Here is a 112,554-nt window from a genome sequence, read left to right as displayed (position 1 = left end):
CAGACGGTCAAAAGGTCACTGACACAGAGCGAAATGGCCGATTTTCTCAACCACTCAGCGAACCGCTAAAGTTCAGATGGTGTGGGTGTAAGGAAGTTTCTTTTGGGCAGTTTTCGTAAATTTGCAAAGTCCGCTTTCTGCGCATCGCAGACCTTCGTGCCCTGAGCACCACTGGCAACTTTGGGCTCGAAGCAGTTATTCGCTGCATTTTGTATGAACGTCCGCTTCGCTTTTAAGAATGTTGTTTCCAATAGGGCTTGGCCTAGTGAAACACCCACCGCACGATATCTGCTTGTATCAATAGGGTTGCTGTTGAATTTTGAAACACTACGTGTCACTATGTTTTAAATCCTATTGAAACAAGTGATTGTATGCTCATCGGATACGCAAGAACATCAACGGTAGACCAGAAAGCCGGTTTAGAAGCTCAAATGCTAGAGTTGACAGAAGCGGGATGTGATAAGGTCTTCGAAGAACAAGTATCTTCTATTGACGTAAAAGCCAGACAGCGTTTGGCGGACGCCTTGGAGTTCATACGCGAGGGTGACACGCTGATCGTCACAAGACTGGATCGGTTGGCGCGTTCGGTCCCGCACCTTCTTGAAATTTTGGATACGCTTGCGGCCAAGGGCGCGACGCTCCGCATCTTGGGGATGGGCATCGATACAGGCACGCCGACGGGCAAGCTGATGCTTACAATTCTCGGCGGCATCGCCGAATTTGAGCGTGAAATAATGCTTGAGCGCCAGCGGGAAGGGATTGCTAAAGCAAAAGCTGCAGGGAAGTACAAAGGTCGAAAGCCGACTGCCAAGGCCAAGTCAAAGGAAGTTGTTGATCTACATGAAGCGCGAACAGGAGCAACTGAAATCGCTAGGAAGCTGGGCATAAGTCGGGCCTCGGTGTATCGCATACTTCGCGAACTGGAGACGACAGAGGTCGCATGAGGCAAATTAATCTGGTTTGCCAGGATACGCCCCGGGGTTGTCTTCGTAACACGCCGAGTTAAACCGACTGAGAGCCACACTGGAGGAGGTTAGGAAGAAACCCTGTGCCTACCTAGGTCTAGAGCTTTGAACCGGTCCGCCAAACTGCCGCAAAACTAGAAGCGCGATCGCCTCGAAAGTGCCATACTGATGCGGGCATTCTGCCGGCGCAATGTAGCTTCTATAGACTGCTTCAGGCCCGCTTCCCAGTTGAGGTCTAGTTTGCCTGTTGACGCTGCTTTGACGAAGGCTGCTCGTTCCATACGCCAAAGCACGGCTTGGCCGGACGCTCTGCCCGGCAAGAGGCACCACAGGCGCTGAGCCACTTCAGGAGGGTTTTCGTTCGAACTTTCGAAGTCGAACAGCACAGGTACTTTGCTGTCTATCCAATCCTGCGGGAGGGAGTTCTCAGGAAAAGGAGAAGCAAATAGCGGAGTGTTTGGTCGTATTCGGCGCCAATCCCCGCGCCCCGATCGGAAGCGTTTGTGATCGCGCTTTCGCCTGGTTCCATCCACCACCCAAATCATCTTTTTGTAGAAATCCTCGCGCGACACGCGTTCTTGAGCATCAAGCCGCGAATGTTGGAATTCAATTACCAAACCGTACCGGGTCTTCACATCCGAGATATGGCGTTCTTTCGATGGACTGAAATGAATGACCTCCTGCCAATCGCTCGGGAAGTTGTTTTTCCATCGACGATGCCATTCTGTCTCATTCTCCCACCAGTGATCGCAGTGACGCATACCCTTGTGCGCCCAATGCCAAATCCTGACCGGGCCGCACCTCGCGACCATGTCCGATTTGCAGCCGGGGCATAAGCCAGTTAGACCGGGTTCCGGTTGGCTGCGTCGTCCGTCAACGATTGCAAATTGCATGTTCTATCCTCTTTAACAGAAAGCTACAGGCGCACGGCACCACGCCAGCGCCGAGGTTTGAGCAAAGTTGAAAGGACGGCTTGAAGGCGATCGCCAACGCTGTTCTTGCTTCTCTTCGGCGTTTAAGACTTCGTCGCTCGCCGGTTATTTGAAGGGCTCTTAGGGGCCGCCTTATAACCTGATGCTAGTCGATCGTTCTAAGTTAGGCAATCGCGGCTGTCCGATGACCTTGAGTTCATTGGAGAAAGTCCCAAAGTGTATGGAGCAATCAGTGGCTAAGGCGAATTCAAAAACCGCTGAGACGGTTCGCGACAATTGTCTCAGCATCGGGGTCCCTGATTAGGCGGCCACTTCTATCGTGCTTGAACTCAGAGTAGTCGAACACGATCAGTTCATACCCGTTCTCTGGCAGCACCTCTTGGCGGCGCTTATCATAAAGCCTTCGCTGTTCTCTTCTTCCTACGCCGGATACCGTTTTCCGTTTGTCGAAGACGGTAACAGAGGAGGTATGCTGCCTTTCGTGATACTCAATCACCAACGCCAAGTCTGGGTAGTACGCATCTACGGGAAGTGGCACTCTCCGTCCCGACGACCCCGGATCACCGAGTAGAAACGGGAAGCGGTGTTGCCGCATTGCCTTTTTTCCAAGTGCCTTGTCACATAGGTCTATGATCCACGCCTCATCGCTGTTTGATGCCTGCCTGGCACTTGGACGAACCGAACCAGCACTGACAGTGCTTGCGTGCTGCGATGTGTTCTTGGTCAACTCCGACAAGACGCGTAGCATGTCTTCATGTTGTGAGCTGCCGATAGGAACGACCCACCGATCATTATGGGAATGCCACTTGAAGTTTGCTGCTCGCAGAGCGCTACGAAAATCCTTAGGGTCAATGCCTTCTGACTGAGACATCTCAACCGCCGTTATCATGCCTTTCATCGCAATTATTCCATTGGTCCATTGTACCGTTGCATTCTCATCTCTCGCTTCTACGCCCCGTCAGTGGGACCAGCTTAGTTAGCGTCGGGGGGTAGTTCGAAGTCGGCACTACTCTTGGTCTCCAAAGCTCGACCATTGCGAGCTAATTCAAGTCGGTCAAGTGAACTCGAGTTCACTGGATAAGGACTGGCAGTCCACGAGTTCATTTGTTGCCAGTGAACTTGGGTTCACTCAAATTGTATAAAGACAACGGGAATAACTGTCCTTCAGCATCAGGGTGGAAAACAAGTGAATTCGAGTTCACTGACCTTAACGATTGAACAAAAGTTCAGATTGCGAGGCCCGACTAACCCTTCTTAGGATAGCTAAAAGGGTATGAGGGAAGCTGAGGCAGACGACTTTTAAACACTGCTTCATTTAGGCTCGGTCTGGACTGCAGGTGCCGTTCCAATCTTCCACGTGCAATTAGGACCTTTGTATCTGCCGGTGCCAAGCGAGAAGCCTCCACAAGAAGGGCAAGCGTCTCAAACTCATCGCTAGGCGGTATGGATATCTCTGCCTTTTCTTCGATTGCAGAAACTACGTCATCCCATCCCTTTCGCTGCATCCAAATGGCTACTTCCTTCGTTTCCTCTTCCACGCTGGAAGGCAAGTGTGACTGCCGTTTAGAAAGTGTTCGGATTTTCCTTTCCAGGGCAGAAAGAAGCGATGCATGCAGCTCCGCAGCCAACCTTTTTCGCTCTTGGTGCCACTCCCGCATAAACAAACTGGCTATACTGTCTCGAGCTGTTCCCGTTCCCATTAGCGCAGCGCAAGCGAATGCCGGACCAAGAATTAAGGCACCCGCAGGTCCAATCGCTAGCAAACCAATCGCAGTACCACCGGTGTTGCCAGCCAGGCCCAAACCACCTCGTGCAACTCCGTCTATCAGCATCCAAGCAGGAAGGTCCTCTAACGGAATTGCACCGCGCCAAACCTCCACTCCACCTCGAACCAGCCCAACAGCGAAAGCAAAAAACAGAACATCTAAATCAACAAGGTCCAAAGCGTGGTCGAGCGCCTTCGCGACCTTTCCTTCGACAACACTCAAGTCGAAACCAGGTAGTGTCGTCACGAGGCTTGCCCATTCCTCACCTTGTTCCCATGCTCTTTTTGCGAGCTCGCTATTCGCGATAACAGGGATGCCCGGATATTTTGCGAAGTGGTCGGTGAGAATACTCAGTGTTTCCCCGCATTTCACCTGAATTTCACAACCATCGACCAGCAAGTCAAAACCGGGCATATTGCTGTTGATTGGCATCACAACATCGTGCCCGGTTGCGACCAGCTGATCCATAACAAGCCTTTCGGCTGTGTATCCCCTTAAGGAAATCTGTGCGCCCCGCATCGCGAACTCATGCGCGCTTGCAGCGAAAGCCAGTGGGTTGTCGAGATTGATATTCCTCGAAAAGTCAGCTGCACGAAGCACGTTCCGATCCATTGCAACCGCGTGCCAAAGGAGCTGACCTGTTGTCAGTGTGGCAACTGCTGCCGCATCTACGAGATCAGCGTAATCTGTACTTTCTTTGGCAGAGTATATACTTTCGTTCCACGGCTTCGGCGGCGTTCCAGCCGGTGCTGGCATTGGACCGCCTAGAGTACTTTCAATCTCCGCGATCCGCTTTCGCATCCGGTGTTTTGCGGATTTGTCGAGATGTTCGAACTCAGTAGACTTTCCATTCGCGCTAGAACGCATGTCAGCGATGAATTTTTGAACGCCGAAGTCAGTATCCTGGCTTCCCCGCATGGCCAGCATTGCGCAAAGTCTTGCGGCCACCTGACTACGCGCCGCGCTCGTCGACTTTCCAGCTCCAATCCAAGCAAGACCACCAAGACCAACCAAAAGTGTCGCGGGATTAACTATTACCGCTAGAAGGGACACAAGACCCGGACCACTCACAAGCGGTATCACCGCACTCGCTTTGGCAGCCAGGATGTAAGGCGCAAACCCGCTGTTCGCGACAACTCCAGCGAAAACGGCCCAACCTGCGCCACCAGCCGCGGCAGCCTGCGCCTGCATTCGAGCTCGTCCGAGCGCCTCCTTCGTATCTAAGTCTGTAATCTTCGTGATTTCTTCAAAAGTGTTTTCATCACTGATGAAGTCGAAGAACTCTTCCGACGCAATCTCTGCGAACGGTAATGGATCGCTCGTTGACACGGCATTCCTTGCGGTTTCCATTATCGAACTTGCAGCTGCAGTCGCCTTTTCGACAATTCCAGCAGCCTCTAGATTTAGCGCAGCATTTTGACGTCGACGTTGAAGTTCTGGTGAAAGCCGCTCCGAAGTACGTACCGCTATTGCAGCAGAGGACCTGTGAGCCGACTTTGTGGTATATGGTGTCTCGGATGACACGGACAAACCTTGAGAAATTCTGTACCAAAGTCGATGTCTCAAAGTCGGCGTTGAAACCGATGAGCAATACAATGCATCCGTAGCTGCACGAACTCTTTGGGCATCGTCCGCATCGGACAGTTGCAGGCTTTTCGCAACGCTATCTGTGGTTTGCCTTATCAGGCTGAGTAGATCAACGCTTTCCAGGATTGAAATTAGACTACAGAGAGACTGACGATCCAGAAGTCCTATGCCCGCTAGAATTGCGTCGGGCGGAAGATCAAAGTCGACGCTGCTCTCAGCTTTCATAGCTCACCCATCGCGGGATATTTCGAGCCAGAAATACTTCCCAACACGCTGATAAAAATGTCGTTTTTAACCATTCCGCTCTCCAGTTTTCACTGCGTTTTGTTCGACAAATGAACAATGAATTGAAGTAATTTTTGGGCGGTTGATTGTTCGTTTTGCGGTACTGGTTTTAGCGGCGATGTGATGCAACCACTACGTCTGGCACCTTGGGATTAAGTGGGCGTCCGTCTAACAAATTCCGGCGGACAAAACGGAGGTGAGTTCGGGCCGCCCCTCGACGGAAACCACAGTACTTTTTGGATATGGCGAAACTGGAAAGCTACGAACTGCTACCGCATGCGCGAAACAATCCACGCGGACACCACTGATTTGCAATTAGTGAACTCAAGTTCACCGACTTCACATTCTTGAAGAAGAAAGAAAGCGGACTTTCGTATCGCCTGGAATGAACGACTGCTATGCGGACTTTTCCGCCGGTCGCCGTTGCAGCGAAATCCGCTTCAACACGACGTCCTGTTTTCGGACCCTAACGCGGCAACGCAGCACGTTTTCCCGAAACCTGACATTCAAAGGCGTGAAACAGGCTGAAATCCAAACCTGCCATTCGCTGCACCTACGTCCAATGTCTCACATGCGGACAAAACAGACTTAAGCAGTGGTCTACTTTTCCGGTGGGACAGCAGCTACGGCGGTTTGACACACGTCAAGTCTGCGTTCCAAACTCTGTGACAGAATATCGTGATAAAAAAGAAGAATAGTACCTGGAGGGGAGATATGATTTTCGGCAGGCGGGCAAAAACTTTGCTAGCGATCGTTCCGATCCTATTGACTGCGGGATTTGCTTTCCCACCGACTTCCGCAGCGCAGGTGACATCAACTGTTGAAGGAATTGTTGTACCCGCGCGGGCATGGGACGTTTCAGCCGAAGTCAGCAATAAAATCAACCGGTTGCATTTTGTGGAAGGACAAGTCGTTGCGAAGGGTGACTTGTTGGTTGAATTCGATACTGGCTTCAAAGAGTTGGAGCTTGCCTTGGCAGAAGCGCAACTGAATGAAGCATTGGTCGCAGTTGAAAAAGCTCAGGAAGATTTTGCACGGCAGCAAGAACTGAAAGACCGCGAAACTGTTTCAGAGGCTCAATATCAGGAAGCTTTGTTCGCGTTGCGAGCTGCGCAAGCTTCCGCACAGACACTACGCGTGCAGAGTGACATGGCGGCATCTTTGCTAGCTGCGCAAAAGCTTTACGCGCCGTTCAGCGGGCAGATGACATCGCCCAACTACCGTGAAAACGCTAATGTGAATATCAATCGTGGCCGGGAAGTTGCCACACTTGTACAGCTCGATCCGATCCATGTACGCGCACCCGTTCCAATAGATCGCGTTATGGAGCGCGTATTGTCAGGAGAAGATGAAACGGCAATACATGCATCAATTACTGTGCGGCTGGAACTCCCGGATGGGACGGAGTTCCCCCATACCGGACGAATTATCTCGGCGAGCATAGGATTGAACCCCGACACAGATGAAGCGGCGGTCTTGGTGGCCTTCCCAAATCCGGAGCATGTGTTGAGACCGGGAATGGACGTCGTTGTTACGGGCTATGAAAACTAGGGTGTGCACCCTCCCGAAAGCGAATTGTAGAAGAGGAGTGTTTGAGATGTCGAAGTTATTTTGGAGCGCCATGGCCCTGACCGCCAGTTGCATAATTCAAGGTGAAATGACTACGGGGGCTTCGGCTGACACCTATGATCTGGTTATTCTGAACGGCCGTGTCATGGACCCTGAAACAGGCTTTGACCAAATTGCCAATGTCGGGATCAGCGACGGCTGGATTGTCAAAATTACGACCGCTCCAATTGAAGGCGAAGATACCGTGGATGCCACTGCGCATGTAGTGGCGCCGGGTTTTATTGATAGCCACACACACTCCAGTCAGAAGTATGCCATCAACATGAGTATGATGGACGGTGTCACGACAGCCTATGACAGCGAAGTTGGCGCCATCAACATCGCCGACTGGTATTCCCGCGAAGAAAGCACTTGGCCGATGAACTACGGCACCTGCGTGTCGCATGAAATCGCCCGCATGGTCGTCATGGACGAGCTTGAGATTGATGTGCCCGTCGACGCTTCGAACTTGTTCGCATTGCGCGCTTTGTCGAGTTCAGAAGACGGTGTTGCGGATTGGTCTGTTACTCGCGCAAGCGTCGAACAGATGAACCGGATCATGCAAATCGTGGACAAAGGCTTGCAAGAAGGGGGGCTGTGTGCAGGTTCGACGGTTGGGTACGCGGGCGTTGGTATCAGCACTTATGAACAGTTTGAGTTGCAACGCACGGCGGCCCGCTACGGACGGGCCACGGGGGTACACGGCCGGTTTCATACCTCGGCGACGAACCCGGAAGCTCCGCTTGGCTTTGCGGAAGTCTTCACCAACGCTTTCTTACTCGATGCTCCTCTCCTCTACAGCCACAACAACGACTATGGCTGGTGGGAGATAGAAGAGAAACTCCAGATGGCGCGCGCCAAGGGATTAAATATGTGGGCCGAGTACTACCCCTATACAGCCGGCTCCACCTCGATCGCCTCTGATCAGCTAACCCCGGACGCTATCGCTGCCCTTGGGCTCAAATACGAAGACATTATGTACGACCCAAGTCAGGACCAATTCCTGACGATTGAAGAGTACAAACAGGTCGCAGAAGACGATCCGGGTCGCACTGTGATCGTCTTCAATCCCGCGAGGGAGGAGTGGTTGCCGCAATGGCTCCGAGTGCCGAACATGGTCGTGGGCAGCGACAGCATGTGGTACACGGAAGACTTGGGATTGCGTGGCGATCCGCTCTTGTTCGCCGGGCACCCGCGCACCTCGGGTTCACATTCGACCGTTCTCAAGCTCGCGCGTGAGGAAGGCGTGCCGCTCATGTTTACGTTGTCGCAGCTTAGTTATTGGCCCGCCTATCATATGGGGGCTACCGGGGTGGAGTTCCTAAACGTGCGCGGTCGTATGCAAGAGGGTATGGCAGCAGACATCGTCATCTTCGACCCTGAAACTGTCGGTCCTGGATCGGATTATCAGAGCGGCACCCAGGGGCTGCCTCCTCGCGGCATGCCTCATGTGGTCGTCAACGGCGTCTTCGTAAAACGGGACGGTGCGGCGACAGGTGCGTTGCCTGGAAAACCAATGCGCTTTCCACCAGAAAACCAACCACGGCATGAACCGGTCGACACACAAGTCTGGCAGGAAACGTTCACACTTCAGGACGCAGCTTTGGATGGAACCGGGCCGGGTTTCGGCGAAGGCGACTAGCTGCTTATTGTAACGTCTGTGTTGGGCTCGGTGCGGTCGGTTAGTCCGATTTGTGCGATCGACAGCTTCCGAAAGCTGAATGTCGGCGTATTCGGCCAAGCTGATGTAAACGCCAGATTATCTTGGTTTTCGCTATGTCTGCTTTAGGGAATGGGGCGCAGCTTGACCCGCCGCATTGCCGCAAGGCAGCTCGGAGCCCAGAGCGGACCATGCATCTGCCGCGGCGCTTAGAATTGACGCGGGCTCCATCTATGATTTACGGAATTCCAATGTCACCGGCAACAAAACCACGGAGCCATTGAAATGAAGCTTACGATTTTCGCCTTTGTGCTTGCGTTCATAGGAAGTAACTGCGCGTTGGCTCAGGGTAGTTATTACACAGATGGCTCCCCCTCTGTGGTGCAATACAGAGTTGAGACCGAAGTGGTCTTTGGCCACGGTGCAGTGCTCACCGACGGCCAGGAAGGCGTCAAGGAATTGTGGATGGACGTATATCATCCACTCGAAGAGACGGCTGGTCCGCGCCCGGCGATCATTCTGACCTATGGAGGCAGCTTCCACCGCGGCAATCCACGCATTCCCTACGTCGGTATTGGCGCGCAGACCACGACGATGAGCCAGTATGCACAGCGATTTGCCTCTGAAGGGTACGTTTGCTTCACAATCACGTACCGCGTCGCGCCGGACAATCCAGTGATTGCTCCTTACGAAGGCTTCACCGAAGATGATCTCGACGTGGAGTTTTTCAAATCGCAGGCTGCGATCACTCAGGCAAACATTATCCGGCGCCAGATGGGTCTGGAAGACGTGACCCAAGAAACCGTCGTACCGATCATGAAAAATGCGGTTATCGCTGCGGCTGAAGACCTCCGGAAAGCCATCCGCTATGTCAAGGCGGAGAGTGATACCTTCGGCGTTGATCCTGAGCGAATTGGGTTACTTGGCTTCTCGGCCGGGGCGGTGACGACCGTTAATGTTGCCTACGGGATGAAAGAGGATGTGGCGGCAATCGTCGTAAACTCTGGTTACCCGTCGGTGTTCGACATGGATCGGTTGCTGACGGACAAAACGGAGGTTCCGCCAGCTCTTTTCCATTTGGCTCAATTTGACTATGAAGTCGTTGAGACGGAACTAGTTCCGCTTTTTGGCAAACTTGATGAAATTGGCGCCCAGTACATCTTGTCGTGGGTTCCGTCACACGGGCATTTCTACCCCTCGGGCGCCTCCACGTTGACTAGCAAGGGTGAACGTTTGTCGGTTTTTCAGGGTGCGCTTAGCTTCTTCGCGGAACATCTCCGGAACTAACTCGTCACGAGCAAAACTCTCTGACCTTGCCCATCCAAATGGCAGCCAAGTCCGCAGAGCGGAAATAGATGCTGCAAATCTCGCTGCGCCGTGAACGAACGGCCGCTTTTCTCTCTGCGACGCGGCTAGCAATTTTGGCGCTCGGATTGCTGCATTTGCGAGCATCAGCACCGAAGTGCTTCCGGATTGGGCTCAGTGCTGTCATCTGACGGTTTTTGGCGGATGACCGGTGTTCCTTGCTGAGCAGACATTGCTGTGGCTGATTCCATTCATTGTGGCTTCGTGATTCAACAGCGAGAGGGGGATTGTTCATGTCGCATCTTTACTGGCTTCACGAAGCACACTTGAAACGCATTCAACATCTGTTCCCGAAGCCTCGTGGTGTTGTGCGGGTCAATGATCGCCGCGTTCTCAGCGGCATCATTCACGTCATTCGTAATGGCCTGCGTTGGCGGGATGCTCCGTCCGATTATGGGCCACACAAGACGCTATACAATCGGTGGGCTCGATGGTCCCAGATGGGCGTCTTTGCACGCATCCTGACGGAATTGGCCGCTCAAGGAGATGCAACAGGCACGCTAATGATTGATGCGACCCACCTGAAGACCCACCGAACAGCTTCCAGTATGGGGCTTAAAAAAGGGGGCGTGGCCGTCTGATTGGCAGCACCAAGGGTGGGATGAACTCCAAGCTGCATGCCGTTACCGATGCGTTGGGTCGTCCAATCCAGCTATTCCTGACAGCCGGGAACGTCAGCGATTACATCGGTGCACGGGCGCTTCTACCTTCACTGCCTGCGGCGAACTGGATGTTAGCGGATCGCGGCTATGACGCTGACTGGTTCCGCGAAGAATTAAAAGAAAGATGCATCAAACCCTGCATCCCATCCCGCCGTAACCGCAAAGACATCATCCCACATGACACCAAGATTTATCGAAGCCGTCACAAGATTGAGAACATGTTCGGACGGCTGAAGGATTGGCGCAGGGTCGCGACACGCTATGACAGGTGCCCTATAATCTTCCTGTCTGCCATCGCCCTCGCGGCAACGGTATTGTTTTGGTTATGAGTCCAGACCCTAAGAGTATTCTGCTCAGGCGTTTTGCAAAGCACTCCGATGCCACTTGAGGGCGTGCGAATGTAAGCATTTTGTCAAGAAAGACCACTTTCATGCTCCCCGTCATTTGCGAGCGGGTATGCAAAGATAAGAACAACCAAGGCGACGATTGGAAAAATCAAGCCAAATAATAGCCAAACCCACACGCGACGGTTTTTTGCTCGCGCTAGGGTAACCAATATTGTGATGTAAACGGCTACAGCCGTAATAACCAAAAAATATTCCATATCTTTTACCCTCTCAGTTGCCTGAACTTCCTAAGAGTGGAACTTATTCTGTGAACTGATCTGCATGGTTCTAACCAAGTTAATGCTCGCCTTTTTTCAAAGGTAAGCTAGTTGGCGGGCTTCGCATTGACTTCGATCAACAGACGTTTCAGCGAAGTACAATGTTCAGAAACGCGGTCGGCAGCTTTTCATCCCAATTTGAATACCATCTCTAAGGAACAATCCACCTTGTCCCCTGTAAAATTGGCAGCGCGGGTTTCTATGTATGCCCGGGCGGTCCACCCAGTTCCGGTTCCCTGGGCAATGGATGCGCGGGCGCTTCCACACCGTGCGTCTCTAACCATTCAAGCACCGTCGCCCACTGATCCTGCAAACTAGGCTTGGAGCGATATTCCTGCTGCTGTTCCAGCTTGCATTTTAGGTGGTATGGGATTGTGCGTGGCCATTTGCGCATAGCAAATGTTCTACTCTTGTTCTCACAGAGGTCAACGCTGAAAATAAAAACCCCACGCCGCCGCTTCGGAGGGACAGGAGGCGTGGGGTTTTTTGCGGAGCGCCAGGTGTGTAGCTCAAATTCCCGAACACTCAGATAAAACACAAAACTCATTACAACTTACCGGAACAAATTAGCGCTTGTTCAAAATGGCGGAAAACGAAATTGGGGTTTGATCGAATTTACTGCGTTTCGCGGATCGTTTTGGCGGACAATGACCCACTGTATGTCTTCACTGTTAACCTCAGGGAAACAGTTCGTTTGCGGAATGTTTGAAGGAATTGGCCTATCAGGGATGGTGAGGGCTATGGCTTGACTAAATGCGGTCACGGGAACTGCACACATTAGGTGTGGCGAAAGAGCGGTTCCAAAATAATTTTGTTTCCATTTGAGAAACAATATAAATTGATTGTTTACGGAACGTGGACTTTCTTGTTTTCACAAGTGAAGCCGGGAAGTTCCACTTCCGATGACCCCCACGAGAGGGGCTGAACAGCTACCCGTTCAGCCCCTCGGCATCGCGGGCTTGTTGTTTTCGGCCAGCAAAACGCAACTCCACTTCAAAAATGGCTTTTATTCAAAAGCGGTTTTGAGTGTGCGGCCCCACATATTGGGCAACACATTTGAAGGACAAAACTATGCTTAGAATAATACCATTCGCATTAGCGGCAGCTATGGCGATACCTGCTAGCGCGAAGGCTGGCCCATGGGTGCTGGAAGATGACGTATCTCCAAAAAATTTGGAAGCCGTGTCGGTTGTTATTGAGGATGAAGTCAAAGATGGCTGCTGGACTAATATTGGTGAAGCGCCGACCCACGCCGAGGATAAATTATCGGAACTAGGTTAGCAGACCCAGGTTTAAGTAGCGCCCAGCAGATTACTTGAGCGACAGTGCTATAGTCACTGCCCTCGTTCGATTGATGCCTTTCTGTCAAAGTGGTTCACACCACGAATAGCCGTCCCATACCTCCACAACTTGGCACTCCTCCCCGCTGTCAAAGACTAGGATGGTGCCCAACGCCAAGACTGCAGCAGTGCGCCAACCATTTGGGGTTCGTTCCATTTGAAAACGTTGGTTTCTACCGCGACGGGGCGTTTGTCTTTCGGACCGGCCATCGCGACCACGTCTCCGCCTAGATTTGGCAACAGCTGGCGTTGCGAGGGTCGTCGCAATAATACCAGCAATAAAACTTCGACGTCGCATGTGCTTGATATATGCACTCTCGGCGTGCGTTGTAGTGGTTCCGCGCTTTCAAATGGGAGCCTTACTTAAACAATGGGTACATCCAATTCGGCGGTAACTGATCGGTGGAGCGGATTGTGGTATGTTTGCTTGGCTAAGTATTATTCTAGCAATTGCAAAGAAATGGTATTTTTTGGGAGAGAAATCGACATGGCAAAGTACTTCACTGCTATTGCATCCATCGCGTTTGTAGCTTCAGTCCAGGCCACCCAGGCCGAAGAAGCGCGCGCCAGCTGGCATCTTCCAGCAGGTCAGGTCGGAATTATCTATCACGGAGAAAATAACCCGGGGGTTACTTATCGCGTTTGCTACACGCAGGGCGATGCAACACTCATTTGGGTCGCTCCGGCAGACCTAAGCAATGAACCGATCGATAACTGGAATGGGTGGGATATTGAATTAGGAAGTTGCAGTGACATCATGTTTAACGCCTCTCGTCTCCGAATATTGCGTCAGGAAGGCGAAACAGACAAAAGTGCAAGCGGATATTATGTGCGCCTAGATTAGGTAGAACAGCAGAAGCAGTAACAGATCGCCAGTTCAGATGATCTAGTCACTCTTGGGTCAATAAATCATATCTGGGTGGTCCCTGATACCACCGCGAGAGCTTTATGTGATCGCTTACGTGCAAAATACCAAAATTGTCAAAAACCGAGGAATTTTCCTCGATTCGTTACCCCCGTTGTTACCCTGAGCGAGGGTGACGGATAGGGCATTATATTACCGCCACATTAACCATTGATTTAATTTATAAAAATGGCGGACCGAGGAGGATTCGAACCCCCGACCCCTTGATTCGTAGTCAAGTACTCTATCCAGCTGAGCTATCGGTCCGCATTGGTGAGGCGCTATGTAGACCCGGTATCGGAGACGCGCAAGACGATTCTTCAAAAATCTTTCAAAAAGTCCCGTCCCCTCGAGGAAGCCTTATTTCAAAGGTGGTTCCTTCAGAGCTGGTTTCCTTCAGCACAAGATCGCCACCGTGACCTCGAACCAGTTCCTGCGAAATTGCCAGGCCAAGACCTGAACCGCCTTTTCGCACGCCGCCCTGGAAGGGCGTGAACAGGTTCTCTTGTGCCTTGGGTGGCAATCCGGGGCCAGTATCCCGGACTTCGATGCACCAGTTGTCCTGAAATTCGCAACCCGTGATCGTCACTTTCCCAGGTTTGCCTGAGGAAACCAGCGCCTGACGCCCGTTTCTCACAAGGTTCAGGATCACCCTGAATATCTGCTCAGGGTCAGCACGTACGACCAGGTCTTCGGGAACTTCATTTGTTATTTCGACGCAAGCATCAGCGACAGCCAATTGCTCACTTGCTGCGACATCTTCCGCGATGTCGCGCAGTCGCACCAAATTCAGCGTCGGCGCAGGCTCTTCTGCGCGTCCGAAAGCCAGCGTGCTTTCGCATAGTGACACCGCTCGCGTTATCGAGTTCACCAGTTTAGGGGCCATACGGCGAACAAGCGGATCGTCGCTTGCCTCAATCCGATCAGTAAACAATTGCGCCGAAGTCAGAATATTTCGCAAATCGTGACTGACCTTAGCTACTGCGCCGCCAAGCTGAGCCAACCGCTCTCGTTGTTTGAGGGCCTGTGTAAGATCAGTTTGCAACATTTGCAGGGCTTCTTCAGCCTCTCGCAACTCGGTCACTTTGGAATTGGGTGATATGATGCCCCGCGCATCCTCTGGGGCGCTGGCATAGCGTTGCATGTAGCCGACGACGCTTTTGATCGGCTTTACCAAAACCACCCGGACTGCAAGAAACAAAAGCGATGCTGTGATGATCGAAATAACAAAAGACAAACCCAGAATTCGCAGCCCGTAATCGATCATCGCCATGCGCAGCGGAGTACTGTCGATGGTGACTTCGATCAGAAGTCCAGCGCCCTTAACCGGTTCGCCGATGACGCGAATAACTTCGTTTTCAGCCGTGAAAATCCGAGCCATTGCATCCCGGATCAGGACCCAGGGGCTTGCATCCCTCAGGTCAAACGTTGTGACAATCTGTTCCGGTATTGGTGACGACAGCATCAGTTGGCGTACTTCGTCACGACGTAGGACCACATTGTAGACGCCGGCATTCGCCAAAAGTTCGGCCTCAAGATCTTCTGCCAGCATATCATCCGCCAGCAAAGCCAGCGACGCTATCTGGGCCCGCTCCAGCCGGTTTTGCAGAAAATCCTCTCGGAACCGCGCAATCGAAGGCACAAAGATAAGTATCTCGGCCAACATCACGAATATCGTAGTCAGGATCAGGAAACGGCCGGACAGTGAATTCAATTGGCGCTCCTTTTCCAGTCAGGGAAGCCAGCGCTGGACGAACCTGACCACACGTTTAACCGACTGATTCTCAAACAGCCTGGGCGAGAAATAGGCACCCGCGACACGTTTGTTAAGCTCTCCGATCGTCGGATAAGGGGAAACCATAGCGGCGATCTGGCTCATCTTCAGGTTATTTGCCAAAGCCAAAGACCACAAGTTGATCAATTCGCCCGCCTGATAACCCACAATTGTAGCTCCGACCGGACGGCCCTTGAACACCATGACCTTTATGAACCCCTTTGTCTTGCGTTCGGTCATGGCCCGATCGTTGTGGTGATAATCAAAACGCGCTACTTCCAGTCTTTCCCCATGCTGCGTGCGGGCCTGCACCTCGGTCAGACCGACCTGAGCCAATTCAGGATCGGTATACGTTGCCCATGGAATATGTGATGTCTTGGCCTTTGAGGGCAAACCAAACAGGGCCGATCGAATAATTATGCCCGCGTGATACCCGGCGACATGGGTAAATTGCATCCCACCAGCGACATCACCAATCGCGTAGACTTTTCGATTGGACGTCCGAAGGGTGTCATCTGTTTTGATCCCCGTCCGGGTCCGATCAATCCCTGCAGCTGCAAGATTCAGGTTATCAATATTGGTCTTTCGCCCAACCGCCAACAGCAGATGAGAGCCTTTGAAGACATTACCGGTTTCCGCGATTACTTCTATAGCGCCCTTTGTTCCACTGACTTGCGCTATCTTCGCCTGCTCATGCAGATTCACTCCTTCAGCGGACAGATTATCCAGTACCAATGAAACGGCTTCGGAATCATCTTTCGCCAACGCACGGGCGCCTTCCAGTACTGTGACTTTGCAACCCAACCGAACATGCGCCTGCGCCATTTCCATACCTATCGGGCCGCCCCCAATGATCAGCAAGTGCTGGGGCTTTTCGCGCAAGTCGAAGATAGTTTCGTTGGTATAGTACGGTACTTGATCCAACCCCGGGATAGGCGGAACCAAGGGTAGCGACCCCGTGGCAATCACCGTGCGACGAGCGGTGATTACATAGCCTCCGGCCTGAACTTTGCTCCGAGAGATAAAGGACCCGTATTCCCGTATAACCTTTACGCCGAAACCCTCGAATCTCTCCTGGCTGTCCATCGGTTCAATCTGCGCGATGACGTCGTGGACATGATCTTTCACGGCGGAATAGTCCACTTGTGGCGATACACTCGCGACACCAAAATCGGATGAAAGCGTCTGTGCATTTGCCGCCTTGCCACTCGCGATCAACGCCTTGGAGGGCACACAACCGTAGTTCAGGCAATCCCCGCCCATCTTGTTGCCTTCCAGCAGAATGACATTTGCACCCATCTGACTTGCCCCGGCGGCTACGGACAACCCGCCAGACCCGGCACCTATTACCAGGATATCGGTTTTAAGTTCTTTCATGGGTCAGGCGTCCTTTTTGCCTTGGATAGATTTGATGAAGATTGGCAAAGCGGCCAAAAAACACAGACCTAGGATTGGCCCTATAACGAATGGTTCCCACAAAAGTGAAACATCTGGGTTTTCACCACGATCAAAAACCCCGCCCAGACCGACACCGATCCAAGTGTACACGATTCCCCCCGGTATAATGCCCAGCGCAGTCGTTAGTAGGAAGTTACGGAATTTCACGCCCACCAATGCCGGCACAAGATTGGCCACAAAAAACGGAACAACCGGAACAAGCCGCAACAGGAACAAAACTGAAATCTCATTTTCCCGTAGACCTTCTTTCAGTTTTTTGACTGCCCCTTCAGAAGATTCCAGCCGCGCGGTCAGCGAAGCGCCCAAACCCCAACTTGCCGCCAGAAAAATAGCGGACGCTCCAATTGTCGCAGAGACCACGTTGAAAACTGTGCCCGCGTATAATCCGAAAAGAAACCCGCCGGTCATAGATGCGACTGCGGCTCCGGGCAATGAAAATGCGACAATAACGATGTAGATCACCATGAATCCCGTGGCCATCGACCAATAATGTGTATCGCGCCATCCTAGCAGCGCCTCTCGATTGTCGCGCAAGGTTTCGAAGGTCAAGTAGTCGCCCAGAACAAAGAACCCAAATACGGCAACGGCAAAGATAACCATCAATGGGACGTGCCTTAGGAACCCATTGCGCTGGGATTGCGTCGTTTCGCTCATCTGGCTATCCGCCTTAAATCGCTTCATTCTGCTGCCAAACATGCGATGCCAACGCGGTCAGAAACAGAGACCTCACGCGGCGTTGAACCATGTGACGACGATTGTGAGGGTTTTTCACCTAAAAACCAGTTTTTGAAACCTTTCAGCACAGCGGCATGAAAAATTGTTGCAAAAGGGAACAGAAACACGAGCAATAGGGTTTGACTTAACGCTTGCTAGCCAGTAGAGGACGGGCTTCGAACACCACGGGCAGGCGAATCCGCGACCTACCCGACCGCACAGATTGGAGACGGAGCGATGAAACGCACCTTTCAGCCATCGAACCTGGTACGCAAACGCCGCCACGGTTTCCGCGCCCGCATGGCCACCAAAGCCGGCCGCAAGATTCTGAACGCACGCCGCGCACGCGGCCGCAAGTCGCTGAGCGCATAGTAGCGCCCACTGATAAGGTTCTAACGTATATGATGCCGCCGGAGGCCCCTGAGGATGGTATAAACCAACCCGGGGAAACGCCCCCGGCGGCTTCTTTTATTCCGTCTCCGCATCTTTCAGTAATAAAAAAACGTTCTGATTTTTTGAAAGCTGCCCGGGCACTCAGACAAGGCACCCCGACCATGATGGTGCAAGCGCGCCAGCGTACCGTGGGCGAGGCGGAGGGAATTCGTGTCGGCTTCACCTGCTCGAAGAAAGTTGGCAATGCCGTCGCTCGAAACCGAGCCAAACGCAGGATGCGCGAAGCAGCGCGTGAGGTTTTGCCCCAACTGGGCAAAGACGGATGGGATTACGTACTGATTGGTCGTGCCGAAGTCACCGCAGACCGACCGTTTACGGCGTTGCTGGACGATCTGAGACGCGCATTGGGCAAACTCCACGGGGCGCAAAAATGACTCTGTTTGCACATTTACTCGCTCTGCCTGTTCGCGCCTATCGTCTTGTTTTTAGCCCTTGGGTCGGATTCAATTGCCGATATCAACCGACATGCTCTGCTTATGCTCTGGAGGCATTGGAAAAGCACGGCGCCGTCAAAGGAACGTGGCTTGCAGCCAAGCGAATTGGGCGCTGTCACCCCTGGGGCGGCAACGGCTATGACCCGGTTCCAGAAAAGCATTCTGACAAATGAAAAAAGAGCGCACACTTGCCCGGTTGATCCATCTCCTGTAGGGGCAGCGCATGTTTGACGATGCAGACGATATCCATCCCCTTTTTGCGGGCGCTCCTTCGACCACCGAGTTCAAAAAGTTGCGCAAGCGAATTGTTCGTCAAACCCGCGAAGCAATCGAGCAATATGGCATGGTGGACCCGTCTGCACATGGCAAAGATGGTAAAACACCGCGCTGGTTGATTTGCCTGTCCGGCGGCAAAGACAGTTATACTCTTCTCGCCGTTCTCTATGAACTTAAATGGCGCGGTTTACTGCCGGTTGACCTACTTGCCTGCAATTTGGATCAAGGTCAGCCCGGATTTCCTGCAACGGTTTTGCCTGAGTTTTTGGACCGTATGGGTGTGCCTCACCGGATTGAGTATCAGGACACCTATTCTGTTGTCGTGGACAAGGTTCCCAAAGGTCGCACTTATTGCGCATTGTGTTCACGCCTGCGCCGCGGAAACCTTTATCGCATCGCGCGGGAAGAGGGGTGTTCGGCCGTCGTGCTTGGACATCATCGCGACGACATCCTAGAAACGTTTTTCATGAATCTGTTTCACGGTGGGCGTCTGGCGACGATGCCCCCGAAACTGGTGAACGAAGAAGGCGACCTGTTCGTTTATCGCCCACTGGCACATGTGGCAGAGGTTGACTGTGAGAAATTCGCCAAGTCTATGAACTATCCCATCATTCCCTGCGATTTGTGCGGAAGTCAGGACGGTTTGCAGCGGCAACAGGTCAAACAGATTCTGGATCAATGGGAAAAAAACACACCGGGCCGTCGTCAAGTGATGTTCAGAGCGTTGACCAACGCGCGTCCATCGCATCTTTTGGACTCGAAACTGTTTGATTTTATTAACCTGGCGACAGGTTCAAATAAAAATTCTGAAAATTCAGTCGAAATTCCTGACTTACGTTAACGACTGACTCAGATTGGTTTCCTACGGTTGAACGGAGCAACCCTGCCCTAGTCGAAGGCCGTAAGACCAATGCGGAAAATCCCGTTTGCTGTACGAACTCTGAATGCGCTTCGCACCGCGCTGTCAGGTCCACCGGCGCTGGCATTTGTGCCCGCTACCTGCCTGTCGGCTTTTTGGCTGGGGGGGGAGCTGGCATTGATGGCCGCTGCGCTGGGATTACCTTTAGCCTACGCAGCATTGAATGCTGCGGGTAGCCACTCTTTGACCGCGAAAGCAGCTGGTGCACGGCCCACCGGGGCGGTATCCACCGATGTTTTTCACGATGAAATCCAAGCTATTTTGCAACAGGCCAAAAAATCCGGAGAAAACGCCGCCTGTGTTGCCGTTTCCTTTGACGACTATCCAGCGATGTTAGACCTTCACGGCCATGCAGCTGCCGATCATGTGAGTTCGCAATTTGTTGACCGTGTTCTGGCCGTTATCCGAGGCCAGGACATTTTCACTCAGATCAAGCCGAACCGTTTTTTGATTGGTTTGCACCCTTCGGCTCAACTGGATTTGGAGGCGTGCGTTCAAATGTCTGGCCGCATACAAAACACGGTAGAGGAACCATTTTTGCTGAACGGAGCCAGCGTCTATATGTCCTGTTCAATCGGGTTTTGTATGCGGTCCAGCATCCCTGAGGCAGAACCGGAAGATTGGCTCGAGGCCGCTAATGCCGCCTTGGACGAAGCCCAGCGAAATGGCCCAATGACGATTCGTGCCTTTTCCTCGCAAACTCGCCGCAGGACATTGGTTCGAGCCAACTTGCGCAAAGACTTTGTAGCCGCACTCGACAATGGTGAAATTCGTCCGTGGTTTCAGCCGCAGGTCTCGACGGACACAGGAAACATAACCGGGTTCGAGGCGCTGGCACGTTGGGAACATCCTTCCAAAGGGATCATGGGTCCACAAATATTCTTGCCATTCGCCGAGCAAGCGGACCTGATGGGCCGCCTTGGGCAGGTTATTCGGCACCATGCATTTTCTGCCATGCAAACCTGGGACATGGGCGGCACAAAAATACCTCGGATAGGTGTGAACTTTGCTTCAGACGAACTTCGCGATCCAGGATTGATTGATCGTCTGAAGTGGGAGTTGGACCAATTCGATCTAACACCTGACAGGCTTGCGGTCGAAATCCTGGAGACCGTATTCTCCCGACGCCCAGACGACGTAATTACTCGTAACGTAACCGGGTTAGCAGCACTTGGCTGTTGCATTGATCTGGATGATTTCGGCACCGGGCATGCTTCGATCGCTTCAATAAAACGTTTTGATGTCTCTCGAATCAAAATCGACCGGACGTTCGTTGCCAAGGCTGATCAGGACCCCAGCCAGCAACAGCTTGTCAGCGCCATTCTGACCATGGCTGAACGATTGAACCTGGAGACCTTGGCCGAAGGGGTTGAAACCGCAGGCGAGCACGCTCTCATGGCGCAACTGGGTGCGGATCACGTTCAAGGGTTTGGAATTGGCAGGCCCATGCCGTTTGAAAAAGCTCAAATCTGGATTGGCTCTCACCAAGCGAAACAAAAGGGTGCCCCGGAAATTGGGCGGAAAACCGGATAAGATTCGCGGGTCCAGACCCACGAACTTAATGTCAGGGCGGATTCCGGGGCGATTCCACTTGACCTTTTGGGCTGCACTCTGTTGAACCCACCGGGTGTCTTTCACTGCGCAAGGTGGCTGTCCCCGATGGACGATCAGAATAAGAATCTAATCCTCGCAACCGCACTCAGCTTTCTGGTGATCCTCGTCTGGTTTGTATTGTTCCCCCCTCCGGAGCAGACCACAACCCAGGAACCCACCGAGATCAGCACCTCAGAGGTCGATGCGGTCCAGACGCCCAGCGCCGCTGGCACGACTGCAGTAGGCGAAGCAACAGCGGCGGCTGACGAAGTCCAACCAGAAGCGCAGGCACCTCGCGTTCAGATCGACACTCCTCGCCTATCGGGTAGCCTGTCCCTTTCAGGCGGTCGTATCGACGAGCTGTTTTTGAAGGATTACAAAGTATCCCTTGCGCCCGATGCTCCGATTGTCGAGTTGTTGTCGCCCGTGGGCGCGGAATCAGCTTATTATGCGCTCTACGGCTGGGCTCCCGGTTCCGGACTGGCTGGCACAGACGTTCCGGGGCCAAATACAATGTGGTCATTGGAACAAGGCGAGATCCTCGGTGTCGACACGCCAGTCACATTGGTATGGAACAACGGAAACGGGCTTACGTTCCGCCGTACCATCTCTGTCGACGAAGATTACATGTTTTCGGTCACTCAATCGGTTGAGAATGCAACCGGAGCAGAGGTGGGATTGGCGCCGTACGGCATTCTTGCGCGTCATGGCATAGGCGAAGACGGTGACCTGCCCGGCCTTAAGAATTTTTTCATCCTGCACGAAGGCGTTATCGGGATGGCCGACGGGACCTTGGCCGAGATTGACTATGGCGACGTGCGGGACTTCGACATTGACCCAAATGAAGGTGCGCAGGCCGAAGTTTTTCAGGTTAAGGAAGACGGTTGGATAGGGTTCACCGATCACTACTGGATGACCACCTTGATCCCTGAGCCCGGATCCGCATTCAAAGCAGCAGCAAAGTACGATGCCCGACGGAAAATCTACCAAACGGAAACCGTTCTTCCGACACTTACGGTTGAACCGGGTCAGTCAGCCGAAGTAACCACCAGACTTTTCGCCGGCGCCAAAGAGTGGGAAGCCATTCGGGAATATCAAGCCCAAGGCGTTCAAAAGTTCATCGACAGTATTGATTGGGGTTGGTTCTTTTTCCTGACAAAGCCGATTTTCTGGTTGCTTCACAATATCAACGTCCTGATTGGCAACATGGGTTGGTCAATCATCGGACTTACGCTGATTATTAAGGCAATTCTGTTTCCGCTGGCCTATAAGTCATATGTCTCGATGGCCAAGATGAAAGAGCTGCAGCCACAGATGGAGGCCCTGAAAGAAGCCGCAGGCGATGATCGTCAGAAGATGCAGCAAGGTATGATGGAGCTGTACAAGAAGGAAAAGGTGAACCCGGCCGCCGGTTGTTTGCCCATCTTAATGCAGATCCCGATCTTCTTCTCTTTGTACAAGGTTATCTTTGTCACAATCGAACTCAGGCAGGCTCCGTGGTTTGGTCCGTTCCGGGACCTTAGCGCGCCTGACCCGACGTCCATCATGAACTTCTTTGGCTTGTTGCCATGGGCGGGACCAGAACCCGGCACTTTGATGGCGACCATCTTCCTCGGTATCTTACCGCTGTTGCTGGGTATTTCGATGTGGTTGCAGCAAAAACTCAACCCCGCGCCAACCGACCCGACACAAGCAATGATCTTTGCTTGGATGCCATGGGTATTCATGTTCATGCTGGGCAGCTTTGCAAGCGGATTGGTCGTGTACTGGATTGCGAACAACACAATCACGTTCATACAACAGTATATGATCATGCGAAGCCAGGGCTACAAACCGGACGTTTTCGGCAATATCAAGTCCAGTTTCAAGAAAACACCTAAGACGGATGACAAATGAGCGGGCGGGTGACCGGTCTGTGGCGCCACCCCATAAAAAGCCATGGGCGAGAACCCTTAACTGACGTTACAGTGACCCCCGGGCAAACTTTGCCCGGGGATCGCGTTTGGGCAGTGGCGCACGAAGCATCTAAAGCAGATGGATCGGAATGGGTACCTTGTGCCAATTTCAGCCGCGGCGCGAAAGCACCCGGCTTGATGGCAATTTCCGCGAGATTGCGTGGTGATCAAGTAACGCTAAGCCACCCAAAACGCCCTGATCTGACGTTCCACCCGGACGAAGAGCAGGAAGTCTTTCTGGATTGGATCAAACCCTTAATGCCAAGCGACCGGGCCGCATCAACACATATCATACGCGTACCTGGCCGAGGAATGACCGACAGCGATTTCCCGTCTATCAGTCTTTGCAATATGGCTTCACATCGCGCTGTCGAACAAAAACTGGGGAAAAAACTTTCGGTTTGCCGGTGGCGGGGAAACATATGGTTCGACGGGCTGCCGTTATGGGAAGAATTTGACTGGGTCGGGCGTGACGTCCGGGTCGGTCAAGCTGTATTTCGGATCAAGGAACGAATATCCCGATGTCTCGCCACGACTGCGAACCCAGAGACGGGCAAGCGCGATGCTGACACTTTGGGCGCACTAAACAGTTGGAACCATCAGGATTTCGGCGTAAATGCAGAAGTGCTGGAAGGCGGCGAAATCCTACTGGGCGACAAGGTTGAGGTTCTGTGAAAATGCTGCAGTTCCCATTGGCCGAAGACCCCGACGCGATTTCGCGGGAAGCTGGACGCAAGTTTTTTGCCGGGCCTTCAGAATTCGTCAAGGGCGTCGTCGCCATGGACGGACTGCCCAGCCCAGACCGTATAGAAGTTTGTTTTGCCGGACGTTCCAACGTTGGAAAATCAAGCCTGATCAATGCGCTGACAGGTACTAAGGGGCTCGCCCGGGCCTCTAACACACCCGGTCGCACACAAGAGATCAACTTTTTCACGCAAGGTCCCGAACTTTATCTAGTAGACCTTCCGGGCTATGGGTATGCAAATGCGCCTCTCAAGGTCGTGGAAAAATGGCAGAAGCTGCTAAAACAATATCTGAGCGGTCGCCAGACACTGCGTCGGGCTTTTGTCCTAATCGATGCACGACACGGTGTTAAGTCAGTTGATGACGAGATCATGAAGCTTTTGAACGCCAGCGCGGTAACGTTTCAATGCGTTCTAACCAAAGCCGACAAAGTAAAGGTGAAGGATCGCGAAAAGGTACTGGAACAAGTCAGAGGAGCGCTTGCCAAACACCCAGCCGCTTTTCCTGAACTTGTTATGACGTCATCTGAAAAAGGGGACGGTATACCAACGCTTCGTTCAATCATCGCGCATCTGGAATAGCTTGGCCCTTGGCAGCGCCACCCAAAGCCCCTAACACGGAACGCCAGAGGGACCTAAGCGATGAAGACAAGAGACATGAACCGGGATTGGATCGCAACTGCAGCCACGCTAAACAGCGCATTGCCTTATTTGCAGCGCTATGACGGAGCCGTCGTAGTTATAAAGTTGGGCGGGCACGCAATGGGCAGTGACGAAGCAATGGAAAGCTTTGCCCGTGATGTCGTGTTGATGCGACAGGTTGGGGTAAATCCCGTTGTTGTCCACGGCGGCGGACCCATGATCAATGCAATGCTGGATAGGCTGAACATCCAGTCCGAGTTCGTCGGTGGCAAACGCGTGACCGACGCCGCGACAGTCGAAGTGGTCGAGATGGTACTATCTGGCTTGGTCAACAAGCGAATTGTACAAGCAATCAATTCGCAAGGCGGCATGGCAGTTGGCTTGTCTGGAAAAGACGCCAATTTAATGATCTGCGAACAAACGGATGCATCGCTAGGCTTTGTCGGATCTCCGTCAGAGATGAACCCCGAAATTCTGCACGATTTGTTTACGCATGACGTGATACCGGTCATCGCCCCCTTGGGCGCTGGCAAAGATGGGGAAACCTACAATGTAAACGGTGACACTGCTGCAGGAGCGATTGCGGCAGCATTAAAAGCGGACCGTCTTTTGCTTCTCACGGATGTATCGGGCGTCAAGAATGCCGCAGGCGATGTTGTCACAGAGCTCACAGCGGGTCAGATCCGTGAGATGACCCTAGCGGGCACCATTGCCGGCGGTATGATTCCAAAGACCGAGACGGCGCTGGATGCGCTTCACAGCGGTGTACGCGCGGTGGTCATTTTGGATGGGCGCGCGCCAAATGCTGTGTTGCTGGAACTTTACACTGAACATGGCGCGGGATCTCTGATCCGTCCGGATTAACCGATGACAAGGCTCAGCAATCATGGCCGATCAACTAAAAGTTTCGGGGTCTGGCGCACCATTCTCAAGCGTAGAACAAGCCGTTCTGGATGCACACCTCATCATCATGGGTGCGCTACACCCACGGCGAGTTGAAACTAAACGCTTGGATAGCGGTACATTGATACTTTTGGGCGCCGGGGAGGTTTTTTGGCCAGCTTTGAAGGCTTCTCCGGAGTGGAAGGACGGGCAATCAGATCCGGTCGATCGTTGGTCTAAACGTGTGATCAACGATTTGGCAAACGAACTTGGTGCGCGCGCCTATTATCCGTTTGGCGGACCGCCCTATGCTCCGTTCATTGATTGGGCGCTGAAATCTGGACGCACGTTCAGTAGCCCGGTCGGCGCACTGGTACATGACAGCGTTGGCATGATGATCTCTTTCCGAGGCGCGCTGCATTTTGCCAGTGAGTTTCCCATACCTAAGCCGATCAGCACTTCACCTTGCACCGATTGCCCAGCCCCCTGCGCATCTGCGTGCCCAGTCGGTGCGTTGAATTCTGACAGTTTTTACAACGTCGATGCATGCCATGATTATCTAAATACCGATGCCGGACAAACCTGCATGTCTGGCGGTTGCCTTGCCCGCCTTGCATGTCCATTGAGTGCTGGGTCAAAAAGGAAAGCAGAGCAATCCGCGCACCACATGCGAGCATTTCATCCATCATGACCCGCACTTTGATCCTGACACGCCACGCGAAATCCAGCTGGGGCACCCCAGCGTTGAGCGACCATGACCGACCGCTAAATAAAAGAGGTCGCAATTCCGCAGCGGCGATTGGCGAATGGTTGCGCGACAATAATTGGCTACCGGATGAAGTTCTGAGCTCGTCCTCGACCCGGACGCGTGAAACATGGGACAGGATTGGACTGTCGGCATCCAACGTCAACTTTACGCGCGATCTATATCTGGCTGAGCCTGAAGACATGCTGGTTTTGCTCGCAGCGGCAAGTGGAGAAACCGTGCTAATGCTTGGACACAACCCAGGGATCGCAGAGTTCGCCAGTTTGATCGTGCAAAAAGCTCCGCCGCACCCACGGTTCTTGGACTACCCAACCTGCGCCACTTCAATAATTCAGTTCGACATTCAAGATTGGTCGCGTGTTCGATGGGGCAGTGGCAAAGTTCTTGGTTTTGCTATTCCACGAGAATTGCTGGAACACAAAAGGCGGGGCTGAACCCCGCCTCTTTTGGGTATTTCACATGATTTAGTGGCCGAGAATTTGGCTGAGGAACAGCTTGGTCCGTTCACTCTGAGGATTATTGAAGAACTCTTCTGGCTCGTTCTGCTCCACGATCTGACCGGCATCCATAAAGATAACGCGGTTTGCGACCTGACGAGCGAACCCCATCTCATGCGTCACGCACAACATGGTCATGCCTTCTTCGGCAAGTTCGATCATGGTGTCCAGCACCTCTTTGATCATTTCTGGGTCGAGCGCCGAGGTAGGTTCATCGAACAGCATGATCCGGGGCATCATGCAAAGGCTGCGTGCGATAGCGACGCGCTGCTGCTGACCACCGGACAACTGACCCGGATACTTGTCAGCTTGCTCAGGAATCTTAACCTTTTCCAGGAAGTGCATCGCGCGCTCTTCAGCTTCCCTCTTAGGCGTTTTTCTTACCCAAATCGGCGCAAGTGTGCAGTTCTCCAGAATGGTAAGGTGCGGGAAAAGGTTGAAGTGTTGGAACACCATCCCCACCTCGGACCGGATCTTGTCGATGTTCTTCAGGTCGTTCGACAATTCGATCCCGTCGACAACGATCTTACCCTGCTGGTGTTCTTCCAGCGCGTTCAGACAGCGGATCAGAGTAGACTTACCGGAACCCGAAGGCCCCGCGATCACGATCCTCTCGCCCTGATTAACGGTCAGATTGATGTCCCTAAGCACATGGAACGATCCGTACCACTTGTTCATTGCGTTGATTTCGATGGCGACCTCGTCGCTCACCTGCATTTTGGAGCGGTCGATTTCGCGGTCAATTGCAAGTTCAGACATGCGTTGAACTCCTTAACGATGATCGGTGGCAAGGCGACGCTCGAGCCACTGTGAATATTGAGAAATGCCGTAGCAGACGACAAAGAACAGAAGCGCGGCAAAACCTAAAAGCTCCCAATAGACGCCGTTCCACTCGGTAGACGCCAGAATTGGGCCCCGGATCATGCCCACCAGGTCGAACATCGAGATGACCGAAACCAGTGTGGTGTCCTTAAACAGGCCAACAGCCACGTTCACGATACCAGGGATCGAGATTTTCAGCGCCTGAGGCAGAATGATCAGCCGCATTGCCTGCGGGTAATCAAGGCCCAGACTGTCTGCTGCTTCGTACTGCCCGCGCGGTAGGGCGGCCAGACCGCCTCGAATGACCTCAGCGATATAGGCTGCCGAAAACATGGTGATCATAATCACCACACGCAAGAACAGATCAACTGTGCTTTCCGGCGGGAAGAAATAAGCCAGCATCACCGACGCCACGAATAGCAGCGTGATTAGCGGCACGCCACGGATGAACTCGATGAAAATGACACTTACCCATTTGATTAATGGCATGTCTGATTGACGCCCAAGAGCCAGGGCAATGCCCAGTGGAATGGACAGCGACACACAGGTAACGCCAAGCATCATGTTCAGCATGAAGCCGCCCAGGTCACGGCTGGGAACAGCCGTCAGCCACGCGTTCTCGGAGGCTCCTTCGGGGATTAGAGCGCCGCCAACATTCCAGACGACCAGCGCGACAACGATTGCTCCAAAGAAACCTGCGGCGAAACTGTTCTTGCCAAACTTCTGGAACACAGCACCACCGGCAACACAGCCCAGCAGAGCCACGAGTGGAACCAAAATGGTGCCACCCCAGATCAGCCAGAAGGCCAAGAACGGGTAGAGCGCCGTGAACACCAGCATTTTGCGCGGCAAATCGAAGAATAGAACCGGCGCAAAGGCTACCAGCATCAGGATAAAGGCCAGATTTGGTCGCCAATAGGCATCAACGGGATATTTGAACCCGTAGATCAGTTGTGGCCAACGTTCAGTCAGCACCGCAAAACATGCGCCTGTCTTTCCATCCAGGATTTCTCGACACTCAGCCAACGAGTTAGCTTGCCAAACCCCGTTCAAGATCCACGGCAACGTGTTCTTGAGCAGAAGGTAAATCAGGATCAACGACAGAACGGTCAAGATAGTGTTCGTGACACCTGAAAACAGGTTTTCACGTAGCCACTTGACCACTCCGGTTTCTCGTGCCGGAGGCGGCGAAGGAGGAATTGTGCCTTCTGCCACGAATGCGATCGGGTTTGTTGTTTGATCGGCCATGGCTCAGCGCTCCTTCAACTTGACGGATGCGTTGTAGATGTTCATCACCATCGAGATCAGCAGCGAAGCTGTCAGATAGAAGAGCATCAATAGCAATACACACTCAATCGCGCGACCCGTCTGGTTCAGCGTGATACCGCCTAAGGTCGCAGTGATGTCGGCATAGCCAACAGCAATCGCCAGCGACGAGTTCTTGGTGATGTTGAGGTACTGAGATATCAGCGGCGGAATGATAACCCGCAACGCCTGTGGCAGGATCACAAGATTCATGACGCGCCCAGGACGCAGCCCCAAAGCAGCCGCTGCCTCTGTCTGACCTTTCGAGATCGCTTGGATGCCAGCACGGACGTTTTCCGCGATAAACGCGCCAGTATAAATCGAAAGAGCAAACCAAAGCGCGATAAGCGGACCGCCTACCTTAATACCACCGCTGAAATTAAAGCCTTTCAGCGCGGGAACGTCCCACGTGAGTCCCATTAGGAACATCAGGATGGCAAATGGGACCAGCCAAACAGCCAGATTCAAGATCATAGTCTTTGGCCGTTCACCCGTTTCTTCTTGCGTTTTTGTAGCGCGCCTGTCGATTTCACGGGTCGCAAACCACGACCCAACCAACACTGCCAGAACCAATAGCCAGTTCAATATAGTCGCGCCGAATAGGCCATTGGCAAATTCAGGCCGGGGAACATAAACACCACGGTTGGTGAAAGCAAACAGGTCAAACAGCATGCTGGAGGTCGGGTTTTCGCCCCGAAAGGCGCGAGGCCCCGGCAGCACCGCCGTCATGATCGTGAAAATGATGATGATCCAGATCAGAACCGGAATATTTCGGAAAATCTCGACGTAAATCGCCATCAGTTTTGAAACAAGCCAGTTATTCGACAGCCTCAGAACACCGGCGACCACGCCGAAAATCGTTGCTGTAATACAGGCTAGAAAGGCTACCAGCAGTGTATTTAGGATACCCACAACAGCCGCACGTCCGTGCGAAGACTGGCTATCATATTCTATCAAACGCTGGTTGATATCGTACCCGGAAGGATCCCCCAAGAACGAATAGGAAATGTTAAGGCCCGCGGCCCTCAGGTTCTGGATAAGGTTGTTGCCAAGATACCAGATACTAAGCGCAATAACGATGGCCGCGATCACCTGAAATGTTAACGAGCGATAGCGGGTATCGTTTATGAGCATCGACAACCGAAAATCAGCTTTCGGCGGGTCTGTCATGGTCGACATATTATGGAGTCCCCGTGGCTTGCGGATTCTTCTGTCTTGGCGGGGTTGACCCCACTCTGTATTTGTCCGCAGCTTTTAGTTACGAAAAGGGCGCAAGTTGCCCTGCGCCCTTTCCAATTGGTGTCTTAACGGAACGGCGGTGAGTACAGCAGGCCACCTTCGGTCCACTGCGCGTTCAGGCCGCGTGCCAGACCAATCGGCGTTTCCTCACCGATGTTGGTCGCAAAGATTTCACCATAGTTGCCGCCGGCTTTGATGGCTTTTGCAGCCCAGTCGGCGTCCAGCCCAAGCATCTCGCCCAAGGTGCCTTCGGTACCCAGCAGACGGTTGACTTCTGGATTGTTGGTTCCAGCTGCCATCTCGTCAATATTTGCCGAGGTAACACCCAGCTCTTCAGCCGAGATCAACGCGTTCAGTGTCCAACGTACAACGTCGCCCCACTCGTGGTCGCCGTGACGGACCAGCGGACCCAGAGGCTCTTTCGAGATGATTTCGGGCAGCAGTACGTGATCACCAGGGTTTTCGAACGTAGCGCGAGTCGCCGCCAGGCCCGAAGCATCAGTGGTGTAAACATCACATGCACCAGCCAGATACTGTTGCTGCGCTTCTGCGTTTGTTTCGATCGGGACCGGCTCATAGCTGATGTTGTTCGAGCGGAAGAAGTCCGCCAGATTCAGCTCGGTGGTGGTGCCGGTCTGGATGCAGACGGTTGCGCCATCCAGTTCCTTAGCCGAGCTGACGCCCAGTGCCTTGGGAACCATGAAGCCCTGACCGTCATAATAGTTAACGCCAGTGAATTCGAATTTCAGATCGACGTCGCGGCTGAATGTCCACGTGGTGTTACGGGCCAGCATATCGATTTCGCCCGAAGCCAGCGCGGTAAAGCGTGTTTTACCAGTGGTTGGAACGAATTCCACAGCGCTGGCATCGCCCAGAACAGCAGCAGCAACTGCGCGACAAAGCGAAACGTCAAAGCCTTTCCACTCGCCATTTGCGTCTGGTGCCGCAAAGCCGACCAGACCAGTTGTAACGCCGCAGTTCAGCTTGCCGCGCGCTTTGACATCGTCCACGGTACCCGCCGCAGCTGCACCGGCAGCCAGACCGGCAATCGTTGCCGCGCCCAAGATTACGGATTTTTTCATTTTTACCTCTTCCTGATTTTCCGTCCCTTTCTAGGGACAGTTCGATCCGACATTTTCATGCCGGAAAGGTTATCCAAAAGGTGTCTCCCCTTTAGTGGCCTGAGTTTGGGCGCATTCATTGACAAACGTCAAGGGCAGGATCAAGTAAATCGATGAGTCAGAGGCACAGGTTTTTGTTGTCACGCACTAAAAACGCGCAACAAGGATCAAAAAGATAGATCAAAGAAGCGTTTGGCGTGCAAAAAGGCGGCCCTTTTTGTTTCCGATACCGCGTCTGCCTCATCATCATGACCCCATTGTTCTATCTGCCAAAGCTCGTCCAACCGGGAAATTGTCCAGATTTCCGATGCCTCGCGCCAGCCGTGTGCCGCCGCAAACCCCAGGATCAATGACCCCGATAGACTGACAAGATCGTGAAAAGCCGCCAGTTTGAAGGCATCCAGCGCATGGACTTTCTTCCGTAAGGTTTCAACAGCTTCAGTAGGTTGCGGCTGATGCAATACGCCAACTACCGGATACAGGCGAGCACCCAAGGTATCGGCCGCCCAGTCCAACGCTGGGTCCCATTGTTCAGCTTGGCGCATTTGCAGCGCCTCTGGATGCGTGGCGCGATAACAGAGCAAGTCCGAATCGCCATAATCGGCAAGCATGTCCGCTACTTCGGCATGTTGAATACGCACCTTATCGATTGCTGCATTGGCAGAACGGGTAAAAGGCATCGTGTTTGGATCCACGACCTTTTCTTGCGCATCCCATTCTTCGGCAACGGCTTGCGCCATAGCACTCGTGGGCAGTATTAGCCCTTCCTTTGCCGGGGTTCTGACACGCCGACCATCAAGCTCAACGGTGAACCCGTCTTCTGTCTGGACAACGACACTATCGGTCCAGAAACGTTTCGGTTTCCAATCGCTCATGCCATTTATTCCCAAATCTCGGCCAGCACACTCGGCAAAAGGTCAAAACTGTCGATCACAGAAACTGCTGCTGTAAGCGATGACCGATGGTGATACCCCCAACTGACGCCGATGCCAGCCACCCCAGCAGCAGACGCCATTTCCATGTCAAAACTGGTATCGCCAATCATTGAGGCGTTTTCCGCAGCGACTCCTGTTTCTGCCAGCGCTGTATTTATCATCGAAGGGTGTGGTTTCGACGGATGGTGATCGGCAACCTGCCGGGTCACGAAAAACCGTTCAAGATCATGTGCTTCCAATAAAGCGTCCAATCCACGCTGCGACTTTCCGGTTGCAACGCCCAGCAGGATTTCCGGCACTGAATGCAACGTCTCAATAACCTTGCGTGCTCCTGGATAAAGCGGTGAATTGGCTGCACCCTTCTCCAGCCTGTTCGCATGATAGGCTTGTTTGTATCCTTCAACCAGACGTTCCTGTACCTTTAGGGAATGTTCCGGCGCCAACTGGCTTATTGCCTGCGGCAATGACAAGCCCACAATCGACAGCGTCTCGGAGCGAGGCGGGGCGTTCAATGAAAGCGCCTCGAAACTTGCTGTCATGGCGGAAACGATGCTGCCTTGGCTATCGACCAGGGTGCCATCGACGTCAAACAGCACCAGCCGCAACGGAGCGGTCATTGCAACTCCTCAAACGGGTCGTCCGCCGCTAGATCTTCGGTCCAGCCAAGTGTGTCCCAACTGCTTTTCATATGATCCGGCAGAGGGGCCGAGATGGTTATTGGCTTGTGTGCCACCGGGTGTTCAAAGGACAGAGTCCGCGCATGGAGGTGCAGTTTTCGGCTGATAATTCCACCCAGTTGCGCACCCCAACCATCGCCTAGGTTCTCCTGGCCCGATCCTCCGTATTTCCCGTCACCGATTATTGGATGGCCAATAGCTGCCATGTGTGCCCGCAATTGATGCGTGCGGCCTGTTACAGGTTCCAATGCGACCCAAGCCGCACGACCCGCAACGCGGTAAAGAGTGGCATAAAGCGTATGTGCGCGCTTGGCACCCGAGGTGGTGTCAATTTCATTTAAGTGAACGGCGATCATCTTTTCGCCTTCACCTTGCTTACCGTGACCTGGAGCTTTAACCAGCCCAGTCTTGATCTCACCCAGATATGGTGTTGGGACGCCCGCGACCAGCGCCCAGTAAATCTTACGAGTATTGCGGTGGCGGAACGCGGTCGTCAGCCCTTTGGCCGCCTCTCGCGTACGCGCCATCAGCAAAACACCCGAAGTGTCTTTATCCAGCCGATGTACCAGGCGTGGGTTTTCTTCAAAACCGAATCTCAACGCTTCGGAAAGGCCATCGACATGGCGCGTTTGTCCGCTACCGCCCTGCACCGGCAACCCGTGAGGCTTATTTAGCGCAAGAACGTGATCGTCTCGGTAGATCACGCAGGATTGGATCATCTTGGCATCAGACTCAGAAATTCTTTTTTTGGTTTCCGTCGGTTTGTGATCTGCATCAGGCAACGGTGGGATACGAACAACTTGACCCGTTTCCAATCGGGTCGAAGCCTTAACCCTGCCTCCGTCGACGCGCAATTCACCCTTGCGGCACATTTTTTCAATGCGACCTTGGCCGACATGCGGAAACAATCGACGCAGCCAACGATCCAAGCGCTGGTCGCTGTCTCCTTCTGCAACAGTGACGATTTGCACGCCAGTCATGCCATTGTCCCTTATTTCAAACGGCAAACGCGTTCGAATTGAATCTAAAATATCCCGCACGGAAACACGCGCGTCTCTCGCCTGCATCGTTCAAAGAGTCAAGTCAGCCTTGATCAGAGTTCCGCTGCGCTCGCAACTTACCGAAATACTCCAGACGCTTCTTTAACTCGCGCTCAAAACCGCGTTCTACCGGCTGATACAGGACCGGGCGTTTCATATCGTCGGGAAAGTAGTTCTGACCGGAAAATCCGTCTTCGGCATCGTGATCGTAAGCGTACCCTTCCCCATAACCCTGATCTTTCATTAGGGACGTTGGCGCGTTCAATATATGCTTTGGCGGAGGTTCACTGCCCGACTGCTTTGCAAGCCGCGTCGCCGCCTTATAGCCCATATAGGCCCCGTTCGATTTCGGCGCCAAAGCCAGATAGATGAGTGCTTGCGCCAAAGCCAATTCACCCTCAGGAGAACCCAATCTTTCGTATGTCTCCCAGGATTGAAGGCAAATTGCCTGGGCTTGTGGGTCGGCAAGACCAATATCCTCGACCGCCATCCGGGTGATCCGACGCGCAAGGTATCTGGGGTCTTCGCCACCGTTCAGCATTCGGGCCAACCAATAAAGGGCCGCATCGGGGTCGGACCCTCGGACCGATTTATGCAGCGCCGAGATCAGATTGTAATGCTCGTCTCCAGACTTGTCATATTTGGCAGCCCTTCGCATCAAGCGCGTCGACAGGGCATCCGGATCCAGAGGCCTATCAACTGACCACGCCGCGATCTGTTCGATCAGATTTAGCAACGCGCGCCCGTCGCCATCTGCCATCTCTTGCAGCGCATCTCGCGCAGCCGGGTTCAGCGGCAATGCGCGTCCAAGTTCTTTTTCAGCCCGTTGCGTCAAACGTTCCAAATCCGCAAGACTCAAGCGTTCCAGAACCAAAACTTGCGCTCTGCTCAGCACCGCGGCGTTTAACTCAAACGACGGGTTTTCAGTCGTGGCCCCAACCAACAAGATCGTGCCATCTTCCATATGTGGCAGAAACCCATCCTGCTGCGCCTTGTTGAAACGATGTATTTCGTCGACGAACAACAATGTGCCTTGACCGTTTTGCCGACGGATTTTCGCAGCCTCGAAAACCTTTTTCAGGTCTGGCACCCCTGTAAAAATCGCACTGATCTGAACAAAGTGTAGATCGGTTTCCTGCGCAAGAAGTCGCGCGATCGTGGTCTTCCCGACACCCGGAGGTCCCCAGAATATTAGGCTGGACAAACTACCCGCAGCCAACATGACGCCCAACGGTGCTTCTGGTCCAAGCACTTGTTCCTGTCCGATCACATCGCTCAGCGATTTTGGCCGCAACCTATCGGCCAGCGGTCGGTGTGGTTCTTCGGCAGGTTCGGACTTTCCTGTGTCGAATAAATCAGTCACAGATCACAACCGAAACCGAAGGGATAAAGAACGCCCGCCACGTTGAATACTCATGTTCAATCTGCGCCCAGGATCGGTCAAAGCGCTAACAACGTCGCCCGGGCGCTCCATTTCTGCGCCATTTATAGCATTCAGAACGTCGCCGACCCGCAAGCCAGCACGACCACCGTAAGGGCCGGGATCTACGACGACCACGCCTGTCTGCGAAAGAGCCAATCCAAGGCTTGTAATCATAATGGGATTTACTCGGGCAACTTTTAAACCGGGCAATACAGTTTTATCGTCAAGAGACGTTTCTTCTGCCGCTGGCTTGTCCGGAGCCTCAATCAGGTCTACTTCAACTTCTCCGCTCACGCCGTCCCTTAGTCGCGTTAAGATGGATGTTCCACCAACACCCGATACAGACATGCGGAATTTCATTTCAGCGGGGGAGTTGACCTCATCCCCATCGACATGGGTCACCACATCACCTACACGCAACCCGGCGTCAGCCAGTGGGCTGAGAATGTGTAAATCGGAGATGACCACGCCTTGTGGGATAGTAATGCCCAGCGACTCGGCGATATCTGCGCTCATGTGCTGCCCGGCCATACCAGCCCACGGGCTGACAAAGTTCGAATTGCCAGCACGTGCCTGTTTCAGAAATTCAGCAACCAGATTGGCAGGTATGGCAAAACCAATACCATTCGAACCACCGGACCGCGTTAGGATCGAGGTATTAATTCCGATCAGTTTCCCATTCACATCGATCAAAGCACCACCGGAGTTGCCGGGGTTAATTGCAGCGTCGGTCTGAATGAAATACCCGCGCGCGTTACCGGTTGCGGTTCCTGTCCGTGCCAAACCTGAGATAATGCCTGAGGAAACCGTCTGCCCCACCCCGAATGGATTGCCAATTGCCAACGCCAACTCGCCCACTTCCACATGATCCGAGTCGCGCATTATTAGGTAAGGAAGGCTATCAGCTTGCTCCAATCTCAAGATGGCGATGTCGCTTTCTTCGTCTCCCAGCACCACTTTAGCCGAAAACTCGCGCCTGTCCGTAGTGACCACGCGGATTTCCGTGGCAGATCCGACGACATGATAGTTCGAAACGACAAATCCGTCTTCGGTCAAAATTACTCCAGAACCCAGCGAATTTTGAACACGAGGCCTTGGGGCGCCAAAATCACGGCCAAAAAACTCTTGAAAGAACGGGTCTGAAAAGAAAGGGTTTGCACCACCCTTCCTCACGATTTTTGCGTAGATATTGACAACGGCTGGTGCTGCTTGCTTGACGACAGGCGCGAAACCCAAGGAAATTTCGGACTGCGTCTTCGGTACTCGGGTTTCTGCCGTGGCCATAGTGGCGCATGCCAATGACAAAACAATAAGTGTCGCGCGAAACATGGATACCTCAACCGATATTGTTCAGGTGGATATGCGCTCCACAAGCCAGTAATGCAAGCGAGGACAACCGATGGGCACGTCTACGAGGCCGCGGTTCATGACAGCGGCGCTGGCCCCAACAACTGAATTCACACAACCGATTTTAGTCCAGCACAACCTATGATGTTGCAAGCAGCGGACAAAGATCTCTTACGTTTCTGAATTTCAGCTTATTCAACCGGTGACCAATCTGGGCCCGGATCATAGGTCGAAATTTCAGCTGTTAAGTTAAGCGTATCCGGGCCGAAGTCGGCCTCGAAAACGACCCCGTTTTCACCAACCAGGAACGAGTGGACACCCGTTTCACCATATTCAGACGGGACCGCCAGCAGTGCGTGCCCAGCCAAGAACAAGTCGCCGACATAATAGGAATAAGCCCCACCAGGAGCGTTTGGTCCCTGACCTTGCAAGATTGTATAATAGTAACCAAGGAAGGGTTCAGCTTCATAGTCGGCCTCGCCATCGCTCCACCCTGAGGCCGCAGCACGCGCCAGTGCTGCTCCCACGAAACTATCTTCCTCAGGCCAGAACAGCCCGTTTCTTTCCCCTGGATCGGCGATGATAGTTCGTGCAAACTCCATAACTCCATCACCGTTATGATCGATCAACCGGAACGCAGCCTGAAGATCGACATAAGCCTCAAGCAAGTCGATAACCTCGAGTTCGTTCAAACCGATCTCACGGGCGGACAGTTCTTCGACCCCGGCTTCGAGATCGAATTGCCATCCGTTTTCAACTCTTGAAATTGGGATCGGGAAGGGCCAACTGTCTTCACCCAGCAGAAGAACTACCCCTTCACCCTCGGGCTGAAAGCGGTACCCTTCGGCGTACATTTCAAGCACTTCCTGCCTTGTTTCCCGCTCTTCCACAGGTTCACCCGTGCCAATCAATTCTTCAGCTTCGGACCCAAAAATCTCCAGAAGTTTTTCTTGATCGCTCGCCCTCAACGCTTCGACAAATGCGTCCAGAGCTGTCTGCGGGGTATCAAACCGAGCTCCATCCGACAGCGCCGGGCCAGCGGCGGCGACAAGGAGCAAAATAGAAAAAAACGACTTACGCATCTTACCGTCTCCGCTTTCCTTTGGCCGCGTGCCCACGTTTGGACGCACTATGTGTTCTGCTACCCGACGCTTTTTTCTTCATCGCCCGCCCCTTGGATGCCGAAGGTTTACGTTGCGGCGCCGCCGCTTTCTTTACTGGCGGTTTCTGAGCGGTCTTTGGTCTTTGCGCCACATTCTTTTTCCCGGCATCTGGCCGTTGTTTGGTGCGATCAATAGCTTGTTGTTTGGCCACAGCCTTATCGCGGTCAACATTGCCTCGATTAACCTGCGGCAGGTTACCGTTTCCATCTGCCCGATTGGCAAGCGCACCACCTGCCACCGCACCAGCGCCTGCTCCAACCGCAGCTGCCGCCGCCCGGTCTCGCGCGGCTCCATCTCTGCTGATATCTGCGGCTCCGGACTCTCGGCTCAATTTGGCACGCAACTCATCTGTGCGCCCCTCAGGGCGGTTGACTGGCAGATCGCTACGACCGCCTTCGGGTCTTTTATGATCCGCGATCTTGTTGCGCGCCTGTTGTTGACGATCCGGATCGGGTTGCCACCCATTCTTTGTTCGGTCGCCCAAGTCTATGTCATTACCGATGTTGACGTTTCCATCGACGTCTATGTCGATGTCTGGGTTTCTGTAGATAGGACCACCGTCCCACCCCCCGCAATTTCGGCATCCCCAATAATCATACCAATCGTCGTCATCGTCAAAAATCTCATCAATCAACGCCACGGTGCCGAAGGTCAGCAAAGTCGCGCCGAGTACATCTCCAGCCGAAGGCCCTGTGTAGACGGTCTCTGGGTTGTATTGGGGCACATAGACCGTTTCGGTGTTTGTGGGTGTGATTACGACTGTTTCATCTTCGGCCACTTCGACGGTTTGCTCAGGCCCTGAAACCAATGCACCGCTGTCGATTGCCTGATCCCGCATCACCTGAACTGCGTCCAACACGTCATCTGACTGGGCCAGCATGGCGGTACCTACCGTTTCGGTCCAATCAATATGCGTTGCCATTTGTCCAACGACTTCGGGAAAAGCTGTCGCTAAGACAGCTACAGAAGGATCCCATCCCATCGCTTCTATTTCAGGTTCCAGTTCTGCAGGGTCACGATCAGCGTTATCAAGCAAATAGCGCTCGGCCTTGACAATCTCCAATGGCTGCGTGGCGGCGACAAAGATCTGTATTAGCAACGTGTCGGGGTAAAGAGCCACCGGGGCGACTAAAGTTTGCAGTTCGGCATCTGTCAAAAGATCAGATGGCGCTGCTTCAACATTGTCGGATGCTTCTTGCGCATAAAGGGCACTAGATGCGCCGATACTGAGCGCAATTATTAAATATCTGAACATATTGCGATCCCTCAATTTCTTGAAGGATCACTCAAAATCTCGATTCTGGCAACAGGACGACAGTAAGCCTTAGGCACCTGAAAAAACAAAAAGACCCCGCGATTAAAACGCAGGGGCCTTCTGATCGTGCCAGGTTCTATTACTCTTCGTCAGCCGCCTCTTCCGCAGCGACGCGTGCTTTGTCAGCAGCGCCCTTGGCGTCCAGATCACGATCAACGAACTCGATGATCGCCATTGGGGCCATATCGCCATAGCGGAAACCAGCCTTCAGGATGCGGACATAGCCGCCCTGACGCTCGGCGTAACGAGGACCAAGAACTTCGAACAGCTTTGCAACGTCCTTATCTTCCTTCAGCTGCGACGCTGCCTGCCGGCGGGCATGCAAGTCACCGCGTTTGCCAAGGGTGATCAGTTTTTCAACGATCGGACGCAATTCCTTAGCTTTGGGAAGTGTCGTCTTGATCTGCTCATGTTCGATGAGAGAACCGGCCATGTTCGCAAACAGAGCTTTTCGGTGCTCGTGAGTACGATTCAGGCGGCGATAACCACGTGCGTGACGCATTTTTTAGTTCCTTCTTTCAATTTTGCTTTGTCTGGCCGGCGATGCGTGTCATCGGCTCTCCTTGGGGCGGAAGTGCCCAGAACGTCCCCGGCAACCCGGGCATAGGCGAAGACGCGCTTAAAACGCGTCTTCGAATTTCTTGGCCAGATCTTCGATGTTGTCGGGCGGCCAGTCTTCGACATCCATACCGAGGTGCAGACCCATACCGGAAAGCACTTCCTTGATCTCGTTTAGCGATTTGCGGCCGAAGTTCGGAGTGCGCAGCATCTCGGCTTCGGTCTTCTGGATCAAATCACCGATGTACACGATGTTGTCGTTCTTCAGACAGTTCGCCGAACGGACCGACAGTTCAAGTTCGTCCACTTTCTTCAGCAGCAGCGGGTTAAATTCCAGACCATCATCTTCATCTTGGCGACCGGCTGCCTCTGGTTCGTCAAAGTTGACAAATATCGACAATTGGTCTTGCAAAATACGCGCGGCAAAGGCCAAAGCATCTTCTGGAGTGATCGATCCATCGGTATCGATCTTCAGGGTCAACTTGTCATAGTCCAGAACCTGCCCTTCGCGGGTAGGCTGAACATCATAGGCAACCTTTTTGACCGGAGAGTAGATCGCATCGATCGGGATAAGACCGATGGGAGCATCCTCGGGTTTGTTCTTTTCGGCTGAGACGTAACCCTTGCCAGTGTTGACAGTCAGCTCCATAAACAGGTCCGCGCCATCGTCCAAATGGCAGATGACATGGTCCCGATTGAGAACCTCGATACCGGCACTTTCACTAATGTCGCCTGCAGTAACAACGGCAGGGCCTTTGGCGTTTATCGACAGGCGCTTGGGACCTTCGACTTCCATACGTAGGGACACGCCTTTTAGGTTCAGGATGATGTCGGTGACGTCTTCACGCACACCCGCAACCGACGAAAACTCGTGCAAAACGTTGTCGATCTGGACACTTGTGATAGCGGCACCCTGTAGCGAGCTCATCAATACACGACGCAGTGCGTTGCCCAAAGTCAGACCAAATCCACGCTCCAACGGCTCGGCAACCAGAGTTGCCTGACGCGCAGGATCATTACCCGGTTTACCGTCAAGCTGGGTCGGTTTGATCAATTCTGCCCAATTCTTATGGATCATGTAATCCCTCCATTCCTGTCCGCGCCCCATGACCAACAAGGTGCAGACGCCCGAGGTTTAAAATGACGTGCTGGGGCCGTGCAAAAACACAGCCCCAGCTCTATTCAAAATCACTTAGACGCGGCGACGCTTTGGCGGGCGACAACCGTTGTGAGCGATTGGGGTCACGTCGCGGATCGACGTGATGTTGAAGCCCACTGCAGCCAACGCACGCAACGCAGATTCCCGACCAGAGCCAGGCCCCTGCACTTCGACTTCCAGCGTCTTGACGCCATGTTCCTGCGCCTTTTTCCCTGCATCTTCTGCAGCCATCTGGGCAGCATAAGGTGTCGACTTTCGCGAACCCTTGAACCCCATTGTGCCGGCAGACGACCACGAAATGGCGTTGCCTTGTACGTCCGAAATCAGGATCTTGGTGTTGTTGAACGTCGAGTTCACATGGGCAACGCCCGATGCGATGTTCTTACGCTCTTTACGCTTAACGCGTGTCTTATCACGTGCCATCGATCAAACCCTCCCTTATTTTTTCTTACCAGCGATGGCCTTTGCGGGGCCTTTGCGGGTACGGGCGTTGGTGTGGGTACGCTGACCGCGAACCGGCAGGTTACGGCGATGACGCAGACCGCGATAGCAGCCCAGATCCATCAGGCGCTTGACGTTCATTTGAACTTCTCGACGCAAGTCACCTTCAACAGTGTAGTTAGCGTCGATATGTTCACGGATGGCCAAAACTTCGGCGTCCGAGAGTTCGTTGACACGGCGAGCCGTGTCGATACCGACGGCTTCGCATATTGCGTTAGCCGAGGTGTTACCGATACCGGTGATATATGTGAGGGCGATAGGTACCCGCTTGGCAGTCGGGATGTTTACGCCGGCAATACGTGCCACGTGTCACTTTCCTTTTTGTTGCGGTTCCGTAACTCCAGAACCTTTTTTCACAACACTTGACCTTGGCAGTGAGGCCAGAGAGTCCAGCATTTGTACGAGGTAGTAGAGGCGCGCCAGACGAATCCCGCACGCGACGATGATTCCCTAAGGGATGTGGGTCGATATGGGCTTTTGATCGCGTCGTCAAGCCCATTTTCCAACCATAGATACACTAGGCGTCCAGAACCCCTGCAATTGCATCTTGAACTTGCGCAATCTCACCCAGACCATCGACCCTGGAGAGCTGACCTTTGGCATAATAATATCCAATCAGCGGTGAGGTTTTCTTGTAGTATTCCATAAGCCGGGTCTTTAGGCTCTGCTCGTTATCGTCAGCACGACGTTTGAAGTCGTTTTCCTTACCGCAATTCGTGCAACGTCCGTCGGCCGGGATGGGTTTGGTTTTGTCGTTGTAGACCTCACCGCAACCGCCACAGGTGGATCGCGCCGTGATACGCTCAACCAATGCAGCGTCGTCGACTTCCATTTCGATTACGGCACCCAGACTGTTGCCAGTACTTTCGAGCAATTCACCCAATGCATCTGCTTGCGCCAGTGTCCGGGGAAATCCATCGAAGATAAATCCGCCCGACGCGCCCTGATCCAGCTTTTCACGAATAAGCCCAATGACGATTTCATCAGTGACCAATTCTCCTTTGGCCATTACCTCCGCCACACGGTTGCCCATCTCTGTGCCGCTGTCTTTTGCTTCGCGAAGCATGTCGCCCGTGCTTAGCTGTACCATACCGCGCGTTTCAACCAGATGCCGCGCCTGCGTGCCTTTGCCCGCGCCCGGCGGGCCCAACAGAATGATATTCATCGCCGAGCGGGTCCCTTTCTGCCGCGTCTTTTGCTTTTACCGCGCAGCTGGGACTTTTCTATAAGACCTTCGTATTGATGCGCCAGCAAATGGCTCTGCACCTGTTGGATCGTGTCCATAGTCACAGAGACAATGATCAGAACCGACGTACCGCCGAAATAGAACGGAATGGCAAACTGACCTCGCAGAATTTCCGGTAGAAGACACACCGCCGCCAGATAGGCCGAACCCAGAACCAGAACGCGGTTGACCACATATTCAAGATATTCCGAAGTTTTCTTTCCTGGGCGAATACCGGGAACAAATCCATTCTGCTTTTTCAGGTTATCAGCCACATCGTCCGGCTTGAATGACACGTTGAACGTGTAGAAATAGGCAAAGAAGACTATCATCGTCGCAAAGAACAACAGATACAGCGGTTGACCCGGACCAAAGTTAGCCAACAGCCACGACATGAACGGCCCATTCGTGGCGCCGGATGAGAAGGTTGAGATAGTCACCGGCAAAAGAAGCAATGAACTTGCAAAGATCGCCGGGATTACACCTGCAGGGTTTACTTTGACCGGAAGGTGGCTCGAGCCGCCCTCGTACACTTTCATACCTGCCTGGCGACGGGGGTACTGGATGTGAATTTTGCGCAGCGCCCGTTCCATGAACACAACGAATGTAATCACTGCGATTACCATGATTATTACGCCGACGATTACCGCCGGACTGATCGCGCCGCTGCGACCGCTGGCAAAAAATTGCGCCAATGCCGCCGGAACTTCTGCAATGATTCCAACGAAGATGATCAGAGAGATACCATTACCTATACCGCGCGCCGTGATCTGCTCACCCAACCACATCAGGAACATTGTGCCGCCGACCAGTGTGATCATCGTAGAGAAACGGAAATACAGCCCAGGATCGGTGGCCAGATCGCCGGATTCCAGCGAGACAGCCAAACCGTAGGCTTGGACCGTAGCCAACGCTACGGTGCCAAAACGCGTGTATTGGTTGATTTTCTTGCGCCCTTGCTCGCCCTCTTTCTTGAGTTGTTCGAGGGCCGGAACCATAGAAGTCAGCAGTTGCACGATGATCGAAGCCGAAATGTAGGGCATAATACCAAGGGCAAAGATACCCATCCGCCCAAGCGCCCCGCCGGTAAACATCGAAACCATGCCGCCGATGCCCTGCCCCGCCTGCTCCATGAATTCGCGCAAAGCTTGCCCGTCAATGCCAGGTACCGGAATGAAGGTGCCAAGGCGGTAGACAATCAACAATCCCAGCGTGAACAGGATGCGGTTGCGCAGATCGGTGGCTTTGCCAAGGGCAGACCAGCTCGCGTTGGCTGCCATTTGTTCTGCTGCTGATACCATAAATCGGTCTCTCTTATGTAAACGCCGCCCGGAACCGTTTTCCGGCTCGGGCGGCGTCTTGGAAAACTCTGAAGTCTATGTAAGCGGCCCGGACGCCACTCACAAGCGCTTACTCTGCCGCAGCAGCTTTTGTGACTTTCAGTGAACCGCCCGCTTTTTCAACTGCCTCAACGGCAGATTTCGAAGCTCCGGTCACTTCCAGGTTCACCTTCGCGTTGATTTCACCCTTTGCCAGAACCCGGACACCGTCCAGTTTGCGGCGTACGAGCCCGGACTCAATCAGAACGTCTTCGGTAATTGCTGATTTGACGTCCAGTTTGCCAGCGTCGACAAATTTCTGGATCAGGCCCAAGTTGATTACAGCAAATTCCTTCCGGTTCGGCTTGTTGAAGCCACGCTTTGGCAGACGCTGATAAAGCGGCATCTGGCCGCCTTCATAACCATTGATGGCGACACCTGACCGGGATTTCTGGCCTTTGATACCACGGCCACCCATTTTACCTTTGCCGGAACCGGGACCACGGCCAACGCGGGTGCGTTTTGGTGTGGCGCCGGGATTGTCGCTCAATTCATGCAGTTTCATTTCGCTTCTCCTTGGCCGGATGTGACCCCCGAAGCGTGATGGGCCAAACACGGCATTTTTTGATTTTGATTCTCGCGGACACAATGCCACCGCAGCCCGATACAGCTTCGTGCCGTCTGTTGCAAGGTTTCTTGTAAATTTCAAACATTCAGCAACCATCTCGTGGTTGCCAAACCCGCAAATACCAGAGGCGCCACAGGGCGCCTCAGTTTCAGTTCCAAATTAAAGCGCTATACAGCTTCATTGTATTTACGAGAAATAAACCTGCTCGCGCGCGATGTCTGCTATGTCACACCTACGCAAACCAATGTCATCCAGTTCCCGGTTGGACAAGCGTTGGAGCTCGTTATAGGTGCGGTGGTACTCGATTGCCTTGGTGCGAGTTTCTTTCAAACCTTCGACAAACTTCGCAATTCGCGCACTCAGGTTGAAACCGCCATGTGCTAGTGCAGTTGTGTGTGCCATTTCTCTATTCCTTACTTTGACCAGGGCGTATTCCCCGGTGTTTTCTCTATGTGTTCCTTTGGGGACAAAGCTCAGATAGGTGCGGCAGGTAACGCTAACAACGATATTTTAGGTCTAGCCGATATGCATTGAGTGAATGGCAAATCAACAAAAGATATGATCGGCGATCGATTATGGATTGCGATTAGATTGGGTTGTTGCAGTTCGCCTGAGTCCTGTTATTCACTGCGTATTTGGTTTGGGTGTGCGATTTTGCGGCCGTAAAACTTCTGAAAGGGTTTGATTTGAAAATTCAGCGCGTTGTCAGTGACGCAAAGGGGCGCAGCGATGCCGTGTCCTTCAATGGACTTGCTTACGTTGTTGCCTATGACCCCAACGCCGCCAGCGGGATCGAAGCGCAAACTCGAAACAGCTTACAATTTCTTGACGCAAAACTCGCAGAAGTAAGAAGCAACAAAGAGGCGCTTCTACAAGCAACAGTGTACCTGAGCGACATGAAAATGAAGGCTGACATGGACGAAATTTGGTGTGAGTGGATTGGCGCGTCTAAAAATTGGCCGCAAAGAGCATGCGTCGGAGCCGACCTTGGTGACGATGTGACGCTGATAGAGATCGTGGTAATAGCAGTACAAAAGCCGGAAGCGCTCTAACACGCTGTTCTGGGTCTTTAACTTTTACAAGAAACCAAAACATTTAGCAGGCTTTATTTTAAACCGAAAAAGCGCCCCCGGCCGAACCGGAGGCGCTTTTTTGGAATTTCGTTTTTGAATCGATCAACCGCGTTCTTCGACGATCTCTACCAGATGTGGAATCTTGTTGATCATGCCGCGGACCGAAGGTGTATCTTCCAGCTCACGGGTCTTGTGCATCTTGTTCAGACCCAGACCGATCAGAGTTGCACGCTGTTCGGCGGGACGGCGGATCGGAGAACCGATTTGCTTGACGACGATGGTTTTTGCCATGGGTCGCTCTCCTTACGCTTCAGCTTCAGCAGCAGGTGCTTCGGCCGCCGGGGTATCTTCCCGCTTGGGCAGAATGTCAGCAACCTTTTTGCCACGACGCGCAGCAACCGAACGCGGGCTCTGCTCTTTTTGCAGACCGTTAATGGTTGCGCGGATCATATTGTACGGGTTTTGCGACCCCAGCGACTTGGAAACAACGTCCTTGACGCCCAGCATTTCGAACACAGCACGCATCGGACCACCTGCGATGATGCCGGTTCCTTCAGGTGCGGTGCGCATAACCACTTTACCGGCGCCATGACGACCTTCGATATCGTGGTGCAAAGTCCGACCTTCGCGCAGTTGCACACGGATCATCTGACGCTTGGCCTGCTCAGTGGCCTTGCGGATGGCTTCAGGTACTTCTTTCGCTTTCCCTTTGCCAAAGCCGACACGACCTTTCTGATCGCCGACCACCACCAGAGCGGCGAAGCCAAAGCGCTTACCACCTTTTACGGTTTTAGACACACGGTTGATTGCGACCAGTCGATCGGCAAATTCCGGTGCTTCTTCACGGTCGCGGCCTCGGCCCCGACGGTTTTCACGTTCTGCCATCTGGCATCCCTTTTCTCTAGAGGCGCATCAGCGCTGTTTTATTCAATCCAAGTGAGCCCCGACTGCTGCCGAAGCCCCCGGATCATCGGGGCGGATCGAAACCCGCCCGCAAGTCTTAGATCTTCAGACCACCTTCACGCGCAGCGTCGGCGACAGCCTTCACTTTGCCGTGGAACAGGAAGCCACCACGGTCGAAATAGGCTTCTTCGACGCCTGCTTTCTTGGCGCGCTCGGCGATCGCTGCGCCCACTTTGGCGGCCGCTTCGACGTTGTTCTTGCCAACAACACCCAGATCTTTTTCCAGGGTCGAGGCGGAGGCTAGCGTCACGCCACGTACGTCGTCGATCAACTGAACGGAGATGTTCTTGTTTGACCGATGCACAGACAGACGCGGCCGACCCGCGTTGACTTTGCGAAGTTTGTTCCGAACGCGCAGGCGGCGCTTCAGAAACAGGGTTCTTTTGCTGTTTGCCATTGTTTGCGTCCTTACTTCTTTTTGCCTTCCTTGCGGAAGATGAACTCGCCCTTATAGCGGATGCCCTTGCCTTTATACGGCTCGGGGCGGCGCCAATCGCGGATTTTTGCGGCAACTTCACCAACTTGTTGTTGGTCGATACCTTCGACAACAATCTCGGTTTGCTTCGGTGCCGTAATGGTCACGCCGTCCGGAGCAACGAAATCAACGTCGTGGCTGTAGCCAAGGTTCAGCTTCAAGGTATTGCCTTGCATCTGCGCCCGGTAACCAACACCCTGAATCTCAAGTTCCTTCTTGAAGCCGTTGGTCACGCCTTCAACAAGATTTGCGACCATAGTGCGGCTCATGCCCCACTGTTGGCGCGCGCGCTTGGACATGCCGCGCGGATCGATTTTGACCACGTTGTCTTCAACTGACAGCGTTACATCGTCGGTGGCGGTGAAGCTGCGGGAGCCTTTCGGGCCCTTCACTTCGATGGTCTGGCCGGACACAGTGGCGGTAACACCGCTGGGTAACTCGACCGGTTTTTTACCAATACGAGACATTGCAGACCTCCTTAGAAGACGGTGCAGAGCACTTCGCCGCCAACATTGTTGGAGCGAGCGTTTGCGTCCGACATCACACCTTTCGGAGTGCTGACAATCGACACGCCCAGACCCTGACGGACCTGCGGGATGTCATTGACGCCCATGTAAACACGGCGACCGGGCTTGGAAACCCGCTTCAGTTCGCGAATGACAGGGGTGCCTTCGTAGTATTTCAGGCTGATTTCGATGGCTGGATGACCGTTTTCACCGGTCGTCTTTTCATAGCCACGGATATAACCTTCGTCCGCCAGCACGTCCAATACCCAACCGCGCAGCTTTGAAGCCGGGGTAGAAACAGTGGACTTTCCGCGCATTTGCGCATTGCGGATACGGGTGAGCATATCGCCGATAGGATCGTTCATATCTATGTCTCCCTTACCAGCTCGATTTCACCATGCCGGGGATCTGACCAGCAGAACCCAGCTCGCGCAGCGCGATACGGCTGACCTTAAGCTTACGGTAATAAGCGTGGGGACGACCGGTCAGCTGACAGCGGTTGTGCAGACGGGTAGCCGAGCTGTTGCGCGGCAGTTTCGCCAGTTTCAGACGCGCTTTGAAACGCTCTTCCATCGGCTTGCTCTCGTCATTAGCGATTTCTTTCAGCTCGGCACGCTTTGCGGCGTATTTGGCCACCAGGCGTTCGCGCTTTTTCTCGCGTTCGATCATTGCTTTCTTAGCCATGTCTCAATCCTCCCGGCGCTTATGCGTTGAACGGCATGTTGAAATGCTTCAACAGTGCCTTTGCTTCAGCGTCGGTTTTCGCTGTGGTGGCAATTACGATATCCAGGCCCCAGACCTCGTCGACTTTGTCGAAGTCGATTTCAGGGAAAACGATGTGCTCTTTCATGCCCATGGCAAAGTTGCCTCGACCATCGAAAGAAGGCTTAACACCGCGGAAGTCACGAACACGCGGCATCGCGATGGTAATTAGACGATCCAGGAACTCGTACATCCGGTCGCCGCGCAGGGTAACCTTGGCACCCAGCGGCATATCTTCGCGGACGCGGAAACCCGCGATCGACTTTTTCGCCTTGGTGGATACAGCTTGCTGGCCAGCAATCGCCGTCAAGTCTTCGACCGCAGCTTTCGCTTTTTTCGAGTCTTTGACGGCTTCAGCACCACAACCGATGTTCAGAACAATTTTTTCCAGCTTGGGAAGCTGCATGTCGTTCTTGTAACCGAACTCTTCTTTCAAAGCAGGACGGATGGTTTCGGCATACTGAGTTTTCAAGCGCGGGGTGTAGTTTGCGGTGTCAAGCATCGATTACATCTCCCGTTGTCTTAGCAAAACGAACCTTCTTTTCGCCTTCCATGCGGAAACCGACGCGGGTTGCTTTACCGTTCTTGTCCAGCAGCGCCAGGTTCGACAAGTCGATCGGCAAAGCCTTGGGAAGGCGGCCACCTTGGCTGTTCTGCGTCTGGCGTGTGTGGCGAATGGCAATGTTGATACCGTCGACAACGGCCTTACCGGCCTTTGGGTCAACAGAGGTTATGGTTCCCTCTTTGCCCTTGTCCTTACCGGCCAACACGACAACTTTGTCGCCTTTGCGGAGTTTAGCAGCCATGATTACAGCACCTCCGGGGCAAGCGAGATGATTTTCATGAAGTTCTTGCCACGCAATTCACGAACAACGGGGCCAAAGATACGGGTACCGATCGGCTCGTTGTTGTTGTTCAGGATGACGGCGGCGTTGCGATCAAAACGGATCGCAGTACCGTCTTCGCGACGGACTTCTTTAGCGGTGCGTACGACGACGGCCTTGCGGACGTCACCTTTCTTTACGCGACCGCGTGGGATGGCTTCCTTCACCGAGACGACGATAACGTCACCAACGGAAGCGTATTTACGCTTGGAACCACCCAGGACCTTGATGCACTGAACTCGGCGTGCGCCAGAGTTGTCAGCGACATCCAGATTGGTCTGCATCTGGATCATGTGGTTTCTCCCGACCTGTGGGGGCTGGTCTAGTTAGTTCCCCCAGGGTTTCGACAAATGGAAAAGCTCCGGACGCCCTAGGCTTCCAGAACCTCCCAACGTTTCGTCTTCGATTTCGGCGCGCATTCGATAATGCGGACTGTATCGCCGACTTTGAAGGCGTTCTTTTCATCGTGAGCCCTATATTTTTTGGACTTACGAATGGTTTTCTTCAGAACCGGATGCGTAAAGCGGCGCTCGACTGATACGGTTACGGTCTGTTCATTGGCGTCGCTGGTCACGGTGCCTTGCAGAATACGCTTGGGCATCTGATTACTCCTCGGATGCCGCAGCAGCGGCCTTTTCGTTCAGAATGGTTTTGACACGGGCAGCATTGCGGCGGGCCGCTTTGATACCGGCTGTGTTTTCCAGCTGACCGGTTGCCTGTTGAAAGCGCAGGTTAAAGCTTTCTTTCTTCAGGTTGGCCAGTTCCTCGCGGAGCTGGTCCGGGGTCTTGTCACGCAGTTCTTGGGCGTTCATCGCCTTTTTCCTTTGCTCAAAACACCAGAAGGCCCCCTTACAGGGTCACCTTTGACCTGGTGGATGAATGATAGACATACGAATCGCCCGACAACGCCGGGAGACCGCAGGATGCCGCCGTATAAGGGTTTGGGGTGAGTGTGGCAAGGGAAAGTTTCAGCCTTTTGCTTCGATGGGCTTTCCCGCCCATCGAAGACAATTAAACTTAGACTACGATTTCCAAGGGATCGAGATAAAGCTCACCTTCAAACTCTATCGCGATCGAGTCGAATTCGTTCTTTGACGCCAGCTCTGTTTCAAATCTGACAGGGCCTTCGAAAATGACCCTGTCGCATGCGTCAGGAAGGGTCGCAATCAATTCGACAAGCCTGGTTTTCCCCGTAATTCCAAAAGGTCCTTTGTCATCAAAGGTGAACTCGTAATTTAAGCATGGCGCTGTAACATTTACGATCGCAATCAAACTGGGAGGTTGAGGCGGTTGCGCGTTTATCCATGCTGAAACTGAATTTATTTCGATGCCAGACCCGGGCGGGGGTAAGGCTGTGTCCGCCGCAGAAGCAATAATGTCGTTTGAAAAGCTCACTATTCTTTTAGAGCCCGTTGCTACCACGTCACCATCGACTGTCACAAATGCAAGGACGGTGGTTTTGCCAATCGTTAGCGGCAGCCATCTTACTTTGAAGGTCAAAACTTGAGGGGCTTGAATACAGGGACCATCCGTCGATTTTATCGCCAATGTGATCGGCTCAACTTCCGGAAGGGTATATTGATCCGGAGGTGCCCCAGCAGATGCTCCGACCTTTACATAGCACCCGGTAGGTACGACTACTGTTGCCTCGACATCATACGACTTTAGGTTTGGGTTAATCTTGATCGACAATTGTGGCTTAAAAAATTCCATTCCAATTCTCCGTAATAAACACATAAAAAGTGCATACAGATTATCACGAAACTGTTTCGAGAAAAGCTCTCGTTTAAATTGCAAGACTGGGTGACAGAGAAAATGCGCAGTGCGACCTTCTAAAGGCGCGCTTATTCCCACTTATAATTAAAGCTCACGGAAATCCGCTCTTCTTCGGCCATGTTCATCGGCACCTCGTGGCGCAGCCAGCTTTCCCACAGCAGAACTTCACCCACCTGCGGCTGCATGTAGATGAACGGCCGCAAGTCCCGCCGCGCGCCCTTCAGACGAGTCGGCGCGGCCATCATGCGGCCCGAGCGGGGGTCTTCCAGTTTCAAAGCACTCGTTCCTTCGGGCATCGCCACATAGGTCGTGCCTGAAATCACGCTGTGCGGATGAATGTGGCTGGAATGCATTCCGCCTTCGGGCAGGATGTTGATCCACAAATCCTCAAGCTTTAACTTTCCTTCGCCCAGATCAAACTCCAAATCCTTGGCGAATGCGGCGACGTGCCGGTCCAGTGACGCAACCAGATCTGTGAAGATCGGAAACCGCCAAGGCAAATCCGTCAGAGACGCATAACTTGTATATCCGGGATAACCGTTCTTCTCGCACCATTCTTGCCCGGCCTCGTCATCCTCAGCGATGACAAGACAGGAACTTTCCAACTCTTCCTTGTCGATCTTGGGGTCGAATTCAGACAAAGCTGCGCGATAGAGACGGGTAACGAAGAGTGATTCAATTTGTGCCATGAGCCGGGCATAACCCAGCCCCTTCACCAACGCCAGTCAATGTAGCTGCGTTTACGTGTTTATGGGCCCTTTACCGCAGCGTGGAATAGGTCGCCCACCATCGGCGTAGGCTAAGCAAAGCACGATCTCGTCAGGTTTTGGCGCATCAGGTATGTTCAAAGTCATTGTGTCAAAATGATCGAACGACCAAGGGTTGTCCTTATGACCAAGCGGCAGGTCGATTTCACATCCCGGTGCACCAAGCTTGGCATTAGAAGGAATTACTGCCTCACCCCCGCCGGCCGCTGCGCGCATCGGAGCACCAAGCCTGGGATGTATCACTGCCCCACCCTGTTCGAGGTCACCATTGATGCCCACAATCGCGGCCTTTCCGTATGAGACCGGATCACCGTTTAGTTGCCTTATTGCTTCTGCGGCAAGATCTTTACCAAGGGCACCACCAATCTCAAAAAGCTCTGATAAGTCCTCCGAGAATTTCCCAGATAACGGGTTTTGAAAAACAGCCATGGCAGCCACGCGGTAGATTGGCGGGCAGGGCTGGCCCAATTGGTCCGCCGTAACGACTTCTTTGAGAAAAACCTTTTTGCGCAGCTGAAACATTGAAACCTCTCACATTGCTGCTTGGCAGCCTAAGCGTGCGCCAGTTGTTCGTCGATCCCATTCGCAGCCCGGTCGCAGAGTTCGGGCGAAAAAGAAAACCCCCGCCGACTCTCCGACGGGGGTCATCAAATTTCAAGCGGGGTTGCCGCCAATTACTTACCAGTCTTCGCGAACCACAACGCGAGTCTTGATCGGCAACTTCATCGCCGCAAGACGCAGTGCCTCACGAGCGATGTCGTCGTTGACACCGTCGATCTCGAACATCACGCGACCCGGCTTGACTTTGCAAGCCCAGCGATCGACCGAACCCTTACCTTTACCCATACGAACTTCGATCGGCTTTGCCGTAACCGGAGTGTCGGGGAAGATACGGATCCAAACGCGACCTTGACGTTTCATATGACGGGTCATGGCACGACGCGCAGCTTCGATCTGACGCGCAGTCACACGTTCAGGCTGCAATGCTTTAAGTCCATAGGTGCCAAAGTTCAGATCAGAGCCACCTTTGGCTTCGCCCTTGATCCGGCCTTTGTGCATCTTGCGGAATTTTGTACGCTTTGGTTGAAGCATCTCAAATCCTCCTTAACGACGGCCGCCTGCACCGCGAGGCGCCGGACCATCCTGGAGTTCCTGTGCTTTACGGTCACGTGCCTGCGGATCGTGCTCCATGATCTCACCTTTGAAGATCCAGACCTTGATCCCAATGATCCCATACGGTGTCATCGCTTCGGCATGTGCGTAATCGATATCTGCACGCAGAGTGTGCAGAGGAACGCGGCCTTCCCGGTACCACTCGGTCCGCGCAATTTCGGCACCGCCCAGACGGCCAGCAACGTTGACGCGAATACCGAGTGCGCCCATGCGCATGGCGTTCTGAACCGACCGCTTCATCGCGCGGCGGAACGAAACGCGGCGCTCAAGTTGCTGAGCGATAGACTCTGCAACAAGTTGCGCATCAAGCTCGGGCTTGCGCACCTCGACGATGTTCAGGTGAAGTTCGCTGTCAGTCATGCGGGCAAGCTTTTTGCGCAGAACTTCGATGTCTGCACCTTTCTTGCCGATTATGACGCCCGGACGCGCTGTATGGATCGTTACGCGGCACTTTTTGTGCGGACGTTCGATGATCACACGGGCAACACCGGCCTGCTTACACTCTTTCTGAATGAACTCACGGATTTTGATGTCTTCCAGCAGAAGATCTCCGTAGTCCTTGGTATCTGCGTACCAACGGCTGTCCCAGGTGCGGTTCACCTGAAGGCGCATGCCGACCGGATTGACTTTATGTCCCATTAGGCTTGCTCCTCAACTTGACGCACCTTGATGGTGATCTCCGAGAACGGCTTCAGGATTTTCCCAAAGCGGCCACGGGCACGCGGGCGACCACGCTTCATGACCAAATTCTTGCCAACCCAGGCCTCGGCAACGATCAGCTCATCTACGTCCAGGTTGTGATTGTTCTCGGCGTTGGCGATTGCGGACTGAAGGCATTTCTTCACATCCTGTGCGACGCGCTTGTTCGAGAAGGTTAGATCGGTCAAAGCCTTCTCAACTTTCTTGCCGCGGATCATCTGCGCAACCAGGTTCAGTTTCTGCGGACTGGTGCGAAGCATGCGGGTTTTCGCCATTGCTTCGTTTTCAGCCACGCGGCGGGGGTTCTTTTCCTTGCCCATGACTTACTTCCGCTTCGCTTTTTTGTCTGCGGCGTGACCGTAATAGGTCCGGGTCGGCGAGTATTCACCGAACTTCTGACCGATCATGTCTTCCGAGACGTTTACGGGAATATGTTTATGGCCGTTGTACACACCAAAGGTCAGACCCACGAACTGGGGCAAAATGGTGGAACGACGCGACCAAATTTTGATGACTTCGTTACGGCCCGACTCGCGCGCTGCTTCGGCTTTTTTCAGCACGTAAGCATCGACGAAAGGGCCCTTCCAAACAGAGCGAGACATAGTTTAACGTCCCTTCTTCTTGGCGTGCCGCGAGCGGATAATCAGCTTCTGGGACGCTTTGTTCTTGTTACGGGTACGCTTACCCTTGGTATCCTTACCCCATGGTGTAACCGGTGTACGGCCACCCGAAGTACGACCTTCACCACCACCGTGCGGGTGATCGATCGGGTTCATCGCAACACCACGAACCGACGGACGAACGCCCTTGTGGCGCATGCGACCGGCTTTACCGAGGTTTTGGTTGCTGTTGTCGGGGTTGGATACGGCACCGATAGTGGCCATGCATTCCTGACGGACCATGCGAAGCTCGCCCGAGCTCAGACGGATCTGAGCGTAGCCGCCATCGCGACCAACAAACTGGGCGTACGTACCCGCCGCGCGCGCGATCTGACCGCCTTTGCCAGGCTTCATCTCGATGTTGTGGACAATTGTACCGATTGGCATGCCCGAGAACGGCATTGCGTTGCCCGGCTTGATGTCCGCCTTTGTCGACGAGATGACCTTGTCACCCACCGCCAAACGCTGCGGAGCCAGGATATACGCCTGCTCGCCGTCTTCGTATTTTACCAGTGCGATGAATGCGGTCCGGTTCGGGTCGTATTCGATCCGCTCGACGGTCGCCGCGACATCCATTTTGTTCCGTTTAAAGTCAACGATCCGGTAGAGACGCTTTGCGCCACCGCCGCGGCGGCGTGAAGTGATCCGTCCGGTGTTGTTCCGGCCGCCCGATTTGGTCAAACCCTCTGTGAGAGACTTGACCGGACGTCCTTTCCAAAGCTCCGAACGGTCGATCAGCACCAGCCCGCGCTGGCCCGGCGTCGTCGGCTTGTACGACTTGAGTGCCATGCTTTCTGTCTTCCGTTTAGCAAGTGCGAGGGATTTCCCCGCTATGTGACAGGCGCCCGCCAGTCTGTTTCCTTTGGAAACACATCACCCGAGCGCCAAGGGTATAGGGCCCCGAAGGTCCCCGATTACAAATATCAGAGGCCCCGGAACGAATCCGAGGCCGCAAGATTGGGAGCATGTAACAGGGTTGGGGGTGGGTGTCTATAGGGATGGATGCTTCAACTCCAATAATTCTTAGCGAGTTTTCAACCACTAATTTGCTACTCTTTTAGTCGCCAATAGCTAACTCCCCCCCAGTTTATCGATTCAATTGTGAAACGATCATCTGGCGGCGTCCCCTTTTTCAGAAGATCAAAAATATCTCCAAGAACCGCGCGACTCGTCCCGACATATCCATGCTGGGCATCACCAAGGTCCAAGTTGTTCACGAGAACTGTGTCCAAACCGCTCATCACAAAGGTCGGAGGAGTAATACCCACCCTCGGAAAACTGTGTAGCCAACCTGAGAGCTTCAAAGCCTTATCTCTGTCTGAAATGTAGGAAGTCGCCCTTTTCGCTCCAAGGACCGCTGGCTTTCCCAAATTCGGCATGAGTGCTGTGTCAACATCAGCGGCAGCCAAAATCACCTGATCGACAGCGCCGAGTACACTCTTTCGATCAATTGAAAGTACTTCCAGAGCGCCCAAGAGGCAGCGACAGCCCATGCTATGCGCAACAAGATTCACACCCGGCCCAACCCCTGATGTAACGAACTTTTCTATGAAGTCCGCCAGGAAATACTTACTCGCCTCCACTGCAGCTTCATCTGTTTTGTACCTTAAGAATTTTCCCTTGGATGGCCAACTGAACAGCCCAACACCTTGACCTATTCCCAGATCGTAACCGATTTGAGCCGCACGAAGCACTGCATTTTCAAACGTGTTATTGTATCCGTGGACAAAGATTGTTGGCTTTTGTTTGATCTTCATTTTGTTCGCGCCAGTTCGCACAAACTCAAAAAACAGTTCCTCGTTTAGTGAAATAAGGTGCGACATACGCAGCCTGTCATCTTGCAAATTTAGCAATCTACGAAATATCGAAGAACCCAGTGACCCTACTCTGTGTCCTTCGGGCACTATAACCTCACAGACACCAAAACGAAGTTCATCGTCATGTTCTCCAGAGAAGTCCGAGAGAACTCCACGCTCAAAGATAGGCTGCCTGTTAGTTCCGAAGAACACATCATATTTGTTTTTGGCGGTTCGCTTGTCCTCTTTGAATTGGCCAGATTGCTTTTCTGATGAGTAAGAAGCTGATCGTTCACTCAACGCAGCGCGATAGGCTGCTCTTGACGTAAAAACGCTATTTAAATTGACGGCTAGCCGCTCTGATTGGACAGAAGTCAATTCGACCGCGATAAACACGGCACCACGAGCAGACGACGATGAAAAGTCTACACCCGTTAAATCAGCGTCCTCAAACCTTGCTTCATCAAACAAAGAACTGTTTGCGCGTGCGCCCAATAGTTTCGAGCCCCTAAAGCTCGCGCTGGAGAAATTCGAAAGGCTCAAATTGGCCTCTGTCATATTCGCGCCGTCAAACTTTGCCCGCGCAAAGTTGAGGTCGGATAAATCAGCGCCAATAAGATCTGAACCTGAAAGATCTATTCGCTCAAAAAACCTAGACGTCTTAGGTGCGTCGCGAAAGTCAGGTGGCAGAAGATCGAAGAACCGTATTCCTGAAAGGTCAGGTGCAAACTTTACGCGCTTTCGACGATAGTTCCAGTTCGCTACTCCCTCCTTAAGCCAACTTACATGCCATTCGTTTGCCATTTTATCCTTTAAACTTAATGAATTCTCAAACTCCCGCTATAATTGAATCCACCGATCAACCTGTCAACAGAGACCCGAGCGGACAACGATTTGGCGACAAAAAAACCCCCGCTTGCGCGGGGGCCTTTATCTCTCTCCAAAGACGGGTTCGATCAGAGACCGGTGCTCACGTCGATGGTGTTACCCTCTTCCAGGGTCACATATGCTTTCTTGACGTCTTTCCGACGACCCAACTGGCCGCGGAACCGCTTTACCTTGCCTTTGGTCACGGTGGTGTTCACCGCTTTGACCTTCACACCAAACAGTGCCTCAACGGCCTCTTTGATCTGCGGCTTGTTGCTGTCGATCGCCACTTCAAAGACAACCGCGCCGTTTTCGGACGCCATGGTCGACTTTTCGGTGATGACCGGCTTGCGGATCACGTCGTAGTGTTCTGCCTTCGCGCTCATTTCAGACGAGCCTCCAGTGCTTCGACAGCCGCTTTGGTGAGCACCAGAGTGTCACGCTTGAGGATGTCATAAACGTTTGCACCCATCGACGGCAGGATATCCAGACCTTCGATGTTGCGCGACGCCTTAAGGAAACCTTCGTTCACGGTCGCCCCGTCGATGACCAAGGCGCGCTTCCAGCCCAGGTTTGCAACCTGTTTGGCCAGAGCAGCGGTCTTGCCTTCCGCTTCGGCGTTCTCGATCACAACCAGTTCACCTGCTTTGGCTTTGGCCGACAGAGCGTGGCGCAGGCCAAGCTTGCGGAACTTCTTCGGCAGGTCGTGTCCGTGCGAACGAGGGGTCGGGCCCTTGTAAATACCACCCTTGCGGAAAATCGGCGCGTTACGGTCACCATGGCGTGCGCCACCCGTGCCCTTCTGGCGATAGATCTTCTTGGTCGAGTAGCTGGTTTCCGAGCGGGTCTTTACCTTGTGGGTGCCAGCCTGCGCGTTATTGCGCTGCCAACGGACCACTCGGTGCAGGATGTCCGCGCGCGGTTCGAGACCGAACAGCTCTGCATCCAGCTCGATGTTGCCGGCCTTTTTGCCGTCCAGTTTGATTACATCAAGTTTCATGCTTCACCACCTTCCGCGGGAACTTCTTCCGCAGGTGCTTCGGTCGCCTCAGTCGCAGCCGATTTAACAGCAGCCGGGAAAGGCAGGCCTTCCGGTGCTTTCTTTTTGACCGCGTCCTTGACGGTGACCCAGCCCGATTTCGGTCCGGGAACAGCGCCTTTGATAAAGACCAGGTTCCGGTCGGCATCAGTTTTGACGACTTCCAGGTTCTGGGTGGTTACACGGGCAGCACCCATGTGACCGGCCATCTTCTTGCCCTTGAACACCTTGCCCGGGTCCTGACACTGACCGGTCGAACCGTGCGAGCGGTGGCTGATCGAAACACCGTGCGAGGCGCGCAGACCACCGAAGTTCCAACGCTTCATCGCACCAGCAAAGCCTTTACCGATGGATGTACCCGAAACGTCAACCTTCTGACCTTCAAGGAAGTGTTCTGCCGAAATCTCGGCACCCACATCAATCAGGCCATCTTCGGAGACACGGAACTCAGCCAGCTTACGCTTGGGTTCAACCTTTGCAGCGGCGTAATGACCGCGCATGGCCTTTGAGGTGCGTTTTGCTTTGGCAGCACCCGCACCCAGCTGGACAGCGGTGTAGCCGTCTTTGTCAGTGGTACGCTGTGCAACGACCTGCAGGTTGTCCAGGTGAAGAACGGTCACAGGGATCTGCTTTCCGTCTTCCATGAACAGGCGGGTCATGCCAACTTTTTTTGCGATAATACCAGAGCGCATAATCTATACCCTCCGATCTTACGACTGCAGCTTGATCTCGACATCCACACCAGCAGCCAGGTCGAGCTTCATCAGAGCGTCCACGGTCTGGGGAGTCGGATCAACGATGTCAAGCAGGCGCTTGTGCGTGCGGATCTCGAACTGATCGCGTGATTTCTTATCAACGTGAGGGCCACGGAGAACCGTGAACTTCTCAATCTTGTTCGGCAGCGGGATTGGGCCGCGCACGTTCGCGCCGGTCCGCTTGGCAGTGTTGACGATCTCTTGCGTGCTGGCATCCAGAACGCGATAGTCAAATGCCTTCAGCCGAATACGGATGTTTTGGCTTTGCATAGATACAGCCTTTTATCAGGCGTTGGAGTTGAGAGGAGGACAGACGCGCATCGCCAACCCTCATCGAACCCAAAAGGCGGGAATCACCCCGCCTTGACGTTCTTGTTGAGAACTCGCGCGTATTAGTGGGGTTGGTGCGGTTTGGCAAGAGGGAATTGAAGCCTGCTTATACAGTCAACTGCGCTTCGGTCCTATTCCGTATGCAAGGGTATAACCGGCGAGATCACCTTTTTTCTGCTTTTCAGAGCAACTGCCCCCCGCCAGTAGGTAGAGTCAACTTACTCTATGATTTTTTGCACAACGCCCGCACCGACGGTGCGGCCGCCTTCGCGGATCGCAAAGCGCAGATCGTTTGCTATCGCGATCTAGGTATTTAGCTCAATGCCGAACAACAAGTTGTTAACAGGCACTCGACCTTATCAATTGCTCAAGCGTCCGTAACAACACTCCCCGCCTAGTTCCGCGCAAGCCAGGGGTCTTCTACCTGCATACCCTGATAAATCGCATGAAGGAAAACATGGGCTAGGACCGGGTCATTCGAAAATGGTGAGAAATGCAAGTTTCCTTCCCGAACGCCTTCTTCGGCCTTATATACGACTTCGTCGCCTTTTACGGTTACCAGAACCTGCAGCTCTGACAGATTTTCCGGTTCTACAGCGGTTGGATCATCTGACAGGATTACGAAATCCGCGACTTTGCCAATTTCGATAGAACCCTTTTCCTTTTCTTCAAAGTGCTGCCAAGCGGGCCAGATTGTCATGGCTTTCAAGGCCGTCATAACGTCCACCCTTTGGTGAGGTCCCAGTATATCGCCCGAACGCGTTCTGCGGGTCACCGTCGCCGCCAGCACGCGCATACTGTCCGGAAGCGCGACGGGCGCGTCGTGGTGGGTGCCAAACATCATGTCTCTCTGACGAATCCAACCAGATGGCGAGATGTTTTCGGCGTTCACCGGGCCGACAGTATGATCTCGATGCCAATCCCCCCAATAGAAAGTGTGCATAGGAAAGATCGAAGGAAATACACCCAGTCGCTTGTAACTTTCGACTTGGTCCTCTCTTAAGAATTGACCGTGAACCAAAACGGGTCGGTTGCCGGGGTCACCGAACTTCATCTGGGCAACTTCCAAGGCAGCGATCAGCATATCTGAAGCCCCTTCTCCGTTCGAGTGCACCAGAATCTGAAACCCGTTTTCAAAACACCAGTTTACGGCATCCTGCAGCTGGTCCATTGATATGGCCGCATAACCGGCATATCCGGCCGGGTACGAGCCGACGGGGTCATAATAAGGACGATCACGCAAAGCGGTAAAGCCTTGAGGTGATCCATCAATCGTCAGCTTGCATCCTCCGACCCGCACGCGATCGTCATAAGTTTGCGAGACATTGGCACCAATGAATTCACGCGATTCCAAAACATCGGGAAAGGCCACAACATCAATGGGAAGCCCCTCAGTCGACGCAACTTTTCTCAGAGCTTCGACAATTTGACCCGACGATCTGCCTTCTTGTCCGGTCGTATAGCCATATCTTGCCCAAAGCTTGCTGCCCGCCTGCGCGAACGCAACCAACCCTTCTTCACCAAGGTTGCCTAACAATGGCACAAGCACGGAAAAGAAAGCGTATTCCTCTAACACACCGTTTGGCTCTCCGTCTGCATCCCGCTGAATAACCCCGCCAGGTGGTGCTTCAGACGAAGACGTTATCCCTGCAATTTCCAACGCCCTTGAATTCGCGACTCCCAAGTGACCAGATTGATGAATAATTATGACAGGCAGATCTTCTGAAACCGCGTCTAAATCTTGTCGTGTCGGGTGGCGCAGCTCTTTTAACTGTGCGTTGTCGTAACCAAATCCAACAATCATTTTGGTGCTCTCAACGGCTTTGGCATTTTCGGCGGCCCATTCAGTGAGAGTGGATTGCAGGCTGGAGATGTCCGTGACCTTTCCATCCGGGGGTGCAAGCAAATTTGCCGAAAGAGCCTGCAGCCCCCCCATGACAACATGCCCGTGGCTATCAACAAAACCCGGCAGCATCGTGCGCCCTTCGAGATCAAAGAGTTCGGTTCCGTCGCCCTGGTACGCGGCGATTTCGTCCTGCGCGCCAACCGCCAGTATGCGCCCGTCCCTAACCGCTACTGCCTCTACAGTTGGTCGCTCGTCGTCTATTGTGAGGATCGGCCCACCAGAATAGATGCGGTCCGCAACCTGTTGGGAAACCACCGGTGTTGATGCAATAAATAATGATGCGAAAAGACTGAGTGAAAGCGAAGAAAAGTTCATCAACTGATCTCTTTCCTGTTGCGTTAACTAATGGCAATAAGGTTAACACCTCCGCCTGATTTGTTGAAATTGAAAAAAAGGGCGCCTTGGAGGGCGCCCTTTCTGTCTGGTCGTTCGTTAAAACGAATTATTCAATAATCTTCGACACAACGCCGGCGCCGACGGTGCGGCCGCCTTCGCGGATGGCGAAACGCAGGCCGTCTTCCATCGCAATCGGCGCAATCAGCTCGACCGTGAAGCCGACGTTGTCGCCTGGCATAACCATCTCGGTGCCAGCGGCCAGCGTCACGGTGCCGGTCACGTCAGTCGTACGGAAGTAGAACTGCGGACGGTAGTTCGCGAAGAACGGCGTGTGACGACCGCCTTCTTCCTTGGTCAGGATGTAGGCTTCGGCTTCGAACTTGGTGTGCGGGGTCACAGAGCCCGGCTTACACAGAACCTGGCCACGCTCAACGCCGTCACGGTCAATACCACGCAGCAGCGCGCCAATGTTGTCGCCTGCCTCGCCGCGGTCCAGCAGCTTGCGGAACATTTCAACACCGGTGCAGGTGGTCTTGCTGGTGTCGCGGATACCGACGATTTCGATCTCGTCGCCAACGTTGATAACGCCACGCTCAACACGACCGGTCACAACCGTACCACGACCCGAGATCGAGAAAACGTCTTCGATCGGCATCAGGAACGGCTGGTCAACCGCGCGCTCGGGGGTCGGGATATATTCATCCACAGCCGCCATCAGCTCTTTGATCTTCTCTTCGCCGATTTCCGGGTCACGCCCTTCCATCGCGGCCAAAGCCGAACCGGCAATGATCGGAATGTCGTCGCCCGGGAATTCATACGAAGACAGCAGCTCGCGGATTTCCATCTCCACCAGCTCCAGCAGCTCTTCGTCGTCAACCTGGTCAACTTTGTTCATGAACACGACCAGCGCTGGAACGCCAACCTGACGCGCCAGCAGGATGTGCTCACGCGTTTGCGGCATCGGTCCGTCAGCCGCGTTCACAACCAGGATCGCGCCGTCCATCTGGGCCGCACCGGTGATCATGTTCTTGACATAGTCGGCGTGGCCAGGGCAGTCGACGTGGGCATAGTGACGCGCGTCCGTCTCATATTCAACGTGGGCAGTCGAAATGGTGATGCCACGCGCCTTCTCTTCAGGCGCTCCGTCAATCTGGTCATACGCCTTGAAATCACCAAAATACTTCGTGATCGCTGCCGTCAGCGTCGTCTTGCCGTGGTCAACGTGACCAACCGTGCCAATGTTGACATGCGGTTTCGTACGCTCAAACTTTTCCTTTGCCATTCCTCAGGCGCCCTTTTGCAATTTGGGGGACCCTTGGTCCCGTGGTTACATCTGCGCGCGCGGGATATTTGGTTCAAAAGGGAAAATCAAGCACATCCTGACCGAAATGCGCCTGTCACGCAGGATTTAGCGTAACCTGCCCGGGTTCCAGTCGCTGAATTAGGTCCGGACGTTTGTCAAACCAACCATTGTCCTTGTGCTCCTCGGCCAGCCATTCTTCGACGCGATCCGCAACCTTGAGGGCAAGGCCGCTCATTTGTTCCTCTCTCGTGCGCGAATGACCGGACCCGGCAAGTGCGCTTTCGCCGGTGGTGTCTTCCAGCACCTGGAACTGCTTGGCCTTGGCGATAAACTCTTTCTTCCCAACGTCATAAACGTTCACCAACACAATCGCCGTACTTTTCGGGTTGTAAATCACTGGGATTCCCGGCGGCGCCAGCATGTAACCTTCCAGACTAATACCAATGTCGTACTCTTGAGCCCCTTCATAGCGTCCAAGGCGAATATCTACCGCATTTTGAATGGCATCTTCCCATTCCTTGGGGGTTGCATCGCGGGAAACAGGTCCTTGTTTTGCTTTTTCAGCATAAGCGTAGTTCACGCGTAGTTTGAATTCGCCCAAAGATTCAGGTGCTTCATAGACTTGGGTTTGGGAACATGCACTCAGAAGAGCCAGTCCGGTAATCAAGGTTAGAATGCGCAACATTTTCTCGTCTCGATCTGCCTGTATCACGTGGATGTAGCTCATCGATGCGACTTGTGCCAAGCCGTATCAGCAAAATTTCACCTTACCCGTGACATGATCACGAAAATTTATAACTCCGAGGGAACCCGTAGGGTGGCTTTTTCCCTACTCCCGCGCGTTTACCAAGCCACTGGCCCATATCTGCTTCGTGTCGTGTTTTTTCGCCACCCATAGACCATTTCAAGCCCTCGTCCCAGTTAAAGGTGGTAATGTCTGATAACCCACCATCCAGTTCCAGAGTGCCCTGACGACCTCGGGCCATGTTGTACTTCTGCAGGCGCACGCCTTTACCGCGTGTCATCTCTGGCAGCTCGGCGGTTGGGAAAACCAAGAATTTGCCGTTCTGCGACACTACTGCGACGTGATCTCCCGCGACAGGTGTGCAGACCATCGCAGTCTCACTGTCTTTGACGTTCAACACCTGTTTGCCATTTCGGGTTTGGGCCAAAACATCGTCCTCGGGCACCATGAAGCCGTTGCCCGAGTCTGACGCGACCAGCAATTTGCGCCCCGGCGTATGTATCAGGATATCGATGATCTGCGCCTCGTTTGGCAGATCCACCATCAGGCGCAGCGGTTCGCCCATACCACGCCCACCGGGAAGATTGGCGGCGCTGACCGTGTAGAAACGCCCATTCGAAGCAAAAACCAAAAGTCGATCGGTGGTTTCAGCATGGAAAATAAATCGCGGTCCGTCGCCATCCTTGAATTTTAGCTCGCGCGACAAGTCGATGTGGCCCGTCATCGCGCGTATCCAGCCCATTTGCGAACAGACGACCGTTATTGGCTCCTTGTCGATCATCGCCTCAAGGGGTACTTCCTCTACCTCGCCGGCTTCTGCAAAACGAGTGCGGCGGGCACCACCTTCATAGTCCTTACCAAAGGTTTTCTTTGTTTCCCTCAACTGTTCGGCGATTTTGGCCCACTGCAAACCCGGATCGGCGAGCAAATCTTCGAGATTGGCGCGTTCTTCCATCAGTGCGTCGCGCTCGCGGATTAACTCCATCTCTTCGAGTCGGCGCAAACTGCGCAGACGCATGTTTAGAATAGCGTCGACCTGAACTTCGGACAGTTCGCCTTCACCGGGCGCTGGCGAGACATAGTCGGCCTCGCTGGTCGCCCGAACATGGTCAATGCCCCAATTTTCGCGCATTAGCGCGGCTTTGGGGTCGTCATCGTACCGGATGATGTCAATTACGCGATCAAGGTTCAGGAAGGCGACGATAAAGCCCTCCAAAACCTCAAGCCGATGATCGATCTTGCCAAGCCGGTGACGCGAACGACGCTGCAACACCTCTTGCCTGTGATCCAGGAATGCCCGCAACACTTCCTTCATCGAGCAGACCTTTGGGGTCACACCGTCGATCAGAACATTCATGTTCAGGCTGAACCGCACTTCCAGATCCGAGTTGCGGTAAAGCATTCCCATCAACACCTCTGGATCCACGTTCTTTGATCGCGGCTCCAAGATCAGTCGAATGTCATCGGCGGATTCATCGCGAACATCGGCCAGTATGGGGACTTTCTTGGTTTGGATCAGCTCAGCGATCTTTTCAATCAGCTTGGATTTCTGAACTTGATACGGAATTTCGGTGACTATGATTTGCCATTGGCCACGGCCCAGATCTTCTACTTCGAATTTGCAGCGCAGCCGAAATGACCCGCGTCCGGTTCGATAGGCTTGTGCAATGCTTTCTGGCGGTTCGACTATTACGCCGCCGGTTGGGAAATCTGGACCCGGCACGTAGTTGAGCAACGTGTCATCGCGTGCATCCGGCGTCTTTATCAGGTGCAAGCATGCATCGCACAATTCGGCAATATTATGTGGCGGGATATTCGTTGCCATGCCCACGGCGATGCCACTTGCGCCATTGGCCAAAAGGTTAGGAAACTGCGCAGGCAGAACTACAGGTTCGGTCAGCGTACCGTCATAGTTGTCTCGGAAATCGACCGCGTCTTCATTCAAGCCTTCCAGCAAAGCTTCGGCTACGATGGTCATCCGCGCCTCGGTGTACCGAGAGGCTGCAGGGTTATCGCCGTCGATATTGCCAAAATTTCCCTGCCCGTCCACCAGCGGGTAGCGAACGTTAAAGTCCTGCGCCAGTCGCGCCATTGCATCATAAATAGCGGCGTCGCCATGAGGGTGATAGTTACCCATCACGTCACCGGATATTTTGGCAGACTTGCGGAAGCCCCCGGTCGCGCTGAGTCGAAGCTCGCGCATCGCATAGAGGATTCGCCTGTGAACAGGCTTCAGACCGTCTCGCGCGTCCGGCAACGCCCGGTGCATAATCGTGCTAAGCGCATATGTCAGGTAACGTTCACCGATGGCGCGGCGCAGCGGCTCGGCTACCTCGCCCCCGTTATCAGGGGCCTCCATATTGGGGTCGTCAATCGTATCATTCATAGATGATGTGATACGCCCCAAAAGCGCCGCGGTAAAGCAAGCAACACATATTTTAGCTGAGGTAAGTCGCGCTTTTTGCAACAGGGGGGACGCAAGCCCCGGTTTTTCCCCGTTTTTCGACTCGGCGCACTAAATATGTTAGGTTGTCTGAGATTAGACCGCTGCCAAAATTCTTTGTTGCGATTACCGGGGGAAGCGCCATGACGCGCCTTATTACTGTTACTTTTGCCGTTCTTGGGTGGACCTTCTACGTTGCAAGCGGAGGACCCGATTTTGAACCCCGCGGGGAACGCGGAACCCAGCCTGAACGCGTTGCATCCGTTTCGGAAGTAGCACCAAAACCTGTGCCACAAGCCCAAGAGCTTGTTACCAAGGTGACCGTGCGTGCCGTACCCGACGAAGTGGAGCTGAAACCAAAGGTTGCACCTAAACCCAAGATTGTGTCGGAAGAGGTAGTCGAATTTATTGAAGAACCTGAAGCTCAGCCATTGATAGGCTTTTCCACATTTAACAATCAGGGGGCAAACCTGACACTGGCGTCATTGGAAGAAGGCGCCGCTGGGCTGCAACAAATTTCCACTGATGCGCAAAGCGCTGTCACACCTACAACCTCTGTACTGACTGAACCTGAACAGGACATTCGTGAGATTTCCGGCACACGCGTGAATCTACGCGACGGGCCGGGAACGATCTACCCTGTGATCGGTAAAGCGACGTTGGGCCAAAGAGTCGAGGTTATCAGCGAGTCCGGGACCGGCTGGCTGCGCCTGCGTTTGCTGCCCCAGCAACAGATGGGTTGGGTTTCCGCATCACTGGTCCGCAAACCCAATAATTGACTCACAGGTGACATTGCCCTGCCGCAAAACACGCCATACCTATGAATCTGATTGTGGTGTGGATGCTCAATGCAAAAATCAATTCTAATTACCGGCTGTTCTTCCGGCATTGGTCTGGATGCGGCCCACGGAATGCGCGAACGCGGGTGGCGGGTATTTGCGTCATGCCGCCAACAGCACGATTGTGACAGGCTGCGTGCAAAGGGCTTTGACAGTCCTTTGATCGACTATACTAAAACTGGATCTATCTCTTCTGGTCTTTCTCAGGTTCTGGAAGCGACTGGCGGTACACTCGAGGCCCTGTTCAACAATGGAGCGCACGGCCTTCCTGGTGCTGTCGAAGATGTTCCTACGGACGGCCTGAGGCAAATTTTTGAAACCAACGTCTTTGGTTGGCACGAACTTACCCGCCAAGTCATACCAATTATGCGCGCGCAGGGGCACGGTCGAATTGTTCAGAACTCGTCCGTTCTTGGACTGGTCGCATTTCCATGGCGCGGTGCTTACGTGGCGACCAAATATGCTATCGAAGGCCTTACCGACACTCTGCGGCTAGAGTTGCGAGATACAGACATCAAGGTCATTTTGATCGAACCCGGGCCAATAACTTCTAAAATCCGCGAAAACTCGATTCCTATGTTCGAACGCTTTGTTGACTGGGAGAATTCGGCGCTTCGCAAAAAATACGAATCCTCGTTGCTCAAGCGGCTCTATCAATCCCCGGGGACGGATAAGTTCGAACTGCCGGCTTCGGCTGTGACGAAAAAACTGGCCGTTGCCGTTGAATCAAAGCGCCCACGGGCACGCTACTACGTAACAACACCCACATATATTGCTGGTTATCTTCGCCGCATTCTGCCCACACGCTCGATTGATCGCATTCTTTCGGACATCTGAGGCGATATTACTCGTTCGCTTTTTTGACGTACGACGCTAGATGACAACCATCGAAACAATAAAACGGACGGTGCGATCATGGACCTGTTGATGGTCGTTTTGCTTTTGGCCATGGCGGCTGTTGTTGCTGTATTGGTAATAGGCATCTCGAATTTCGGAAAACCCGGTAGGGACGCTGCATTGAAAAGCAACAAAATGATGCGGCTGCGTATCCTGTTTCAGTTCATTGCCGTAGTGCTGATTGTGCTCTACGTGTACCTGCGCGGACAGGGGGTTCAATAATGGTTGTTCTAAACAAGATTTACACCCGAACAGGCGATGACGGCAAAACTGCGCTGGGTAATGGTGAACGCGTCGCGAAGTACTCCGGTCGCGTGACCGCATATGGAACGGTGGACGAACTGAATGCTTTTGTTGGCGTTGCCCGAACTGAAGCCGAGGATGAGGTCCAGACCGCGCTTTCCCGTATTCAGAACGACTTGTTTGATCTTGGCGCTGACCTTTGCCGACCAGACATGGACAAGGATGCCGAAGCCGACTATCCGCCGCTGCGCATCGTTCCGGCGCAGATCGATCGGCTTGAGGCAGAAATCGACATGATGAATGAAAAGCTGGAACCACTGCGTAGTTTTATTTTACCAGGCGGTTCGCGTCTCGCCGCCCATTTGCATGTTTGCCGGACTGTTTCTCGCCGTGCAGAACGTTTGGCAGTCGAGTTGACAAATATGGAACCGGTAAATGAAACAGCCGTGAAATATCTGAACCGGCTGAGCGACTGGTTCTTCGTTGCCGCGCGTTGTGCGAACAACAATGGCCGCGATGACGTGCTTTGGGTGCCAGGCGCAAACCGCTGAAGATATGTCAGTCGGGCATTTACCAACTTAAAGGTGCCTCAAAAATAACGAAACGCGACGTCTCAACGACATGACGTGACGATTTTGCCCTGTTGTGGCGAGGATTGAGTCGTTATTCAGACGTCCGAGAGCATTGGTGGAGTCGCTTTGCGGCTTACCGTTTTTGTAAGGAGCAAGCGCAAAAATGAAGGTACTCGTGCCTGTCAAACGCGTGATTGACTATAACGTGAAGGTTCGCGTCAAAGCGGACGGTAGCGGCGTCGATCTCGCCAATGTCAAAATGTCGATGAACCCGTTCGACGAAATTGCAGTTGAAGAGGCGATCCGCCTGAAAGAGGCTGGCAAGGCTGACGAAGTCATCGCTGTTTCGATCGGCGTCAAGCAATCGCAGGAAACCCTGCGAACCGCTCTGGCCATGGGAGCCGACCGCGCCATTCTGGTTGTAGCGGCTGATGACGTTCACCAGGATATCGAGCCGTTGGCCGTTGCCAAAATCCTCGCCAAAGTGGTCGAAGAAGAGCAGCCGGGTCTGGTTCTGGCCGGTAAGCAAGCGATTGACAATGATATGAACGCCACCGGCCAGATGCTTTCAGCTCTGTTGGGCTGGTCGCAAGGCACCTTCGCCTCAGAGGTGGATATCGAAGGCGACAGCGCCAAGATCACACGCGAGGTAGATGGCGGGCTGCAAACCATAAGCGTCAAGATGCCAACAATTGTAACCGTCGACCTGCGCCTTAACGAACCAAGGTATGCGTCTTTGCCGAACATCATGAAGGCAAAGAAAAAGCCGCTGGATGAGAAAACTGCTGCGGATTACGGCGTCGATGTCACTCCGCGCTTGGAAGTCGTCAAAACAGAAGAGCCGCCGGCACGAGCCGCTGGTATTGTCGTTGGCTCGGTCGACGAGCTGGTCGAGAAACTCAAAGAAGCGGGGGCTGTATAATGGCTGTTCTTCTTCTCGCTGAAGTCAACAATGGCGAACTGGCGTTTGACGCAACTGCTAAGGCAGTGACCGCTGCGAAGGCTCTGGGTGACGTGACTGTTCTGGCTGCGGGTGGTTCTGCCGCTGCTGCTGGCGACGCCGCCGCCAAGATCGACGGCGTTGCAAAAGTTCTGGTCGCCGAAGATGCCTCTCTTGGTCATCGTCTCGCGGAATCGACTGCTGCACTGATCGTGGGGCTGGCTGATGATTACGAACACATCATAGCGCCCGCCACAACTGATGCCAAAAACGTAATGCCCCGCGTTGCTGCGCTGCTGGACGTTATGGTGATTTCTGACGCTTCTGGCGTTGTGGACGGTTCGACTTTCGAACGTCCTATTTACGCTGGCAATGCCATCCAAACCGTTAAGTCGAACGATGCGAAAAAAGTCGTAACCATTAGAACCGCCAGCTTTGACGCTGCGGGTGAAGGTGGCTCGGCCTCGGTCGAAACCATCTCGGTCGGTGCTAACCCGGGCCTATCTGAATGGGTCGAGGACAAAGTCGCGGAAAGCGACCGTCCGGAACTGACTTCGGCCGGTGTAGTGGTTTCTGGCGGACGCGGCGTCGGCTCGGAAGAGGATTTCAAGCTGATTGAGGGTCTGGCAGACAAACTGGGCGCCGCGGTAGGAGCGTCGCGTGCCGCTGTAGACTCCGGATACGCACCGAACGACTGGCAAGTGGGTCAGACAGGTAAGGTAGTTGCACCCGATCTGTATGTCGCTGTCGGTATCTCTGGTGCGATCCAGCACTTGGCCGGTATGAAGGACTCGAAAGTTATCGTTGCGATCAACAAAGACGAAGAAGCGCCGATCTTCCAGGTCGCTGATTTTGGTCTGGTCGCCGATCTGTTCCAAGCTGTGCCGGAACTAACGGAAAAGCTTGGCTGATCAAGGCGGTATATACGCCAACGATCATATACGGGCCCGCCGAACAAGGCGGGCCTTTTTCGTTACATATCCAAAATAGTACGAGACAGAATCTCCGCGATCCGACGATGTGCTGCCGGACCTATCATGTGCTCAGCGATCGGTTGTTGAAGTGTGCCAAAGATAACATCCTCCAAGTCATCGGATTCACCAGATGTTCGTAGATTCACTCTCAGCGATTGAACTGAGCTTGACTTCAACGCGTCAAACATTTCGGGCTGGATGGCAACGGGATCACCCAATGATTGACCATCGTCTTCGGCTTGAACATCCAGCCAAAGCAGAATGACGGGCGTCGAAACCGACCTCAGAAAGCTACCGATTTTTTCGACCCATTTTAGGCGCAATTCCTCAGCCACAGTGAGAAATCTTGTACCTGATACGAATTTCAGTCGATTGAGAAGATGGCGCACAAAATGAATATCGGTAAAGTCCACTTCGGGAAACAGATCGACCAGTTCTTGTGCTGGCGCAACAAACCGATCATTGCGGCGCGGGTGGACCCGGTAAAACCGATTTGTTTGCCCCGCGACACTTGGTAGTTGCAGGATGCACATTTCGGCACTATCCGCAATTTCTTGCAACCCTTCGTCCCGATACAGAGCTTCCGCCCCAACAAATAGGCTGCCCAGATTTATGCAACGCCGGCTCAGAATCCTCTCCAGTCCTGCGGCATATGGGGTCTCGACGAATCGGCCAAATGTTTCTTGATCGCCGATGCAGGTCACGTAAGGGACGTCTAGTGACCGCTGCGGTCCTCGATACCACAAATTGGACCGACCATAACGACAAAATGACTCTGCAACACCGTTTGCTGCAAATGGTTGATAGCTCATCACATTTACCCACTTTTCATCACCCAGCCACGATCATGGCACCTGAGTTCTTACAAAACTCCTAATGTGCGCATTTGAAGCGACCTTGACTTACCTCATCCCCTTGTCGCCGAGACCGAACTGCCCATAATGACGCGGTATTCAGCATAAAAGGCACCAGGCTATGGATGTTAAATCGGTGGGAGTTATCGGCGCAGGCCAGATGGGCAACGGGATAGCTCATGTTATGGCGTTGGCGGGCTATGACGTTCTGCTGAACGACATCAGTGAGGAAGCGTTGGAAAATGCCATGGCTACAATCGAGTCCAATCTTGCACGGCAGGCATCGCGAGGGAAAGTGACGGATGATGCAGTCCAAGCGGCACTTGCCCGGATAAAAACCACGCTGCGGTTGCCCGATATAGGCCAGAGCGATCTTGTAATCGAAGCCGCGACAGAGCGGGAGGCTGTCAAACAAGCGATATTTGAGGATCTTCAACCGCATTTGCAACCTCATACGATACTGACCTCAAATACGTCGTCCATCTCAATAACGCGGCTGGCGAGTCGAACCGATCGACCTGAACGGTTTATGGGGTTCCACTTCATGAACCCGGTTCCGGTAATGCAGCTGGTCGAACTGATTCGCGGTATTGCAACTGACGAAGAAACATTCAACTCGTGCAAGGCTGTTGTGGATCGTCTGGGTAAAACGTCCGCCAGCGCCGAAGACTTTCCGGCCTTTATCGTGAACCGTATTCTAATGCCGATGATCAACGAAGCAGTATATACACTGTACGAAGGCGTCGGAAGCGTTCAATCCATCGACCAATCCATGAAACTCGGCGCAAATCATCCAATGGGCCCGCTGGAACTGGCTGATTTCATTGGTCTGGATACTTGTCTTGCGATCATGAATGTGCTGCACGATGGATTGGCGGATACCAAGTACCGTCCCTGTCCGTTGCTAACAAAATATGTCGAAGCCGGATGGTTAGGTCGCAAAACAGATCGCGGTTTTTACGATTACCGTGGGGAAGTTCCGGTTCCGACACGTTGAAGATTAACTAAAAGGCGCCTAACAACTGGAAATTCGGCAAAATCCTGCGGAACTTTGGTCAAAAACAAAAGATCAGGATTTGCGCGACTGGCCTAAAGCCAATGTGTGATTTCGAAGCCACGCCATGAAGCCCCGAGGATCGCTTTCCAAAAGGCCCATGTCCTTATCGGAAATCGGCTCGCCAATAACCGGAGATTGAGGTTTGTTGCATGATCGCACAATTTCATGCAACAACAGCCCCTGACGCAAGATGGCCGACACCCGGTTAGCAATCAAATACCACCTCGAGTTGCAACCTGGAAAGAATATCGGCACAACACGCGCGCCAGACCGGCGGATCATTTTAGCCGTAAATACATTCCATTCACGTTCCTGCGCTGGGCCAAACCAGTCATCCGAAGACATAACCACACCCGATGGGAAAAGAGCTACGACGCCCCCTTCTTTGAGGTGTTCCATGGCTTTCCCACGCATTTCAAGCATTTTGGACTGTGCTTCCGGATCATGGGGAAATGGGACGGGGATCATGAAAGATGTTGCCGCCTCGTCCAGTCCGGTCAAAACTGATCTCGTCAGAATCCGGTAATCGCTGCGCACGCGACCGATCAGTTCGGCCAGTATCATACCATCCACCATTCCATGCGGGTGATTGGCTACAACTACGACCGGCCCTTCTTTTGGAATTCGCGCGATTTGCTCGGCCGGCGTCGTTAGAGTGATACCCATGATTTCAAGCGCGCCGCCCCAGAATTTTTGGCCGCGGTAGTGCTCGTTTCGCTTTTCGAATTTGTTGACCATCCGCAGAATGGTGAGTTTTCCCGTCATCCATTCGATGGCGCGGATCGCGGTCGAGGTCCACGCATCATCGAACGAGTTTGCGTAGGTCAGGGTCCTGCGGTCATAGACCTCACCCTGATCCGAGTTATCACTCACAACAGGGTTCGTCTTGGTATCGTGCGTGGTTTCCGCCAATTCCTGGTATTCCCGTCCTTCTTGTCGTGGCAGCGATTGTTTAGAAACCCTCTCCGAACTTGTCGTTCACCAGTGTTTCCAGTGCATCTGCCAACGCCTCAGCATCCGGGCCGGACGTCTCAACGTCAATAGTGCTTCCGCGCGACGCTGCCAACATTAAAAGGCCCATTATGCTATCGCCGGACGCAGAAAGACCCTCGCGCGATACTTCCGCCTGCGCATCAAACCCCTCTACGACTTCGACCAGCTTGGCTGACGCGCGGGCATGCAATCCCTTTTCGTTTACTATTTTCAAGCTTCTGGTGGCCATATTGAATTATTCCAGTCTTAATCCAATGTCACATTTTGCGCATTGATGTATTTTCGTCCAGCCTCAAGCGCGAGGCGCACCGCCTCGGGCACGGGTAGGTGGCGACTTTTGGCCAATTTAATCAGCATTGGCAGGTTGGCACCGTAAAGGATTCGCCGATCCTGGGGCGCACAGGCTCGCATGCTCAGGTTCGATGGGCTACCGCCAAATAAATCTGTGACAACGACCACGCCGTCGCCAACGTCCACTTCGTCGGCAGCGAGACAAATTTCGGTTTGTTTTTTGTCCCGGTCATGATCCGCTTCGATTGAGATAGCGATCAATCCAGGCTGCTTGCCGACAACATGCTGCATGGCGGCCAGATATTCTTGCGCCAATCCCCCATGTGCTACGATCACAATCCCGATCAATCCGGCCTCACATTCAATGCGCGTCGTTCCATTTCGCGGTGCCTAATTGCCACTGGCTGACCCCCTTCCGCAAGAGCCTTTGCAACAGCTTCGGCCACTGCGACCGATCTGTGTTGCCCGCCGGTGCAACCAAAGGCTACGGAAAGGTGCGCCTTACCCTCTGCGCGGAACGCAGGCAAAAGTTCCAGAAGAAGATCGACGACCCGTTCGAAGAAGGCAGAATAGTTCATGTCTGACTGAACATAGGTCGCCACATCCGGGTTTCGACCATCCGCCTCTCGCAATTCCGAACGCCAGTAGGGATTAGCCAGAAAACGGCAATCAAAAACCATATCCAACCCACGCGGCAGACCACGTTTGTAGGAAAATGACTCGACCGAAACTGCTAGATGCCTGCCGCCCTTCGGTGCAAACCAGCGCTCAACTTCTTCCCGCAATTGATGTACATTGAGTGCACTTGTATCGATAAGGGTGTCAGCAATCTCACGGATGGGTTGCAACAGCTCTTTTTCCTGCAATATCCCAGTTTCAGGGCTGGCATCTGCAGCAACTGGATGCCGCCTTCGGGTCTCTGAAAACCGACGCAGCAGAACATCGTTGCGGCAGTCCAGATACAGGATTGTTAGATCGACATCCGCCATTTGGCCCAAAGTGGCCGCTAATTCTATGAACCCAATGGTCGAAAAATCTCGGTTGCGCGCGTCAATGCCAAGCGCCATTGGCTGCGCGGGTTCTGGTCCGTCCAGCAATCTCATCAACAGCCCCATAGGAAGGTTGTCGATGGCCTCAAATCCAAGGTCTTCCAGCACATGAATCGCTGTGGACCTCCCGGCACCCGAGGGGCCGGTCACCAACACAATACGTTGCTGTGGGGTCAGTTGTTCGGCCATGCCGGGTTCACGCGCCCTTTTTTTGCGAGTTGCATCAAAGCTGCCGCCAAATTGGGAATGTCGGCGCCCCGAAGCAAGGGAACAGTTTGCCTCAGGACCTGTGTATAGCTATGTTCCGGCAACCTTGCACCCTCCGAATGGTCAAGGTCCACGACGTATTTGACCTCGGTTGCGCTTGCGACCTCCGCACGCAAAAGCCCAATTCCCCGTGCTTCGATTAACCCTTGGATTTCCGGTGGCGCTTCGGCCACGACGTAGCCACCTTTCATTGTCAGTATGACCCGATCGTCTGATACCAAGTCGGCGCCAAGCGCCATCATCTGTAAGGCCAGAGTGGATTTGCCTGAACCCGGTGCTCCGAGAAACAGTACCCCGCATTGCATCACCGCAATGCACGTGGCGTGTATACAAGCCGCGTCTCGGCCCGCAACATCAGACAATTGTTCGACAGCCATGCTCTAGACAGGAAGCCCCAAGACAAAGCGGGCACCAAGTGGATCCGAAGTAATGTCCGCCTCGGTTGGTCGGATGTTTTCGGCCCAGATGACACCGCCATGTGCCTCGACAATCTGTTTGGAAATCGCCAGCCCTAGTCCCGAGTTATTGCCGAAGTGTTCTTCCGGGCGCTGTGAATAAAATCTTTTAAAGACCTTGGTCAGCGCCTGGTCCGGGATTCCAGGTCCTGTATCCTCGACCACGACGAGCACCCTGTTGTCCCGCTGACGCACCCAGACACGTATGGCATCCCCGTCATGACAAAAGGAAATAGCGTTGGTTATCAGGTTAACAAAAACCTGTGCCAGCCGGGCTTCGAGACCATTGATCACAATCGGGCCTTGCGGCAGGTCGGTAATATAGTCGATACCTTTGGACTGTGCGTCTTCGCCCAGAAATTGACCGATATTGTCCAACAATTTCAAAAGGTCGAATGGCTGTTCCTGTTCCTTAACCAGTTCCGCATCCAGTCTGGACGCATTCGAAATATCACTTACCAAACGGTCTAAACGCCGGACATCATGTTCAATGACACCCAAAAGCTTGTCGCGCTGGTCTTCACGCTTGACCCTTCTCAGGGTTCCTACTGCCGATTGAAGACTGGCCAGAGGGTTCTTGATCTCATGCGCAACGTCTGCAGCAAACTGCTCATTGGCATCGATCCGGTTATAGAGGGCATTGACCATACCCCGCAACGCGCGGCTAAGGCGGCCAATCTCATCTGGCCTCGCACTAAGGTCGGGGATGCGAATACGTCCTGGGTTCACGCCCGCGCCCGGATCCCTGCCCATTTCCGCGGCGGATGCGAGATCTGCCAAGGGGTTGGCGATTGTAGAGGCCAGAACAAGGCTCAGGCCAACCGAAACTAGTAAGGCCACAACAAACATCTGCAGAATGCGCTCTTGTTCTTGCCGGGCCAGCGCGTCAATTTCACCTGCTGGGCCTGCCATTGCTACGGCCCCAACTGTGGCGCTGTCCAGCATGATCGGCGCGACAGCTACGATCACGGTTGCGCCCGAATGATCTGAGACGGCTTGCACCTGCAAACCGCCATCCAGTGTTTGCGGAACCATCTCCTGTACCCGCTGGGCCAAGGTCGGCGCAGTGTCTTGGGGACCTTGACTGAAAACCGAAGAGACTCCGTTCCAAACCGCTGTCAGTGCGTCGCTGATAAGGGTTCCGCCGGTTGGAACGTCGCTGTCAGACCGCAATAAGCTGGGTAATTCCACTGCCGGAGTAGCGCCACGCGTCCACCCAATTAGTGTACCGGTGCTGTCGTAAACAAAAACTTCGCCGCCTTCGGGCAATGTCAATCCCGACAAAGTATCGCGCACATCCAGACCGCTTGAATTGCCTACCCCCGGTTGTCGCAGTTGAGTCTCAAAGACGTTGCTGACCAATTGGGCATCGCCTATCAGGTTTTGCGCCGTTTGTTGAACTCGCTCTTTTCGAGTGTCGTCTAGGTACAGCAGGCCCGCCACAAGTATGATCAACGCGATCAGATTAAATGTGATAATCCTGCGAGCCAAAGGAGAACTGCGCAACGCAAACAGATTACGCCGCGATCTTTTTTCTTGCAGATCGGATGCATCGGTATCCTGCGGGATGACCCAATCGTCCCCGAGTACGACATCTCCGTCGCGCAACTCATTATCTAGATCGGTATCGCGCACGAGACCCCTTTGCCTATTGACAGACTGACGAGCCTATTCTTCGTTGTAACGGTATCCAATGCCGTAGAGCGTCTCGATGGCCGAAAATTCAGGATCGGCTGCGCGCATTTTTTTGCGCAAACGCTTGATATGACTATCAATGGTCCGGTCGTCCACGTATACTTGGTCATCATAAGCGACATCCATCAACTGATCACGGCTTTTGACGAAACCGGGACGTTGGGCCAACGCCTGCAACAGCAAGAACTCGGTTACTGTCAACGAGACGTCGTTGCCTTTCCAGCTGACTGCGTGACGCAGCGGATCCATCCGAAGCTCGCCCCGCTCCATCACTTTGGTATCGCCGGTATTGCTGTTCGATACGTCGCCATCATTCGCCTCTTGCCTTCGCAGCAAGGCGCGAATCCGCTCAACCAACAGTCGCTGCGAAAATGGCTTTTTGACGTAGTCGTCAGCGCCCATACGCAGCCCCAAAACCTCATCTATCTCGTCATCCTTGGACGTCAGAAAGATGACAGGCATCTGGGTTTTCTGCCGCAGGCGCTGCAGCAGGTCCATGCCATCCATCCGTGGCATCTTGATATCCAGAACAGCCATGTCAGGCAGTTTCTTGTTAAACGCGTCCAGCGCCGCCTGTCCGTCGTTGTAAGTTTCAACCTCGAACCCTTCGGCTTCGAGAGTCATGGATACTGACGTCAGAATATTTCTGTCGTCATCCACCAGTGCAATCTTTGACATCGGGTTTACCCCTGTTTCTGCTCACTCAACGCTATAATTCGCTTTTTTGTACGGCATGTTTGGCTTTTTTAAGGCCGCGAATCAATCTGATTTCACGAATCACATAAACGTTGGCGCTCAGATGCGACAAAAAAGCCGTACCCGCTCGCTTAAACACGCCCGTTTTTCCGACAGGAAATTATTGGTGGCGCTAAACCTGACTTTGATTGCGCTAACTACGCCAAACCCTTCTGTTCATGCCCTGAATGACCATGGTAAGACCCGCCTATAGCCGGGAAATTTCCCGCCGATTGCCCCAAGAGCGCAAAGGCCCAGTGGCCCCCGCGCCGCCAAAGGAGAAGAAACGCATGACATCTGGACGGGTTAACCCGCAATTCCGCCTCGAAAATCAGGGCATCGAGGGTCTGGGAAATGTCTATTACAATTACATCGAACCGGCGCTGATCGAAGAAGCAATCAAACGGGGCGAAGGAACGCTTGGGCAAGGGGGTGCATTTCTTGTCTCAACGGGCAAGTTCACCGGTCGCTCTCCCAAAGACAAGCACGTGGTTGAGACGGACAGCGTCAAAGACACCATCTGGTGGGAAAACAACGCCGCTATGAGCCCAAAGGGATTTGACGCGCTCTACAACGATATGACTGCACACATGAAGGGCCGGGACTATTTTGTTCAGGACCTTGTTGGCGGCGCCGATCCGGCCCATTCAATCAATGTGCGTATGGTAACCGAATATGCGTGGCACAACCTTTTTATTCGACACTTGTTGCGCCGTCCCGACCGGGAAGATTTGGATGAATTCACTGCAGATTTTACGGTGATCAACTGCCCAAGCTTCAAGGCCGATCCCAAAAAGCATGATTGTAAAAGCGACACGGTGATCGCCCTGAACTTTGATCGAAAACTTATTCTAATCGGCGGTACTGAATACGCGGGCGAGAATAAGAAGTCAGTATTCACGCTTCTGAACTATATGCTTCCGGAAAAGGGCGTAATGCCTATGCATTGCTCGGCCAACCACGCGGTTGGAAACCCAGTAGACACAGCCGTGTTCTTTGGCTTGTCCGGTACTGGCAAGACCACACTGTCGGCCGACCCGACCCGGGTTTTGATTGGGGATGACGAGCACGGTTGGTCAAACCGTGGCACTTTCAACTTCGAAGGTGGGTGCTATGCAAAAACACTAAATCTCAATCCAGAAGCCGAACCTGAGATTTACGCGACCACGTCAAAATTTGGCACCGTGATTGAAAACATGGTGTTCGATCCGGAAACCAAAGAACTGGATTTCGACAACGACTCGATGACGGCGAACATGCGGTGTGCATATCCATTGGAGTACATCTCTAACGCGTCAGCGACCGCGCTTGGAGGACATCCAAAGAATATTATCATGCTGACTTGCGACGCATTCGGCGTGCTGCCCCCAATTGCGCGACTGACACCTGCGCAGGCGATGTATCACTTTCTGTCTGGGTTTACGTCAAAGGTAGCAGGTACGGAGCGCGGCGTGACTGAACCGCAGCCGACTTTCTCGACCTGCTTTGGCGCCCCATTTATGCCGCGACGGCCCGAAGTCTACGGAAACCTTCTACGTGAAAAGATTGCCCAACATGGAGCGACCTGCTGGTTGGTTAACACCGGCTGGACTGGTGGGGCTTACGGTGTCGGTAGCCGTATGCCGATCAAGGCCACACGTGCTCTATTGACAGCCGCGCTTGAGGGATCTTTGGCCGACGCCGAATTTCGTAAGGACGCTAATTTCGGTTTTGACGTGCCTGTGTCCGTGCCGGGCGTTCCAGAGGTTTTGCTAGACCCGCGACGCACTTGGGACGACCAGGTGGCATTTGACAAGCAGGCTGAAAAACTCGTTCAAATGTTCTCGGAAAACTTTGAACAATATCTGCCATTTATCGACGAAGACATTAAAGCCGTTGCAATCGGCTAAAGGGTAAAAGGGGCCCTCGGCCCCTTTTACGCCGCGTTCAAATTCGATTTTTGACGGCTTCCTTTTGACCAAGCGGAGAACGCGTTGCGCGATCCTACTGCTTGCGGTAATTTGATGCGTCAATACGACTAGACGGGCCCAGCGCTTACTCGTTGGGAAAAAACTTGAACAGCTTTTGATCTGCCTTTGCCAAACCACTCACACCCAGTTCAAGGCGGATCAAAGGCAAGTAAAATGGGGAAAAGTGTCAATAAGTTACGCGGAGACTGCCTTAGTCACGCACCGCTTATGCGTCCGAAACTCACCGGAAATTGGCACTGAACATGACAGGTACGTTATGACTGAGATTTCGAAGCTAACCGAATTACGCAAGTTGATGCAAAGCATGGAGAGAACACTGGGCCTCGAAGAGCTGTCTCCGGTCGAGCGCGACATCTACTATGCAGCAGAGGAACTTTCCAAACGCAACGATGAAGTTCGGACATTCGGACTAATTGAACACACACTGGTCCAAAGTGTCTCGCGCCCCACTTTTTTCCGGGCTCTTAAGTCGCTTGTTCAAAAAGGCTATATGTCGCAAAGCGGCAGCGCAAACCGGGGACGGTATATCGTGCATGGCCCCAAATGACGCACATTTGATGTAAGGCGACATATCTGGTGCAAAGGTGGGTTTTTGAAACTTTGCTGGCCTCATCGGCCTATGTGATTGCGTCAGTTCTCACTTTTGAAATATTGATGCCGCTCCAAAACATATTCTTTCCCGAATATCCCAGCCATGCCAGTCTGCTATTTCTGCCCCACGGCGTGCGCGTATTGTCGGCTTGGCTTTTGGGATGGCGCTCTATCATCGCTTTGTTGCCGGGAGTATTTTTGGTATTCGCCATGGTCGGCGGGTGGGATGTGTTCTTACCGAGCCGTCTGTTCGCAATGGCTATTGCAGTGGCGACCGCCCCGATTGTTTTTTATTCCTGCAAATGGCTTGGTTGGGACCTGTTCCCTAACCCCCACCAGCGACCATGTTGGCTTTGCGTGATGGGAGTCGGCATCGTGACTTCCTTTTTGGTATCAGGGCTGACGAATCTGACTTTTGGTAGCGCTGCGGCGGAGTACATCGCTTTTTTGATTGGCGATATTTCCGGTCTCTTTTTTCTGATGCTGGGATTGTATTTCGGGTTTTGGTTTTTTGACAAACGAAGCGGGCTAATAAGCCGTGAAGAATAACTCGTTGCTAACGGTGGTCGGCGATACCTCCGCCGAAAGATAAAATGGCCCAGCCAATCCCCGTCACCACTTGTATAACTAAACAGATTCATCGCCTCTAATGAGACCTTGAACAGAATTTGGGTTCGAAAATTTCTCTGCAGTGCAAAAATCATTACGCAATTATTGAACTTTTTTTCAGCTATTGACGCATTTTTGTTGCGCTGCACTTGCAGCATGGTATGACCAGACAATCCAGAGAAGGACGCGATTCATGGCCCATGACGGACAAGACATGACTGACATGACCCAAACTCCTATTTTGCCTGACCTGTTAACTTTGACCGGCGCAGCGATACCGGCGGTTGAGAATGTCTTTTGCCGTGCTCGCGTGGCAGTTCTTGAATTGGTGACACAGGATGGTCGCGTTTCAGGAGCGTTGGTTGAAGAACACCAAACGGCAGCCCACGGGTTGGCATGGCTTGCCACTTACCATCAATCACTTAAGCAAATGCAGCGATGGGCAGAGGCGCTATCAGCCAAAGGAAAATTCGGAGAAATCGAGCAACTGTTACATCAGATAGCGTTTGGCGAGTATCTCCACCAGGTCGCGGGCGGTATTCCGATGAACCAGGGCGAGGTCGTGCGGTTGCAAGATTTGGGACTGGGTTGGGATGCGCTGTCCGGCTTTCAGTGCAATGAAGTTCAATCTTTGATGGCACAGGCCAACAGTCAGGCCGCGCGCACCCGCTTGGTCGAGTTGATGCAAGACCAATTTGGAGCGACTATGTTTGGCGCTTCCGGTCTTGAAGAAGAGTTGGAGATGATCCGCGATCAGTTCCGAAGATACTCCATCGAAAAGGTCGAGCCGAATGCCCATGAATGGCATCTCAAGGATGAGCTGATCCCGATTGAAGTCATCGAGGAACTGGCTGAAATGGGCGTCTTCGGCCTGACGATACCCGAAGAGTTTGGCGGCTTTGGCTTGTCCAAGGCTTCAATGTGCGTGGTGTCCGAAGAACTGTCGCGCGGGTATATTGGAGTGGGTTCTCTTGGTACCCGTTCGGAAATCGCGGCAGAGCTGATCCTTGCAGGCGGTACCGACGAACAAAAGGCCGAATGGCTTCCTAAACTTGCAAGTGCTGAAATCTTGCCAACTGCAGTATTTACAGAGCCGAATACGGGCTCGGACTTGGGTAGTCTCCGGACCCGCGCGGTTAAGGACGAGAACGGGGATTATAGCATCACTGGAAACAAGACCTGGATCACCCACGCAGCACGTACCCACGTAATGACGTTGCTGGCCCGCACCAACCCGGAAAGTACCGACCACCGTGGCCTGTCCATGTTCCTGGCAGAAAAGACCCCCGGCACGGATCAGGAGCCTTTCCCCACACCCGGGATGACCGGAGGCGAAATCGAGGTTCTGGGCTACCGCGGTATGAAGGAATACGAGTTGGGTTTTGATGGTTTCCACGTAAAGGCCGAGAACCTTTTGGGTGGTGAGGAAGGTAAGGGCTTCAAACAGCTTATGGAAACCTTCGAGTCCGCGCGCATCCAAACCGCCGCCCGAGCCATTGGTGTGGCTCAAAGCGCGCTGGACATCGCGATGCAATATGCGCAGGACCGCAAGCAATTCGGTAAATCGCTTATCAACTTTCCCCGGGTTTCTGGCAAGTTGGCAATGATGGCGGTCGAAATCATGATAGCCCGCCAACTTACCTATTTTTCGGCTTGGGAAAAAGACCACGGCCAGCGATGCGACCTTGAGGCTGGTATGGCCAAACTGTTGGGCGCGAGAGTGGCATGGGCCGCTGCTGACAATGGTTTACAAATTCATGGCGGAAATGGTTTTGCACTTGAATACAAGATTAGCCGGGTGCTTTGCGATGCACGTATTCTGAACATTTTCGAAGGCGCTGCAGAAATTCAAGCGCAGGTTATCGCGCGACGGTTGCTCGCCTAATTCGACGCCGTTGCGGTTTCCCCAACTTGACCCGGCTTTTGCGCAGGGTCTTTTCTTTCTTTTGAACAGGCATCATGATGTGCAGCGGGGGGAACTTCCCCTTTTGATCCGTTGATGATTTCGCAAAAACGAAGTCAGCAGCAAAAGACCCATTGCCGATGTCCGGGGACCAAAAGGGGACGCAAGTTTGAAAATCATTACGACGCTTTTGGTCATTTCGATGACCCTGGTTTTGGCCGGGTGCTCCGCTGGCCCTTCTGAGACACAAGGCGATGTCGACGATTTGGCGCAATCTATTCAGGCATTGGGCCCGGAGGTTGACCCAAACGAAGCGAGACGCGCTGCGGAAATTGCCTATTCCTACTCCCAACAGTTGAAACGGGAATACCGAGTCACTGACTCGGCGATCGTGCACAATGCCAAAGTCATCAACGGATTTCGCGAACGCGGATTGTGTAATCATTGGGCGGAAGACATGCTGAAGCGGTTGCGGCAGGAAGAGTTTCGTACTCTTTCACTGCATTGGGTGACCTCACCGCCGACAACATTTCGCATCATTCACCATTCAGCCCTTATCAGCAAAGCCGGGGACTCGATGTATCAGGGTATCATACTGGACCCTTGGCGATATGGGGGTGATTTGTTTTGGGCACCTGTTGTTGACGATACCCGGTACAACTGGCGACCGCGCATGGAGGTCCGCGAGGAGTTGTTGCGAGCCAGTGGAGGTGTGGGATGAGCGCATCAATTCGATGTGTGACCGGGATACGCTAGGTACTATTTATGCCACGTTGGTTATTGATCCTGCCCTTATTTTCCCTGTTTCAGTGCGACAAGGATGAAACGGTCGCCGCCTACGGCGCAGCCGATCGGGTCTGGGCGCTACAAGAAGTTGACGGTCAGGTTTTCGACGCAAGCGCCCTAGTACGTTTTCCGCAGGAGGGGCGCATTGCGGGGAACGGTCCCTGCAACAGTTACGAAGGTAAACTCAGTGCGCCATATCCTTGGTTCGAAATAGAAGACCTGATCGCAACCAGAGCGTCCTGCGCAGGAATTGAAGCCGAAGGGTTCTTCTTTGCCGCCCTCATGGCAATGACGCAGTCTGAAGTCTCAGGCAATGTCCTTATCCTGCGCAATGACGATGGTCACGAGATGGTGTTCAAAGCCGTCGATTGAATTGATCAATAAATCGGGCTCGGGCCTCGGGTATTGGTGAGTGACCTAAGGACGGAGCAACCCGATGTTGGAGAAAATATCCTGTGGTACGCAAGCCCTGAGCGATTTCTTCGTCTGGTGCGTTCCCTTCTCCTCGCAAGCAAGGTGGTAACGGCAGCAGCTTGCCAGCCCATTCACCAGCGCCCTCTGCACTTACAGCTCGGCCTGATTTTGGTGACACGAATGACAACCCTTCCGTCGCACCGTTTACTGCACACCGGCTGAGATCCAGGCCAAACCCGAGCTCTTCCAACAAAGCGAGCTCCCACCGCATATAGGCAAGCGGCCAAACCTCGTCCTGACTCAATAGGTCCATAAGTTGTTCGGTTTGTTTATAAATACCCGGATGAGGTTCGCGTTCTGGCATGCAAAAAGAAAGAAGGGCGACAACTGCATTCAACCCCGCCAATGCGAGACGCCCTGAAAACGCGGCGGCGGCGCGGGACCGCAACGGTTCAACTTGAAACGTCCCAATATGTTCCTCCAAACGCGCGCGCCACAACAGATCCAATTGAGCTCCTGGCTGCAGAACAGGGGCAATTTTTCGACTTGTACCACCACGGACGACGCCTGCGTGTCTGCCATGAGACTCGGTAAAGACTTCGATGATCGCAGACGTTTCGCCGTGGCGGCGTGAGGTCAGAAGTATACCGTGATCGCGCCAGTCCAAGTCCTGTCCTATTCTGCTGGGGTGGTTCTTACTGATCTAGAAAACCGCAAAGCGTTCAACGCCGCAAGTCGGACAGCTTAGATGATGTTTAGAACGTAACACCTGCGTGCAGAAGGATACCAACAACCATGATCGCATTGAGTACCATTGAATTGCCATTGCCTACATAAATCGGCAGTTTGTTGACCATCAGACCATAGACGAACCAAAGAACCGACAATGCCGCATACAGCGACTACGTAACCAGTGATTGACCGGGCGCATGCTGTGAATGGGTGAAATAAAGCTTCGCCAGCTGTTGAAGTGTTGCAAAGGGTCCAACGACGCCGACGAACACCATGAATCCCTCAAAATGCTTCATAACCCGACCAAGGTCGGATTTGATGAACTTCTGACCAATTGAATGCAACAAAAGCGGTCCTCCCTTACTCGCTGTGTATTTTTTCTTTATGCGGTCCTGGCTAAAGAAACTCTTTGTCAAGGTACTTGGTTCGTGTAGCCAGACCAAGTTTTGATGGCAACATTTCGCAGAAATCTAGTCCGTAAGTTGCTGGCAACCACATATCTTCAGCAAGGTTTTTTGTGATGGCCGTAGATATGAATGCCGCCGCCGATCAATTGAGCGAATAATCTGGTTTCAGTAAGCAGCCCAAATGATATTAGGTTCCCCAGGAAACGTTTTCTGCAGGTACGAGACACGACTTTATGGAATGGCCCCACGATCTTCTTCGACAGATTTGCAACGATCCGACGACTCCGAAGAAAATTAAGCGGTTAATTCGACGCAACCTACGTCCTACCGAAGTTGACTACAAAGGTTGCCGAATGGAGGTCCATCCGTCTGACAATCATACCGAGTTTCTGATTTGGCAAAAAGGGAAAACGATGGAAGAACGTGCGTTAAACCACGTTTTGAACGGTCTGCCGGATCGCCCGATTACCGCCTATGATGTTGGTGCCAATGCAGGGGTTTATAGCCTTAGAATCGCTGCTATTGCTTTGCCTGGTTCTGCCATCCATGCGTTCGAGCCAAATCCAACCATGCGCGCCAGACTAGAAAAGAATATTGCGTTGAACGGCTTCAACAGCATTCAGGTTCATCGTTGCGCCATTTCTGACGGCGCGGGCGAGTTGGACCTTTACGTTCCAGTCGACACAAATTTGGGCGAGGCTAGCTTAAGTAAACCCAAAAAAGGCGCGACACCTACTCGCGTTCAAGTTCGAAAATTAAGTGACTTTTTGCCTCCAGATAAACAAACGCCAATTGATTTCATAAAAGTCGATGTCGAAGGCCACGAAGATCGTGTCTTGGCGCCATTGTTGTCCGATATGCCGATTGCACAACTGCCAAAATCCGTTTTGTTTGAGGTCGAGCACAACAAGGCCTGGAAATCAGACCTTGGCAAATTGCTTACTGATACAGGTTACGAGTTGGATGCGAAATTCGGACGCAATGCGATCTATCGTTTAAAATAAACAGATTGGTTTCAAGGCGCCAAAACTTTGCCGTAGGACTTGAAGAGTTTCGAATTTATTGCTCCACATCGCAGACGACTGGCAACCTGGAACTAATCCAGCCCCTCTTCCCCCAACATGTGTCGCCCCTGCCGATCTTCGACTTCGATCACCCAAAGGTCGGGGTCAAAACTACGTTGGCGTTGAATTGCCTGATCTACGTCCTTCTCGGGACCGTTGGACAACTCGATCCATTTGCGTTCACCGCTCATCAGGTCAAAGCTGCGTTGAAATGCCGTGGCTTGACCATCCAGAGTATTCAACTTGACCAAAACCGCACCAGCTGTGTCGTCGCCGTGGGCAACCACAAAGGCAGGAATTTCTTGAAACCGCAAACGCGCCAGGTAGGCGTGAACCCAGAATTCCGCCGTCAGTCGGGTCATGCGTTACCGTCTTTGAAGTCCAGTCCCATCTCCGAATAACGCTCGGATTCCTCTAACCAGTTAGGACGGACTTTAACCTGCAGGAACAGGTGGATTTTGCGGTCTAGAAATTCTTCTAACTCTGCACGAGCCGCTTGGCTTACCGCCTTTATCGTCTCACCCTTTTTACCAAGCACAATGCCTTTGTGGCCGTCCCGCATTACATAAATGACCTGATCAATCTTGGCTGACCCGTCCTTGCGTTCTTCCCAGTTCTCAGTTTCAACGGTTAGTTGATAGGGCAGTTCCTGATGCAGGCGCAGGGTCAATTTCTCACGCGTCATTTCCGACGCAATCATGCGCAAAGGCAGATCAGCGATTTGATCTTCGGGATAGAGCCATGGACCCTCTGGCAGCTGAGATGCCAGCCACTTGCGTAGATCATCCACACCGTGACCGCGCTCCGCCGAAATCATGAAAGTTTCGGAAAATGGATAACGTGCGTTCAGGTCAGATGTCAGCGCCAATAGCTTCTCCGACGGCACTTTGTCGATCTTGTTGATTGCCAGGGCAACCTTGCGGTTTTGCCCGATCTCTTCGAGGCCATCGAGTATACGTTCAACCCCTTCAGTGATCCCGCGGTGGGCTTCGACCATCAGGACCACGATATCAGCATCAGCCGCCCCGCCCCAAGCCGCGGCAACCATCGCCCGGTCAAGCCGGCGGCGCGGTTTGAAAAGTCCGGGAGTATCCACAAATATCAGCTGTGCATCGCCTTCCATTGCGACGCCACGGATTCGAGCCCGCGTGGTCTGCACTTTGTGAGTCACAATCGAAATCTTGGCCCCAACCATGCGGTTCAACAAAGTGGATTTGCCCGCGTTAGGCTCTCCGATTAGTGCTATAAATCCGGCATGTTTGGTCATATGATATGCGATCCAGTTTGCAGGGCGCATCTCTATCCCAGAAAGCCGATACGGGCTAGAGGGTTTTGGAAAAGTATAGGTTTGGGCCATTGCCACCTTTTGGCGACGCATCTTACGTCTGCCAAATCTTGATACGGCCGCCCGAGTTCATTTATCAAGTTGAGTGCCGTCGCACTTAGTTTACTTCGTCAGGGTTGTCAGCATCGCTTTAGCGGCCGCTTGCTCGGCAAGTCGTTTTGATCCTGCCGTTGCTTGCGCCTCGGTTCCATCTTGCAGACGCGCCGCAATAGTAAAGAGGGGAGAATGGTCCGGTCCGCTACGCGAAATTTCGACATAAGATGGCGGATTTTGTCCGCGGGCCTGAGCCCACTCCTGCAGCGCTGTTTTGGCGTCACGCGCATCGGATTCGACATTACGAATCCGGTCGCCCCAAAGGCGCAAAATGACGTCGCGCGAGGCTTCAAACCCTGCATCACGATAGATGGCGGCAATGACTGCTTCCATTGCATCCCCCAGCAGTGCTTGTTTGCGGCGTCCACCTGACAACATCTCTGACCGTCCCAGTTTCAGAACAGCACCCAAATCAATCTGCCGCGCCACTTCTGCACACGCTTCTTTCCTCACCAACGCGTTAAATCGAGGAGCCAGTTGCCCTTCGGTGGCCTTTTGGTCCGCCTCAAGCAATGCCGAAGCCATTACAAGCCCAAGCACACGGTCGCCCAGAAATTCCAAACGCTGGTTGTCCGGTCGCGTAGGAGACGAAACTGACCCATGGGTCAATGCGCGGATCAAAAGCTTTGGGTTGCTGAACTCGTAGCCCAACCTCTTCTGGAAGGCTTTTATCTCGGTCGAAACACTCAATTGACCGCCTTAAAGAACCGATCACCGCGCCAAGTCCAGAAAAACAACATCGAACGCCCCGCAGATGAGAACATGATCCGGTCCGCACGGCCGATAAGGTTGTCGTAAGGTACATATCCGACGCCGCCGACTGACTGCGGCAAACGGCTGTCAGCGGAATTGTCACGGTTATCACCCATAAAGAAGTAATGCCCTTCCGGTACTACGTACACACCTGTGTTGTCCGAACCCTGATTGCCAATATTCAGCACTTCGTACGAAACACCATTTGGCAAGGTTTCAATCGCGCGTGACTTTTCACAGACACCGCCAACACCAACCGGCCCGTTTTCGCACCTTGGTCGAAGGCCTTGCGGTCCTTGCGGCTCTGCTGTTTCGGTAAATACGCCATCTGGTTCCTGCAGTAATGGCGTCCCATTTAAATTCACGGTCCCATCACGCACCTGAATACGATCACCGGGCAAACCGATCAGCCGCTTGATATAGTCGCGGCCAGTGACCGGATGGCGGAAGACTATAACGTCTCCGCGTTCAGGTTCCCCACCCCAAATCCGGGTATTGTCATCCCCTTGCATCCAACCACAGATATCTTCTGCGTCGATGTTCAATCCGACACTTGGGATGATAAGGCTTGGGCAGGACGCATAAGAATAGCCATAGGCCATTTTGTTGACGAACAGGAAATCACCAATCAGCAGTGTCGGTTTCATCGATCCCGACGGAATCCAGAACGGCTGAAAGAACAACGTGCGAAACACGCCTGCTATCAACAAGGCGTAGACGATTGTTTTGATCGTCTCCCAAACGGCGCTTCCTGATTTGGCTTCCTCGGCCATACTGCTCTCTCCGGTCCTTAAGTGGTTGGAGTGCTACATGCGGGGCGGGTCTTGGCAAGTCAAGGCTGCGCAACCGCTTCTTGAACGCGGCGAGCTTCGATCACCACAAAAGCCTGTGCCCAGGGATGATCGTCGGTAAGAGTTACATGTATGATTGCCTCGTACCCTTCTGGAGTCATTTCCTTCAGGCGCTCGGCAGCCCAACCAGTGACGTGCATAACCGGTTGACCTGTGCGCAAATTGGTTACCGCCATGTCTTTCCATGCAATCCCCATGCGCAAGCCAGTTCCAAGCGCCTTGGAACATGCCTCTTTCGCCGCCCAGCGTTTGGCATAGGTACCAGCGGTATCGTGTCGATATTCCGCTTTGCGCTGTTCGATCTCAGTAAAGACACGGTTGCGAAACCGGTCACCGAACCGGTCAAGCGTACCCTGAATGCGGTCAATGTTCGCTAGGTCTGTACCGACGCCCAGGATCAAGTCAAACCTCCAACACGACGGTGCCGAGTTTTTCCCCGGTTTCGACCTGAACATGGGCTTTGGCCGCGTCTGTCAGGTGCCCTCCCGAAACGACGGCGTGACCCAATGCCCTTTGCTCTAACCACTGGCCAAGTTGGCCCTCCCCTCGCCGACGCGCCGAGGCATCGAGTTGATATACGATAAGCATATGTAGGCGGATGTTTTTGAACATGAACCCGTAGAAATCCAACTCGGGCCGCATGCGCGAAGCGGAAGCATAGCTTGCGATGGTTCCACCGGGGCGTATCAAAGAAAGTGACGCTTCCTGATTAGCCGCAAAATCCACCTCGATTATGCGATCCACACCTTCTCCGCCTGTAAGGTCAAAAACTGCTTCGGTGACGTCCTGTGTGCGATAGTTGATCCATTCAGCCGCCCCGGAATGGGCTGCCTTTTCTTCAGAGCTAACGGTGGTAATGACCCTGGCCCCGCCCAGCGTAGCCATTTGACAGGCGTATCGGCCCACAGACCCTGCACCACCTGTGACCAAAACAGTTTTGTCAGCAATCGACCCGTCACAATATAACGCATACCAAGCTGTCATAGCGGGAATTCCGAAACACGCGCCTTCAGCAAAGCTGGTTGTGTCCGGCAAAAACACAGCTTGCTCTGACGGCAAGGCCACATATTCCGCCCCTGTTCCGAAAGCGCGTTGCCAGTGTGCGTTCCAGATCCAAACACGCTCACCGATCCTTGCGGCATCAACTCCTGCCCCAACAGCTTCGATCACCCCGGCCCCATCGGAATGAGGAATAACGACCGGGTACTGCATAGCCGCGCCGGGCCGTGCTCCGCCGCGCAGCTTTACATCTGAGGGGTTAATCCCTGACGCCTTGACGCGTACCAGAACTTCTCCGGGGCCGGGTGAAGGGACCGGCATATCGGTCACCTCCAACACATCTGCAGCAGGCCCAAATTCGCGATATGTAATAGCTTTCACACCGTCACCTCGTTTTGAGAAAATGTCTCATGAGCTAAGCTGCCTACGTCAGCCGCACCGTCAATATCTTATAGCTTGCAACACCAAAGAACCCGGCGAAGGCGAAGTCAAACCAACGGCGGGCGCGGCGATAGGCAAGTACCATGTGCTCGGACGAAAACAGGAAGGCGTATCCGATGAATATCAAAAGCGATCCTGCATAGAACAACCCGAAATATCCTAGCAACATAAACAGACTAGCATCGTTCGGGGCAGCGATAGCATAGATCGAACCCCAGCTAAGGATCGCCTTGGGGTTAGTCAGGTGAATAGCCGCTCCTTTGGCGAAGATGGTGCCATACGAACCGGTAACCGGATTGCCCATCGCCACGTCATCTTTGCTCATAGCCCGACGTAACGCTTTGAGAGCCAACCAGCCCAAGTATGCAACCCCAACATAGCGGATCGCTTCAAATAACCATACGTTGGCAAGCATTATCGCAGACAAACCCAATGCTGCGGCGATGCCCCAAGCTGCCGAGCCCGCGCAAATACCAAGAGCGAATGCCAACCCAGCAGAGCGACCCTCATTCATGGCTGTTCCAGCGATACCCATGGTCGCTGGCCCTGGAGAACCCCCTGCCATTAACCAAGCCAACCAGATGGCCAAGAAAGTCGGTGTGATCATTTCCGAGCCTCGTCCATCAAACGACGCATTTCCACAATCGCTGGTGTCAGACCAAGGAAAATAGATTCGCCAATCAAAAAGTGCCCGATATTCAGTTCACGCACCTCGGGGAACGCAGCAACAGGCTTAACGGTGTCATATGTCAAACCGTGTCCTGCATGTACCTCAAGCCCCAACGAATCGGCAAATGTCGACATGTCACGCAGCGACGCCAATTCACGCGCTGCTTCTTCTTCCCGGCCTTCCGCGAAAGCGTCGCAATACGCGCCGGTATGCAGCTCGATCACTTCTGCCCCAATCCTATGGGCCGCTTCGATCTGGCGTTGATCCGCGGCTATAAATATCGACACACGGCAGCCTACGTCGCGCAAGGGCGCGATAAAGTGGGCTAGCCTGTTTTCTTCTCGTGCGACGTCCAGCCCACCCTCGGTTGTACGTTCCTCTCGTTTTTCAGGCACGATGCAAACCGCATGCGGTTTGTGACGCAGCGCAATCTTTTGCATCTCATCTGTTGCTGCCATTTCGAAGTTCAACGGAACGGACAAAACCTCCATTAAACCGTCGATATCGGCGTCAGAGATATGTCGACGGTCTTCTCGCAAATGCGCTGTGATCCCGTCAGCCCCAGCTTCTTGTGCTATTTTGGCTGCGCGCAGGGGGTCGGGATAATCTCCGCCCCGGGCATTACGGACGGTCGCGACATGGTCGATATTCACGCCCAGACGCAAATAGTTTTCAGACATCATTCGATTCCTTCTTGAACCCTGAGGCCGACCCTAATGCGTTCGTCAGGTGAGCGGCAGTCTCGGCCTGTGCCAAGCGTTTGATTTCTTCGAATTTCGCTTTGATCTTGGCCCGACGACGTTGTTGGTAGGTCCTGATCAATGGAAGGCTGAGGTACGAACAAACAGCCCCAGCCACAATTCCCGGAATTATCCCACCTATCATGTAGGGAAAGAAAACCTCATGGTAGAATATTTCCAGACCTCGCCAATCCGCTACGTCATCGGTGAACAAAGCGATTATGTTATTTTTTAAATCTCCAAGAGCATCTGCAAATTTGCCCATAAGCCCATGCGTAGCCCCTTCATCAAATTTGGTTCCCAAAATGAAATGTCCGGTCTGCAAACAAATTACACCGATGGGTACATAGGTTAATGGGTTGCCAAAAAATGTTCCGCTGAGAGCAGCCAGAATATTGCCGTTGATCAACCGTGCCAAAATAGCAGCGACTACAAAGTGTAGACCATAAAATGGGGTGAACGCTGCAAAAACCCCCGCACCGACTCCCCTCGCTATTCGCTCAGGTGAGTCTGGCAACCGACGCACACGGTGTTTCACGTAGTGAAAGGCCCGGGTCCATCCGCCACGCGGATAGACGAATTCCGAAGCGATCTGGACAGGCGAGCGTCGATCTCGGCGCTTGAATACCACTCCTGATCACCCCTTCTCAGCTTACCGCGATCGTCGTTTTCGCCCTGTCCCGATACCGTTCGACCGCAGCGACATCGCTTTCGGCTTCAAGCATCAGCATCAGAGAATGCAACTGTTCCAGATCGCGCAGCTCCACACTGATCTGCAAACGGTAAAAATCCGGTTTGCGGTCCACAAATACAAGGTTCGAGATATTGGCCTTTTTCTCGCCGATCAATGTGCAAATACGACCCAGCACACCGGCATCATTACCTATTGTTAGGTCCAAAGTAGCGCCATAGACTGCGGGGTGGGTTCCGGAATGCCAGTGCAAGTCAACCCATCGCTCAGGCTGTTCTTCGAATTCAGACAATCGATCGCAATCCATCGCGTGTACTACAACACCTTTGCCACGGTAGGTAATACCGACGATACGCTCACCTGGCAGCGGTTGGCAGCACGACGCCCGCTCAAATCCTTGCCCCGGCTCAAGTCCGATCACCGCGCGACGCAAGGGAATTGCATCGCCTTCATCTTTTGCAAGTTCCGGGTACACGGCCTCTATCACTTCATGCGCAGTCAACTCGGCGCTGCCCAAACGAGCCAACAGCTCTTTGCTGTCTTTTAGACGCAGATGCTTTGCAGCTGTGTCCAATGCCTTGTCGGTAGCTTTTCGACCGACGTTTTCGAAACCGGCACGTGCCAGTTCCCTTCCCAGTTTGATAAAGCGTTTACGGTCAACTTCTCGCAAGGCCCGACGGATGGCGGTACGGGCTTTACCGGTAACTGCAATTTCCAGCCATGTGACCTGCGGCGTTTGACCGTCTGCAGTGATGATATCCACCGACTGACCGTTTTTAAGACGAGTCCACAGCGGCACCCGAATGCCGTCCACTTTCGCCCCTACGCAGGCATGGCCGATACGTGTGTGAATAGCATATGCGAAATCAATTGGTGTCGCTCCACGCGGTAATTTAACGACGTCGCCTTTTGGGGTGAAACAGAACACTTGGTCCGAATACATCTCAAGCTTGACCGCTTCGAGAAAATCTTGGTGATCCTCTTCGCTGTCAAACTGCTCCGTTAGGCTCGATATCCACTTTGCAGGGTCCACGGCGAAAGGGTTTTCTGAACGCACACCGTCCCGGTAAGACCAATGTGCCGCAACACCCGTTTCAGCGACGTCATGCATTTGTCTGGTACGTATCTGAACTTCGACCCGCTTTCCGTCACGGCCTGATACTGTGGTGTGAATGGACCGATAGCCATTAGACTTTGGTTGACTGATATAGTCTTTGAAACGCCCCGGCACCGCGCGCCAACGCTGATGGATCGCGCCGAGAGCCCGATAACAGTCTTCTTCCGACCCAGTGATAATACGGAACCCGTATATATCAGACAGGCGCGAAAAACCCTGATCCTTTTCCTGCATCTTGCGCCAGATCGAATAGGGTTTTTTTGCTCGACCGAACACCTCGGCCTCGATACCAGACTTTTCAAACTCATGACGCATGTCACCGGTAATCCGGTGGATCACATCCCCAGTTTCCCTTTGAAGCGTAATGAACCGGCGAATGATCGATTGTCTGCCCTCTGGATTAAGAACGCGAAAAGCCAAGTCTTCCAACTCTTCACGCATCCATTGCATGCCCATGCGGCCAGCAAGCGGCGCATAGATATCCATCGTCTCGCGGGCTTTAACCACCTGTTTTTCAAGCCGCATCGCCCTGATCGTGCGCATATTATGCAAACGGTCAGCAAGCTTTACGAGAATTACCCGCAAATCTTTGGACATTGCCATAAACAGCTTGCGAAAATTCTCAGCCTGCTTGGTCTCTCGGCTAGAAAGTTGCAGATTGGTAAGCTTCGTGACGCCATCGACCAGCTTGGCGACTTCGTCGCCAAACAACTCAGCTACTTTACCATAATTGGCCTTGGTGTCTTCGATTGTGTCGTGCAGCAAAGCAGTGATGATAGTCGCATCATCCAGACGTTGCTCTGTCAGTATGGCAGCCACGGCAACCGGGTGGACGAAGTAAGGCTCGCCTGAGTGCCTAAACTGTCCATCATGCATCTGCTTACCGAACTCATAGGCCCGGGCGATGCGTTCCGCGTTAGTTTTGGGGTTGTAGTTGCGGACCAGCGCAATCAGGTCGTCAGCAGAAATCATCCGGTCCGCACCTTCGTAGTTTGGGCTTACCCCTGGCCCTGCGCCTCCATCAGAGCGCGCAGGAGCTTTTCTTCGGACATGTCATCATCAACGGGTTTGTCCGATTCGGCCCCCATCAAAAGCGCCATCTGATCTTCTTCAGGCTCATCGACCTCGATCTGGGTCTGGTTGGCTTCGATCAACCGCTCACGCAGTTCGTCCGCGCTTTGGGTTTCGTCCGCGATTTCACGCAATGAAACAACGGGGTTCTTGTCGTTGTCGCGGTCCACGGTGATCGAGGCACCAGCGGAAATTTCGCGCGCTCTGTGGGCGGCAAGCATAACCAGTTCGAACCGGTTCGGGACCTTGTCTACACAATCTTCAACCGTAACGCGGGCCATGGGGTGCTCTCCGTTAATGAATCCGTGGCAGGAAGACGTTTATCTAAGGCCGATTGTCCGCCTTGACAAGCGAGAAATGCCCTAATTTCTCGGTTCACAAAGGTACAATAGCTGCAACATCTTCGTCGGGAAGATCCGCAATCATATCAAGAACCGTTTTATCCAGCACCGGATGGTGCCATTCTGGGTCAACATCAGCCATCGGCACCAACACAAATGCTCTGTCCTGCAGACGGGGATGCGGCAAGATAAGACGTTCCGGAACTTGCTGAATCTGCGCCGAGGCAGGCAAATTCCTCCAATGATCGTATTCACTCTGGTTGGGCAGCACTAAAGCGTCCCAGCTGACCAAATCAAGGTCCAATGTACGCATACCCCATCGCTGAGAACGCTCGCGCCCGAACTCTCTTTCGATATCGTGTAACACCCCCAGTACCATGTCCGGAGTTAGATCTGTTTCCACCGAAATGGCGGCGTTAACATAGTCTGGCCCAGCGCCCGCGGGAAAACATGGTGTCGAAAAAAAGCGACTCTGGGACCGAATCACCAAACCCGAGTCGCGCATGGCAATGATTGACTGTTCAAGGGTTTCCCTTGGCCCATTTCCTCTCAACTTGAGATTTGCACCAAGCGCTATTACCGCTTTTGAGCATGTTTTTTGCATGTTTTACCCCATATTCAGTCCAGAGCATACTTGCGATAAAAGCCAGAACATTTATTTTAGGTACACCATCGCTCCGACCAAATTTTTTACACTCACGGATATCACGGCGCGATGGCTTATACCGAAAGGGACTATTTATGTTTTATAAGGACGAACGGCTAGCGCTGTTCATCGACGGCTCGAATCTTTATGCGGCCGCAAAAGCTCTGGGTTTTGACATAGACTACAAGTTGCTGCGTCAGGAATTCATGCGCAGAGGTAAACTCCTCAGAGCCTTCTACTACACAGCGCTTCTGGAAAACGACGAGTATTCTCCTATCCGTCCGTTGGTTGACTGGCTGCATTACAACGGCTTCACAATGGTCACCAAACCGGCCAAGGAATACACCGACAGTATGGGGCGTCGGAAAGTCAAAGGAAATATGGATATCGAATTGACCGTTGATGCCATGGAGCTGGCACCGCGGGTCGATCATATCGTGCTGTTTTCGGGTGACGGGGATTTCCGCCCGCTTATAGCTAGCCTGCAACGTCAGGGCGTACGGGTTTCCGTCGTCTCGACGATACGCAGCCAACCGCCCATGATCTCAGACGAGTTGCGCCGGCAAGCCGACAACTTTATCGAACTGGAAGACCTTCGCGATGTCGTTGGACGACCTCCTCGGGAAGAGCCCGAGGAAACACGCGGTATGATGGCTGCAAACGGGGAATAAACAAGCCCGTCGCTTTCGCTAAAAATTTAGAAAAGATGCGGTCAGGTTCCGGGGAGAACCTGGCCGCATTTCATTAACGACAATCACCTTCTGAAATACAGATTAGTTAACAGCCTTCTGTATCAAAGAAATGACAGGTTCGGGATCACTGGACCAATGGAAGCAAAAGCCTTACGTGTCCCTTTCAAGGAGACACCCATGAGCAAGCCGCAACTAACACTATACTTGGCTGCCCCGCGTGGTTTTTGCGCAGGGGTCGATCGCGCCATCAAGATCGTTGAAATGGCGCTGCAGAAATGGGGCGCCCCGGTCTATGTACGCCATGAAATTGTCCACAACAAATTTGTGGTGGACGGACTGAAATCTAAAGGCGCAGTGTTTGTTGAGGAACTCGATGAATGTCCCAATGATCGGCCTGTGATTTTTTCCGCCCATGGCGTTCCCAAATCAGTTCCTGCAACTGCAGCACAGCGCCAGATGATCTTCGTTGATGCAACTTGCCCGCTGGTTTCAAAAGTTCATGTCGAGGCGCAGCGACACTCGGACGCGGGATTGCAAATGGTCATGATCGGCCACAAAGGGCACCCTGAAACAATTGGCACAATGGGGCAGTTGCCCGAAGGCGAAGTGCTGCTGGTCGAAACGGTCGAAGATGTGGCCAATGTGGAAGTACGCGATCCGGAAAAGTTGGCCTTTGTGACGCAAACCACTCTGTCGGTTGACGACACAAAGGACATCATCGCCGCGCTGGAGTCGCGGTTTCCGGCGATTGTTGGTCCCCACAAAGAAGACATCTGCTATGCCACGACAAATCGGCAAGAGGCTGTCAAAGCTGTGGCACCGAAATCCGACGCGCTTTTGGTCGTCGGCGCACCGAATTCCTCGAACTCGCGCCGTTTGGTCGAAGTTGCGTCGCGCGCCGGATGCAACTACGCCCAGTTGGTTCAGCGCGCCACAGACATAGATTGGCGGGCTCTAGAAGGGATAAGTAGCATCGCGGTGACTGCGGGCGCGTCCGCGCCCGAAGTTTTGGTGAACGAAGTGATCGACGCCTTCCGCGATAGGTTCGATCTCAGCGTGGAATTGGTCGAAACCGCTGTCGAAAATGTAGAATTCAAAGTGCCGCGCGTTCTGAGGCAACCAGCGTGAGTGGTATACCCAAATCACCGTTGATATTAGGACTGGCCGGGTTGATTCCATTCATTTGGGGCGCCCTGACCTTGATAAATGGAGACCTACACGACTGGGGCACGCGAACATTCGGCGCCCGTTTTGTAGGCCCTTATGTGCAGCTTTTTTACGGGTCGGTCATTCTCAGCTTTATGTCGGGGATTCTTTGGGGCTTTGCCACAAAGACGTCAGGCGGGAAGGCGACCACATGTTACGTACTTTCCGTTCTTCCGGCGCTTTGGGCGTTTTTCACGACAGGGGGCGGACCAGTCAGCGCCGCGATCAACCTAATCGTTGGCTTTGCCGCTCTTTTGTTGCTGGACGCGGTGTTTTGGTATTGGGGGCTGGCCCCTCGCTGGTGGATGAAGCTCCGCATCCTTTTAACCGCGATCGTGGTTCTGTGCTTGTCCGTCGGAGTATACCTATGAGCGACCAAGATACGATTTCCGTCTACAACGCGCAGGCCGCCCGCTATGCTGCGTTGACGGATGAGGACAATTCCGCCGATCCGCAATTGACCCGTTTCATTCAATCCGTCCGCCAAGGCGGCACGGTGTTAGATCTTGGCTGTGGTCCGGGGATGTCCGCAGCGGTTATGGCGCAGTCAGGTTTGAAGGTTGAAGCCATCGATGCATCAACGGAAATGGTTAAACTGGCAGCCAAGCACCCCGGCGTAGTTGCGCAGCAGGCAGCGTTCGGTGAACTCGATGCAACAGAGAAATATCATGGCGTCTGGGCCAATTTTAGCCTTTTGCACGCCAATCGCCGCGATTTCCCAAGACACTTGGCAGCAATTCATAAGGCGTTGAAACCGAATGGCGTGTTTTACATTGCCATGAAGCTGGGCCAAGGGGATGGCCCGGACAGGTTGGGGCGATACTACTGCTACTACAGCGAAGACGAATTGAAACAAATTGTCCAAGATGCAGGCTTTACCGTGACCGAGAGCTATCTTGGCAGCGGTACCGGGCTTGATGGATCGGTATCTGACTGGATCGGACTGGCCACGCATGCCTGATCTTTTTGCTTATACAGATGGCGCGTGTTCAGGTAATCCCGGACCGGGCGGCTGGGGCGTTTTGCTGCGTGCATTGGATGGCGAAACCTTAATCAGAGAGCGGGAATTGAACGGCGGCGAGGCGGAAACAACCAACAATCGAATGGAATTGCTGGCCGCGATAAGCGCACTTGAAATACTCGACCGCCCCTCAACGATTACCATTGTCACAGACAGCGCCTACGTAAAGAACGGCGTCACCGGTTGGATTTTCGGGTGGAAGCGCAACGGATGGAAAACCTCAAACAAAAAACCGGTTAGAAACGTCGACTTGTGGCAAAGGCTGGACGAGGCCCAAACACGACATAACGTTACGTGGAAATGGGTTAAGGGACACGCGGGACACCCCGAAAACGAGCGTGCCGACGAACTGGCACGCGCGGGCATGGCACCGTTCAAACCAAAAAAGGCCAAAACGTGAGCGGGCTGGCTCTGCTGGATTACGCCTCTGTTCTGGTCTTCGCGTTGACCGGAGCGCTGGTGGCGAGTCGCGCGCAACTCGACCTAGTGGGCTTTGCCTTCATTGCCTGCCTGACCGCTGTGGGCGGCGGTACAGTTCGTGACCTATTGCTGGATAGGCACCCAGTGTTCTGGGTCGACCAGCCGGCTTACATTCTGATCGCATGCGCCGCTGCCATCTTGGTATTCTTCACAGCACACCTTATGGAAAGTCGCTACAACTGGCTGATTTGGTTGGATAGTTTTGCCTTGTCCATTGCTGCTGCGGCCGGTACCGGCGCTGCCCTGTCCTTAGGGCAATCGGGGGTGATTGTTGTTCTGATGGGCGTTACGACAGGTTGCCTCGGTGGTTTGATGCGGGATGTTGTGTGCAACGAAGTTCCGTTGGTTCTGAAACAGGGTGAGCTATACGTATCCTGCGCGTTTGCAGGCGCATTAACCGCAGTTTTCGCGACGCGGCTTGGTTTTGAAATTCTTCCGTCGCTTGGACTGTGCGCTCTGATTTGCTGGGCACTCCGGGCTGGATCTCTCATGTTTGGTTGGCGATTGCCGGTCTATAAAGGCCGCCCGCCACGCACATAAACGAAAACGTCATTCATCCAAACCTACTTAATCTGATTGAATTATGTGAGGTCAGTAGCAGCGTCGCTTCACAAAACCTCGATGTTGAAACAACGTCTCCAAGTAATAGTGCTCTGGTCGCATCCGGCTGAACATATCCGTTTTCAGATAGCAATCGCCGTGAATTGCAAACCGATGCCTGCGAAAACTTTCACTGCTGGAGAGTATCTGTAGTCTAAGTAACCCAACTGGCGGAGAGAGGTACTGCACATCTTTGATACAGCAATTGCTTTTACTGAATTGGCGACGACTAGAATTTAAGTTGGCTCAAAGTTGATTCATCTCAAGTAAAACAGGGTGCATTGGATAACCGACGCCGAAGCCCATCAGTTGACCAGGAAATCCGGGCGTGCGCCTCAATACATTAGTGCCGAAAAACATGGCCAATAAGAAAGTGTTTCTCAGCGGCGCAGGTATTTCTGCCAGATCCAGATCACCAAAAGCGCACCTAATACAGCACCTATAAATCCTGACAACCACCCCATAACGGTGACCAAGGTTCGGAGCAGGAGTCCTCCGACCAACGCGCCAACGATGCCTATTAACATAGTTGTGGGAATATCAGCTTCGATCCGCATTAGACGTGTGGCGAGGAAACCTGCAGCCGCACCGATTATTATCAAAGCTACTACGGGCATCTCACTTCCTCCAATGCGTTGGTACGATAATCAAGGCACCGATTGACGATAAAACTGCATCCAGACCAGGTGGGCCAAAACTAATTCCGAACATGATGCGAACGAAGTAAAACAGAAATGCGCCGCCAATACAGATTATGATCGATTGTAAATACCCATTGCGAGTAAATCCTGTCACCTCGGACAAATAGCCGACGATTCCAGCAATAACGACAGTACCCATCATGATCATGAACATGTGGCGTTACTCCACAGCAAAGCGACTGCCGACCGAGATTGGCCTGCCCCGCAAAAAGGTTTCCCTATCCTGCGCCCCCTTGCCCGCCCGTTGCAAGCGCAGCAATTCAATGGCTCCTTTACCGCAGGCAACGGTAAGGTTTTCGCTTAAAACTTCGCCGGGCTCGCCTTGCCCTTCTGCCATACGCGAAGCCAACAGCTTGATTCGTTCCCCGTCGATCTCGGTCCAAGCGCCGGGAAAGGACGACAACCCGCGGATTTGGCGATCGACTTCTACAGCAGGGCAGAACCAATCCACCCGTGCCTCGGCCTTGTCGATCTTGGCAGCATAGGTCACGCCCACTTTGGACTGCGGCTCAGGAATTAGGTCCGGCAACTTGCGCAATGCATCGACAATCAGCCTTGCCCCCAAAACGGACAAACGGTCGTGTAATTGGGCGGTCGTTTCTTCGATTCCTATTTCCGTCGCCTCGCGCAACAGAACCGGACCAGTATCCAGTCCAGCGTCCATCTGCATAATGCAGATACCGGTTTCCACATCACCGGACATGATCGCGCGATGGATTGGCGCTGCCCCGCGCCAACGCGGTAGCAAACTGGCATGTATATTCAAACAGCAGTGCACAGGCGCGTCCAGTATGGCTTGGGGTAAGATAAGACCATAAGCAACTACCACGGCGACATCAGCATTCAACGCCGAAAAGGCGGACTGCTCGGCAGGTGATTTAAGCGAAACTGGGTGACGGACGTTCAGGCCCAATTCTTCAGCCCGCGCTTGAACCGGACTTGGCCTATCTTTTTTGCCACGCCCTGCAGGACGAGGGGGCTGGCAATAGACAGCCAAAATTTCGTGCCCGGCTTCGACCAGGGCCTCAAGAACAGGAACCGAAAAATCAGGTGTTCCCATGAAAACTATCCGCATCGCCACCTCCGCAGTTTGGGTTTCAACGCATCTTTTTGGCTTTGCGCAGCAGCATGTCGCGTTTGACCTTGCTGAGACGATCAAAGAACATTTTGCCGTTCAGGTGATCTATCTGGTGCTGCACGCTTGTCGCTTCGATCCCTACAAAGTCTCGCCGATCCACAACACCGTGTTCGTTCAGGAACTTGACCGTCACGGCACGAGGCCGTTTTACCTTGGCTGATACACCCGGCAGGTTCGGGCTGGCCTCTTCATGCTCTCGCAATTCGACTGAACTGTGGAGGATTTCAGGGTTTGCCATACGAACCGCCCGACCACGTTCCGCAGAGCCGTCGACCACCGCCAGCCTCAGCATCACTCCGATCTGAGGCGCAGCCAAACCAACACCCGGCATAGCCTCCATCGTGTCAATCATATCATTCCAGATGGCTTTGACATCGTCATTAATCGCGGCCACTTGCTGTGCTTTTGTTCGAAGACGTTTGTCAGGCCATGGAAGGCACGTCCTAACCGTCATGTGCGGGCCTGTTCGCGCTTCAGCTTTTGCATCTTTCGCGTGATCATCTGCCGTTTCAACGGTTTGAGATAGTCTATGAAAAGCTTACCGTTCAAATGATCGATCTCGTGCTGAACGCACGTTGCCCAAAGGCCATCAAAGGTTTCAATTTGCGCCTTACCGTCACGGTCCATCCACGCCACTTCAACCACTTTGGGTCGGGTCACTTCGGCATATTGATCTGGGATGGAAAGACAACCTTCTTCGTAGACATTGGTTTCGTCCGAGGCAGAAATTACCTCGGGATTGAACATGACCAAGGGGCGTGGTGCCTCGCCTTCTTCTTTGACACAATCCACCACGATCAATCGGTCAAGTACACCTATCTGCGGCGCAGCCAGTCCGATACCCGGCGCGTCGTACATCGTCTCCAACATGTCATCAGCCAAAGCGCGCAACGCATCAGTAATGTCGTCAACCGGCGCGCACACCTTTTTCAGTCGGGGATCGGGGTGGATGAGGATTTTACGCTTCATAGGGTTGATTTAGGGCAATGCGCACTAAGCCGCAACGCCCCCCTTGCACACAGCAGAATTGCGAGTAGCTTTCGGCCCAACAAATGGAGCAGATATGACTTTTAACGACCTGATCGACCGCCGGGGCACCAACAGTTCAAAATGGGATAAGATGGAGCAGCTGTATGGCGTATCGCCATCAGATGGGCTGGCCATGTGGACCGCGGACTCTGACTATCCCACCGCACCGTGTGTGATTGAGGCGGTTCGGAAAGCAGCCGAACTTGGCGTCTTTGGATATTCCTGGATTCATCCTGAGTATCTTGCATCAATCCAGTGGTGGATGAAAAATCGCCACGGCTGGGACGTCGACACCGACTGGATTCTCACTACACAGGGATTAGGCAACGCTATTGCACTGAGTATTGACGTTTGGAGCGAACCCGGCGACGGCATAGTTTTATTTTCGCCTGTCTATCATGAGTTCGCTCACAAGGTAAACAATGCCGAACGCAGGGTTGTCGAATGCCCATTGGTACGCGAGGGCGATACGTACGTTCTTGATTTGGAAGATGCGCAATCACGGTTGGATGGGACGGAAAAACTATTGTTGTGGTGCTCGCCACAGAACCCGTCAGGCCGGGTGTGGACGCCCGAAGAGTTGAGAGCCGTTGCGAAATTTGCCGAACGCAACGGGCTGATTCTGGTGTCAGACGAAATTCATCACGATCTGGTCTATCCGGGCAGCACTTTTGTTCCCATGGATATCGCGGCTCCAGACGCACGACCCTGGACTGTGTCTCTGACAGCTGCTTCGAAAACTTTCAATATTGCGGGGCAGCGAACCGGGAACATGATCATTCCTGACGAAAAACTGCGCAAACAGATGCGGCATCGTCTGAAAACCCTTGATTACGACCCCAGCGCTTTGGGTGTTGCAATGATCACCGCCGCTTACAGCCCTGAAGGCGCTGAATGGGTCGACGAACAAATTGTTCATCTGCAGGGCAACTGCCGTCTGTTCGATGAAACGATTGCCAAAATACCTGGTCTTTGGTCGATGCCTTTGCAATCGACTTATCTCGCTTGGGTAGATCTTTCCGGCACCGGAATGGAACACGCAGAGTTTGTCCGGCGACTAAGACAAGATGCAAGGATCGCAACTTCGTCCGGCCCTGGTTTCGGCGCCGGAGGCGAAACGTTCGAGCGGTTTAATCTGGCCACTCAACGCGGGCGGGTTGAAGAAGCCTGCGCACGGCTAATGCATGCTTTCGGAGATTTGCAGTAACTCATACGCCGGGTGAGGCTAATCCTTGCCCTGCCTTTGCTGGTTTTGGGCAGGAGGATCGGGCGGCACGGATATAGTCCAAACCCACCTGCCCCGCGAATGATGCCTGAAGCCAGCCGCATTGAATGTTTTTGATTGAAAATCAGCCGCTGGTTGACAGCTTCACTGGATCGAAAGGTTATGAAGCAAGCCAACTCTGTGAAGGGGTTCGCACCCAAAGGCGGCAAGGTAGTTGAAGGTGGCAATAAAATCCGGAAGGGACCTTTGGGATCGATCGCCGCAACCCGCAAAGCACCCTCCAACTGTCATTGGGCATTGACTGTCCACAGGCAGATGACACGGAACATGCCCGACAGGGAAACCACAATTCGGACGGCGACATCTTCATCCACAGGCGACCGAACGAAATTAGAGGAATTGCCTTGTCGTGTGACTCGACATCGGGCTGAATCACAATATCCAATGCCGAAATGGCCCGATTGTTAAGTCTGAAGCCTAACAGACCAACCGCCTAAATCCGGCTCTAGTCTTCATATCCAAGCAAAGCAATCGGCGCATCCGGAGCGCGGTAAAAATCCAGTGGGGCTTTGTCCGCGCTTGCGGTGCTGCGCTTAAACTCGTAACTCATTTCGCCAGCACCTTCTTCGGCAGCGACGATCAAACACTGATACAAGTGATTTGCTCCGTCAAAAACATCGACCAACCCGCGCAAACGCGGCGTTGTTTCGGTCTCGACCGTAAACCCATCCTTCCACAATCTAAGAATTTTGTAGCTATTGTTTCCGACTTCAACCCGCAAGCGGCTCGCTTTTTTCAACGCAGCGATTCGCGCAGCATCCAATTCGGCGCGTATTTCCCTTGAAACATAGGTACTCATCAAAAATTCTCCGGCAGCTCATTAACCATTGTGATCAGTAAATCGTAAAAATCCAGTGATGCTATAAGGTGCAGGTTGGTTCCGAGATTGTGTTGTGAGGACATTTCGGGGTCGCTGTGCGTTTGCGCAGGGACTATGCGCGTTCGCCAATGTAGGAAGTGGGACACCGTCAAGCTATTTGTAAAGCAACTTGAATGGAGGAATGAAATGGGCTTGCTCGTTGACGGAAAATGGCAGGATACATGGTATGACACTAAGTCCAGTGATGGGGCATTCAAACGCTCGGCCGCTCAGTTTCGTAATTGGCTGACAGAAAATGGCGACGCCGGCCCATCCGGCAAAGGTGGTTTCCGAGCTAAAAGCGGGCGATATCACTTGTATGTCAGCTACGCCTGTCCCTGGGCCCATCGCACTTTAATTTTCCGCGAACTCAAAGACCTAAGCGACCATATTTCCGTTTCAGTCGTTCACCCAGATATGTTGGATCAAGGTTGGACCTTTGAAATTGACGACCTAGGCGCGACAGGCGACACGCTCCACGGCATGGATTTTGCGCATCAATTATATACCAAGGCTAATTCTGAGTATTCCGGCCGAGTGACGGTGCCTATCCTTTGGGACAAAAAGACGAAAACGATCGTTTCGAACGAAAGTTCAGAAATTATCCGGATGTTCAACTCGGCTTTCGACGAGATTACCGGAAACAAAGATGATTATTGGCCAGCGCCGATGAGAACCGAGATCGAAGAGGTCAACGCACGCATCTATTCCAACGTCAACAATGGGGTTTACAAAGCCGGTTTTGCCACATCGCAAGAGGCGTATGATGCAGCCGTCAACCCGTTGTTCGATACGCTGGACTGGTTGGAAGGTCATCTTTCCTCAAATCGTTACCTCATGGGGGATCGCCTGACCGAAGCGGACTGGCGGCTGTTCACTACACTGATCCGGTTCGATCCAGTCTATCATTTGCATTTTAAGTGCAATCGGCGGCGGTTGATCGATTACCCAAATCTCTGGGCCTACACACGCGAGCTGTACCAATGGCCCGGTGTAAAGCCCACGGTGAACTTTCACCACATCATCCGGCACTATCACTATAGTCACGATAGTATCAATCCGAACCGGATTATCCCGACGAATCCTGTGTTGGATTATATGGAGCCGCACCGTCGCAGTCAGCGACCCGCTGCGTAATGTGCAACCATTGCCGCCAGATCTTCTGGCGGCGTGCTGCTTTGGACGTAGGCGCAAGCGTTCGGACTGTGTGCAAATATCGAGCCATCCGAGAAGAAAGTGGTATTGGTCACAAAGATTACCCTTGTATTGGGGCGACGATATCTTGCGAAGTCTGCCACAGCCAAGGCGCTTCCGGTTTCCAACACCAAATCCAGCACGATGATGTCAAAGGCTGTACCATACAAGGCCAAGATCGCAGCCTCTTGCCCGGCTACTAAAGTGACCTCTCCCCCCTGCCTTTCAAGATGCCTTTGCCAGACCCCACCAAGGTCAGGGTTACTCTCAACAATCAATACTTTCATTTGCCACAACCTCGGCACTAGATAACAAAAAAACGGCGCCGACCCCATGATCCGTGATCCCGTGATTTTCTTAACAAATGGTTAACGATACCTGCAACGAGCCCTTTTCACGCAGATTTGCTTGTGTAAATGGCGAAAATCCGCTTGAACCGCCTCTGCACCGGTATTTCACCAGAGGGACGCATGGCAGACACCATTGGCATTCTGCACAGACAAGCCGAGCGGGACCACGGCGGCGGTTTAGATCATGCCATTTCAGTCTATGGTGGTGATCGCACGGATTGGATTGATCTGTCGACGGGTATTAATCCACACCCTTATGACGTCGCGGGGTTGAAACATAGTGATTGGACAAGTCTGCCAGACAACGATGCATTTAGCCGCCTGTGTGACGCCGCCAGATCGTTCTGGTCAATACCTGACAGCGCATCAATCTTGCCTGCGCCTGGAGCCTCGGCAATCATTGCAAGGCTACCGGCTTTGGTCCCTCCGGGACATGTTCGGATCACCACACCAACTTACAACGAACACGCCGCGGCATTTCTGGCGCATGGCTGGTCAGTGAAGGAAAGCAGTCCTGCTCAGGCTCGAGTGATTGTGCACCCCAACAACCCAGATGGGCGCATTTGGCAAGAGGCTGATGTAGATGCGCCCCTGACCGTGATTGACGAAAGTTTCTGCGATATTTGCCCCAAAGCGACGCTGATAAATCAGACGGAAAGACCGGGCGTTGTTGTACTCAAGAGCTTTGGAAAATTCTGGGGACTGGCTGGTTTGCGGCTTGGTTTTGCGGTCGGACAGCCTGACTTGATCACCCGGCTAAACGAACTGATCGGACCATGGGCCGTATCTGGACCCGCGTTAAGGATCGGCGAAAAGGCTTTGAGGGATGTGAAATGGGCCGAGGAAACGCGGACCAAACTCTCGTGTGATGCAGATCGGTTGGACAAATTGATTTGCGACAAGGGCGCCCGATTGCTTGGCGGAACAGACTTGTTTCGCCTGTACCATGTGAGTGACGCGACAGCGTGGCAATCCAAGCTGGCCCACTCTCAAATTTGGAGCCGCATCTTCCCGTACTCGACGAATTTTCTCCGTTTGGGGCTACCAAATAAACGTGGTTGGGACAGGCTGGAGGGCGCTTTGTGACTGGAGGATTCCTGCTGATTTGCGCTATGTGCTTGGACGCAATCGTAGGTGAGCCGGATTGGCTATGGTCACGCATTCGCCATCCGGCAATCTTAATCGGCGCAGGTATAGAGTGGCTTGATCGGAAATTAAATCTTGGCGCTCAGCGGAGGGCCAAGGGACTACTGGCTCTCACTCTACTGGTCGTAGGCTCATTGATATTGGGTAAACTGCTTTCTTTGCTTGGACCGGCCATAGAAATCATCGTCTGCGCCATCTTGCTGGCCCAGAAATCGCTTGTGATACATGTTCGGGATGTAGCGGTCGGGCTGTCGACGTCTCTTCCCGCCGGGCGGGCAAAAGTCGCCATGATCGTGTCACGCGATACCCAGGACATGACCGAAGCCCAGGTTGCCAGATCGGCAATTGAGAGCGCGGCCGAGAACCTAAGCGACGGAGTGATCGCACCTGCGTTCTGGTTTCTGATCGCAGGCCTGCCCGGGTTGATAGTCTATAAGGCAGTCAACACAGCAGACAGCATGATTGGATATCGTAACGAAACCTACCGCGATTTCGGCTGGGCCTCTGCACGGTTCGACGACCTACTGAACCTGATCCCAGCGCGATTGACCTGTGTGTTAATCGTAGCTCTGTCGCGCCGGTGGGCTTTTTGGCACCAGATCGTCGCCGATGCACGCGGACACATCTCCCCCAATGCAGGCTGGCCCGAGGCCGCAATGGCCCGCGCGTTGAACGTAGCGCTGGCAGGGCCGCGCAGCTATGACGGAAAACTCCGTGACCTGGCTTGGGTAAACGGCGACGCCAACCGTGAAATCGGCGCGACGGAGGTTTTCCGCGCATGCGACATGCTTTGGAAGGTTTGGGGGCTTGCGCTTGGGTTGTTGTCGGTGTGGTTTAGTTTCAACCTAATAGTTTTAGAATGGAGCATCCAATGATGCGCATCCTCTCGGGCCTGCTGGCCACTACCTTGTTTGCCACCCCTGCCCTGGCGCAGTGCGGTGGCGATTTCGAAAGCTTCGTTGCAGGCTTGAAATCCGAGGCACTTGGGAATGGGTTCGACCAAGCCACTGTCGATGGCTTTTTCCAAGGGGTTCGGCAGGATGGTGCTGTGATAAGGGCTGACCGTGCTCAAGGTGTCTTTCAGAAACCTTTTATCGACTTTTCGCGGCGCTTGATCTCAGCCAACCGTATTGAACGCGGTCAATCTATGTCACGAAAGTACGATTCAGTGTTTGACCGAATCCAAAGTGAATATGGGGTATCTCGTGGTGTTTTGCTGGCATTCTGGGCATTTGAGACCGACTACGGCGCGGTGCAAGGCGATTTTAACACCCGAAATGCCTTGGTAACACTGGCGCATGACTGCCGCCGACCAGATCTGTTCCGTCCACAGATTTTTGCAGCGATCGAACTTTATGGACAGAACAACTTCGATCCCAATCGCACAACAGGGGCTTGGGCTGGAGAAATTGGAATGGTCCAGATGTTACCGCGCGACATACTGGAAAATGGCGTTGACGGGGACGGCGACGGCAAGGTTTCCTTGAAAACCTCTGCTCCGGATGCTCTGATGTCGGGCGCCAAGATGCTATCGCATCTGGGATGGCGACCGGGTGAGCCTTGGCTGCAAGAAGTTACTGTTCCCGCTCAAATGGACTGGTCGTTGTCCGGGCCGGGCAAACCACGGTCAGTTTCGGACTGGCAGACCATGGGTGTTCAGGCGCGAAGCGGGAATTTACCCGACTTACCCGCGTCGTTGATATTGCCACAAGGGCACAAAGGGCCAGCGTTTCTGGCTTTCCCCAATTTTGACGTCTACTTTGAATGGAACCAGAGCTTTGTTTACGTGTTGACGGCGGCCTATTTCGGCACAAGGCTGGAAGGTGCGGAAATATATAATGCGGGTAACCCAACTGAAGGTTTGTCGGCAGCTCAGATGAAGCAACTTCAGAGCAAATTACAAGCGCGTGGCCACGACGTTGGCAAAATAGATGGAATATTGGGGGCTGGCACACGGGCTGCAGTGCAAGCCGAACAAGCGCGGCTGGGGCTGCCGGCAGATGCTTGGCCAACTGTCGAGTTGCTAAACCGGCTATAAGAACGAGGCCATCTAAGCGACCTCTTCTTCAACGCCAAGCCGGGCTGGAACGAAATCGTGAACTTTGACTACTGATCCTTCTGTCTCAATCGCGGTATCGGGGTTAACCTCGAACCAGTCGTGACAATTGGCATCCAGAGGTTCTGAGGAAATGATAACACCGCTTTTGCAGGTTCTGTAATGCAAGCTTGGCGCGTATCGATCCGAAGCATATCGGGCTGCAAATATCCGATTTCCGTCTGACCAGCAGGCCGCAAACCGGAGATATGGTGCCGAGCCCCGACGTTTGGACAGAGCTTCTACACGAGCGACCGCGCGAGCCATGGCGCCAACACGGTCTGATTCCAAACCTTCACCAAGTGCGAGCAAAAAGATCGCCTCGCTTTCAGTCGCCCCCATTCGATGTTCATACAGTTCTGCTGGGATCATCGCATCCAACTCTTGCCTGATAAGGTCATGACCTCCTACTTGACCGTTGTGCATAAAGCTCCATTTTCCCACTCCGAATGGGTGGCAGTTGTTTCGTGAGGTGGCGGTGCCGGTAGATGCTCTTACATGCGCCAGAAACAGACTGGACCGCGTGTGATGGGCCAACTGTTTCAGATTGGCATCCGACCACGCTGGGTTGGTGTCTTTGTAAAAACACGGAGAGTGGCGATCAGAATACCACGCCATTCCAAAGCCGTCAGCGTTTATTGGCGTCTTGCCAATCAGCGCATTTCGGCTTTGGATGACAAGGGATTGCTCTTGTTCTAAAACGAGCTCATCCAAATAGCGCGGTTGTCCAACCCAAGCCAGAAATCGGCACATATGATTTGTCCTGCAAAATATAGCACACTGAGATGATTATCACGGGCTATGTGAAAATATGCTTCTATTAAAAGGCAAAGAAGGCAAAAAACCTATCAAACGATCCAGTCGATTTGAGCTTTTAGATCATTTACTCATCACGCACCGGAAAGCGGTTGCCCTTTTGATCAATCAAAATCAGCCGATCATCACTAAAAACATAAAGGTCGCAGCGACCGAACCCATTTCGGTAAGATACGCAAACACTTCCATCCTCGGCGATCGAATATGTTCCAAAGGCAGACTCTCCGCTGGCATAGGTGTATGAATACGCACCGCCAGCGGAAAATTTGGACTTGCCATTGTCATAGAAGGTCAATGTCCGACCTGCCAAAGCTTCCAGCTCCTCGGTCGACAATGGAATATCTCCGGGCTTAGTGGACCATTCGGCGGCCCAAACGGGGCAGGAAAACAGCAGGGTCACGATCAAGAAACGGGTCATGTCACTAGTCTAACCTGATCGGTTATAAACCTGACATAACTTTGTGTTGATCGTTTAGGCAACCATCTGTTCGGCCTTGTTAAGGTCGACGGAAACCAGTTGGCTTACGCCTTGCTCCTGCATGGTGACACCAAAAAGACGATCCATTCGCGCCATGGTCACTGCGTGGTGAGTAATGATGAGGAATCGTGTATCGGTTTGACGACACATCTCATCAAGTAAATCGCAGAAACGGGTTACGTTTGCATCATCCAAAGGTGCGTCAACCTCATCCAACACACATATCGGTGCTGGGTTGGCGAGGAACACACCAAAGATCAGTGCAGTAGCGGTCAGAGTTTGTTCCCCGCCAGAAAGCAGGCTGAGGGTTGACAACTTTTTGCCAGGTGGCTGGCACATAATTTCCAGTCCTGCATCTAGTGGGTCGTCGCTTTCAACCATAACCAAATTTGCTTCACCACCACCAAAAAGGTGTTTGAACAACATCGCAAAGTTCGAGTTCACCTGTTCAAACGCAGTCAGCAGTCGCTCACGCCCTTCACGGTTGAGGCTGGCAATCCCACTCCGCAGAGCTTTGATCGCCTCTTCTAAATCAGCTTTTTCACTGTTCAGTGTATCGAATTCTTCCTGAACTTCTTTCGAATCCTCTTCAGCGCGCAGGTTCACCGCGCCCATTGCGTCACGCTGGCGCTTATGCCGATTTACTTCTGCCTCTAATGCGTCGGCGGCAGGCATCTGGTCGGGGTTAACCTCCAGTTGGTTGAGCAACTGGTTCGGTGTCAACTGTTGATCCTCTGCAATTCGTTCAGCGGCAGCGGCGACACTCTCTTTGGCGGCATCGCACCTTGCTTCAGCAGCAGCGCGGGTTTCGCGGGCTTCGGAGGCCAAACGTTCTGCCTCCCGCTCTGCCATAACGGCTTCGCGCTGCTGTGTTTCTGCTTCAGCCAACTTGTCGGCAGCTTCAACCCTACGTCCCTCAGCGGTTTCTATCAGTTCGTTGAGTTCCTCGCGAGCTTCCGCGATTTCGCCTGGGGCGGCCATCGCTTCCGACAGCTCTTCTTCCGAACTTTCCTTACGTTCAGCAAGTTCAGAAATACGTTTTTCAGCCGTTTCCAGCCTGTGCCGCCATCCACTAAGATCTTTGGTTACCTCTTGTGCACGGCGGGTTCGCGCTTCGCCCTCGCGGCGCAATTCATCGTGAGTCGAACGGTGGGTCAGCATTGTGATCCGAGCTGCCTCAACCGTTTGTTTAATATCCTCAACCTTTGCGCGGGCGGTGTCCAGATCACCCAAACTGGTCAGCGCGGCCTCGGCTTCGCGCAACTGCGCACGGGCTGACATTGCATCTTCCTTGTGGCGTTCAACCGCCAGAGTAAGGGTCTCCAATTTCCCTTGCGCCAAATTACGGTCCGCTTCGGCCCGGCTAAGCTGTCGCGCGGTTTCAGCCATGCGCTGATCTGCAGCACGACGAGCTTCGCGGGCGCGGCGGTCTGCTTCGGTCACATCAGCCAATTTCTGCGACAATGCTTCGTGCGCTGCGCGTGCGCCATC

At 53.3% G+C, this 112,554-nt stretch carries 129 protein-coding genes, 1 tRNA gene and 1 pseudogene (1 of these 131 only partly in view); 44 read left to right on the top strand and 87 right to left on the bottom strand.

The window, feature by feature from the left end; genetic code table 11:
- Positions 1-371: 371 nt before the first annotated feature.
- Positions 372-944 (top strand): recombinase family protein, encoded by a 573-nt coding sequence (locus GOV45_RS10280; RefSeq protein ID WP_170477033.1) that lies wholly within the window; start codon positions 372-374, stop codon positions 942-944.
- Positions 945-1,099: 155 nt separating this feature from the next.
- Here GOV45_RS10280 and GOV45_RS10275 read toward each other — a convergent pair whose 3' ends face one another.
- From GOV45_RS10275 to GOV45_RS10265, 3 genes are all read right to left on the bottom strand, one after another.
- Complete coding sequence (locus GOV45_RS10275) at positions 1,100-1,858, bottom strand: competence protein CoiA (protein ID WP_170477030.1); 759 nt, start codon at positions 1,856-1,858, stop codon at positions 1,100-1,102.
- Between the two features lie 286 nt (positions 1,859-2,144).
- Positions 2,145-2,795: a hypothetical protein gene (locus GOV45_RS10270; protein ID WP_217362450.1), complete on the bottom strand. Its 651-nt coding sequence runs from the start codon at positions 2,793-2,795 to the stop codon at positions 2,145-2,147.
- 346 nt (positions 2,796-3,141) lie between these two features.
- Positions 3,142-5,475: a hypothetical protein gene (locus GOV45_RS10265; RefSeq protein ID WP_170477026.1), complete on the bottom strand. Its 2,334-nt coding sequence runs from the start codon at positions 5,473-5,475 to the stop codon at positions 3,142-3,144.
- 774 nt (positions 5,476-6,249) lie between these two features.
- Here GOV45_RS10265 and GOV45_RS10260 point away from each other — a divergent pair.
- From GOV45_RS10260 to GOV45_RS10240, 5 genes are all read left to right on the top strand, one after another.
- Positions 6,250-7,086 carry an efflux RND transporter periplasmic adaptor subunit gene (locus GOV45_RS10260; RefSeq protein WP_170469009.1) on the top strand — a complete coding sequence of 279 codons (837 nt, stop codon included), beginning with the start codon at positions 6,250-6,252 and terminating at the stop codon, positions 7,084-7,086.
- Positions 7,087-7,132: 46 nt separating this feature from the next.
- Positions 7,133-8,785, top strand: a complete 1,653-nt coding sequence (locus tag GOV45_RS10255; protein ID WP_170477024.1) for an aminoacylase — start codon at positions 7,133-7,135, stop codon at positions 8,783-8,785.
- 303 nt (positions 8,786-9,088) lie between these two features.
- A complete protein-coding gene (locus GOV45_RS10250) occupies positions 9,089-10,090 on the top strand; it encodes an alpha/beta hydrolase (protein WP_209509449.1) in 1,002 nt (333 codons plus the stop codon).
- 311 nt (positions 10,091-10,401) lie between these two features.
- A protein-coding gene (locus GOV45_RS10245; RefSeq protein ID WP_170477022.1) for an IS5 family transposase occupies positions 10,402-11,159 on the top strand; the annotation gives its coding sequence in 2 pieces (ribosomal slippage) (positions 10,402-10,738 and positions 10,738-11,159; 759 coding nt in all).
- A gap of 1,406 nt (positions 11,160-12,565) precedes the next feature.
- A complete protein-coding gene (locus tag GOV45_RS10240) occupies positions 12,566-12,775 on the top strand; it encodes a hypothetical protein (RefSeq protein WP_170477021.1) in 210 nt (69 codons plus the stop codon).
- Positions 12,776-12,930: 155 nt separating this feature from the next.
- On the opposite strand, the gene GOV45_RS10235 is transcribed toward GOV45_RS10240, so the two are convergent.
- Positions 12,931-13,149: a hypothetical protein gene (locus GOV45_RS10235; RefSeq protein ID WP_170477019.1), complete on the bottom strand. Its 219-nt coding sequence runs from the start codon at positions 13,147-13,149 to the stop codon at positions 12,931-12,933.
- A gap of 172 nt (positions 13,150-13,321) precedes the next feature.
- On the opposite strand from GOV45_RS10235, the gene GOV45_RS10230 reads away from it, so the two are divergent.
- A complete protein-coding gene (locus tag GOV45_RS10230) occupies positions 13,322-13,678 on the top strand; it encodes a hypothetical protein (protein WP_170477017.1) in 357 nt (118 codons plus the stop codon).
- A 250-nt stretch (positions 13,679-13,928) separates the two neighbouring features.
- On the opposite strand, the gene GOV45_RS10225 is transcribed toward GOV45_RS10230, so the two are convergent.
- The 4 genes from GOV45_RS10225 to GOV45_RS10210 all read right to left on the bottom strand — a co-directional run bounded on the left by GOV45_RS10225 (position 13,929) and on the right by GOV45_RS10210 (position 17,651).
- Positions 13,929-14,005 (bottom strand) — tRNA-Arg (locus tag GOV45_RS10225).
- A gap of 64 nt (positions 14,006-14,069) precedes the next feature.
- Positions 14,070-15,452 carry a sensor histidine kinase gene (locus GOV45_RS10220; RefSeq protein ID WP_254447971.1) on the bottom strand — a complete coding sequence of 461 codons (1,383 nt, stop codon included), beginning with the start codon at positions 15,450-15,452 and terminating at the stop codon, positions 14,070-14,072.
- Positions 15,453-15,470: 18 nt separating this feature from the next.
- Positions 15,471-16,889, bottom strand: a complete 1,419-nt coding sequence (locus GOV45_RS10215) for a dihydrolipoyl dehydrogenase family protein (protein ID WP_170477015.1) — start codon at positions 16,887-16,889, stop codon at positions 15,471-15,473.
- A gap of 3 nt (positions 16,890-16,892) precedes the next feature.
- A complete protein-coding gene (locus tag GOV45_RS10210; protein ID WP_437436517.1) occupies positions 16,893-17,651 on the bottom strand; it encodes a TVP38/TMEM64 family protein in 759 nt (252 codons plus the stop codon).
- Positions 17,652-17,921: 270 nt separating this feature from the next.
- On the opposite strand from GOV45_RS10210, the gene rpmH reads away from it, so the two are divergent.
- From rpmH to GOV45_RS10155, 11 genes are all read left to right on the top strand, one after another.
- Positions 17,922-18,056: a 50S ribosomal protein L34 gene (rpmH, locus tag GOV45_RS10205; RefSeq protein ID WP_012177012.1), complete on the top strand. Its 135-nt coding sequence runs from the start codon at positions 17,922-17,924 to the stop codon at positions 18,054-18,056.
- 29 nt (positions 18,057-18,085) lie between these two features.
- The gene (rnpA, locus tag GOV45_RS10200; protein ID WP_170477013.1) at positions 18,086-18,511 is read left to right on the top strand and encodes a ribonuclease P protein component; all 426 of its coding nucleotides are present in this window, start codon (positions 18,086-18,088) and stop codon (positions 18,509-18,511) included.
- Complete coding sequence (gene yidD, locus GOV45_RS10195) at positions 18,508-18,744, top strand: membrane protein insertion efficiency factor YidD (protein WP_170477011.1); 237 nt, start codon at positions 18,508-18,510, stop codon at positions 18,742-18,744. The genes rnpA and yidD overlap by 4 nt, the downstream gene beginning before the upstream one ends.
- A 50-nt stretch (positions 18,745-18,794) precedes the next feature.
- Complete coding sequence (gene ttcA / locus GOV45_RS10190) at positions 18,795-19,688, top strand: tRNA 2-thiocytidine(32) synthetase TtcA (protein WP_170477010.1); 894 nt, start codon at positions 18,795-18,797, stop codon at positions 19,686-19,688.
- Positions 19,689-19,757: 69 nt separating this feature from the next.
- Positions 19,758-21,299 (top strand): putative bifunctional diguanylate cyclase/phosphodiesterase, encoded by a 1,542-nt coding sequence (locus GOV45_RS10185; RefSeq protein ID WP_170477008.1) that lies wholly within the window; start codon positions 19,758-19,760, stop codon positions 21,297-21,299.
- 126 nt (positions 21,300-21,425) lie between these two features.
- The gene (gene yidC / locus GOV45_RS10180) at positions 21,426-23,255 is read left to right on the top strand and encodes a membrane protein insertase YidC (RefSeq protein WP_170477006.1); all 1,830 of its coding nucleotides are present in this window, start codon (positions 21,426-21,428) and stop codon (positions 23,253-23,255) included.
- Positions 23,252-23,989 (top strand): MOSC domain-containing protein, encoded by a 738-nt coding sequence (locus GOV45_RS10175; RefSeq protein WP_170477005.1) that lies wholly within the window; start codon positions 23,252-23,254, stop codon positions 23,987-23,989. The genes yidC and GOV45_RS10175 overlap by 4 nt, the downstream gene beginning before the upstream one ends.
- 2 nt (positions 23,990-23,991) lie before the next feature.
- Positions 23,992-24,639 (top strand): ribosome biogenesis GTP-binding protein YihA/YsxC, encoded by a 648-nt coding sequence (gene yihA, locus GOV45_RS10170; protein WP_170477004.1) that lies wholly within the window; start codon positions 23,992-23,994, stop codon positions 24,637-24,639.
- A 60-nt stretch (positions 24,640-24,699) separates the two neighbouring features.
- Positions 24,700-25,563 carry an acetylglutamate kinase gene (gene argB / locus GOV45_RS10165; protein ID WP_170477002.1) on the top strand — a complete coding sequence of 288 codons (864 nt, stop codon included), beginning with the start codon at positions 24,700-24,702 and terminating at the stop codon, positions 25,561-25,563.
- Positions 25,564-25,585: 22 nt separating this feature from the next.
- Entirely contained in the window at positions 25,586-26,272 is a 687-nt protein-coding gene (locus GOV45_RS10160) for a ferredoxin (protein WP_170477000.1), read from the top strand.
- Positions 26,269-26,781: a SixA phosphatase family protein gene (locus GOV45_RS10155; protein WP_170476998.1), complete on the top strand. Its 513-nt coding sequence runs from the start codon at positions 26,269-26,271 to the stop codon at positions 26,779-26,781. Before GOV45_RS10160 ends, GOV45_RS10155 begins: the two co-directional genes overlap by 4 nt.
- A gap of 30 nt (positions 26,782-26,811) precedes the next feature.
- Here the strand turns inward: GOV45_RS10155 and GOV45_RS10150 are convergent, their stop codons facing one another.
- The 19 genes from GOV45_RS10150 to GOV45_RS10060 all read right to left on the bottom strand — a co-directional run bounded on the left by GOV45_RS10150 (position 26,812) and on the right by GOV45_RS10060 (position 45,023).
- A complete protein-coding gene (locus tag GOV45_RS10150) occupies positions 26,812-27,603 on the bottom strand; it encodes an amino acid ABC transporter ATP-binding protein (protein WP_170476996.1) in 792 nt (263 codons plus the stop codon).
- A 12-nt stretch (positions 27,604-27,615) separates the two neighbouring features.
- The gene (locus tag GOV45_RS10145; RefSeq protein ID WP_170476994.1) at positions 27,616-28,914 is read right to left on the bottom strand and encodes an amino acid ABC transporter permease; all 1,299 of its coding nucleotides are present in this window, start codon (positions 28,912-28,914) and stop codon (positions 27,616-27,618) included.
- Between the two features lie 3 nt (positions 28,915-28,917).
- Positions 28,918-30,150: an amino acid ABC transporter permease gene (locus GOV45_RS10140; protein ID WP_170476993.1), complete on the bottom strand. Its 1,233-nt coding sequence runs from the start codon at positions 30,148-30,150 to the stop codon at positions 28,918-28,920.
- A gap of 125 nt (positions 30,151-30,275) precedes the next feature.
- Positions 30,276-31,292, bottom strand: coding sequence for an amino acid ABC transporter substrate-binding protein (locus GOV45_RS10135; protein ID WP_170476991.1), 1,017 nt, complete (start codon positions 31,290-31,292; stop codon positions 30,276-30,278).
- A gap of 206 nt (positions 31,293-31,498) precedes the next feature.
- Positions 31,499-32,206 carry an ATP12 family chaperone protein gene (locus GOV45_RS10130; protein ID WP_170476989.1) on the bottom strand — a complete coding sequence of 236 codons (708 nt, stop codon included), beginning with the start codon at positions 32,204-32,206 and terminating at the stop codon, positions 31,499-31,501.
- 5 nt (positions 32,207-32,211) lie between these two features.
- Positions 32,212-32,883, bottom strand: a complete 672-nt coding sequence (locus tag GOV45_RS10125) for an HAD-IA family hydrolase (protein ID WP_170476987.1) — start codon at positions 32,881-32,883, stop codon at positions 32,212-32,214.
- Positions 32,880-33,923, bottom strand: a complete 1,044-nt coding sequence (locus GOV45_RS10120; RefSeq protein ID WP_170476986.1) for an RluA family pseudouridine synthase — start codon at positions 33,921-33,923, stop codon at positions 32,880-32,882. Before GOV45_RS10120 ends, GOV45_RS10125 begins: the two co-directional genes overlap by 4 nt.
- A 103-nt stretch (positions 33,924-34,026) precedes the next feature.
- Entirely contained in the window at positions 34,027-35,346 is a 1,320-nt protein-coding gene (locus GOV45_RS10115; protein WP_170476984.1) for a replication-associated recombination protein A, read from the bottom strand.
- 3 nt (positions 35,347-35,349) lie between these two features.
- Positions 35,350-36,735: a trypsin-like peptidase domain-containing protein gene (locus tag GOV45_RS10110; protein ID WP_170476982.1), complete on the bottom strand. Its 1,386-nt coding sequence runs from the start codon at positions 36,733-36,735 to the stop codon at positions 35,350-35,352.
- Positions 36,736-36,944: 209 nt separating this feature from the next.
- Entirely contained in the window at positions 36,945-37,835 is an 891-nt protein-coding gene (locus tag GOV45_RS10105) for a DUF2950 family protein (RefSeq protein WP_170476980.1), read from the bottom strand.
- A gap of 1 nt (position 37,836) precedes the next feature.
- Positions 37,837-39,171 carry a DUF3300 domain-containing protein gene (locus GOV45_RS10100; RefSeq protein WP_170476979.1) on the bottom strand — a complete coding sequence of 445 codons (1,335 nt, stop codon included), beginning with the start codon at positions 39,169-39,171 and terminating at the stop codon, positions 37,837-37,839.
- A gap of 139 nt (positions 39,172-39,310) precedes the next feature.
- On the bottom strand, positions 39,311-39,733 hold the full coding sequence (rplQ, locus tag GOV45_RS10095) for a 50S ribosomal protein L17 (protein ID WP_170476977.1): 423 nt from the start codon (positions 39,731-39,733) through the stop codon (positions 39,311-39,313).
- Between the two features lie 117 nt (positions 39,734-39,850).
- On the bottom strand, positions 39,851-40,867 hold the full coding sequence (locus GOV45_RS10090; RefSeq protein ID WP_170476975.1) for a DNA-directed RNA polymerase subunit alpha: 1,017 nt from the start codon (positions 40,865-40,867) through the stop codon (positions 39,851-39,853).
- Positions 40,868-40,981: 114 nt separating this feature from the next.
- Positions 40,982-41,371 (bottom strand): 30S ribosomal protein S11, encoded by a 390-nt coding sequence (gene rpsK / locus GOV45_RS10085; protein WP_008757289.1) that lies wholly within the window; start codon positions 41,369-41,371, stop codon positions 40,982-40,984.
- 15 nt (positions 41,372-41,386) lie between these two features.
- Positions 41,387-41,755, bottom strand: coding sequence for a 30S ribosomal protein S13 (rpsM, locus tag GOV45_RS10080; protein WP_170476973.1), 369 nt, complete (start codon positions 41,753-41,755; stop codon positions 41,387-41,389).
- Between the two features lie 211 nt (positions 41,756-41,966).
- A complete protein-coding gene (locus GOV45_RS10075) occupies positions 41,967-42,614 on the bottom strand; it encodes an adenylate kinase (protein ID WP_170476971.1) in 648 nt (215 codons plus the stop codon).
- Complete coding sequence (gene secY / locus GOV45_RS10070; RefSeq protein WP_170476970.1) at positions 42,611-43,975, bottom strand: preprotein translocase subunit SecY; 1,365 nt, start codon at positions 43,973-43,975, stop codon at positions 42,611-42,613. The genes GOV45_RS10075 and secY overlap by 4 nt, the downstream gene beginning before the upstream one ends.
- A gap of 109 nt (positions 43,976-44,084) precedes the next feature.
- Positions 44,085-44,558 carry a 50S ribosomal protein L15 gene (rplO, locus tag GOV45_RS10065; protein WP_170476968.1) on the bottom strand — a complete coding sequence of 158 codons (474 nt, stop codon included), beginning with the start codon at positions 44,556-44,558 and terminating at the stop codon, positions 44,085-44,087.
- Between the two features lie 249 nt (positions 44,559-44,807).
- Positions 44,808-45,023: a DUF1127 domain-containing protein gene (locus GOV45_RS10060; protein ID WP_170476967.1), complete on the bottom strand. Its 216-nt coding sequence runs from the start codon at positions 45,021-45,023 to the stop codon at positions 44,808-44,810.
- 284 nt (positions 45,024-45,307) lie between these two features.
- Here GOV45_RS10060 and GOV45_RS10055 point away from each other — a divergent pair, with 284 nt between their 5' ends.
- Positions 45,308-45,673, top strand: coding sequence for a RidA family protein (locus tag GOV45_RS10055; protein ID WP_170476965.1), 366 nt, complete (start codon positions 45,308-45,310; stop codon positions 45,671-45,673).
- A gap of 123 nt (positions 45,674-45,796) precedes the next feature.
- On the opposite strand, the gene rpmD is transcribed toward GOV45_RS10055, so the two are convergent.
- The 29 genes and pseudogenes from rpmD to GOV45_RS09910 all read right to left on the bottom strand — a co-directional run bounded on the left by rpmD (position 45,797) and on the right by GOV45_RS09910 (position 65,821).
- Complete coding sequence (gene rpmD, locus GOV45_RS10050; RefSeq protein WP_005621828.1) at positions 45,797-45,985, bottom strand: 50S ribosomal protein L30; 189 nt, start codon at positions 45,983-45,985, stop codon at positions 45,797-45,799.
- Between the two features lie 12 nt (positions 45,986-45,997).
- Positions 45,998-46,579 carry a 30S ribosomal protein S5 gene (gene rpsE, locus GOV45_RS10045; protein WP_170476963.1) on the bottom strand — a complete coding sequence of 194 codons (582 nt, stop codon included), beginning with the start codon at positions 46,577-46,579 and terminating at the stop codon, positions 45,998-46,000.
- A 115-nt stretch (positions 46,580-46,694) separates the two neighbouring features.
- On the bottom strand, positions 46,695-47,054 hold the full coding sequence (rplR, locus tag GOV45_RS10040; protein WP_170476961.1) for a 50S ribosomal protein L18: 360 nt from the start codon (positions 47,052-47,054) through the stop codon (positions 46,695-46,697).
- A gap of 11 nt (positions 47,055-47,065) precedes the next feature.
- The gene (gene rplF, locus GOV45_RS10035) at positions 47,066-47,599 is read right to left on the bottom strand and encodes a 50S ribosomal protein L6 (RefSeq protein WP_170476959.1); all 534 of its coding nucleotides are present in this window, start codon (positions 47,597-47,599) and stop codon (positions 47,066-47,068) included.
- An 11-nt stretch (positions 47,600-47,610) separates the two neighbouring features.
- Positions 47,611-48,003, bottom strand: coding sequence for a 30S ribosomal protein S8 (rpsH, locus tag GOV45_RS10030; protein WP_068340741.1), 393 nt, complete (start codon positions 48,001-48,003; stop codon positions 47,611-47,613).
- A 13-nt stretch (positions 48,004-48,016) separates the two neighbouring features.
- Positions 48,017-48,322: a 30S ribosomal protein S14 gene (gene rpsN, locus GOV45_RS10025; protein ID WP_010437098.1), complete on the bottom strand. Its 306-nt coding sequence runs from the start codon at positions 48,320-48,322 to the stop codon at positions 48,017-48,019.
- A 19-nt stretch (positions 48,323-48,341) separates the two neighbouring features.
- Positions 48,342-48,902 (bottom strand): 50S ribosomal protein L5, encoded by a 561-nt coding sequence (gene rplE / locus GOV45_RS10020; RefSeq protein ID WP_170476958.1) that lies wholly within the window; start codon positions 48,900-48,902, stop codon positions 48,342-48,344.
- Complete coding sequence (gene rplX / locus GOV45_RS10015; RefSeq protein ID WP_170476956.1) at positions 48,895-49,206, bottom strand: 50S ribosomal protein L24; 312 nt, start codon at positions 49,204-49,206, stop codon at positions 48,895-48,897. The genes rplE and rplX overlap by 8 nt, the downstream gene beginning before the upstream one ends.
- A gap of 2 nt (positions 49,207-49,208) precedes the next feature.
- Complete coding sequence (gene rplN / locus GOV45_RS10010) at positions 49,209-49,577, bottom strand: 50S ribosomal protein L14 (protein ID WP_068340767.1); 369 nt, start codon at positions 49,575-49,577, stop codon at positions 49,209-49,211.
- A 77-nt stretch (positions 49,578-49,654) separates the two neighbouring features.
- A complete protein-coding gene (gene rpsQ, locus GOV45_RS10005; RefSeq protein ID WP_068340771.1) occupies positions 49,655-49,885 on the bottom strand; it encodes a 30S ribosomal protein S17 in 231 nt (76 codons plus the stop codon).
- A 4-nt stretch (positions 49,886-49,889) separates the two neighbouring features.
- On the bottom strand, positions 49,890-50,096 hold the full coding sequence (gene rpmC, locus GOV45_RS10000; protein WP_010437082.1) for a 50S ribosomal protein L29: 207 nt from the start codon (positions 50,094-50,096) through the stop codon (positions 49,890-49,892).
- A gap of 205 nt (positions 50,097-50,301) precedes the next feature.
- On the bottom strand, positions 50,302-50,997 hold the full coding sequence (locus tag GOV45_RS09995; RefSeq protein WP_170476954.1) for a hypothetical protein: 696 nt from the start codon (positions 50,995-50,997) through the stop codon (positions 50,302-50,304).
- Positions 50,998-51,128: 131 nt separating this feature from the next.
- Positions 51,129-51,749, bottom strand: coding sequence for a 2OG-Fe(II) oxygenase family protein (locus GOV45_RS09990; protein ID WP_170476952.1), 621 nt, complete (start codon positions 51,747-51,749; stop codon positions 51,129-51,131).
- 51 nt (positions 51,750-51,800) lie between these two features.
- Positions 51,801-52,349, bottom strand: coding sequence for an amino acid synthesis family protein (locus GOV45_RS09985; protein ID WP_170476950.1), 549 nt, complete (start codon positions 52,347-52,349; stop codon positions 51,801-51,803).
- Positions 52,350-52,505: 156 nt separating this feature from the next.
- Positions 52,506-52,919 carry a 50S ribosomal protein L16 gene (gene rplP, locus GOV45_RS09980; RefSeq protein WP_170476948.1) on the bottom strand — a complete coding sequence of 138 codons (414 nt, stop codon included), beginning with the start codon at positions 52,917-52,919 and terminating at the stop codon, positions 52,506-52,508.
- Positions 52,920-52,931: 12 nt separating this feature from the next.
- The gene (gene rpsC, locus GOV45_RS09975; RefSeq protein WP_170476946.1) at positions 52,932-53,639 is read right to left on the bottom strand and encodes a 30S ribosomal protein S3; all 708 of its coding nucleotides are present in this window, start codon (positions 53,637-53,639) and stop codon (positions 52,932-52,934) included.
- Positions 53,639-54,019 carry a 50S ribosomal protein L22 gene (rplV, locus tag GOV45_RS09970; RefSeq protein WP_008756532.1) on the bottom strand — a complete coding sequence of 127 codons (381 nt, stop codon included), beginning with the start codon at positions 54,017-54,019 and terminating at the stop codon, positions 53,639-53,641. Before rplV ends, rpsC begins: the two co-directional genes overlap by 1 nt.
- A gap of 3 nt (positions 54,020-54,022) precedes the next feature.
- Positions 54,023-54,301, bottom strand: a complete 279-nt coding sequence (rpsS, locus tag GOV45_RS09965) for a 30S ribosomal protein S19 (RefSeq protein ID WP_010437056.1) — start codon at positions 54,299-54,301, stop codon at positions 54,023-54,025.
- 3 nt (positions 54,302-54,304) lie between these two features.
- Positions 54,305-55,147 (bottom strand): 50S ribosomal protein L2, encoded by an 843-nt coding sequence (rplB, locus tag GOV45_RS09960; RefSeq protein WP_170476944.1) that lies wholly within the window; start codon positions 55,145-55,147, stop codon positions 54,305-54,307.
- Positions 55,148-55,407: 260 nt separating this feature from the next.
- Positions 55,408-56,958 (bottom strand): alpha/beta hydrolase, encoded by a 1,551-nt coding sequence (locus GOV45_RS09955; RefSeq protein ID WP_170476942.1) that lies wholly within the window; start codon positions 56,956-56,958, stop codon positions 55,408-55,410.
- A 152-nt stretch (positions 56,959-57,110) separates the two neighbouring features.
- A complete protein-coding gene (locus tag GOV45_RS09950) occupies positions 57,111-57,407 on the bottom strand; it encodes a 50S ribosomal protein L23 (protein WP_010437040.1) in 297 nt (98 codons plus the stop codon).
- Positions 57,404-58,021, bottom strand: coding sequence for a 50S ribosomal protein L4 (rplD, locus tag GOV45_RS09945; RefSeq protein WP_170476941.1), 618 nt, complete (start codon positions 58,019-58,021; stop codon positions 57,404-57,406). The genes GOV45_RS09950 and rplD overlap by 4 nt, the downstream gene beginning before the upstream one ends.
- Positions 58,018-58,752 carry a 50S ribosomal protein L3 gene (gene rplC, locus GOV45_RS09940; protein WP_170476939.1) on the bottom strand — a complete coding sequence of 245 codons (735 nt, stop codon included), beginning with the start codon at positions 58,750-58,752 and terminating at the stop codon, positions 58,018-58,020. Before rplC ends, rplD begins: the two co-directional genes overlap by 4 nt.
- 18 nt (positions 58,753-58,770) lie before the next feature.
- Complete coding sequence (gene rpsJ, locus GOV45_RS09935; protein ID WP_008756422.1) at positions 58,771-59,085, bottom strand: 30S ribosomal protein S10; 315 nt, start codon at positions 59,083-59,085, stop codon at positions 58,771-58,773.
- 278 nt (positions 59,086-59,363) lie between these two features.
- Positions 59,364-59,495 (bottom strand): annotated as a pseudogene (gene tuf, locus GOV45_RS09930) (elongation factor Tu); the annotation flags it as partial.
- Between the two features lie 44 nt (positions 59,496-59,539).
- Complete coding sequence (locus GOV45_RS09925; RefSeq protein ID WP_170476937.1) at positions 59,540-61,366, bottom strand: amidohydrolase; 1,827 nt, start codon at positions 61,364-61,366, stop codon at positions 59,540-59,542.
- Between the two features lie 127 nt (positions 61,367-61,493).
- A complete protein-coding gene (gene tuf / locus GOV45_RS09920) occupies positions 61,494-62,669 on the bottom strand; it encodes an elongation factor Tu (protein ID WP_170476935.1) in 1,176 nt (391 codons plus the stop codon).
- A 115-nt stretch (positions 62,670-62,784) separates the two neighbouring features.
- Positions 62,785-63,417, bottom strand: a complete 633-nt coding sequence (locus tag GOV45_RS09915) for a hypothetical protein (protein ID WP_254442635.1) — start codon at positions 63,415-63,417, stop codon at positions 62,785-62,787.
- Positions 63,418-63,472: 55 nt separating this feature from the next.
- Positions 63,473-65,821: a DNA topoisomerase IV subunit A gene (locus GOV45_RS09910; RefSeq protein WP_170476933.1), complete on the bottom strand. Its 2,349-nt coding sequence runs from the start codon at positions 65,819-65,821 to the stop codon at positions 63,473-63,475.
- A gap of 200 nt (positions 65,822-66,021) precedes the next feature.
- Between GOV45_RS09910 and GOV45_RS09905 the strand changes: the two genes are divergently transcribed.
- The 6 genes from GOV45_RS09905 (at position 66,022) to GOV45_RS09880 (ending at position 70,280) form a co-directional block, all read left to right on the top strand.
- Entirely contained in the window at positions 66,022-66,657 is a 636-nt protein-coding gene (locus GOV45_RS09905; RefSeq protein ID WP_170476931.1) for an SH3 domain-containing protein, read from the top strand.
- A 69-nt stretch (positions 66,658-66,726) separates the two neighbouring features.
- Positions 66,727-67,554 (top strand): SDR family NAD(P)-dependent oxidoreductase, encoded by an 828-nt coding sequence (locus GOV45_RS09900; protein WP_170476929.1) that lies wholly within the window; start codon positions 66,727-66,729, stop codon positions 67,552-67,554.
- A gap of 78 nt (positions 67,555-67,632) precedes the next feature.
- Positions 67,633-67,836, top strand: coding sequence for a twin transmembrane helix small protein (locus GOV45_RS09895; protein ID WP_170476927.1), 204 nt, complete (start codon positions 67,633-67,635; stop codon positions 67,834-67,836).
- On the top strand, positions 67,836-68,408 hold the full coding sequence (locus tag GOV45_RS09890; RefSeq protein ID WP_170476926.1) for a cob(I)yrinic acid a,c-diamide adenosyltransferase: 573 nt from the start codon (positions 67,836-67,838) through the stop codon (positions 68,406-68,408). The genes GOV45_RS09895 and GOV45_RS09890 overlap by 1 nt, the downstream gene beginning before the upstream one ends.
- 184 nt (positions 68,409-68,592) lie before the next feature.
- On the top strand, positions 68,593-69,351 hold the full coding sequence (locus GOV45_RS09885; RefSeq protein ID WP_170476923.1) for an electron transfer flavoprotein subunit beta/FixA family protein: 759 nt from the start codon (positions 68,593-68,595) through the stop codon (positions 69,349-69,351).
- Complete coding sequence (locus GOV45_RS09880; RefSeq protein WP_170476922.1) at positions 69,351-70,280, top strand: electron transfer flavoprotein subunit alpha/FixB family protein; 930 nt, start codon at positions 69,351-69,353, stop codon at positions 70,278-70,280. Before GOV45_RS09885 ends, GOV45_RS09880 begins: the two co-directional genes overlap by 1 nt.
- Positions 70,281-70,342: 62 nt before the next feature.
- On the opposite strand, the gene GOV45_RS09875 is transcribed toward GOV45_RS09880, so the two are convergent.
- Positions 70,343-71,155, bottom strand: coding sequence for a DUF6473 family protein (locus tag GOV45_RS09875; protein WP_254447970.1), 813 nt, complete (start codon positions 71,153-71,155; stop codon positions 70,343-70,345).
- A 163-nt stretch (positions 71,156-71,318) separates the two neighbouring features.
- Here GOV45_RS09875 and GOV45_RS09870 point away from each other — a divergent pair, with 163 nt between their 5' ends.
- A complete protein-coding gene (locus GOV45_RS09870; RefSeq protein WP_170476920.1) occupies positions 71,319-72,194 on the top strand; it encodes a 3-hydroxybutyryl-CoA dehydrogenase in 876 nt (291 codons plus the stop codon).
- A 72-nt stretch (positions 72,195-72,266) separates the two neighbouring features.
- Here GOV45_RS09870 and GOV45_RS09865 read toward each other — a convergent pair whose 3' ends face one another.
- Genes GOV45_RS09865 through GOV45_RS09835 form a run of 7 tightly spaced genes read right to left on the bottom strand, consistent with a single transcriptional unit; the run spans position 72,267 to position 77,682 of the window.
- Positions 72,267-73,166, bottom strand: coding sequence for a lysophospholipid acyltransferase family protein (locus GOV45_RS09865; RefSeq protein WP_170476918.1), 900 nt, complete (start codon positions 73,164-73,166; stop codon positions 72,267-72,269).
- A gap of 40 nt (positions 73,167-73,206) precedes the next feature.
- Positions 73,207-73,476, bottom strand: a complete 270-nt coding sequence (locus GOV45_RS09860) for an HPr family phosphocarrier protein (RefSeq protein ID WP_170476916.1) — start codon at positions 73,474-73,476, stop codon at positions 73,207-73,209.
- A gap of 17 nt (positions 73,477-73,493) precedes the next feature.
- Complete coding sequence (locus GOV45_RS09855; RefSeq protein ID WP_170476915.1) at positions 73,494-73,886, bottom strand: PTS sugar transporter subunit IIA; 393 nt, start codon at positions 73,884-73,886, stop codon at positions 73,494-73,496.
- Entirely contained in the window at positions 73,883-74,776 is an 894-nt protein-coding gene (rapZ, locus tag GOV45_RS09850) for an RNase adapter RapZ (protein WP_170476912.1), read from the bottom strand. Before rapZ ends, GOV45_RS09855 begins: the two co-directional genes overlap by 4 nt.
- On the bottom strand, positions 74,761-75,231 hold the full coding sequence (locus tag GOV45_RS09845; protein WP_170476911.1) for an HPr kinase/phosphorylase: 471 nt from the start codon (positions 75,229-75,231) through the stop codon (positions 74,761-74,763). Before GOV45_RS09845 ends, rapZ begins: the two co-directional genes overlap by 16 nt.
- 3 nt (positions 75,232-75,234) lie before the next feature.
- Positions 75,235-76,944 (bottom strand): sensor histidine kinase, encoded by a 1,710-nt coding sequence (locus tag GOV45_RS09840; RefSeq protein WP_170476909.1) that lies wholly within the window; start codon positions 76,942-76,944, stop codon positions 75,235-75,237.
- A gap of 33 nt (positions 76,945-76,977) precedes the next feature.
- Positions 76,978-77,682, bottom strand: coding sequence for a response regulator transcription factor (locus GOV45_RS09835; protein ID WP_170476907.1), 705 nt, complete (start codon positions 77,680-77,682; stop codon positions 76,978-76,980).
- A 347-nt stretch (positions 77,683-78,029) separates the two neighbouring features.
- Between GOV45_RS09835 and GOV45_RS09830 the strand changes: the two genes are divergently transcribed.
- The 6 genes from GOV45_RS09830 (at position 78,030) to GOV45_RS09805 (ending at position 83,970) form a co-directional block, all read left to right on the top strand.
- Entirely contained in the window at positions 78,030-79,628 is a 1,599-nt protein-coding gene (locus tag GOV45_RS09830) for a phosphoenolpyruvate carboxykinase (protein ID WP_170476905.1), read from the top strand.
- Positions 79,629-79,965: 337 nt separating this feature from the next.
- Complete coding sequence (locus GOV45_RS09825; protein WP_170476903.1) at positions 79,966-80,256, top strand: hypothetical protein; 291 nt, start codon at positions 79,966-79,968, stop codon at positions 80,254-80,256.
- 29 nt (positions 80,257-80,285) lie between these two features.
- Positions 80,286-80,849 (top strand): hypothetical protein, encoded by a 564-nt coding sequence (locus GOV45_RS23715; RefSeq protein WP_170476901.1) that lies wholly within the window; start codon positions 80,286-80,288, stop codon positions 80,847-80,849.
- A gap of 253 nt (positions 80,850-81,102) precedes the next feature.
- Complete coding sequence (locus GOV45_RS09815) at positions 81,103-82,794, top strand: acyl-CoA dehydrogenase family protein (RefSeq protein ID WP_170476899.1); 1,692 nt, start codon at positions 81,103-81,105, stop codon at positions 82,792-82,794.
- 187 nt (positions 82,795-82,981) lie between these two features.
- Complete coding sequence (locus GOV45_RS09810) at positions 82,982-83,533, top strand: hypothetical protein (protein WP_170476897.1); 552 nt, start codon at positions 82,982-82,984, stop codon at positions 83,531-83,533.
- Positions 83,534-83,577: 44 nt separating this feature from the next.
- Positions 83,578-83,970, top strand: a complete 393-nt coding sequence (locus GOV45_RS09805; protein WP_170476896.1) for an META domain-containing protein — start codon at positions 83,578-83,580, stop codon at positions 83,968-83,970.
- Here GOV45_RS09805 and recO read toward each other — a convergent pair.
- Positions 83,954-84,679: a DNA repair protein RecO gene (recO, locus tag GOV45_RS09800; RefSeq protein WP_170476893.1), complete on the bottom strand. Its 726-nt coding sequence runs from the start codon at positions 84,677-84,679 to the stop codon at positions 83,954-83,956. The two genes, GOV45_RS09805 and recO, sit on opposite strands and share 17 nt — an antisense overlap.
- Before the next feature lie 825 nt (positions 84,680-85,504).
- On the opposite strand from recO, the gene GOV45_RS09795 reads away from it, so the two are divergent.
- Positions 85,505-86,155 (top strand): FkbM family methyltransferase, encoded by a 651-nt coding sequence (locus GOV45_RS09795; RefSeq protein WP_170476891.1) that lies wholly within the window; start codon positions 85,505-85,507, stop codon positions 86,153-86,155.
- A gap of 92 nt (positions 86,156-86,247) precedes the next feature.
- Here the strand turns inward: GOV45_RS09795 and GOV45_RS09790 are convergent, their stop codons facing one another.
- The 12 genes from GOV45_RS09790 to folK form a co-directional block, all read right to left on the bottom strand.
- Positions 86,248-86,577: a DUF1491 family protein gene (locus GOV45_RS09790; protein ID WP_170476889.1), complete on the bottom strand. Its 330-nt coding sequence runs from the start codon at positions 86,575-86,577 to the stop codon at positions 86,248-86,250.
- Positions 86,574-87,482: a GTPase Era gene (gene era / locus GOV45_RS09785; RefSeq protein WP_170478035.1), complete on the bottom strand. Its 909-nt coding sequence runs from the start codon at positions 87,480-87,482 to the stop codon at positions 86,574-86,576. The genes GOV45_RS09790 and era overlap by 4 nt, the downstream gene beginning before the upstream one ends.
- A gap of 180 nt (positions 87,483-87,662) precedes the next feature.
- Positions 87,663-88,343: a ribonuclease III gene (rnc, locus tag GOV45_RS09780; RefSeq protein ID WP_170476888.1), complete on the bottom strand. Its 681-nt coding sequence runs from the start codon at positions 88,341-88,343 to the stop codon at positions 87,663-87,665.
- Positions 88,340-89,179 (bottom strand): signal peptidase I, encoded by an 840-nt coding sequence (gene lepB, locus GOV45_RS09775; protein ID WP_170476886.1) that lies wholly within the window; start codon positions 89,177-89,179, stop codon positions 88,340-88,342. Before lepB ends, rnc begins: the two co-directional genes overlap by 4 nt.
- Before the next feature lie 59 nt (positions 89,180-89,238).
- Complete coding sequence (acpS, locus tag GOV45_RS09770) at positions 89,239-89,658, bottom strand: holo-ACP synthase (protein ID WP_170476884.1); 420 nt, start codon at positions 89,656-89,658, stop codon at positions 89,239-89,241.
- Between the two features lies 1 nt (position 89,659).
- On the bottom strand, positions 89,660-90,637 hold the full coding sequence (locus GOV45_RS09765; RefSeq protein ID WP_170476882.1) for an NADPH:quinone reductase: 978 nt from the start codon (positions 90,635-90,637) through the stop codon (positions 89,660-89,662).
- A gap of 43 nt (positions 90,638-90,680) precedes the next feature.
- Positions 90,681-91,304 (bottom strand): LysE family translocator, encoded by a 624-nt coding sequence (locus GOV45_RS09760; protein WP_170476880.1) that lies wholly within the window; start codon positions 91,302-91,304, stop codon positions 90,681-90,683.
- On the bottom strand, positions 91,301-92,047 hold the full coding sequence (locus tag GOV45_RS09755; protein ID WP_170476878.1) for a pyridoxine 5'-phosphate synthase: 747 nt from the start codon (positions 92,045-92,047) through the stop codon (positions 91,301-91,303). Before GOV45_RS09755 ends, GOV45_RS09760 begins: the two co-directional genes overlap by 4 nt.
- Entirely contained in the window at positions 92,040-92,738 is a 699-nt protein-coding gene (locus tag GOV45_RS09750; protein WP_170476876.1) for a DUF2062 domain-containing protein, read from the bottom strand. The genes GOV45_RS09755 and GOV45_RS09750 overlap by 8 nt, the downstream gene beginning before the upstream one ends.
- Positions 92,739-92,754: 16 nt before the next feature.
- The gene (locus GOV45_RS09745) at positions 92,755-94,887 is read right to left on the bottom strand and encodes a RelA/SpoT family protein (RefSeq protein ID WP_170476874.1); all 2,133 of its coding nucleotides are present in this window, start codon (positions 94,885-94,887) and stop codon (positions 92,755-92,757) included.
- 26 nt (positions 94,888-94,913) lie between these two features.
- The gene (gene rpoZ, locus GOV45_RS09740; RefSeq protein ID WP_170476872.1) at positions 94,914-95,267 is read right to left on the bottom strand and encodes a DNA-directed RNA polymerase subunit omega; all 354 of its coding nucleotides are present in this window, start codon (positions 95,265-95,267) and stop codon (positions 94,914-94,916) included.
- 94 nt (positions 95,268-95,361) lie between these two features.
- A complete protein-coding gene (gene folK / locus GOV45_RS09735) occupies positions 95,362-95,931 on the bottom strand; it encodes a 2-amino-4-hydroxy-6-hydroxymethyldihydropteridine diphosphokinase (RefSeq protein WP_170476870.1) in 570 nt (189 codons plus the stop codon).
- Between the two features lie 137 nt (positions 95,932-96,068).
- Between folK and GOV45_RS09730 the strand changes: the two genes are divergently transcribed.
- From GOV45_RS09730 to GOV45_RS09705, 6 genes are all read left to right on the top strand, one after another.
- Complete coding sequence (locus GOV45_RS09730; protein WP_170476868.1) at positions 96,069-96,644, top strand: LabA-like NYN domain-containing protein; 576 nt, start codon at positions 96,069-96,071, stop codon at positions 96,642-96,644.
- Positions 96,645-96,842: 198 nt separating this feature from the next.
- Positions 96,843-97,793 carry a 4-hydroxy-3-methylbut-2-enyl diphosphate reductase gene (ispH, locus tag GOV45_RS09725; protein ID WP_170476866.1) on the top strand — a complete coding sequence of 317 codons (951 nt, stop codon included), beginning with the start codon at positions 96,843-96,845 and terminating at the stop codon, positions 97,791-97,793.
- The gene (locus GOV45_RS09720; protein WP_170476864.1) at positions 97,790-98,242 is read left to right on the top strand and encodes a DUF3429 domain-containing protein; all 453 of its coding nucleotides are present in this window, start codon (positions 97,790-97,792) and stop codon (positions 98,240-98,242) included. The genes ispH and GOV45_RS09720 overlap by 4 nt, the downstream gene beginning before the upstream one ends.
- Positions 98,239-98,832 (top strand): class I SAM-dependent DNA methyltransferase, encoded by a 594-nt coding sequence (locus tag GOV45_RS09715; RefSeq protein ID WP_170476862.1) that lies wholly within the window; start codon positions 98,239-98,241, stop codon positions 98,830-98,832. Before GOV45_RS09720 ends, GOV45_RS09715 begins: the two co-directional genes overlap by 4 nt.
- Positions 98,825-99,292, top strand: coding sequence for a ribonuclease HI (gene rnhA / locus GOV45_RS09710; RefSeq protein ID WP_170476860.1), 468 nt, complete (start codon positions 98,825-98,827; stop codon positions 99,290-99,292). The genes GOV45_RS09715 and rnhA overlap by 8 nt, the downstream gene beginning before the upstream one ends.
- Positions 99,289-99,912, top strand: coding sequence for a trimeric intracellular cation channel family protein (locus GOV45_RS09705; RefSeq protein WP_170476858.1), 624 nt, complete (start codon positions 99,289-99,291; stop codon positions 99,910-99,912). Before rnhA ends, GOV45_RS09705 begins: the two co-directional genes overlap by 4 nt.
- Before the next feature lie 440 nt (positions 99,913-100,352).
- Here GOV45_RS09705 and GOV45_RS09700 read toward each other — a convergent pair whose 3' ends face one another.
- The 5 genes from GOV45_RS09700 to def (GOV45_RS09680) are packed head-to-tail and all read right to left on the bottom strand — an operon-like array spanning position 100,353 to position 102,780.
- On the bottom strand, positions 100,353-100,589 hold the full coding sequence (locus GOV45_RS09700; protein ID WP_170476856.1) for a GlsB/YeaQ/YmgE family stress response membrane protein: 237 nt from the start codon (positions 100,587-100,589) through the stop codon (positions 100,353-100,355).
- 1 nt (position 100,590) lies between these two features.
- A complete protein-coding gene (locus GOV45_RS09695; protein WP_170476854.1) occupies positions 100,591-100,827 on the bottom strand; it encodes a hypothetical protein in 237 nt (78 codons plus the stop codon).
- Between the two features lie 6 nt (positions 100,828-100,833).
- Positions 100,834-101,748 (bottom strand): methionyl-tRNA formyltransferase, encoded by a 915-nt coding sequence (gene fmt, locus GOV45_RS09690; protein WP_170476852.1) that lies wholly within the window; start codon positions 101,746-101,748, stop codon positions 100,834-100,836.
- Positions 101,749-101,770: 22 nt separating this feature from the next.
- Entirely contained in the window at positions 101,771-102,265 is a 495-nt protein-coding gene (gene def / locus GOV45_RS09685) for a peptide deformylase (protein WP_170476850.1), read from the bottom strand.
- Positions 102,262-102,780 (bottom strand): peptide deformylase, encoded by a 519-nt coding sequence (gene def, locus GOV45_RS09680; protein ID WP_170476848.1) that lies wholly within the window; start codon positions 102,778-102,780, stop codon positions 102,262-102,264. The genes def (GOV45_RS09685) and def (GOV45_RS09680) overlap by 4 nt, the downstream gene beginning before the upstream one ends.
- Before the next feature lie 94 nt (positions 102,781-102,874).
- Here def (GOV45_RS09680) and GOV45_RS09675 point away from each other — a divergent pair, with 94 nt between their 5' ends.
- On the top strand, positions 102,875-104,047 hold the full coding sequence (locus GOV45_RS09675) for a MalY/PatB family protein (protein WP_170476846.1): 1,173 nt from the start codon (positions 102,875-102,877) through the stop codon (positions 104,045-104,047).
- Between the two features lie 523 nt (positions 104,048-104,570).
- On the opposite strand, the gene GOV45_RS09670 is transcribed toward GOV45_RS09675, so the two are convergent.
- The gene (locus GOV45_RS09670; protein WP_170476844.1) at positions 104,571-104,924 is read right to left on the bottom strand and encodes a hypothetical protein; all 354 of its coding nucleotides are present in this window, start codon (positions 104,922-104,924) and stop codon (positions 104,571-104,573) included.
- Positions 104,925-105,131: 207 nt separating this feature from the next.
- Here GOV45_RS09670 and GOV45_RS09665 point away from each other — a divergent pair, with 207 nt between their 5' ends.
- Complete coding sequence (locus GOV45_RS09665; RefSeq protein ID WP_170476842.1) at positions 105,132-106,121, top strand: glutathione S-transferase family protein; 990 nt, start codon at positions 105,132-105,134, stop codon at positions 106,119-106,121.
- Here GOV45_RS09665 and GOV45_RS09660 read toward each other — a convergent pair.
- Entirely contained in the window at positions 106,103-106,465 is a 363-nt protein-coding gene (locus tag GOV45_RS09660) for a response regulator transcription factor (RefSeq protein WP_170476840.1), read from the bottom strand. The genes GOV45_RS09665 and GOV45_RS09660 overlap by 19 nt on opposite strands.
- A gap of 183 nt (positions 106,466-106,648) precedes the next feature.
- Between GOV45_RS09660 and GOV45_RS09655 the strand changes: the two genes are divergently transcribed.
- Genes GOV45_RS09655 through GOV45_RS09645 form a run of 3 tightly spaced genes read left to right on the top strand, consistent with a single transcriptional unit; the run spans position 106,649 to position 109,712 of the window.
- Positions 106,649-107,614 carry a threonine-phosphate decarboxylase gene (locus GOV45_RS09655; RefSeq protein ID WP_170476838.1) on the top strand — a complete coding sequence of 322 codons (966 nt, stop codon included), beginning with the start codon at positions 106,649-106,651 and terminating at the stop codon, positions 107,612-107,614.
- Positions 107,611-108,549 carry an adenosylcobinamide-phosphate synthase CbiB gene (gene cbiB / locus GOV45_RS09650; protein ID WP_170476836.1) on the top strand — a complete coding sequence of 313 codons (939 nt, stop codon included), beginning with the start codon at positions 107,611-107,613 and terminating at the stop codon, positions 108,547-108,549. Before GOV45_RS09655 ends, cbiB begins: the two co-directional genes overlap by 4 nt.
- Positions 108,549-109,712 (top strand): lytic murein transglycosylase, encoded by a 1,164-nt coding sequence (locus GOV45_RS09645; RefSeq protein WP_170478032.1) that lies wholly within the window; start codon positions 108,549-108,551, stop codon positions 109,710-109,712. The genes cbiB and GOV45_RS09645 overlap by 1 nt, the downstream gene beginning before the upstream one ends.
- Before the next feature lie 12 nt (positions 109,713-109,724).
- Here the strand turns inward: GOV45_RS09645 and GOV45_RS09640 are convergent, their stop codons facing one another.
- The 3 genes from GOV45_RS09640 to GOV45_RS09630 form a co-directional block, all read right to left on the bottom strand.
- Complete coding sequence (locus GOV45_RS09640) at positions 109,725-110,522, bottom strand: class II glutamine amidotransferase (protein WP_170476834.1); 798 nt, start codon at positions 110,520-110,522, stop codon at positions 109,725-109,727.
- A gap of 130 nt (positions 110,523-110,652) precedes the next feature.
- The gene (locus GOV45_RS09635; RefSeq protein ID WP_170476833.1) at positions 110,653-111,003 is read right to left on the bottom strand and encodes a hypothetical protein; all 351 of its coding nucleotides are present in this window, start codon (positions 111,001-111,003) and stop codon (positions 110,653-110,655) included.
- 54 nt (positions 111,004-111,057) lie between these two features.
- On the bottom strand, positions 111,058-112,554 hold the 3' end of the coding sequence (locus tag GOV45_RS09630) for a chromosome segregation SMC family protein (RefSeq protein ID WP_170476831.1). 1,959 nt of this gene lie beyond the right edge of the window; only the last 1,497 of its 3,456 coding nucleotides appear in the window; its start codon lies off the right edge, out of view; the stop codon is at positions 111,058-111,060.

Origin of the sequence: Ruegeria arenilitoris (assembly GCF_013035425.1) — a bacterium.
GTDB lineage: Bacteria > Pseudomonadota > Alphaproteobacteria > Rhodobacterales > Rhodobacteraceae > Ruegeria > Ruegeria arenilitoris_A.
The sequence above is the reverse complement of the archived record's forward strand: the minus strand, read 5'-3'. Positions and strand labels throughout refer to the sequence as shown.

Coding starts and splice junctions, on each gene's coding strand:
- rpsK (WP_008757289.1), bottom strand. CDS start 41,371: ATGGCACGTGATAAGACACGCGTTAAGCGTAAAGAGCGTAAGAACATC.
- GOV45_RS10255 (WP_170477024.1), top strand. CDS start 7,133: ATGTCGAAGTTATTTTGGAGCGCCATGGCCCTGACCGCCAGTTGCATA.
- rplR (WP_170476961.1), bottom strand. CDS start 47,054: ATGGCAAACAGCAAAAGAACCCTGTTTCTGAAGCGCCGCCTGCGCGTT.
- GOV45_RS09985 (WP_170476950.1), bottom strand. CDS start 52,349: ATGTTTCAGCTGCGCAAAAAGGTTTTTCTCAAAGAAGTCGTTACGGCG.
- rplF (WP_170476959.1), bottom strand. CDS start 47,599: ATGTCTCGTATTGGTAAAAAACCGGTCGAGTTACCCAGCGGTGTTACC.
- folK (WP_170476870.1), bottom strand. CDS start 95,931: ATGCAAAAAACATGCTCAAAAGCGGTAATAGCGCTTGGTGCAAATCTC.
- GOV45_RS09885 (WP_170476923.1), top strand. CDS start 68,593: ATGAAGGTACTCGTGCCTGTCAAACGCGTGATTGACTATAACGTGAAG.
- rplB (WP_170476944.1), bottom strand. CDS start 55,147: ATGGCACTCAAGTCGTACAAGCCGACGACGCCGGGCCAGCGCGGGCTG.
- rplE (WP_170476958.1), bottom strand. CDS start 48,902: ATGCTTGACACCGCAAACTACACCCCGCGCTTGAAAACTCAGTATGCC.
- GOV45_RS09830 (WP_170476905.1), top strand. CDS start 78,030: ATGACATCTGGACGGGTTAACCCGCAATTCCGCCTCGAAAATCAGGGC.
- GOV45_RS10265 (WP_170477026.1), bottom strand. CDS start 5,475: ATGAAAGCTGAGAGCAGCGTCGACTTTGATCTTCCGCCCGACGCAATT.
- rnpA (WP_170477013.1), top strand. CDS start 18,086: ATGATGCCGCCGGAGGCCCCTGAGGATGGTATAAACCAACCCGGGGAA.
- GOV45_RS09915 (WP_254442635.1), bottom strand. CDS start 63,417: ATGAGCTACATCCACGTGATACAGGCAGATCGAGACGAGAAAATGTTG.
- GOV45_RS10215 (WP_170477015.1), bottom strand. CDS start 16,889: ATGAAAGAACTTAAAACCGATATCCTGGTAATAGGTGCCGGGTCTGGC.
- GOV45_RS10280 (WP_170477033.1), top strand. CDS start 372: ATGCTCATCGGATACGCAAGAACATCAACGGTAGACCAGAAAGCCGGT.
- rplP (WP_170476948.1), bottom strand. CDS start 52,919: ATGCTTCAACCAAAGCGTACAAAATTCCGCAAGATGCACAAAGGCCGG.
- GOV45_RS09825 (WP_170476903.1), top strand. CDS start 79,966: ATGACTGAGATTTCGAAGCTAACCGAATTACGCAAGTTGATGCAAAGC.
- secY (WP_170476970.1), bottom strand. CDS start 43,975: ATGGTATCAGCAGCAGAACAAATGGCAGCCAACGCGAGCTGGTCTGCC.
- GOV45_RS09835 (WP_170476907.1), bottom strand. CDS start 77,682: ATGTCAAAGATTGCACTGGTGGATGACGACAGAAATATTCTGACGTCA.
- yidC (WP_170477006.1), top strand. CDS start 21,426: ATGGACGATCAGAATAAGAATCTAATCCTCGCAACCGCACTCAGCTTT.
- rplX (WP_170476956.1), bottom strand. CDS start 49,206: ATGGCTGCTAAACTCCGCAAAGGCGACAAAGTTGTCGTGTTGGCCGGT.
- GOV45_RS09795 (WP_170476891.1), top strand. CDS start 85,505: ATGGAGGTCCATCCGTCTGACAATCATACCGAGTTTCTGATTTGGCAA.
- GOV45_RS10230 (WP_170477017.1), top strand. CDS start 13,322: ATGGCAAAGTACTTCACTGCTATTGCATCCATCGCGTTTGTAGCTTCA.
- GOV45_RS10150 (WP_170476996.1), bottom strand. CDS start 27,603: ATGTCTGAACTTGCAATTGACCGCGAAATCGACCGCTCCAAAATGCAG.
- GOV45_RS09905 (WP_170476931.1), top strand. CDS start 66,022: ATGACGCGCCTTATTACTGTTACTTTTGCCGTTCTTGGGTGGACCTTC.
- GOV45_RS09900 (WP_170476929.1), top strand. CDS start 66,727: ATGCAAAAATCAATTCTAATTACCGGCTGTTCTTCCGGCATTGGTCTG.
- rpsN (WP_010437098.1), bottom strand. CDS start 48,322: ATGGCTAAGAAAGCAATGATCGAACGCGAGAAAAAGCGCGAACGCCTG.
- rpsE (WP_170476963.1), bottom strand. CDS start 46,579: ATGGCAGAACGTGAAAACCGTCGGGGCCGAGGCCGCGACCGTGAAGAA.
- GOV45_RS09870 (WP_170476920.1), top strand. CDS start 71,319: ATGGATGTTAAATCGGTGGGAGTTATCGGCGCAGGCCAGATGGGCAAC.
- GOV45_RS10270 (WP_217362450.1), bottom strand. CDS start 2,795: ATGAAAGGCATGATAACGGCGGTTGAGATGTCTCAGTCAGAAGGCATT.
- GOV45_RS09670 (WP_170476844.1), bottom strand. CDS start 104,924: ATGAGTACCTATGTTTCAAGGGAAATACGCGCCGAATTGGATGCTGCG.
- rpmH (WP_012177012.1), top strand. CDS start 17,922: ATGAAACGCACCTTTCAGCCATCGAACCTGGTACGCAAACGCCGCCAC.
- GOV45_RS09715 (WP_170476862.1), top strand. CDS start 98,239: ATGAGCGACCAAGATACGATTTCCGTCTACAACGCGCAGGCCGCCCGC.
- def (WP_170476848.1), bottom strand. CDS start 102,780: ATGAAGCGTAAAATCCTCATCCACCCCGATCCCCGACTGAAAAAGGTG.
- era (WP_170478035.1), bottom strand. CDS start 87,482: ATGACCAAACATGCCGGATTTATAGCACTAATCGGAGAGCCTAACGCG.
- GOV45_RS09655 (WP_170476838.1), top strand. CDS start 106,649: ATGGCAGACACCATTGGCATTCTGCACAGACAAGCCGAGCGGGACCAC.
- GOV45_RS10130 (WP_170476989.1), bottom strand. CDS start 32,206: ATGAGCGATTGGAAACCGAAACGTTTCTGGACCGATAGTGTCGTTGTC.
- rpoZ (WP_170476872.1), bottom strand. CDS start 95,267: ATGGCCCGCGTTACGGTTGAAGATTGTGTAGACAAGGTCCCGAACCGG.
- GOV45_RS10075 (WP_170476971.1), bottom strand. CDS start 42,614: ATGAATATCATTCTGTTGGGCCCGCCGGGCGCGGGCAAAGGCACGCAG.
- rplN (WP_068340767.1), bottom strand. CDS start 49,577: ATGATCCAGATGCAGACCAATCTGGATGTCGCTGACAACTCTGGCGCA.
- rplC (WP_170476939.1), bottom strand. CDS start 58,752: ATGCGCTCTGGTATTATCGCAAAAAAAGTTGGCATGACCCGCCTGTTC.
- GOV45_RS10090 (WP_170476975.1), bottom strand. CDS start 40,867: ATGATCCATAAGAATTGGGCAGAATTGATCAAACCGACCCAGCTTGAC.
- GOV45_RS10275 (WP_170477030.1), bottom strand. CDS start 1,858: ATGCAATTTGCAATCGTTGACGGACGACGCAGCCAACCGGAACCCGGT.
- GOV45_RS10100 (WP_170476979.1), bottom strand. CDS start 39,171: ATGTTCAGATATTTAATAATTGCGCTCAGTATCGGCGCATCTAGTGCC.
- ttcA (WP_170477010.1), top strand. CDS start 18,795: ATGTTTGACGATGCAGACGATATCCATCCCCTTTTTGCGGGCGCTCCT.
- rpsS (WP_010437056.1), bottom strand. CDS start 54,301: ATGTCTCGCTCTGTTTGGAAGGGCCCTTTCGTCGATGCTTACGTGCTG.
- rplQ (WP_170476977.1), bottom strand. CDS start 39,733: ATGCGTCACGCACGTGGTTATCGCCGCCTGAATCGTACTCACGAGCAC.
- GOV45_RS09635 (WP_170476833.1), bottom strand. CDS start 111,003: ATGACCCGTTTCTTGATCGTGACCCTGCTGTTTTCCTGCCCCGTTTGG.
- GOV45_RS10135 (WP_170476991.1), bottom strand. CDS start 31,292: ATGAAAAAATCCGTAATCTTGGGCGCGGCAACGATTGCCGGTCTGGCT.
- GOV45_RS10260 (WP_170469009.1), top strand. CDS start 6,250: ATGATTTTCGGCAGGCGGGCAAAAACTTTGCTAGCGATCGTTCCGATC.
- rpsH (WP_068340741.1), bottom strand. CDS start 48,003: ATGAACGATCCTATCGGCGATATGCTCACCCGTATCCGCAATGCGCAA.
- GOV45_RS09950 (WP_010437040.1), bottom strand. CDS start 57,407: ATGAGCGCGAAGGCAGAACACTACGACGTGATCCGCAAGCCGGTCATC.
- GOV45_RS09805 (WP_170476896.1), top strand. CDS start 83,578: ATGCCACGTTGGTTATTGATCCTGCCCTTATTTTCCCTGTTTCAGTGC.
- lepB (WP_170476886.1), bottom strand. CDS start 89,179: ATGGCCGAGGAAGCCAAATCAGGAAGCGCCGTTTGGGAGACGATCAAA.
- yidD (WP_170477011.1), top strand. CDS start 18,508: ATGACTCTGTTTGCACATTTACTCGCTCTGCCTGTTCGCGCCTATCGT.
- rpsJ (WP_008756422.1), bottom strand. CDS start 59,085: ATGCAAAGCCAAAACATCCGTATTCGGCTGAAGGCATTTGACTATCGC.
- GOV45_RS10155 (WP_170476998.1), top strand. CDS start 26,269: ATGACCCGCACTTTGATCCTGACACGCCACGCGAAATCCAGCTGGGGC.
- GOV45_RS09665 (WP_170476842.1), top strand. CDS start 105,132: ATGGGCTTGCTCGTTGACGGAAAATGGCAGGATACATGGTATGACACT.
- tuf (WP_170476935.1), bottom strand. CDS start 62,669: ATGGCAAAGGAAAAGTTTGAGCGTACGAAACCGCATGTCAACATTGGC.
- GOV45_RS09845 (WP_170476911.1), bottom strand. CDS start 75,231: ATGGCTGTCGAACAATTGTCTGATGTTGCGGGCCGAGACGCGGCTTGT.
- yihA (WP_170477004.1), top strand. CDS start 23,992: ATGCTGCAGTTCCCATTGGCCGAAGACCCCGACGCGATTTCGCGGGAA.
- rpsQ (WP_068340771.1), bottom strand. CDS start 49,885: ATGCCCAAGCGTATTCTGCAAGGCACCGTGACCAGCGACGCCAATGAA.
- GOV45_RS09875 (WP_254447970.1), bottom strand. CDS start 71,155: ATGAGCTATCAACCATTTGCAGCAAACGGTGTTGCAGAGTCATTTTGT.
- fmt (WP_170476852.1), bottom strand. CDS start 101,748: ATGCGGATAGTTTTCATGGGAACACCTGATTTTTCGGTTCCTGTTCTT.
- GOV45_RS10175 (WP_170477005.1), top strand. CDS start 23,252: ATGAGCGGGCGGGTGACCGGTCTGTGGCGCCACCCCATAAAAAGCCAT.
- GOV45_RS10210 (WP_437436517.1), bottom strand. CDS start 17,651: ATGAAGCGATTTAAGGCGGATAGCCAGATGAGCGAAACGACGCAATCC.
- GOV45_RS09645 (WP_170478032.1), top strand. CDS start 108,549: ATGCGCATCCTCTCGGGCCTGCTGGCCACTACCTTGTTTGCCACCCCT.
- GOV45_RS09730 (WP_170476868.1), top strand. CDS start 96,069: ATGTTTTATAAGGACGAACGGCTAGCGCTGTTCATCGACGGCTCGAAT.
- GOV45_RS09790 (WP_170476889.1), bottom strand. CDS start 86,577: ATGACCCGACTGACGGCGGAATTCTGGGTTCACGCCTACCTGGCGCGT.
- ispH (WP_170476866.1), top strand. CDS start 96,843: ATGAGCAAGCCGCAACTAACACTATACTTGGCTGCCCCGCGTGGTTTT.
- GOV45_RS10240 (WP_170477021.1), top strand. CDS start 12,566: ATGCTTAGAATAATACCATTCGCATTAGCGGCAGCTATGGCGATACCT.
- GOV45_RS09695 (WP_170476854.1), bottom strand. CDS start 100,827: ATGTTCATGATCATGATGGGTACTGTCGTTATTGCTGGAATCGTCGGC.
- GOV45_RS10140 (WP_170476993.1), bottom strand. CDS start 30,150: ATGTCGACCATGACAGACCCGCCGAAAGCTGATTTTCGGTTGTCGATG.
- GOV45_RS10060 (WP_170476967.1), bottom strand. CDS start 45,023: ATGGCACACACAACTGCACTAGCACATGGCGGTTTCAACCTGAGTGCG.
- GOV45_RS09880 (WP_170476922.1), top strand. CDS start 69,351: ATGGCTGTTCTTCTTCTCGCTGAAGTCAACAATGGCGAACTGGCGTTT.
- GOV45_RS09640 (WP_170476834.1), bottom strand. CDS start 110,522: ATGTGCCGATTTCTGGCTTGGGTTGGACAACCGCGCTATTTGGATGAG.
- GOV45_RS10125 (WP_170476987.1), bottom strand. CDS start 32,883: ATGACCGCTCCGTTGCGGCTGGTGCTGTTTGACGTCGATGGCACCCTG.
- rplV (WP_008756532.1), bottom strand. CDS start 54,019: ATGGGCAAGGAAAAGAACCCCCGCCGCGTGGCTGAAAACGAAGCAATG.
- GOV45_RS09660 (WP_170476840.1), bottom strand. CDS start 106,465: ATGAAAGTATTGATTGTTGAGAGTAACCCTGACCTTGGTGGGGTCTGG.
- GOV45_RS10145 (WP_170476994.1), bottom strand. CDS start 28,914: ATGGCCGATCAAACAACAAACCCGATCGCATTCGTGGCAGAAGGCACA.
- rnhA (WP_170476860.1), top strand. CDS start 98,825: ATGCCTGATCTTTTTGCTTATACAGATGGCGCGTGTTCAGGTAATCCC.
- GOV45_RS09860 (WP_170476916.1), bottom strand. CDS start 73,476: ATGGCCACCAGAAGCTTGAAAATAGTAAACGAAAAGGGATTGCATGCC.
- GOV45_RS09675 (WP_170476846.1), top strand. CDS start 102,875: ATGACTTTTAACGACCTGATCGACCGCCGGGGCACCAACAGTTCAAAA.
- rplD (WP_170476941.1), bottom strand. CDS start 58,021: ATGAAACTTGATGTAATCAAACTGGACGGCAAAAAGGCCGGCAACATC.
- GOV45_RS09755 (WP_170476878.1), bottom strand. CDS start 92,047: ATGTCTGAAAACTATTTGCGTCTGGGCGTGAATATCGACCATGTCGCG.
- GOV45_RS09700 (WP_170476856.1), bottom strand. CDS start 100,589: ATGCCCGTAGTAGCTTTGATAATAATCGGTGCGGCTGCAGGTTTCCTC.
- rapZ (WP_170476912.1), bottom strand. CDS start 74,776: ATGGCCGAACAACTGACCCCACAGCAACGTATTGTGTTGGTGACCGGC.
- GOV45_RS09925 (WP_170476937.1), bottom strand. CDS start 61,366: ATGAACTTTTCTTCGCTTTCACTCAGTCTTTTCGCATCATTATTTATT.
- GOV45_RS09890 (WP_170476926.1), top strand. CDS start 67,836: ATGGTTGTTCTAAACAAGATTTACACCCGAACAGGCGATGACGGCAAA.
- GOV45_RS09895 (WP_170476927.1), top strand. CDS start 67,633: ATGGACCTGTTGATGGTCGTTTTGCTTTTGGCCATGGCGGCTGTTGTT.
- GOV45_RS09955 (WP_170476942.1), bottom strand. CDS start 56,958: ATGGCAAACGAATGGCATGTAAGTTGGCTTAAGGAGGGAGTAGCGAAC.
- def (WP_170476850.1), bottom strand. CDS start 102,265: ATGACGGTTAGGACGTGCCTTCCATGGCCTGACAAACGTCTTCGAACA.
- rplO (WP_170476968.1), bottom strand. CDS start 44,558: ATGAAACTGCATGAATTGAGCGACAATCCCGGCGCCACACCAAAACGC.
- rpmD (WP_005621828.1), bottom strand. CDS start 45,985: ATGGCAAAAACCATCGTCGTCAAGCAAATCGGTTCTCCGATCCGCCGT.
- GOV45_RS09995 (WP_170476954.1), bottom strand. CDS start 50,997: ATGGAATTTTTTAAGCCACAATTGTCGATCAAGATTAACCCAAACCTA.
- GOV45_RS10160 (WP_170477000.1), top strand. CDS start 25,586: ATGGCCGATCAACTAAAAGTTTCGGGGTCTGGCGCACCATTCTCAAGC.
- GOV45_RS10110 (WP_170476982.1), bottom strand. CDS start 36,735: ATGTTTCGCGCGACACTTATTGTTTTGTCATTGGCATGCGCCACTATG.
- GOV45_RS09910 (WP_170476933.1), bottom strand. CDS start 65,821: ATGAATGATACGATTGACGACCCCAATATGGAGGCCCCTGATAACGGG.
- GOV45_RS10185 (WP_170477008.1), top strand. CDS start 19,758: ATGCGGAAAATCCCGTTTGCTGTACGAACTCTGAATGCGCTTCGCACC.
- GOV45_RS10120 (WP_170476986.1), bottom strand. CDS start 33,923: ATGACTGGCGTGCAAATCGTCACTGTTGCAGAAGGAGACAGCGACCAG.
- rpmC (WP_010437082.1), bottom strand. CDS start 50,096: ATGAACGCCCAAGAACTGCGTGACAAGACCCCGGACCAGCTCCGCGAG.
- GOV45_RS10105 (WP_170476980.1), bottom strand. CDS start 37,835: ATGCGTAAGTCGTTTTTTTCTATTTTGCTCCTTGTCGCCGCCGCTGGC.
- GOV45_RS09760 (WP_170476880.1), bottom strand. CDS start 91,304: ATGATCACACCGACTTTCTTGGCCATCTGGTTGGCTTGGTTAATGGCA.
- GOV45_RS10250 (WP_209509449.1), top strand. CDS start 9,089: ATGAAGCTTACGATTTTCGCCTTTGTGCTTGCGTTCATAGGAAGTAAC.
- GOV45_RS09745 (WP_170476874.1), bottom strand. CDS start 94,887: ATGATTTCTGCTGACGACCTGATTGCGCTGGTCCGCAACTACAACCCC.
- GOV45_RS09815 (WP_170476899.1), top strand. CDS start 81,103: ATGGCCCATGACGGACAAGACATGACTGACATGACCCAAACTCCTATT.
- argB (WP_170477002.1), top strand. CDS start 24,700: ATGAAGACAAGAGACATGAACCGGGATTGGATCGCAACTGCAGCCACG.
- GOV45_RS09990 (WP_170476952.1), bottom strand. CDS start 51,749: ATGGCACAAATTGAATCACTCTTCGTTACCCGTCTCTATCGCGCAGCT.
- rpsC (WP_170476946.1), bottom strand. CDS start 53,639: ATGGGACATAAAGTCAATCCGGTCGGCATGCGCCTTCAGGTGAACCGC.